The organism is Actinomadura kijaniata, from assembly GCF_014138665.1.
Classification (GTDB): Bacteria; Actinomycetota; Actinomycetes; order Streptosporangiales; family Streptosporangiaceae; genus Spirillospora; species Spirillospora kijaniata.
Window position 1 is genome coordinate 55,229 of record NZ_JACJIA010000002.1, and the last position, 111,668, is coordinate 166,896.

The following is a 111,668-nucleotide window of genomic DNA, read 5'->3' on the forward strand; positions in this document are numbered from 1 at the left end:
CGGGCGGCGACCTCCGCGCGGAGCCGTGCCAGGTCGCCGCCCGACCAGTGGTCCACGTCGTAGGTGAGCCCGGCGATCGGATCGCCGTTCTCGTCGGGCGCGGGCGGGTGGGCGCTGAACGCGACGCGTTCGGCGACGACGGTGAGGGCGTGCAGGGCCGCCAGCCGGGCCGACTGCCACTCGCGGTCGCGCAGGGCGAGGTCGGCGCGCAGTTCCACCAGGTCGAGATGGGTGTCCTGGAGGAGGCTGAGGGACTCGCCGCCGAGCCCGGACGCGAGGTTGCGCTCGGCGGTGGCGAGGCGGTGTTCCAGGCGGTCGAGCGCGCCGGGCGCGAACCGTCCGTGCGGGAGGTGGTCGCGGATAGCGGCGGCCTCCACGCGGGCGTCGGCGAGGGTCTGTTCGGCGGTGGCGGCGGCGCGCTCGCGGTCGGCGCGCAGCCCGGCGACCTCGCGTTCTCCTTCCGCCAGGGCCGCACGGAGACGCCGCTCCTGGTCGGCGAGGGCCCGCGCGGTCCCGGCGCGGAGCCCCTCGTGGGCGGCGCGGACGCGGTCGTTCTGCTCGCGCAGGTGGCGGGCGGCGCGGCGTTCGACGGTGCGGGCCTGCTCGCTGAGGTCCGCCAGGCTCTCGTCAAGGCGGCGCTGCCGCTCGTCGATCGCGGCGAACACGCGGTCGGCCTCGGCGCGCTGCGCGCGGCGGACGTTGTCCAGCAGGGCGGGGACGTCGCGCTGCACGGCGCGCAGCCGCGCCGCCGCGGCGGCGGCCTGCCGCCACGCCGCCTCGTCCACCGTGATGCGCTTGGCTCCACTCACTGGGCGCTCCTTCCGTCGGCAGGCGGGTAGAGGGCGGCCATCGCGCGGGACGGAACGCCCACGAACAGCGCCTCGGCGCCGCGCATCCGCACCTCGATGCGGCGGGGGCCGCCGGTCAGGTCGACGTGGCGCAGCCGGTCGGTCAGGTGGTGGACGCGCTGGTTGGCGCTGCCGCGCAGGCCCCGGTCGTCGTCGCGGACCGCGACGTACAGGCCGTCGATCAGCACGTCGGCCGCGGCGAGCAGGGCGGGCACGCCGGGGTTCGGGGGGCGGTCGCGCAGGCGTTCCAGACGGTGCCCGGTGAAGCAGACCAGCGTCAGGTCCGGGCGGGCGCGGCGGGCCAGCCGGGCGGTCTCGGCCAGGCCCGCGGCCTGCTCCATCGGTTCCCCACCGGAGAACGTCAGGCCGGTGACGGCGGGGTCGGCGAGCAGTTCGGCCGCCAGGTCCACAGGGGCGACCCGGCGGGCCGGGACGTCGGGGATCCACTCGGGCGCGAGGCAGCCCGCGCAATGGAACGGGCAACCCTGCACCCAGACGACCGACCGGCGGCCGGGGCCGAGGGCGTGGGTGCCCACGCAGGTTTCCGCGACGTTGAGCATTCCGACCGTTCGGGGGTGCGGGGTGTTCCTGATGGTCGCCGGATTCTATGGGAAGCGATACCGGCGATTAATGGCCAGAGACACAAACAACGATGCTCCGGGGCGGCTTTTCGTTCGCCGTTGGCCGGATGCGGCCACATTCGCCGAAGGGTGTCGTCCGCCACAGAGAAGCGCTCCGGAACGCGCGCTATCCTGCCCGTCTTGTCGGCCCGACGAGTCCATCGACGGGAATCCCGGAAAAGAACAGGTCGGCATGGACCCAGCTCGTGAGGAAACCCCCCGTCCCCGGATCCGCGCCCTGACCCCGCCCTCGGTCGCCCTGAACGAGCCCGCCGTCACCCGGCACCGGCCGTTGCTTGCCGTGCTGCGCGCCCGCGTGAGCCGGTTCGCGCGCGGTCCGCTGGCGCGCCGCGTGCCGCCGCCCCGCCTTTCCGGCGCCCCGGCCCCGCCCCGGCTGCGCTGGCACGCCCCGCCGGCCCCGTTCACCCGCGCGCCCGTGCCGCGCGACCGCGCCGTTCCCCACGGAAAGCAGCGTCCATGAAGAATTCCCCGCGCTTTCGTCCACTGATCTGGCTGTCGGGCGCGCGACCGGAAATCCTCGCGCGCTGCCCCACCGAGGTGGGCAAATACCAGGGAATAGGCGCGGCGGTGCTGATCACCGCGGTGATGGCCGCGATTTCCATGGCGTTCGCGCTGGCGATGGCGGTGCGGGCCCCGCTGGCGGTGGCGGTCGTGTTCGCCACGCTCTGGGGTCTGGCGATCATGATGCTGGACCGGTGGCTGGTCACCACGGTCAACCGCCAGCCCCTCTGGTGGCAGACCGTGCTGCCGGCGCTTCCCCGGCTGCTGTTCGCGCTGCTGATCGGGTTCGTGGTGTCGACGCCGCTGACCCTCCAGGTCTTCGACCGGGAGATCCAGGCGGAGCTGGAGGTCATGAAGCGCGCCGGCGCCGACGGGAACGCCGCGGCGGCCGCCAATGGCTCCCTCGGCCGCCGCATCGCCGCTCTGGACACCGAGGCCAAGCAGCTGGAGCGGACGATCGCCTCCGGCGGCGACACCGGTGCGGACCTGAACGCCGACCCCACCATCGTCGGCCTGCGCTCCCGCGAGGAGCAGGCGCTCAGGCGCGTCGCCGACGCCCGCAAGGGACTGCTGTGCGAGTTGGGCGGCTCCGGCCGCTGCCGCGCCGGCGAGGGCCCCCTCGCCCGCGAGCGCCGCCGCGAGCTGACCGCCGCCGAGGCCGAGCTGAACGACGTCCGAACCCAGATCGCCGACCGCCGGGACCAGCTGCGGCGGCAGGGCACCACCGCCCGCGCCGAGAACCTCCGGGCCGCCCAGGAACGCCTGGGGAAGGTCCGCCCCGAGCTGGCCACACTCCAGCGGCAGCAGAACGAGCTGAACGCGGGCTTCGCCGCCCGCAACGCCAACGCCACCGGCCTGCTCAAGCGCCTGGAGGCGCTGGACCGGCTGACCGACCGCTCCGGCACGCTGTTCTGGGCGCACCTGCTGCTGATGCTGCTGTTCACGTCGATCGAGATCCTGCCGATCTTCGTGAAGCTGCTGCTGTCGCTGATGCCCCGCCAGAACCTCTACGAGCGGATCCTGGAGGACGAGGAGAGGTGGCGGCACCTGGTCGCCCGCGAGCTGGGCCGCCGGGAGCAGAACGCCCAGATCCTGGCGGGCGAGGACATCCTCACCCAGGCCCGCCTGCTCCGCGAGGCCCGCGACGCCGCCCTGCCCCGCATGGTGGAGGCCACGGTCCGCGCCGAGCTGGAGATCGCCCAGGCGGCCCTGCACCACTGGCGCGACCGCGAGCTGCGCGACCTGCCGGGCAACATCGACCACTACGTCTCCGCCGACGCGTTCCCCCAGGCCACGCCGCCCGCGCCGCCTCCGCCGCCGTACGCGCCGCCGCCGAACGGCAGCGTTCCGCCGCCCCGTCCGGCCCCGCCGTCCAACGGCACGCCCCCGCCGGGCTTCCGGCCGCCGCCCCGACCCCACCCGTAGGTCAGCGGTAGGCCGCGATCCCGGTGATCGCCTGTCCCAGGACCAGCGTGTGGATCTCCTGGGTGCCCTCGTAGGTCAGCACGCTCTCCAGGTTGTTCATGTGGCGGAGCACCGGATATTCGAGGGTGATGCCGTTCGCGCCGAGGATCGTCCGGGCCTGGCGGGCGACGTCCAGCGCGGCGCGGACGTTGGCCAGCTTGCCGAACGACACCTGCTGCGGCGTCACCCCGGGCCCGTCCTTCAGGCGCCCGACGTGCAGCGCCACCAGCCCGGCCTGGCCGAGAGCGACCTCCATCCAGGCCAGCTTCTCCTGCGTGAGCTGGAACCCCCCGATCGGCCTGCCGAACTGCTCGCGCGTCCTCGCGTACTCCACCGCCGCCTCGTAGCAGGAACGGCCCGCGCCCACCGCGCCCCACAGGATGCCGTAGCGCGCCTCCGACAGGCAGCCCAGCGGGCCCTTCAGGCCGGTGACGTCCGGCAGGACCGCGTCGGCGGGCAGGCGGACGTCGTCCAGGACCAGTTCGGAGGTGACCGAGGCGCGCAGCGACAGCTTCCGGTGGATGTCGGAGGCCGTGAAGCCGGGGGTCCCGGCGGGCACCAGGAAGCCGCGGACGCCCTCGTCGGTGCGGGCCCACACGACCGCGACGTCGGCGACCGACCCGTTGGTGATCCACATCTTGGCGCCGTTCAGGATCCAGTCGGAGCCGTCGCGGCGGGCGCGGGTGCGCATGTCGCCGGGGTCGGAGCCGCGGTCGGGCTCGGTCAGGCCGAAGCAGCCGATCGCCTCGCCCGCCGCCATCCGCGGCAGCCACTCGTTCTTCTGCGCCTCCGACCCGTACTTGTGGATCGCGGCCATCGCCAGCGAGCCCTGCACCGACACGAAGCTGCGCAGCCCCGAGTCGGCGGCCTCCAGCTCCCGGCAGGCGACCCCGTAGGCGACCGCGCTCGCCCCGGCGCAGCCGTACCCCTCCAGGTGCATGCCGAGCAGGCCCAGCTTGCCCAGCTCGGGGGCCAGCTCCCGGGCGGGGAAGGTCCCCTCCTCGAACCACCCGGCCACGTGCGGCGCGACCCTCTCGGCCGTGAACGCCCGCACGGTGTCGCGGATCATCCGTTCCTCGTCGGTGAGCTGGTCATCGACGCGCAGCACGTCCATGAGGGGTCCTTCCTTCCACCGGGGTCCGCCGTCAGGGTACGGCGGGCCCCGCCTCCGCCGCGGGTCCGGGGTGCGGTCAGGGACGGGTCAGGGCCGTTCCCCGATGCGGCCGCCGGTCCCCGTGGCGCACCATCGGGTCATGGACATGAACAAGGACATCGCCCCGACCGACCGCAAGCTGCGCCGCACCCGCGACGGCAAGATGGTCGCCGGGGTGTGCGCCGGCGTCGGCCGCTACTTCGGCGTCGACCCCAACCTCGTCCGGCTCGGGCTGGGCGCGTTCACCTTCTTCGGCGGCGCCGGGATCGCGCTGTACGCGATCGCCTGGCTGGTGATGCCGGAGGACGGCGCCCCCGCCTCGGTCGGCGAGGACCTGCTGAAGAAGGCCGAGGAGTCGCCCGCCGTACAGGACATGATCACCAAGGCGAAGGTCAAGGCCAGGGAGGTCCACGAGAAGGCCACCAGCAAGACCGCCTGACCCCTCACGGGGCCGACGCGCGCCGATCCCCCGCGTACGACGACCGGCCGTTCGCCCGCGCCTCCTCCGAACGGCCGGGGGCCCGCACGGGGGCGGGTTCGGACCGGTCGCGGATCGCCGCGATCACCGTGCCGCGGACCTGGTTCCAGTTCACGGCGAGGATCGCCGCGGCCGACAGCCCCAGCGCGCCCGCCAGCGCCACCACCGTCTCGGGGCCGAGCCGCTGCGCCGCCGCGCCGGCCGCCAGGATCCCGCAGCCCTGACCGGCGAGGATGCCGGACTGGGCGAGCCCGAACGCCTGGGCGCGCCCCTCCGCCGGGACCTCCGCGACGAACGCCGCGTTCGCCGCGAGCTGGTAGGCGCTGCCGACCCCGGACAGCGCCCACAGCGCCAGCACCGCCCACAGCGGCGGATGCATGGCCGAGGCCACCAGCGGGGCGCACGCCAGCATCGCCATCCAGCCCATCGACCGGATCCGGTTGGTGGGCCGCACGAACCGGCTGTAGACGAACGCGCCCAGCACCATCCCCGTGGGCATCGCCGACATCAGCAGCCCCACCGTCACGGGGCTGCCGTCGAACGTCGCCGCGTACGGCGCGGCCAGCCCCTCGGGGACCACGTAGAACCCGCACAGCCACGCGAACGACACCAGCGCCCGCAGCGTCGGGTCGCCGAACACCAGCCGCGCCCCGTCGCGGGTGCCCCGCCACAGGCCGAGCGACTGGCGCCCGCGCCGCTTGGGGGCGGGCCGCCGCCGCGTCCCCGCCAGCAGGATCAGCGCCGACACCGCGAACGTCAGGGCGTTCAGCGCCAGCGCCCGGTGCTCGCCCACCGCCGCGATCACCGCGCCGCCCGCCACGAACCCGACCATCTGGCTGGCCTGGTGGGTGATGTTGTTGATCGCGGACCCGGCGACGTAGCGGTCGCCGTCCAGCACGTCCGGCAGCACCGCCGCCCGTGCCGCGCTGAACGGCGCGCCGAGCAGCACCGTGGCGAACACCAGCGCGCTCAGCGCCCACATCGACAGCCCCGGCACCGCCATCAGCCCGACCAGCGCGGCGCGCAGCACGTCGCACACCACCATCACGGTGCGGCGCGGGAACAGGTCGGCCAGCCCCGACAGCACCGGGCCGCCCACGATCGGCGGCAGGTAGGTCAGGGCGTAGGTGAGGGCGGTGAGCAGCGCCGAGCCGGTGTTGCTGTAGACGAGCACCGCCAGCGCGACCTGCGCCAGCTGGTCCCCGACGAACGACAGCGCCTGCGCCGCCCAGAGCGCGCGGAACTCCCCCACCGCGAACACCTCGCGGTAGGTGGCCTGGGCCTCCGGGGGACGCCGGTGCCGCCCGGTCTGCTTTTCCGCCACGCGCGCTCCAGTTCCGTCCGGCGCTCGCCGGGCGACACTCCCATTAACTCACGCTGCGTGGTAGTTATGTGACCCAGAGTGGGCAATTGGCGGGCACCTTTGCCGTCCCGTGATCTGCCGGAACGCGCGGTATCGCCCCCGTGGGGACCGCCCCCCACCTCGCCGTTCGGGCGCCGCCGGACTCAATATCCGAGCTGGTGCAGCCGGTCGTCGTCGATTCCGAAATGATGCGCGATCTCGTGGACCACCGTGATCCGGACCTCCTCGACGACGTCCTCGGGGCTGTCGCAGATCTGCAACGTCTCGTTGCGGTAGATCGAAATGTGATCGGGCAGGACGCCCGCGTACCAGTCACCGCGCTCGGTGAGGGGTACGCCCTGATAAAGGCCGAGCAGACCGGGCTCGGGGGCGTCGTCCTCGACGACGATGACGACGTTGCGCATGAGTGCGGTCAGCTCGGACGGGATGGTGTCGAGGGCCTCGGCCACCAGGTTCTCGAACTCGTCCCGCGACATATCGATCACGCCCACCATTGTGCGCGACCGAAGGAGGAATCGTGCCCGTCCGGACCTCCGTCCGGCTCCCGTCCGTCCTGACCGGGCCCCGCGCCCGCCGGACCGCCCGGATCCTCGCCGTGATCGCCGTCGGCCTGCTCGGCGGCATGATCGGCCTGCTGCTCGGCGGCCGTGTCGAGACCCCCGTGGGACCCACCGAGGTCTCCCTCCACCTGCGTCCCTCCTGGTCAGGCGGCACCACGGTGCAGATCCCCCCGCTGGGCGCGCTCCACATGGACACGCACGAGGGCCCGTTCCAGCTCCGGGCCTCGGTCGCCGAACTGCACCCCGAGCCGGCCCGCAAGCTGATCGAGGACGGCACCGCCCTCGAAAAGATCACCGATCGGATCGCCGCCGACCTGCGCCACGGGATCATCGTCCTGCTCCTGCGCGCGCTCGGCCTGGCACTGGCGGCGTCGTTCCTGGCCGGGCTGCTGGTCTTCCGGTCCTGGCGGCGCGCCCTGCTCGGCCTCGGCTCGGCCGTCGCCGCCGCGCTGGTGATCGCGCTGGCGACCTGGGCGACGTTCGACCCGCGTTCGATCGCGCAACCCCGCTACACGGGCCTGCTGGCCAACGCGCCCCAGCTGGTCGGCGACACCCGCAACATCGTCGAGCGCTTCTCCGCCTACCGCGTCCAGCTCGCCCGCCTGGTCGGCAACGTCTCCAAGCTCTACTCCGCCACCTCGACCCTGCCGACCTACGAACCGGACCCGTCCACGATCCGCGTCCTGCACGTCAGCGACATCCACCTCAACCCGGCCGCCTGGAACGTGATCCGTTCGGTCACCACCCAGTTCCAGGTCAACCTGATCATCGACACCGGCGACCTGGCCGACCACGGCAGCAAGCCCGAGGACCGCTTCGCCGACGACATCGGGACCCTGAAGGTCCCCTACGTCTACATCCGCGGCAACCACGACTCCCGGGGCACCCAGCGCGCGGTGGCCCGCCAGAAGAACGCCATCGTCCTCGACGACGCCATGCGCGAGGTCCAGGGCCTGCGGATCTACGGCATCGGCGACCCCCGCTTCACCCCCGACAAGACGACCCGCGACGACAACGTGGGCACCGACCAGCTCCGCGCGCTGGGCCGCACCCAGGCCGAGAGGCTGCGCGCGTCCGGCCAGACCCCCGACCTGATCGCCGTCCACGACCCGGCCCAGGCCGAGGGCTACTCCGGCCAGGCCCCCCTGCTCCTGTCCGGCCACGCCCACAAGCGGAACACGAAGCTCCTGCCCACCGGGACCCGCCTGTTCGTCCAGGGCTCCACCGGAGGCGCGGGCCTGCGCGGCCTGGAGAACGAGCAGCCGACCCCCATCGAGCTGTCGGTCCTGTACTTCTCCCGCACGTCCCACCGCCTCCAGGGCTGGGACGACATCCGCCTGGGCGGCCTCGGCCTGACCTCCGCCCAGATCGAACGCCACCTGGAACCGTCCCCCGACCGCCCCATCACCCCGACCCCGCAGACCCCGCAGAGTCCACAGAGCCCGCAGAGTCCGAGCACACCCCCCGCGACCAGCACCGCGACCCCGACCCCACGCGAAGGGGCATAACCGTTTGCACGTCGCCCCTGGTTGTCCCCTATGCTGGCCTAGTGAAGGGTTGCGACTCCAACCGCGACCCTGGGGCCCCCTTCGTCTAGCGGCCTAGGACGCCGCCCTTTCAAGGCGGTAGCGCCGGTTCGAATCCGGTAGGGGGTACAGCGCGCATGGGTCCGCGGGGGCCGTGATCATCGATCACGGCCCCCGCGGCCGTTTTGCGGGCGGCCGGACCGCCACCATCTCCGCTGGCACGGAAACGGGTTCGATCCTCGTCCACCAGTCAGTGAACGAGAGTGACGGCTTCCGCGCGCTCCAGCGGCGCGCCTGGAGCAGAACGACGACGGGCAGGTCCGCGGAAGCGGGCCTGCCCGTCGTCGTAACCCGGTGGACTCCCCCGATCGCCGGAGGAGATGTCACCAGATGCACATGCGAGTACGCCGACTCCGGTCAGCGCGGGACGGCGGCGTTCCTCCCGCGATTCAGGACGCGGCCCGGAGGAACTAGGGGACGACTGCCTGCGGGCTCCTCGGCCCGTAGGTCAGAAAAATTGTCGTGGGCGAATCTCTGCCGATACAGGGGCAGGCGGGTGCAAGCCCAGCTCGCGGCACTGGGCGAACATCGTCGTCTTGGTCAGCTTGGGGCGGGCCGGTGGCGGGAACTCCGCCGTCCGGGGAGTCCGGTCGCGTTCGATCGCGTCGTCGGGATCGGTGCGCTACGCCGACCGCTGGCGCGCGGGGGCGTTCTCAAGGGTGAGGCCACCCGCGGGTGGCGGGACCGGAGTGCGTCTCAGAGCTTTTCGAGCTTGGCGAAGGGAGTGGCGATCCGGACCTTCTGCGGCCCGAAGTCCACGAGCACGGCTGCCTCGTCGACGCCGATGACCATGCCCAGGCCGTACTTGTCGTGCGTGACCCGGTCGTTGACCTCGAAGCGCTCGACCGGCGGAGGCGGCGCCGGAGCCTTGAACGGGCTGGTGGGAAGGTGACGTTTTGTGACTGCACGGGAAGTTTTCATCAAGCCCAGTATGCGTTGTCTTGGGGTGTCTATAGGACTCGTGCGGCCAAGTAAGTGCGATCAAGTTCGCATGACTCGGCGGCGGTGTCCGCCGATGCGGCCGGGACCGGGCTTCGGCGGTGGACAGCGGTGCGGGTGGACAGACCAGGCCGACGGCCACCTTTCGATGCGCTGACCTGGGCCAACACCGCGTAGGCAACCGGGCGGTATGCAGGGTCTGTCGAGTCGGAACCTAGCGTGTACCTGTTGATGCGAAGCCTACCTACACCCCGGCTTTCCCGCACCACCCCACGCCGATCCAGTGTTGGACCGGCAACAGCACCTTCCTCACGGCCGGCGCCGTCACCCTGGCCGGTGCCGCGTTCACCGGTCTGTGGCCGGTGAGGTCCAGACCGGCGAACGCCTTCGCGCCGTCCACGGCCTACCCCGCCCCCGCCTCTGAGCGCGTGTCCCGAACCTCGCCGAGGCGGCAGCGTCCGGGCCGTCCCGCTGGGACGGATATCACCCCAGGTCAGCGGGCGGGACGTCCCGCCGGGTCCCGGGGGACGCCCGACCTCTGTCGGGCCGGGGGCGGGGGCTGGTCGGATCGGTGACGGCGGCACCCCCGCCGCCGATCCCGACCACCTCCCTGGAGGAGTCCCGTGCCTACCGCACTGACGTCCCGGGCCGCTCTGCTGGGCCTGGCCACCGCCGCCACCCTGACCCTGGGCCCGGCCCTGCCCGCCGCCCAGGCCCACACCGCCCCGCCGGCCCCCTCCCCCGCCGCCGCCACGCTCGACTCCGCGGCCCCCGGCACGGCCGTCGCCACGCTGCTGGGCACCCCGACCGGGGTCAAGGCCAAGGGCGAGTGCGCCCGCTGGCAGAAGAACTACGCCAAGACGCTGCAGGTGCGGCCGTGCCTGAAGAAGAAGAACGGCCGGTACCAGCCCCAGGGCGCCTGGCAGAACCTGACCAACAAGAAGATCACCGTCCGGTGGATCCTGCGGTACAAGACCACCCGGTACGGCGCCTGGAAGATCTGCAAGCAGGGCAAGGGCCCGCTCAAGCCCAAGCAGCACTGGGTCACCTGGTGCGGCTGGTACAAGAAGGTCTACGACGTCCGCACCACCGGCACCGTGGTCAAGCGCTGACCCGTCCCTCACCGGCGCCCGCCCCGGTCCTCCAGCGGACCGGCGCGGGCGCCGCCGCTCCCCCGTCCGTCGCGCCGGTCAGGGGTGGAGCACCTGGCGCAGGGCCTCGGCCAGGATCTCGGCGAAGGGCCGGGGATCGGTGCTGTCGAGCCAGTGCCGGCCCGCCACCCGGACGGCCCCCGCGACGGCCGCGGCCAGCACCGCCGGGCGCAGCTCGCCGGCGTCGCCGCCCAGGCGTTCGGCGATCGCGGCGGCCAGCGGCTCCTCGGCCATGGCGAACGCCTTCAGCGCCTCGCCCTGCAACGACGGCGTGGACATGATCATCTTCAGTCCGCCCCGGTCCGGCTCGGGATCGGCGAAGACCTCGGTCACCGCCGCGATGACGGCCTCGTCCAGCGGCTCCCCGGCGGGCCGGGCGCTCAGCGCGCGGCCCAGCCGCCGGGCCTGGTCGGCCTGGAAGGCGCAGATCGCCTCCTCGCGGCTGGAGAAGTAGTTGTTGTAGGTCCGGGGGGCGACCCCGGCCGCCTCGGCGATGTCGCGGACCCGCACCAGGGCCAGCCCCTCGGGGCCCTTCTCCAGCGCCAGCCGCAGCGCGGCGGCGCTGATCGCCTCGCGGGTGGCCTGCTTGTTGCGCGTCCGCATGTCGTGGGCTTCGTCGGCGAACATGTGCGGTCGAGGAACGGCTGGTCGGGGCGTGGCAGCCGACCGCCGGTCCCGTACCCCCCTCCGGATCTCCTCAGGTCAACGGTGGATTGTTCCATGGCGGGCCGCGCCCGTCCGGCAATGCGCCACTTCTTTGTTGCGCTACACGCACTATATGCGTGGCACGCAACTTTCGGCTAGGGTACGAACCGTCGCCTGGCACTCGAACCAGGCGAGTGCCAATCACGGTGGCGTGCCGGGACGGCGAGGTCCGTCGGGCCGTCCGTCGCGGGCGCCGTCCCGGAACGCCGCCCAGAACCGCAGGAGGAGCGATGGCTGCAAAGATGATCGCGTTTGACGAGGAGGCCCGGCGCGGTCTCGAGCGCGGCATGAACCAGCTCGCTGACGCCGTCAAGGTCACCCTTGGCCCCAAGGGCCGCAACGTCGTGCTGGAGAAGAAGTGGGGCGCCCCCACCATCACCAACGACGGTGTGTCCATCGCCAAGGAGATCGAGCTCGAGGACGCCTGGGAGAAGATCGGCGCCGAGCTGGTCAAGGAAGTGGCCAAGAAGACCGACGACGTGGCCGGTGACGGCACCACCACCGCCACCGTGCTGGCCCAGGCGCTGGTCCGCGAGGGCCTGCGCAACGTCGCCGCCGGCGCCAACCCCATGTCCCTCAAGCGCGGCATCGAGGCGGCGGTCGAACGGGTCAGCCAGGAGCTGTCCAAGCTCGCCAAGGACGTGGAGACCAAGGAGCAGATCGCCTCCACCGCCTCCATCTCGGCCGGTGACGTCCAGATCGGCGAGATGATCGCCGAGGCGATGGACAAGGTCGGCAAGGAAGGCGTCATCACCGTCGAGGAGAGCAACACCTTCGGGCTGGAGCTGGAGCTCACCGAGGGCATGCGCTTCGACAAGGGCTACATCTCGCCCTACTTCATCACCGACACCGACCGGATGGAGGCCGTCTTCGAGGAGCCCTACCTGCTGATCGTCCAGGGCAAGGTCTCGGCCAACAAGGACCTGGTCCCGGTGCTGGAGCAGGTCATGCAGACCGGCAAGCCGCTGGTGATCATCGCCGAGGACGTCGAGTCCGAGGCGCTGGCCACGCTGCTGGTGAACCGGATCAAGGGCGTGTTCAAGTCCGTGGCCGTCAAGGCCCCGGGCTTCGGCGACCGCCGCAAGGCCATGCTCGGCGACATCGCCACCCTGACCGGCGGCCAGGTCGTCTCCGAGGACATCGGGCTGAGGCTGGAGTCCACCACCCTGGACATGCTCGGGCGGGCCAAGCGGGTCGTGGTCACCAAGGACGAGACCACCCTCGTGGACGGCGCCGGTGACGCCGGCGAGATCGCGGGCCGGGTCAACCAGATCCGCGCCGAGATCGAGACCACCGACTCCGACTACGACCGCGAGAAGCTCCAGGAGCGTCTGGCCAAGCTGGCCGGCGGTGTCGCGGTCATCAAGGCCGGCGCGGCCACCGAGGTGGAGCTCAAGGAGCGCAAGCACCGCATCGAGGACGCCGTCCGCAACGCCAAGGCGGCCGTGGAGGAGGGCATCATCCCCGGCGGCGGCGTGGCGCTGCTCCAGGCCTCGAACGGGGCGTTCGAGAAGCTGGAACTGGAGGGCGACGAGGCCACCGGCGCCAACATCGTCAAGCGCGCCCTGGAGGAGCCGCTGAAGCAGATCGCCGTCAACGCCGGCCTTGAGGGCGGCGTCGTGGTGGAGAAGGTCCGCAACCTGACCCCCGGCCACGGCCTCAACGCCGCCACCGGCGAGTACGTCGACATGTTCGAGGCGGGCATCATCGACCCGGCCAAGGTGACGCGTTCGGCGCTGCAGAACGCCGCCTCCATCGCGGCGCTGTTCCTCACCACCGAGGCCGTCATCGCCGACAAGCCCGAGAAGAACGCCGCCCCGGCCGACGGCGGCGACATGGGCGGCATGGACTTCTGACATTCCCGCGCCCCGGCCCCTTCCCGGAGGAGGCCGGGGCGGTGCCGGACGCCTCTCAGGGGGGCGCGTCGGTGGGGGAGGAGGTGGCCCGCTTGAGGATCTCGTCGATGTCGATCTCGCCGAGGACGGCGTCGAAACGGGTGATGAGCGACAGCAGGAAGCGCCGCACGGCCGGTTCGTCGGCCTCGTCGACCACGTCGTACAGCTCCCAGAAGTAGGGCTGCATGCGCTCGGCGGTCATCGCGACCAGGCCGCGGCCGGTCTCGGTGATGTGCAGCCGGACCACGCGGCGGTCGTGTTCGTCGCGGCGACGTTCGACATGCCCGTAGCGCGCCAGGGTGTCGGCGACGGTGGTGAGGGTGGCCGGGCTGACCATCAGCGTTCTGGCCAGGTCGCTGGGGCGCTGCCCGTCCCTGCCGTCGAGCGCGCGCAGGACCAGGAAACCGCTGGGGCTGACCCCGGTGTGCTCGACCAGTTTGGCGAACACCGGACCCGACTTCTGGGCGGCCAGCGCGAACAGCCGTCCGATGGGCCACTGCGCCACGGGACCGAGTTCGTCCAGGTCACCGAGGCCGAGATCGCGCAACTCCATGCCCCTCTTCTTAGCCTTCTGATTTTTAGCTGTCAATTCTTTAGGCACCTAAGTAATTCCGGGCGAAATCCCCGTCCTGCCCGGTCAGGCCCGGCCGGCCGCACGTTCATGATCACTTTTGGGGCTCTTAAGGAGGTCTTAGGACGCTCGTCGTTACCGTCCTGACGGTGATCGTGGCCGTCGGACGTTCCGGCGGTCCTCCCCCTACGACACTTCGGAGGCCTCGCATGCGCAGGTTCGTCGCCTATCCGCTCGCCGCCGTCGCGGCCGCCGGGTCGACGCTGGTCGTCGCGTCCCCGGCGTCCGCGCACGGCTACGTCTCCTCGCCGCCGAGCCGGCAGGCGCTGTGCGCGCAGCGCGCCGTGCCGGACTGCGGCCCCGTCCAGTTCGAGCCGCAGAGCGTGGAGGGCCCCAAGGGGCTGCGCAACTGCCACGCGAACCTCGGCCAGTTCGCCGTGCTGTCCGACGAGAGCCGCAACTGGCCGGCGAAGGCCGTCGGCACCAAGGTGACCTTCAAGTGGGCGCTCACCGCGCGGCACCGCACCAGCTCCTGGGAGTACTTCGTCGGCGGCACCCGCGTCGCCGTCTTCAACGACGGCAACCGCCAGCCCGAGGCGGTCGTGACGCACGAGGTCGATCTCGGCGAGTTCCCGGGGCGGCGCACCGTCCTCGCGGTGTGGAACATCGGCGACACCCCGATGGCGTTCTACAACTGCGTCGACCTGAACGTCGGCGGCGGCTCGGATCCCAGGCCCACGACCCCGCCCACCACCCCGGCCCCCCAGCCCACGCCGACGACGTCGCCGACCTCCACCCCGACCACCCGGCCGACCGCCCAGCCGACGCCGACCGGCACCTCCGGGACGGGGCGGCGGTGGGAGGCGGGCGTGACGTACCGCATCGGCGACGAGGTCACCCACGACGGCGTCCGGTACCGCTGCCGCCAGTCCCACACGGCGATCCGCAGCTGGGAGCCGCCGTTCACGCTGGCCCTGTGGCTGCCGCTGTGAGCCCCCGTCTCGGACGCCGCGCCGTGGCGCTGGCGGCGCTGGCCCCCCTGCTGCTGACGGCGTGCGGTACCGGGGCCGGCACGCCGAAGGCCGGACACGGGCACGGGCACGGGCGCCCCGCCGCCAACGCGGCGGCCGCGCCCGGTCACAACGACGCCGACGTGATGTTCCTGCAGATGATGATCGAGCATCACCGGCAGGGCCTGGAGATGGCCCGGCTGGCCGCCGGCCGGGCGCCGCGCGAGGAGGTGCGCAGGCTGGCCGCGGCCGTCGCGGCGACGCAGGCCGACGAGGTGCGGACGATGCGCTCCTGGCTCACCCGCTGGTCCGAGCCGACCACGGTCGACCACGCGCCGGGCGCGCACGCCGACCACGGCGGCATGCCCGCCACCGGGGAGAAGGAGATCCGCGCCCTGCGCGGCGCGAAGGGCGCCGAGTTCGAGAACGCGTTCCTCAGCCTCTTCCTCGCCCACCAGCACAACGCGGTGAAGATGGCCCGGACGGAGACGAGCAGGGGCGGCGACGCCGAGACCAAGGCGTTCGCCCAGCGCGTCGTGGAGTCGCGGTCCGACCAGATCCGGCAGATGCTCGGGCTCCTCAACGCCTGAGACGTCCAAGGCGGGCGTCGGCGCGATCCGCGCCGGCGCCCCGGCGGCGCGTCTCCCCGTGCCGGCCGGACGGTGGCGCGCCCCCCGCCCCGAACGGAAGATCAACCCATGCGGCCCGGGGGTAGGGCCGCCGAGGGCGGGGACACCCTGACGATCACGGTCGGTGAATCGCCGTGCGGGCGCGAGCGCGGATAGCATGCACCGTTTTGTCGGCCACGGGGGGCAAAGGGTGAGAACGGGTGAGTAGCACCGAGGTCCAGCCTTCGAGCGGTTCGTCGGTGCGGCGCTGGCTGTTGCAGGGACTGCAGCACCGGCCCGGTCGCAGGACGGGGCCGCACCGGCGGCCGGTGCCCTCGCACGAGGACGTGCCGCACAAGCAGCACCGCTGGTGGCAGGTGATGTGCCTCACCGGCGTGGACTACTTCTCCACCCTGGGCTACCAGCCGGGCATCGCCGCGCTCGCGGCGGGCGCGCTCAGCCCGGTCGCGACGCTGATGCTGGTGGCGCTCACGCTGTTCGGGGCGCTGCCGGTGTACCGGTCGGTGGCCGGGCAGAGCCCGCACGGGCTGGGGTCGCTGTCGATGCTGGAGAGCCTGCTGCCCGGCTGGCGCGGCAAGCTGCTGGTGCTGGGGCTGCTCGGGTTCGTGGCGACCGCGTTCATCGTGACGATCACCATGTCGGCGGCCGACGCCACCGCGCACCTGCTGCACAACCCGTTCGTCCCGCACTGGATGGACGGCTGGCAGGTCGCGGTCACGCTGGCGCTGATCGCGGCGCTGGGCGCGGTGTTCCTCGTCGGGTTCAGCGAGGCGATCTCGATCGCGGTGGTGCTGGTCGCGGTCTACCTGTCGCTGAACGTCGTGGTCGTCGGCACCGCCATCGCCCAGGTCATCGGCGATCCGGGGCAGGTGACCGACTGGAACAACGCGCTGCGCGTCGACTACGCCAGCCCCGTCGCGATGCTCGCCGCGTCGCTGCTGGTGATGCCCAAGCTCGCGCTCGGCATGTCCGGGTTCGAGACCGGTGTGGCCGTGATGCCGCTGGTCAAGGGTGACCTCCAGGAACGGATCCGGGGCGCGCGCAAGCTGCTCACCACCGCCGCCCTGATCATGAGCGTGTTCCTGATCACCTCCAGCTTCGCGACCACCGTGCTGATCCCGCACAAGGAGTTCGAGGAGGGCGGTCAGGCCAACGGCCGCGCGCTGGCCTACATCGCGCACGAGTACCTGGGCGACTGGTTCGGCACCGCCTACGACGTCGCCACGATCGCGATCCTGTGGTTCGCGGGGGCCTCGGCGATGGCCGGGCTGATCAACATCGTGCCGCGCTACCTGCCCCGCTACGGCATGGCCCCGGACTGGTCCCGCGCCACCCGCCCGATGGTGCTGATCTTCACGGTGGTGTCGTTCGCGATCACGTTCCTGTTCGGCGCCGAGGTCGAGGCGCAGGGCGGCGCGTACGCGACCGGCGTGCTGGCGCTGATCCTGTCGGCGGCGGTCGCGGCGACGCTGTCGGCGTGGAAGCGGGGACGGCGCGGGGCCGCGTTCGGCTTCGGGACCATCATGGCGATCCTCGCCTACGCCACCGTCGCCAACATCGTCGAACGCCCCGACGGCCTGGTCATCGCGGTCCTGTTCTGCGTCGCGATCGTGGTGACCTCGCTGGTCTCCCGCGCGACCCGCTCCACCGAGCTGCGCGTCACCGGGGTGACGATCTCCGACGAGGTGCGGCGCTGGCTGTGCGAGGCCGGCGAGATCCGCATCATCGCCAACGAGCCCGACGACCGTGACCAGACCGAGTACGTCGACAAGGCGCGCGAGGCGTGGGAGCTGCACCGGCTGCGCAGCGCCGAGACCCTGCTATTCCTGGAGATCACCGTCGGCGACGCCTCGGAGTTCGAGTCGGAGATCAGGGTGACCGGGGAGGAGCGGCACGGCTACCGCATCCTGCGCGCCGAGAGCCCCAGCGTCGCCAACGCCATCGCCGCGATCCTGCTGGAACTGCGCGACGAGACCGGCAGGCTCCCGCACGTCTACTTCCACTGGGCCGAGGGCAACCCGGTCGGCGCGCTGCTGCGGTACCTGGTGTTCGGCGGCGGCGACGTGCCGCCGCTGACCCGCGAGATCCTCCGCCAGGCCGAGCCGGACGCCGAGCGCCGTCCGCTCGTCCACGTGGGCTGACCCCCGTCCGGGGGTGGACGACGTAAGGGCGCACTTGCATGATGGGGTGCGCCCTTACCCGTCTGACCTGCGAGGACATCGTCCATGAGCCTGACCCCGGAGGAGCGCCTGCACGCGTTCCTGGCCGAGTACGCCGCGCCCGACGCCCGCGCCGCGACCCTGATGTGCGACCGGCACCCCGCCGACGCGGTGGCGTTCACGCTGGTGGAGCCGGACCTGTCGAGCCGCGAGATGACCTTCGGGGAGCTGCGCGAACGCTCCGAACGCCTCGCCGGGGCCCTGCGGGCGCTCGGCGTCGGCCCCGGCGACCGGGTCGCGACGCTGATGGGCAGGTCCGCGGAGCTCGTCGTCACGCTGCTGGCGATCTGGCGGCTCGGCGCGGTGCAGGTGCCGCTGTTCACGGCGTTCGCGCCGCCCGCCATCGCCATGCGGATCACCGGCAACGGCACCCGGGTCGTGGTCGCCGACGCCGACCAGCGGGCCAAGCTGGAGCCGGGCGAGGCGATCCCCGCCGACGCCCCCTGGCGGGTGATCACCGTCGGGGAGGAGTCCGACGCCCTGCTCCGCGACGCCGCGCCCGTCACCGAACCGGCCGTGACCGGCGGCGACGGCGTCCTGGTCGAGCTGTACACCTCCGGGACGACCGGCACGCCCAAGGGCGTCCCGATCCCCCTGCGCTCCATGGCGTCGATGCGGATGTACGTCGAGTACGCCCTCGGATGCGAGCCCGACGACGTGTACTGGAACGCCGCCGACCCCGGCTGGGCGTACGGCCTGTACTTCGCGGTCATCACCCCGTTGATCATGGGGCGGACCAGCCTGCTGCTGCGCGCCCCGTTCTCCCCCGAGCTGACCTGGCGGGTGCTGGAGCGGTTCGGGGTCACGAACTTCTCGGCCGCCCCGACCGTCTACCGCGCCCTGCGCAACTCCGGGACCGTCCCGGCGGGGCTGCGGCTGCGCCGCTGCTCCTCGGCGGGCGAGCCGCTGACGCCCGACGTGGTCGAGTGGGCGGAGCGGGCCCTCGGCCTGCCGGTCCTGGACCACTACGGCCAGACCGAGTCCAGCATGATCGTCGCGAACGCCTGGCACCCCGACCTGCGCGGCGAGACCCGGCCCGGCTCGATGGGCCGCCCGCTGCCCGGCTTCGCCGTCGAGGTGCTGGACGCCGGGCGCGACGAGCCCGCCGCGCCCGGCGAACGCGGCCGGGTCGCGGTGGACCGGACGGCGAGCCCGCTGTTCTGGTTCACCGGCTACCGGGACGCCCCCGAGCGCACCGCCGAGCGGTTCTCCGCCGACGGCCGCTGGTACCTCACCGGCGACCTGGCCTCCCGCGACACCGACGGCTATCTGTACTTCGGCTCCCGCGACGACGACGTGATCCTGATGGCGGGGTACCGGATCGGGCCGTTCGAGGTGGAGTCGGTCCTGACCCGCCACGCGGCGGTGGCGGAGGCGGCGGTCGTCGGCGTCCCCGACGAGCTGCGCGGCGAGGTCCTGGTCGCCCACATCGTGCCGCGCGACGGCGTCGAGCCCGACGACGCCCTGGTCGCCGAACTCCAGCGGCTCGTCAAGAAGGAGCTGGCCGCGCACGCCTACCCGCGCCGGGTGACGTTCGTGCCGGAGCTGCCGAAGACCCCCAGCGGCAAGGTCCAGCGGTACCTGCTGCGCCGGCGGGGCTGAGCGGCCGGTCAGGGGGCCGGTTCGGCCAGCCAGACGTCGACGTTGTAGGTCCAGGTGCCGTGCGGCGGGCTGACCAGGGTGTGGCCGTCCTGCCGCGCGCGCAGCTTCAGCGCGTGGCGGGGCCGGCCGTAGGGCGCGACGTCGTCGGGTTTCGCGCCCAGCACGACGGGCGTCCGGCCCGCCGCGCGGATCCGGTCGATGATCCGCCGCACGTCGTCGGGCCGGGCCCCCGCCACCGTGCGGGCGGCCGGCCGGCCGCACATGCCCCGCACGACCTGGCTGAACCGTTCGCCGGTGAGCTTGTCCACGATCACCACGGACCGCTTCCCGCCGCCGATCTGGCGGCACAGCCCCGCCACGCCCGCGACCGAGCCGCGTTCGACGGGCGGGTAGAACGACGGGATCGCCATCCCCAGCGCCGGGACCGCCAGCACCGTCACGGCGCCGACCGCCACCGCGCGGGTGGCGCGCGGCCCGTGCCCGTTGCGCCGGTAGGCCCGCACCGCCCGGGCCGTCGCCCACAGCGCGATCAGCAGCAGGCCGGGGATCACGACCGGCAGGAAGCGCCGCGACGCCCACGGCTGGTCGGGGGTGATGCCCGGCCGCCACAGCGTCGTCACCGACGTCCAGGCGACCACCGCCAGCGGCAGCAGCCACTGCGGGTCGCGGCCGCGCAGCAGCCGCCGCGCCAGCAGCGCCGACCCGATCGTCGCGGCGAGCAGCGCGGGCACGCCGGCGTACCAGGCCACCCAGATCAGCGAGTTCTCGTAGTACTGGCGCGCGCCGTCGACCGGCAGCTTCTCGAACCGCTGGAGGAACTCGATGTAGGCGGCGGTGTCCTTGTCCGGCTGCGACACCGGCACCCGCACCACCGTCTGGACCAGCGGCCGCACCGCGAACCCGACCGTCACCAGGACGGTCAGCACGGCCACCGCCGTCGGGAACGGCGGTCGCGACAGCCGCCCGGCCGCGCGCAGCAGGACCGGGCCGGTCCGCCGGTTCCGCAGCGCCAGGACCAGCGCCGCCGTGAGCACCACGGCCGCCGCGCTGATCATCAGAAGGGGATCGAGGGAGTCGCTCAGGTACTCCAGGTAGGGCCGTGACAGCACGAACCCCTCGGCCAGCCCGGCGCCCACGCCCAGCAGCAGCCCGCCGCCCAGCGCGTACCCGACCCGCCGGGAGAACGGCGTCGGCACGCCCCACGCCACCCCGGTCACCGTCAGCAGCCCGGCGAACGCCAGCACCGGCAGCACGTCGCGCAGCCCGTCGATCCGCACCAGCACGATCAGCCCGAGCGCCAGGCCCGCCAGGAACGCCCGGCCGCGCGCCGCCGCGACGTCGGCGTTCCGCGCGTCGTGCAGCAGCGACAGCCCGCCGAGGAACAGCAGCAGCGCGACCAGCTCGCTGTAGCTGGACCGCGCGGCCCACAGCATCGGCAGCGTCACCGCCAGCAGCAGCGCCGCCGCCGGGGCCCAGCGGGGCCCGACCAGCCGCGCCGCCAGCCCGCCGAACGCCACCACCGCGCACGCGCCCAGCACCGGCGCGACCGCCAGCAGCCCGGTCATCCCGCCCAGCCAGTGGCCCAGCGCCAGCACCATCGGCAGGCCCGCCATGAACTGCGGGACGATCGACTCGCCCCGCTGGTAGAACGCCGGGCTGCCGTAGGTCAGCGCCGGGTCTCCGCCGCCGAACGCCGCCCGGTCCTGCGGGATCGGCAGCGACCCGTGCTCGCTCAGCCAGACCGCGAACTGCACGTAGGAGGCCGGGTCGCGGCGCGGCACGATCTGCTCGGAGACCAGCGCCAGCTCGACGACCAGGAACACCAGCCCGGCCGCCAGCACCCCCGCGGTCGCCCAGCGGGGCGTCCCCACCGGCTCGCGGGCGGCCGGCCCGGGGCGTTCCCGCAGGCCGAGCCAGAGCGCCCCGGCGGCCAGCGGCAGGAACAGCCCGATCACCGGCAGCGGCCGGAACCATCCGGCCATCAGCAGCGGCAGGGACACCGCCAACCACGCGACGATCAGCAACGCCGGCGCGACGCTGATGCGCGTGAGCACTCGCCCGGCGCCCATCGGTCCTTCTCCCCTGGTGGTTACGGCATCGGTCCGGCGCGTGCGGCCGGGGCTTCGAGCGTATAGGGCGCGGAACGGTGCCAGTGCGCCTCCGGCGCACGGCCCGCGCCCGCGCCCCGCCGTCGCGGCGGTGCGGGGAGGCGACCCGTGTTTGTACCCTCATACGGATTCCCAGGCGCCGGAGAGACGGGACAGTGGACGGTCAGGTGAGCGGAGACGAGACGGCGGTCGCCGAGGGCCCGCCCGCGGCCTCCCCCGGCGGCGGGGCCGCCGCGCCGGGGCGTCCCGGCCCCGGGGGCCGCCCGCACGCCCGGCTGCCCGTGGCGGTCGCCGCCCTCTTCGCGGCGCTGTACTGCGTCCACTCGCTGATGCGGCACGCCCTGCTCCGCAGCACCGGCTACGACCTGGGGATCTTCGAGCAGGCGGTACGCGGCTACGCGGAGTTCCGCGCCCCGATCGTGCCGCTGAAGGAGCCGGGCTTCCACCTGCTCGGCGACCACTTCCACCCGTGGCTGGCGGCGCTCGGGCCGCTGTACCGGCTGTGGCCGGACGCCCGGCTGCTGCTGGTCGTGCAGGCCGTGCTGATCGCGGTGTCGGTGGTCCCGGTCGGCCGGCTGGCGATCGACCGGCTGGGCGTGCGGTCCGGCGTCGCCGTGATGGTCGCCTACGGGCTGTCGTTCGGGTTGCAGGGCGCGGTCGCGTTCGACTTCCACGAGATCGCGCTGGCGGTGCCGCTGCTGGCGTTCGCGATGGTCGCGCTGGCGGAGGAGCGCTGGCGGGCCGCCGCGCTGTGGACGCTGCCGGTCCTGCTGGTCAAGGAGGACATGGGCCTGGTCGTCGCGGCGGTCGGGGTCTACCTGCTGCTGCGCCGCCGGTGGCGGCTGGGCGCGGCGATGCTCGGCGGCGGGTTCGCGGCCATCGCGGTGATCGTCCTGGTGCTGATCCCGCTGTGGAACCCCAAGGGCTACGCCTACTTCGGCAGCGTGTCGGGCGGCGGCATGGTCCACGGCTCCCCCGGGGCGGGCGGCGACCTGCTGGGCACGCTGCTCGGCTTCCCCGCCAGCCTCGTCGAGCACCCGCAGAAGCTGTGGCTGCTGTGGATGCTGGGCGTGGTGACGGCGTTCGCCGCGCTGCGCTCGCCGATCACGCTGATCGCGCTGCCGGTGGTCGGCTACCGGCTGGTCTCCACGATCTCCCTGCACTGGAGCACCGAACGCGTCCACTACAACGCGATCCTCATGCCGATCCTGTTCGTCGCGCTGGTCGACGCCGTGGTCCGGATGCGGGGCGGCGCGCGCCGCCCGGTGCGGACGTACGCGCGGTTCGCCGTCCCCGCGGCGCTGGCCGTCTCGCTGGTGAGCCTGCCGGGGACCGAGTTCGGCAAGATGTTCTCGCCGTCGTTCTGGACGACGACCCCGCACGTCACCGCGGCCCGCCAGGTGCTGGCCATGGTCCCCGACGACGCCCGGGTCGCCGCCTCCAACTTCCTGGCCCCCCAGCTCACCGGCCGCGCCGAGGTGGTGCTGTTCCCCAACGTCACCCGGGCCCCCGTGGACTGGGTGGTCGTGGACACCAGGCGCCCCTCGGTGGTGCCGGTGCCGCCCGCCGAGATCCCCGCCGCCATCGCCGCGCTGCCCGGCCAGGGCTTCCGCCTGGTGGCCGACCGCGACGGCGTCCAGCTCTGGCACCGTCCCGGCCGCTGAGAACCCCCGCACGACCCCGAGGAGTCCGCCATGCTCGCCATCACCCTTGAGAACGTGCGCGTCTTCCTGCACGTCCTGGCCGCGACGATCTGGGTGGGCGGCCAGCTCACCCTGGGCGCGCTGGTCCCAGCGCTGCGCGGATACGAGGGCGTCACCAAGGTCGCCGCCACCCGCTTCAACCTGGTCGCCTGGCCCGCGTTCGGCGTCCTGCTGCTGACCGGCATCTGGAACATGCAGGCCGCCGGCTTCTCCGGTCCCGCCGCGATGACGCTCAACGTCAAGCTGGGCTTCGTGGTGCTGTCGGGCGTCTCGGCGTTCCTGCACGCCCAGGCCAAGACCCCGAAGGGCCTGGCGATCTGGGGCGCGCTGGGGCTGGTCGGCGCGCTGGCGGCGCTGTTCTTCGGCGTCCAGCTCGGCTAGCCGGGTCCGGGGGCGATGTCCCGCCACCTGATCATGCTGGTTAGTTTGGGGGTGTGCGGGGACTCGGGGGACGGTTGCGGTGGTTCGGGGACGGCGGGGCGCGATGGGGCGGCGCGGGACTGGCCGTGATCGGCGCGGCCGTGCTCGCGATGGCCCTCATCTGCGTCCAGGGGCCGTCCTACGCGGTCCCGAGGACCGGGGGCTGGCGCTGGCTGGACCTCCGCCCCTCCGCCCTGACGACCCTGCTGCTGTGCTGGGCGGTGATGGCGTTCGGCGCGACGGGGGTGTACCTGGCCCTGCGCGGGCTGCGCCTGGGCTGGCGGCCCTCCCCGACCCGGCTGCTGGTCGCCGGGCTGGCCGTCACGGGGGTGCTGGCCGTCCTGCCGGTGGCGGGCTCCACCGACCTGCTGAGCTACGCCCTGTACGGGCGTGAGGCGGTGCTCGGCCTCGACCCGGCCGTCGCCGTCCCGCAACAACTGATCGACGCCCATGACCCGGTGGCCCGCTTCGCGCCGCGCGCCTGGCGGAAGACGCCGTCGGTGTACGGCCCGCTGGCCAACGGCCTGTTCTGGCTGGTCGCGCTGCTCGGCGGCGCCTCCATGGCCGCGATCACCTTCCTGCTCAAACTGGTGATGGCGGCGGCCTTCGCCGGAACGGCCCTGGTCCTGGACCGGATCACGGCCGCCGACCCCGACCGCCGCCGCCGCGTCCACCTGCTGTGGACGCTGAACCCCCTCATGCTGTGGGCCGGGGTGGTCGGCGCCCACGTGGACGGCCTGGCCGCGCTCCTGATGGCGGCGGGCCTGCTGGCGTTCCACCTGCGCGACCGCGCGCCCGTTCCGTTGCTCCTGCTGACGGGGGCGCTGCTGGGCGCGGCTGCGGCGGTGAAGGCCCCGTTCGCCCTGGCGGGCCTGGCCCTGGCCTGGACCCAGCGCCGCTCCCTCCGCGCCCTGGCGGCCCTGGCCCTGGGGGCCGTGGCGGCGATCGTCCCGGCCTACCTGCTGGCGGGGCAGGCGACGTTGCAGGTGATGTTCACGAAGCTGGACGGCATCTCCCCCATCAGCCCGTGGCGCTGGCCGGTGAGATGGGCGGCCGACGCCTCCTGGACCGTGACCCACGAGACCCTGGGCTGGACGGCGACGGCCCTCCTGTTCGTCCTGCTGGCCTGGCGCGCCCCGAAGGCCCACGAGGACTTCCCGGAGATCCGCCCCCTGTTCGTCCTGTGCGCGGCATGGCTGCTGGCCTCCCCGCTGCAACGCCCGTGGTACGACGCCATGCTCTTCCCGCTCCTGGCCCTGATGCCGGCCAGCTGCCTGGACGCCCTCCTGCTGTTCCGCAACGCCGCCGCCGAATCGGGCCAGATCCCCGGCGTGGTCCCCTACCGCCACTGGCCCCTGAAGAACTTCGGCGTCTACACCTACTGGTACGTGTCCGGAGCGATGCTGGCATTCCTGACCGCCATCGCGGCAGCCCTCCCCCTCCCCACCCGCCGGACCGACGGGAACGCCACGGCCCGGCGTCGTTGAGGTGGGGGTTTGGGGATTTGGTGAATGGGCTTGGGGCTCGTGGTTAACGTGGCTGGTATGTGGCCGGCGGATTCGGGTGGAGATGACCTCGGGTGGGCTTGTGTCGATGTCGAGACGACCGGGTTGGACTCGTTGGCGGATCGGGTGCTGGCGGTCGGTGTCGTCGTGCTCGGGGCCGGGGGCGAGTTCGAGGGCGAGTTCGGTTCGCTGGTGAATCCGGGGGTTGATCCGGGGCCCGTCGAGGTGCACGGGATCACCGTGGAGCGGCTTCGGGGGGCTCCGTTGTTCTCGGAGGTGGCCGGGGAGGTCGCGCGGCTGCTCCGGGGGCGGGTGATGGTCGCCCACAACGCCGAGTTCGACTACGAGTTCCTCGCCGCCGAGTTCGCGCGGGCCGGGATCGAGCTTCCCGTCGAGCGGTGGCTGTGCACGCTGTCGCTGAACCGGCGGATCCGGCCGCCGGTCGGGGATCTGCAGTTGGGGACGCTCGCCGCGCACTACGGGGCCGAGCACCGGCGGGCGCACGACGCGTTGGAGGACGCCCGGGCGCTGGCGGGGGTGCTGCGGGGGTCGCTGGCGGCGGCTGATCGGGACGAGGTGGCGTTGCCGCTGGTCAGTTGCCGGGCGCGGCGGGCGCGCAGGCCGCCCAGCATCCCCAAGACCCCGTGCCCCTACCGGAGCCCGGGGCGGATGGACGAGGGCGGGCCGCTCGTCCAGGGGATGAAGGTCGCCATCACCGGGGAGACCGTCATGCCCCGGGAGAAGCTGGTCGAGCGGGCCGTCGCGGTGGGGCTGAACGTCATGGGGTCCGTCAGCCGCAACACGAGCGTGCTCGTCACCAACGACCGGGGGCTGGAGACCGCCAAGGCGCGCCGGGCCGCGGAGGAGGGCGTTCCGGTCGTGGACGAGGGCACGTTCCTGCGGCTGCTGGACGACGTGCGGCCCGGCGTGCCCGCCGAGTCGGTCAGGGCGTAGCCGATCATGTGCCGGTGCGGCACGGGCCCGGCGCGGCGGTGGATCGCCATCGGGTTCGTCACGAACCGGCCCGCCGGCCGGTAGGGAACGGGGGCGTGCCACTCGACGTCCGGGTAGCGCTGCCTGAGCAGCGCGTCGACGGCGTCCCAGCCCTCGTGGTTCGTCATGGTCGCTCTGACCTCCTGCGCGGCGGGGTGCTGCGACCCTGGTGCCGCCGGTCGCCCGCCGTCGCGGAGCGGCCGGGATCAGGGCAGGGAGATCGGGGTGCCGGTCAGCCAGCGGGCCAGATGGGGGCGGTCGACCAGCAGCAGGCCGCACAGGGCCGCCTCCTCGGCGGCCTGGCGGGTGAAGCCGCTGGAGGCGACGAAGACGCCCCGGTGGCCGTCGTAGGTGGCGTTCAGCGCGCCGATGAAGTTGCGGACCTCGGGGGCGCCGATCGGCTTCGACCAGCGTTTGCACTGGACGGCCACCGGCTTGCGGTCGGGGTCGCGGGCGGTGATGTCGGCGCCCCGGTCCCCGGCCCCGCCGAGGACGCGGACGTCGGTGAAGCCGTCGCGGCGGAGCAGTTCGGCGATGTGCTCCTCGAACTGCGTCCCGGTCATCCGGTCGACGACCTCCAGCCGGCTGTTGGCCTCGAAGATCGCGTGACGCTCCCGTTCGGCCAGCCGGGCCAGGTAGTAGCTGCATCCGATGATCGCCGCCAGGCCGAGGACCAGGCACAGCGCGGTCAGGACGGGGTGGGCCGCCACGGTCCGGCCGAACGCGGCCGTCGTCAGGACGCCGGCCCCGGTGGCGATCAGTGCGAGCTTCACGATGGAGGGCGGTCGTTTCCGCCGCGGCGGCGGGTAGCCGGGATAACGCTGCATGGGCACCTCCGGCGACATGGAGTCCACCAAGGGTGACACCTCGTGGTGATCGTTGGTCAGGGCGAGGCTGGTTCCGGACAGAGCCGGAGGCGGACGCGCGGCGTGAACCTTCCCCGTGGGGCCGGAGTCGGAAAAGATGGCGGTGTCACCCCTGTGGTCCATGAGGATCCCCCTGTCCCGCGGAACGGAGAGTCGTTCGCGTATGCGCATGAAGTTGGCCGGTCTGGCCGTCCTGGTGTCATCCCTGTCCGCGTCGCTGGTCGCCGCCCCCGCGGCGGAGGCCGCGGCGAAGCCCACGCTGCGTTACGGAGCCAAGGGCAAGTACGTCAAGTACGTGCAGGAGCGGCTGCGCGCGCTGCACTACGCCCCCGGCAAGGCCGACGGGAAGTACGGCACGGACCTGCGGTTCGCGGTGCTGGCGTTCCAGAAGGTCAACGGGCTCGCGCCGAACGGGACCGTCGGCAGGCGCACGTGGGCGGCGCTGGCCAGGCCGAAGGCGCCGGCGCGGATCGTCTCCGGGGGCGCGGCGAACCGGGTGGAGATCTCCAAGAAGCGGCAGCTCGTCGTGGTCTACAAGGGCGGCCGGGTCCAGCTCATCACGCACACCTCGACCGGCAGCGGCAAGCGGTACTGCCACCAGGGCAGGTGCGAGGTGGCCCGGACGCCGTCGGGGAACTTCCGCGTCCATCGGAAGATCAACGGCTGGCGGCACGCGCCGCTGGGCGACCTGTACAAGCCGGTCTACTTCTACCGGGGGTACGCGCTGCACGGGTCGCCGAGCGTGCCGCTGTACCCGGCCTCGCACGGGTGCGCGCGGCTGCCGATGCGGCACACGGCGGACCTGCTGTTCCGGATCGTGCCCATCGGGACCGCCGTCTACGTGCGCTGACGGGCGGGGTCGTACGCCCGCCGCGTCCGTGTGTGCCGGTCACCCGGGGGTCGTCGGAAGGCTCCGGCTCGGTGTGCACGGACGCGGCGGGCGTTCTCAGTACGGAGTGATTACTCTCCGCGACCATCTCATTACCTTGACCGATGATCGTTAACCCTGGCCGGGGTTTTTTCCGCCGGAAGTTTTCAGAGGACGCGGCGCAGGTACGCGTCCGGGTCGCCGAGGAAGCGGCGGTGGTGGTCCACGAGGTCCAGCTCGTCCCAGCCGACCCGGCGGGCGCCGTGCGGGCCGATCTCGACGATGTCGGCGCCGGGGGTGGCGGCCAGGACCGGCGAGTGGGTCGCGCAGATGACCTGGGCGCCGGACCCGCCGAGCTCGTGCATGAGGGAGACCAGGCCGAGGGAGGCGGTGAACGACAGCGCGGACTCCGGCTCGTCGAGGAGGTAGAGGCCGGGTTCGCGGAGCATGGCCTCGAAGATGGTCAGGAACCCCTCGCCGTGGCTCTGGGTCAGCACGTCCTCGGTCCAGTAGCCGGGCAGGCCGGAGACCTTCTCCGCCAGTTCGAGGGCGGTCTCGGCGCGCAGGAAGAACCCCTTGCGGCGGTTGCGGGGGCCGCCGAGCATCCGGGCCCCGCGGACGGTCAGATCGGTGTGCAGGACCTCGCCGAGCGGGGTGAGGGGGGTGGTGCCGGCGTACTTGCGGCCCGCGCGGCCTCCCCTGGAGTCGAGCCCGAACGCGTCGGCGATCGCCTCGACGAGGGTGGACTTGCCCGAGCCGTTCTCCCCGACCAGGAACGTGACGGGGCGGGTGAACTCCAGCCCCTCGCCGAACAGGTCGGCCACGCACGGGACCGTGAACGGCCACCGCGCGCGGTCGGCGGGCGGGACGAGCTCGTCGGGGACACGGACGCGTTCGAGGAACATCGGGGGGCCTGACGTGTCGCGTACGGGTGGACCCGATCAGCCTAGGAGCCCCGCCGCCCCGGTCGGGACGGCGGGGTGCGGGGTCACGCGGGCAGGGCACGCTCGACGGCGGCGGCGACCAGGGAGTCCAGGCGTTCGGCCGGGAACACCCCGGGAAGGGTCAGGCGCTCCAGGATCAGCCAGTTGAGGGCGAGGTGGAGCAGCTCGACCGTGGTGGTGTCGCCGGGCAGGCCGGAGGCGACGTGGGCGGCGACGTTGGTCTCGATGTCGGCGCGGATCGTCGCGGTGAGGACGTCGCGCAGGGCGGGGCGGCGGGTGGCCTCCAGGCGGAGTTCGAGCAGGGCGAGGTAGCCGGAGCGGTAGTCGGCGACGCGGTGCACGACCGCGCGCATGATCGCGGTGAGGCGCTCGCGGGGGTCGCCGGCGGCCAGGGCCTCGGCGAACCCGGGGACGGCGGCGAGGTCGTCGCCGGGGGTGGGCTGGAGGCGCTCGTAGACGCGGCCGCCCACCTGCATGAGCAGGTCGTCGCGGTTGGCGAAGTAGTTGGAGGCGGTGCCGACGGGGACGTCCGCCTCGGCGTCCACGGCGCGGAACGTCAGCCCGCGCATGCCGTCGCGGGCGAGCACCTCGATGGCCGCGTCGACGAGGGCCTGCCGACGTTCCCGGTTCTGCCGCATGGAGCCTCCTGAGTTCGAGGGGTTGACACCACTACAAACAGAGTACTACGTTCAAATCACTTCAAGTGAAGTACTTTGAATGGAGTGATCTGATGCGCGCACTGGTGTACTACGTGGCGGTGACGCTGGACGGCTTCATCGCCGCGCCGGACGGGCGCGCGGACTTCTTCCCGTGGGCCGCCGACGTGATGGAGTACTGCAACGAGCGCTTCCCGGAGACGGTGCCGACGGCGTTCCGGGGCCCCGCGGGGCTGGAGAACGCGCCGAACCGGCGCTTCGGCACGGTGCTGATGGGGCGCGGCACCTACGAGGCGGGCCTGGCGACGGGGGCCGCCAGCCCCTACGCGCACCTGCGCCAGTACGTGGTGTCGTCGCGGCTCGGCGGGGCGGCGTCCGACGAGGTGACGGTGGTCGGGGAGGACCCGGTCGCGTTCGTCCGCCGCCTCAAGCGGGAGAGCGACCGGGACATCTGGCTGTGCGGCGGCGGTCGCCTGGCCGGGACCCTGCTCGACGAGATCGACGAGCTGGTGGTCAAGCGCTATCCGATCGTGCTCGGCGCGGGGGTCCCGATGGTCGAGGGCCCCTTCGGGCCGCGGTCGTTCACCCCGCGGGAGGCCCGTTCCTTCGGCAACGGCGCCACCCTCACGACCTCGGTCGCGGGCTGACGCCCCGGCGCGAGGACCAGGCAGGCGAACGGCACGGAACAGGGAGAGACGGATGCGAAAGCTGGTTTACCCGATCGGGGTCACCATCGACGGGTACATCGCGGGACCGGACGGGGGCCTCGGCTTCTTCCCCATCGACTCGGACGTGGTGACGTTCCTGGCCGAGCGGCACCCGGACACGCTGCCCTCGGCGCTGCGGGAGCAACTCGGGATCGCGGGGGAACCCCGGCGGTTCGACACCGCCGTGATGGGGCGGGGCGCCTACGAGCCCGGGGTGCGGGCCGGGGCCGGCAGCCCCTACGCGCACCTGCGGCAGTACGTGGTGTCCACGACCCTGGGGGACTCCCCCCACCCGGACGTGCGGGTCGTCGCCGACGACCCGGTGGGGTGGATGCGGCGGCTCAAGGCCGACGGCGGCAAGGACGTCTACCTCGTCGGCGGAGGGCGGCTCGCGGGGACGCTGCTCGAAGAGATCGACGAGATCGTGCTGAAGGTGTACCCGGTGGTCGCGGGGAACGGGATCCGGGCGTTCGACGGCCGGTTCTCCCCCGCGGGGTTCCGGCTGGCCGACAGCGAGACCGTGCGGGGCGGAATGGCCGTGTTCACCTACGTGAGGGACGTTGGGCCCGAGGCCGGGCCGTCCTCTCCGTGAGGCCGAAGCGGTGGCGGTACGCCGACGGGGTGACGCCCATCTCGCGGCGCATCAGGGCGCGCAGGTTGGCGGCGGTGCCCAGCCCGCTGTGCCGGGCGACCGTCTCCATGCGCGCCTCGCCCCGCTCGATCAGGCGGCAGGCCAGCGCGAGGCGCTCCCCGGTGAGCCACGCCAGCGGCGTGGTGCCGAGCTGCGCGCGGAAGCGGCGGTGCAGCGTCGCGGGGCTGACCGCGGCGCGCGCCGCCAGGTCCGCCACCGTCAGCGGCGTGTCCAGCCGTTCCTGCGCCCAGGCCAGGACGGGCGCCAGGGACTCGTCCGGGACGGTGGGCACGGGACGCTCGATGAACTGCCGCTGCCCGCCGTCCCGGTGGGCGGCGAACACCAGCCGCCGGCTGACGGAGTTGGCGACCTCCGCGCCGTGGTCCCGGCGGACGATGTGCAGCCCGAGGTCGAGCGCCGCCGCGCTGCCCGCGGCGGTGAGGATGTCGCCGTCGTCGACGAACAGCACGTCCCGCTCGAACCGGACCTCGGGGAAGCGGGCCCGGAAGGAGTCGGCCCACTGCCAGTGCGCGGTGGCCCGGCGCCCGTCGAGGACGCCGGCCTCGGCGAGCGTGAAGGCGCCGCTGCAGAAGCCGACCAGCCGCGTGCCGCGCGCGTGCGCGTCCCGGACGGCGTCGAGCACGGCCGGGCGGCGGGGAACCTCGACGTCGGGCCGGTTCGGGACGATCAGGGTGTCCGCCGCGGCGACCGCCTCCAGCCCGGCGACCCCCGTGAGCGTGAAGAAGCCGTCCCGCATCAGGATGCCCGGCTCGGGCGAGCAGAGCCGGAAGTCGTACAGGTCGCGGCCGAGCTCGGGCCGGCGCAGGCCGAACACCTCGGTCGCGCAGCCGAGCTCGAAGGGGTTGGAGTTCTCGTCCACGATCACGACGACCCGGTGCCGGCCCGCATGCGAGGAATCTTGCGACATATGCGATTCCTAGCACTCACGCGGGGCGGGGCCAACCGGCGAGGATTCCCGCATGAGCAACGATCCCATCGCCCTCGACAGGGCCCTGGCCTCCTTCGACGCGCTGTGGAGCCCGCGCGTCGTCACGCGCGTCAACGACTACGACGTGCGCGTCGCCAAGGTGGAGGGCGAGCACGTCTGGCACGCCCACGACGACACCGACGAGTTCTTCCTGGTGCTCGACGGCGAGCTGTTCATCTCCCTGCGCGAGCAGGCCGGGGAACGCACGGTCCGGCTTCCGCGGGGCGCGGTCTTCACCGTGCCGCGGGGCACGGAGCACCGGCCGTACGCGCCGCGCGGCGCCGCGATCCTCATGTTCGAGCCCACCGGGACGCCGTCGGTCGGCGACCGCCACGAGGAGATCCCCGACCACGTCGACGCCACGACGGGGCACGCGCTCGGCCCGCTCGCTCCGGGGGACGGGGATTGACCTCACGCTCGGTCGAGGGGCTAGCGTCGGGGGACACTGAAGATCGGTTAGGGGGCGGAGATGCCTGACGCGGATCCCTCGTACGGGTGGCACGGAGACGACCTGGACCTGGACGCCTACCTGGGGCGGGTCGGATTCACGGGTGAGCGGGCGCCGACGCCGGAGACGCTGCGCGGGTTGCAGCGGGCGCACGTGACGTCGGTGCCGTTCGAGAACCTGGAGATCATCCTCGGGCGGCCGATCCCGCTGGACCTCCCCTCGTTGCAGGACAAGCTGGTGCGGAGGCGGCGGGGCGGCTACTGCTACGAGCACACCCCGCTGTTCGCGGCGGTGCTGGAACGGATCGGGTACGGGGTGACCGGGCTGCAGGCGCGGGTCAGCATGGGGGCCGGCAAGCTGCGGCCCGCCACCCACGCGGTGCTGCGCGTGACCCTCCCCGGCGACGACCGGGTCTGGCTGTGCGACGTCGGGTTCGGCAGCGGGCCGCTGGAGCCGATCGAGCTGGTGGACGGCAACGAGGTGGACTTCGACGGCTGGCGGCTCCGGCTGGAGCGCGGCGCCGGGTACTCGGGCGAGGAGGTGTGGACGCTCCACCAGCGCGAACCGGACGGGTGGATCGACCGGCACCACTTCACGCTGGAGCCCAAGTACCTCGTGGACTACGTCGTGGGGAACCACTACGTGTCCACCAGCGCCAGGTCGCCGTTCACCGCCCGGCCGTACGCGCAGAAGTTCACGGCCGAGGCGCTCTACCAGCTCGACGACCTCACGTTGACGGTCACCCGGCCCGACGCGCGCGAGGTGCGCGAGGTGCGGCGGGCGGACGTCCCGGCGCTGCTGGCGGAGACGTTCGGCATCGTGCTGGACGAGGCCGACGCCGCCAAGCTCGCCGCGGAGTGACCTCCGCGGCGAGCGGCGCGGATCACTGGACGGGCACGTCGTGGAACTTCCCGAAGCCGCCCGCGTCGAAGGTGACGGACGTGACGTTCGGCGGCGGGGCGGGGACGTAGAAGAAGCCGCGGTTGGCGGTGGAGGGCTTCTCCAGGAAGGTGGCCCAGCCGGGGTCCAGGCGGTCGATGTTGCGGCCGCCCTGGGCGTCGGTCGGGGCGCCGATGGAGACGCCCTCGTAGGTGATCCGGCTGGTGGGGTCGGTGACGGTGAACGAGCCGAACCTGCCGACGCCGCCGTCGGAGTAGCCGTCGACGATGTTCAGGTCCCCGGGGCCGAGGTTGGTGATCTCGAAGACCGCCACCAGGTAGGCGCCGTCGCGGTAGAACGGCCTGACGTCGATGCGCCGCTTGGCGGGCCGGCCCCAGAGCTGGAACTCGATGGTGCGGCCGGCCACCGTCCGGCCGTCGGTCGGGCGGAACGCGGCCGGCCGGCCCGGGGCCAGGGCGGGTGAGACCGGTCCGGTGGTGGCGCCGGTCCTGGTCTCGGCCCGCTCCTGCTTGATCTGGTAGGAGATCTCGACGCGGCGGTTCCTGGCGCGGGCCTTCTCGTCGTCGGCGCCGCCCTCCTTGGCGACGGGCAGCTTCTCGCCCCTGCCCTCGGCCCGGTAACGGTAGGCGGTGCCCAGCCGGGCCTGGAGCTCCTTGAGGACGGCGGCGGCGCGCTGCTGGGAGAGCGGCATGTTGTAGGCGGGGGCGCCCTTGCCGTCGGTGTGGCCGGTGATGACGATCGGCGGCTTGGACGGGTCCGCCTCGGCCCGGGTCTGCGCGGCCACGTCGTCCAGGACCGCCCTGGCCCTGGGGGTCAGGGTCGCCTTGTCGAAGTCGAAGAGCACGTCGGCGCGCAGGCCGATGCGCTGCTCGCTCCGGGTGGTGGAGGTCGTCTTCACCTCGCCGGAGGCGACGCCGTACAGGTCGTTCACCCGATGGGGGGCCTGGCCGTTCTGGGTGTGCACCGGCAGGGCGACGGTGCTGCCGCGCGGCGGGGTGACGGAGGCCTCGGTGACGGGGGCCTCGGGGCCGGTGCCGCCCCGGCCCGCGACCACGGGGACGCCGGTGAACTCGCCCGCCGTGCTGGGGGTGATGAGCGTGACCGCCCGGACGTCCCCGGGCAGCGGCGGGAAGTGCACCACCGTCTCGTAGCGGACGCCGGGGTGGGCGTGGTACGTCCGGGTGACGCTGCCGACCATGCGGCCCTTGCCGCCCTCGTCGACCAGCGGGTGGTAGATCCTGCGGCCGACCGGGTCCACCAGCTTGAAGTGGAGCTCGGCGAACGCCGCGCTCGCCAGGGACGTGCCGAAGGAGAACTGGCTCGGGGAGTCCTTGAGGTTGGTCAGGTGGAGGCGCAGGACCGAACGGTCCGCGTGGCGCTCGACCTGCTTCACCTCGATCCGCGCGTGCGTGCCCAGCATCGCCCGCGCCTCCTTGGCCAGGGGGCCGGAGGGGCGCGGGGCGGGGGCGGAGCCCTTCGGGGAGCCCTGCGCCGGGGAGCCGCCGCCGAGTTCGCAACCGGACAGCAGGGCCGCCGTCAGCGCGAGTCCGGCCGCCGTGCACAGCGTCGGAACGTCTCCTGCCGCTCGTCGCATCTCTCCCCCTCTTCGCCGTCACAGATGCAAACAGCCCTGTCTGCGCATGTCCCGCTCACGACCCGGTGGCCGCTCGCGCAACACTAATGTTTGCACATGTGAAGAGCAAGGGGATTCCCGGAAGGTTCACCGGCGGAGCGCCAGGCGGAGGAGCTGCGCCAGGTGGAGGGGGCGGTGCGCGGTGCCCTGGACGATCTGGAGCCGGCAGGAGAAGCCGTCGGCATGGGCCAGGGCGGCCGGCGCGGCGTTCAGCCTCGGGTAGAGCTCCCGGTCGGCGCACGCCCGGGAGACCTCCCAGTGGCCCGGCTCGAAGCCGAAGTTCCCGGCCAGGCCGCAGCAGCCCGCGGTGATCACGTCGGCGGCGATCCCGAGGCGCTCCAGGACCTCCCGGTCGGCCGCGGTCGTCCCCTTCGCCTCCTGGTGGCAGTGGAACTGCGTGACGGCCGGAAGGTCCAGGCGCTCGAACGGCCAGCCGTCCCCGGTCAGCACCAGCTCGGCGAGGGTCGTCACGCGGGCCGCCAGGAGCGCGGCGCGGGGGTCGCCCGGGAGGAGTTCGGCGGCCTCCTCGCGGAGCATGACCGTGCAGGACGGCTCCAGGCCGAGCACCGGCAGGCCCGCCTCCAGGGCGGGGGCCAGGGTGTCGAGGGTGCGCCGCAGCACGCGCCGCGCCACCCCGAGCTGGCCGGTGGAGTGCCAGGTCAGGCCGCAGCAGACGGGACCGGGCGGCAGGACCGCGCGGTGGCCCAGGGCCTCCAGGACCTCGACCGCCGCCCGGCCCACCTCGGGGGTGTGGAAGTTCGTGAACGTGTCCGGCCAGAGGACCACCGGCCGGCCCGCGCGCCGGGGCCGGCGTCCACGGGTCCAGGCGCGCAGCGTCCGCGGCGCGAAGGAGGGCAGGTCGCGGCGCGGTTCGAGCCCCGCCAGGCGTTTGACCGCGCCCGCCGGCCGCCGGGCCGCGAGGACCCGGTTGACGAGGCCCGCCGTGAACGGGGTCGCCGTGACCAGGCGCGACCACAACGGCAGCCAGCCCATCGCGTAGTGCGCCCGGGGGCGCGGACGGCCCTTGTGGTGATGGTGCAGGAACTCCGCCTTGTAGGTCGCCATGTCCACGTTCACCGGGCACTCGGTGGCGCACGCCTTGCAGGACAGGCACAGGTCCAGGGCCTCGCGGACCTCGGCGGAACGCCAGCCCCCCGGCAGCGACTCACCGCGCAGCATCTCCGCCAGGACGCGCGCCCGGCCCCGGGTCGAGTGCACCTCGTCGCGGGTCGCCTTGAACGACGGGCACATCGCCCCCGCGCGCAGGTCGCGGCACGCGCCGACGCCCACACAGCGGTGGACGGCCGCCGTGAACGAGCCGTTGTCGCGGGTCAGGGCGTGCACGGGCGTCACGGCGAGGGCGTCGCGGCCGGGCCCGGGGCGCAGGTGCGCGTCCAGGGGCGCGGGATCGGTGATGATGCCCGGGTTGAGGCGGTCGTCCGGGTCGAAGGCCCGCTTGAACGCGGCGAACGCGTTGCGCGTCCCCGCCGAGTACATGGCGGGCAGCAGCTCGGAACGGGCGCGGCCGTCGCCGTGCTCACCGGAGATCGAGCCGCCGTGGGAGACGACCAGCCGGGCCGCGTCCTCCATGAAACGGCGGTAGACCGCCAGCCCCGGCCGGGTGTCGAGGCCGAAGCTGAGACGCAGGTGCAGGCAGCCCTCGCCGAAGTGACCGTAGGGGACACCCCGCAGCCCGTGCTCGCGCATCAACGCGTACAGGTCCCGCAGGTAGGCCGACAGGTGCCGCGGCGGAACGGCCGAGTCCTCCCATCCCGCCCACGCCTCGCCGCCGTCCAGCAGCCGGGTCACGATGCCCGCGCCCGCCTCGCGGATCCACCACAGCGCCCGCATGCGGGCGGGGTCGTCCACGACGACCGAGGTCGTGTCCGGCACCCGGGCGCGGACCGCCTCGGCCAGGGCGTGGGCCGCGTCGCGGGCCTCCGCCCCCGTCGCGCCGCCGGCCTCGCAGTAGAGCCAGCCCCCGCCGGGCGGCAGGTCCGCGCCCGCGCCGCCCCGGCCCGGCCGCGACCGCAGCGCCGCCAGCAGGTCCGACGCCATCCCCTCGACCGTGAGCGCCCCCGCCCCGGCGACGAACGGCGCCTGCTCGGCCGCGGCGTGGACGTCGGGGAAGCCGAGGACCGCCAGCGCGCGGGCGGCGGGCGCCTCGACCAGCCGAACGGTCGCCTCGGTGACGAAACCGCAGGTCCCCTCGCTGCCGACCAGCGCCTTGGCGACGTCGAACCCGTGCTCGGGGAGCAGATGGTGCAGGCCGTAGCCCGACACCTGGCGGGAGAAGCGCCCCAGCTCGGTGCGCAGCGCCGCCAGGTGCGCGTCGCGCAGCGCGGTCAGGGCGGCGTCGGTGGCCGCGTTTCCGCTGGTGCCCCGGGCGGCGCGCAGCTCGCGGCCGTCGGGGCGCAGCAGGGTGAGGGACTCGACGTTGGCGGCGGTCGTGCCCCAGGCGACGCTGTGCGGGCCGCAGGCGTTGTTGCCCAGCATCCCGCCGAGCGTGCAGCGCGAGTGCGTGGACGGGTCCGGCCCGAACGTCAGGCCGTGCCGGGACGCGGCCGCCCGCAGGTCGTCCAGGACCACGCCCGGTTCGACCACGGCGGTGCGGGCGTCCGGGTCGAGCCGGACGATCCGGTTCAGATGGCGGGAGACGTCCACGACGACGCCGGGGCCCAGCGCGTTGCCCGCGATCGAGGTGCCGCCGCCGCGCGGGGTGACCGGCAGCCCCTCGGCGGCGGCGACCTCCAGGATCCGGACGAGATCGGCCGGGGTGCGGGGCTCGGCGACCGCGACCGGGACCGCCCGGAACACCGACGCGTCCGAGGAGTAGGCGGCACGGGCCGTCAGGTCCGTCCGGACGACGCCGGGAAGGGCGGCCGCGAGCCGGCGAGCGTGATCAGGCACGACCCCAGACTAGGACGGCACGTCGGCGCGCCCCCGGGGCCGCCCGCCGCGGCGACCGGAAAACGGCGAAACAGGCGCGGGCGGCGGCAACCGCATCGCGATGCGTTGACGAAAACGGTGTTGACGTCCGCAAACGCGCCCCGTTTCCGGGCCGCGCACCGGAAAGGGCGAATCGGAAATGACCGGGGGCACGGGTTCAGGACCCGCGCCCCCGGTGTGGCCCTCCCGTCAGGAGAACGGTTCGGAACGGCTGTCACGAATGCCGCACAGCAACCCCCGCCAGTGCGGCCGATCGAGCGTGAGAACGGGACCCGACGCGTCCTTCGAATCCCTGACCAGAATCAACGCACGCACAGCGGCGATCTCGACACAGTCGCTGCTCTCCGCGCTGTGCGCGCTCTTGCGCCATACGGCACCCGTCCCCCGAAACGAACGATCGACCATCCAGCGACCCTCCATCCACTGCCGGCGGGGTCCGCGACGCCAATCGACCGGGCAGGAGCACCCACCTAGCGCGAGCCGAACAGGGCATGACAAACCACGACCTTGTGGAAAATTCCCGTTCCCGAGTGTAAACGGTTTGACATCTTCCGCCTATACGGCGGCACAAGATCGAAGGCTTCGGTTATGTGGCCCGCTCGCCTTGGGAGTCCGCTGTGGCCGTCACCTCCGGAAAGGGCATGGGAACACGGGAGCCGGGTCGGTCAGGCCATGAAGTCGTCGGCGGCCCGCCGCAGCAGCGCGATCGACTCCTCGGCCGACAGCGCCTCGTCCAGCAGCGTCTCGAAGTTGTTCCGGTAGTCGACGACCAGCGGGTCGTCGCCGGCGACCGTCACGTCCGCGCCGACGTCGGGACGGCCCTCGATGAAGAGGATGTCGCTCAGCCCGCCGTCGAACTCCAGGATCGTGAACGGCCCGTACACGCCCAGGTGCATGCCCGCCGAGAAGGGGATGATCCGCACGGTGACCAGATCGTCGGACTCGGCCCGCTCGGCGATCCGCAGCAGCTGGTTCGGCATGATCGCGGGATCGGTCCGGACGCCGACGTGCCGCCGGATGGCGGCCTCGTCGAGGACGAAGAACTGGCGCGGCGGGTTCTCCCGGGCGGCGAGTTCCTCCTGCCGCTGCATGCGCAGGCGGATGGCCATGCCCCGGGTGGTCGCGTCGACGATGCCGGTGGAGAAGACCTCGGCGTACTCGCGGGTCTGCAACAGGCCGGGGATCAGCATCGAGGTGAACTGCCGGATGAACGAGGAGCCCGCCTCATAGCCGACGAAGTTGAGGAACGCGTCGCTCAGCACCCCCTTGTAGGAGTTCCACCAGGCGGGTTCGCGGGCGCCGCGGGCGAGGCTCTGGAGGCGTTCCTGGCGGCTCTCGTTGGTGACCCCGTAGACCAGCAGCAACGCCTGGAGGTCGGTGCGCGTGATCGAGCTCTTCCCGCCCTCCACCCGGATCACCTTGGAGGTCGACCACTCCAGGGCCTTGGCCACCTGCTCCTGGGTCATGCCCCGCTCTTTGCGGAGCTGGGTCAGCTCGCTGCGCAGCAACGCGCTCTGGACGACTGGCCCCTGATCAGTGGTCATCTCGTGTCTCACTCTGGGTAGTTGCCGCCATACAGCGGTCTGCCATGTGTCAACCGGCCACCTTCCTCCATACGTGGCGGCACACCGTTAGGTTCAACGAGCAAGAGGTCTCCCCCGGCAGCCGACACATCTCCCCACAGTAGGAGAAAGGTTCTAATCAACGTTGCAGGACGCCATCTGCTATGGCGCACCTACCACGTTGCCAGGTAGCATAATGACAGTCATCGTAGTAGCACAAGGCAGACTGACGTGTTAAAGTTGGCAGATCATCCTGACGTTGAGTGAGGATTCTGGTCGGCACGTCGGCCGCCGACCGCAGGGACTCCGCGCCGTCCCCCTCGGCGAGGCGCCGCCGGGCAGGAGGTCAATGGAATCGCCGACGCTTTGTCTTCTGTGCGAAAATAAACAGAGCCGCCCCCACTCCCCTTCGATCTCCGGTTTGGCGGCCTGGCGGATCGAAGTGAAGTGAAGGGCGACCCCAGCGGGCCCGCCGGTGCGCCCGCCGGTCGGGAAAGATGCGGTGAAAATTTCGCCGCACACCCTCTTGACCTGGCGAAACGCTGACGACGGACCCACCCAGTCTAACCGCGATCAAGCGGAAGAGGCTAGTAGGTGGAGCGGCCCTGCGGTGATACATCGGTCCAATCCGTAACAACGAACGATCCGACCGGGGATTGCGCAGAAAGCCGCACGGTGAGACACGGGGTTCTCGACATGAGCAGAATCCAGGAAAAGCCCCCGCCCGTTAACGGTCATCCACCCAAGCCCGTCCAGGGCTGCCCCGTTCCGGGGTCCCCCGCCGCCCGTCCCGTCCCCACCCAGCCCCGACCCGACGAGACCCGAACGGAGGTGCGGGCATGACCTGGCGGACCCACAGCCACGACCCGGACGCCGTCGAGGCGCCCACCCGGTCGGACGGCGGCGCGCCGCGCCTGTCCCTCGCGTCCTCCGGCCCCGCCGACCACCCCCTGTCCACCTGCGACGCGACCCGGCACGACGCGGCCCGGCGCGGCGCCGTGCAGTACCGGACCTACGGCGACGACCCGGTGCTGTACCCGGCCCGGTCCGAGGTGGCGGGCGGTCCCGCGCTGCCGCCGCCCGGCCCCCCGCCCACGGGTCTGGAGGGCTTCGGCGCCGTTCCGGTGCCGCCCTCGCGGACCCGGTTCTGGCACGCGCTGACCGTGGTCGAGCAGACCGCGTTCGTCGAGGCCGCCGAACGCGTCCGGCTGCCGGTCGGGCACGTGCTGTGGCACGAGGGCGACCGCGCCGACCACCTGCTGGTGATCCTGTCCGGCTGGGTGAAGGTCTCGGTCGGCCGGGACGGCGAGCGGATCGTCGCGCTGCGCGGTCCCGCCGACGTGATCGGCGAGCGGGCCACGCTGATGCTGCGGCGGCGGTCGGCCACCGTGGTCGTGCTGGACGAGCTGCTGTGCCTGCGCATGACCACGGCGCGGTTCGCCGCGTTCCTGGAGGCCCACCCCCGCGTGCTGGTCCTGCTGGAGCAGGAGATCTACCAGCGGCTCGTCGAGAACCCGGTGTCCGGCTCCCCCCTCGCGGAGTGGGCCGCCTCGCCCCGGGGCGCCGCGCCGGCCGCGGCGGGCTGGGACGGCGCGGGCGTCCGGCCGCTGGCGGTCCGGCCGCCGTCGGTCGCGCCCGGCCGCCCCACCTGGCGGCGGACCGGCCGCCCGTCCTGGACCGGGCAGATCTGCTCGGTGCTGTTCACCGACATCGTGGACTTCAGCGGCCCGCACCGCCGCGACTCCGACCGGCGGGAGATCCGCCGTGTCATGTACGCGGTGCTGCGCGAGGCGCTGGAGGAGGCGGGCGTGCCGTGGGAGTCGATGCACCGGGAGGACCGGGGTGACGGGGCGCTGCTGGTCGTCCGGCCGGAGTTCCCGCCCCGGATGGTGATCGAGACGACGCTGGCGCGGCTGGCCGCCGGGCTGCGCGACCACAACCGCTGGGCGGGCGAGGCGCGGCGCATCCGGTTGCGGGCGGCGCTGGGCGTCGGGCCGGTGACCTCCGACACCGAGGGCGTCAACGGCTTCACGATCATCCAGGCGGCGCGGCTGCTGGACTCGGCGACGCTGCGCGAGTGGATGCAGCGCACCCAGTCCGACCTGGGGTTCATCACCAGCGAGTACGTCTACGACACGGTCGTCGCGCAGGACTGCGGGGAGGTGAACCCCAAGTGCTTCCAGCCGGTCCGCGAGCGGGTCAAGAAGACCCCCGTGTCCGGTTGGATGCACCTGTCCGAGGCGACACTGTGACGGTGTCGGACTGATTTTCCGCCACGCGTGCAGCACGGTGGACACCTGGTGTGTCCCTGGATGTGGGAGGTCCACCGTGCCGCAGGCTGATCTCGGGGCGTTCGAGGAGTTCGTCGAGCACCGGCTGGCCGCGCTGTTCCGGTACGCGTGCGTGCTGACCGGGGACCGGCACGACGCCGAGGACCTGGTGCAGGAGGCGCTCGCGCGCACCGGCGCGGCCTGGTGGCGGGTGCGTCGCCGGCACGACCCGGAGGGCTATGTCCGCACCGCGATGGTGCGGATCTGGGCCAACCGGCGCCGCGGCCGGGGCCGCGAGCACCTCACCGCCGACGTGCCCGAACGGCCCGTGGAGGACGCCGGGCTGGACCGGGTGACCGGGGACGCCGCGTTCGACGCGGCGCTGGCGGGGCTGCCGCCCCGGATGCGGGCGGTGCTGGTGCTGCGCTATCTCGACCAGTTGCCCGACGCCGAGATCGCGGCGGTGCTCGGCTGCTCGGCCGGGACGGTCCGCAGCCAGGCCGCGCGGGCGCTGGCCAAGCTGCGCGCGGCCGCGGCCCCTCCCCCGCAACGTTCCGGCACGCGCGAGGAGGAGGCTCATGGATGAGATCGAGCGCCGGGTCGCCGAGCGGCTGGCCCGGATCGGGGGCGCTCCGCCGCCCGGTCTTCACGGGCGGGTCGTGACGGCCGCGCGGGACCGCCGGAGGCGGCGGCGGCGCGTGGCGCTGCTGGGCGCGGCCGCCGGGGCCGCCGCCACGGCCCTGGTGCCCGCCGTGGTGCTGACGGCGGGCTCGGGATCGCGCACGTCCCCCGCCACGGCCGTGACGCCCGCGCGCGACACGGTGATCTCGCGGGCGCTGCCGGGCGGGCAGCGGCTGCGGGCGATGGCGCTCGGCAGTGACGGCTCGGTGCTGGGCGTCCCCGCGACCGTGGACGCCGAACGGGTCCGCGTCACGCAGCGCGGCGTGTGGGTCGCCGGGCCCGGCCGCGCGGCGCGGCGGGTCGCCGACACGGGGCCCGACTCGTTGCCGTACCTGTGGACGATGGCCGCCGGCAGGGCCGCGTACGTGTGGCCGGACGGAACGAGGCTGCGGTGCCTGCCGCCGGGAGGGGGCGAGGTCACCACGCTGCGTCCGGGATGGGACGGGCGCGACCGCTTCTACTCCGACGGGGACGCGGTCGTGTGGTGGGACGCCGACCGGAAGGCGCCGGCCACCAGCCTCGGCTGCGCCGGCGCGGTACGGGACCTCTCGGTGAAGGGGACGCTGGCGGCGTTCTCCTTCCCGCACGCCTACGTGCGGTCGGGGCGGACGATGCGGCAGGTGGACGTGGTCAGCGGGCGGCAGACGACGATCACGCTGCCGGACGGCCGCGAGCCGTCGGCCGGGTTCGGGGCCGGTCCGGACACGCTCGCGTGGGCGGACCGGAACGTGCTCACCGTCCGGTCGCTCTCCTCCCGGCCGTCGCGGCGCGAGGTCCGGGGCCTGCCGCACGGCGGTGACGACGCGTATCTGGGGCGGGTCACCGTGGGCGAGCACGTCGTGGTGTTCAGCGCCGTCCACCAGGACCTCGACGACGCGTCGTCGCTGGTCCACGACCTGCGGACCGGGAAGAGCACAACCGTGCCGGGCGAGGCGTGGGCCGCCGGCCCGTACCTGCTGCGCCAGGAGGGCGACGGCTACCGGCTGACCCGTCCCTGAACGAGCGGCAGGCGCAGGACGAAGCGGGCTCCCCCGGGGCTGTCCTCGACGCCCAGGGTGCCGCCGTGGGACCGGGCGATCTGGCGGGCGATGGGCAGGCCGAGGCCGGTGCCGCCCGCGTCGCGTTCGCGGGCGTCGGCCAGGCGGGCGAAGCGCTGGAAGACCAGTTCGCGGTGCTCGGGGGCGATGCCCGGGCCGTCGTCCAGGACCTCCAGCACGGCCGTGCCCTCCAGCTTGCGGACGGTGACGTCGATGCGGGACTCGGCGTGGCGTTCGGCGTTGTCGAGCAGGTTCGTCAGCAGCCGGGCCAGGCGCAGCCGGTCGCCGCGCACGGTCGTGCCGGGCGTCAGGTGCGGGTGGACCGGGTGCCGCCGGGGGCCGCGGCCCAGCTCGGTCCCGACCAGGGCGGAGAGGTCCACGGGCGTGGCGGGGGACGCGGCGTCGGCGTCGGCGTCCAGGCGGGCCAGTTCCAGCAGGTCGTCCACGATCGCCTGGAGACGGTCCAGGCAGGTCAGGGTGGTGCCCGCGACGGCTGGCCAGTCGGCCTCCCCGGGGTACAGCAGCGCCTCCTCGATGCAGACCCGGGCGGCGGTGATGGGGCTGCGCAGGTCGTGGGAGGCGTCGGAGGTGAAGCGGCGCTGGCGTTCCAGGGCGGAGTCGAGCCGGTCCAGGGTGGCGTTGACGGTCACGGCGAGCTGGCGGAGCTCGTCGCGGCCCGGCGGGACCGGGACCCGGCGGCCCGAGTCGGTCGCGGTGATCTCGGCGAGCTCGGCGCGGATCGCGTCCACCGGGCCCAGGGTGCGGCCCACCGTCCGCCAGGTGTGCGCCGCCGTCACCGCGACCGCCATCACCGACACCAGCAGCAGGAACGCGCACAGGTGCGGCGAGACGTACCAGGGCACCGTGGAGTCGGCGGCGTAGACGGTCCAGTCGCCGTCGGACTGGTAGACGCGGGACGACACCACGTTCATGCAGCCCGACAGCCCCGCGGGCGGGCACAGCACGCGGGAGGTCTGCACGCTCTGCTCGTCGGGACGGAACGTGGCCATCGGCGCCCGTCCGGCCAGCGACCGCGTGGCGGCGACGACGGCGCCGCGCGCGTCGAGGACCTGGAGCGCGCTGGAGTCGCGCTCGTCCAGCCGCGACGGCAGCCGGTCGCGTTTGATCAGGTGGACGACGTGCAGCGCGTCCGCGACGGTCTGCTCGTGCTCGTAGTCGGCGGCCTGCCCGCGCACCGACAGCAGCGCGAGCGCCGACACCCCGAGGCAGACCAGCGTGGCGATGACCGCCGCCCCGAGGGTCATCCGCACCCGTATGGACCATGATCGCCGTCTGGTCACCCGACCTCCCGCAGGCGAGGTAACCATCCGGTGGGTCGATCACCGGTGGGGGAAGGGGCGCTCCCCGCACAAGAGGCGGCAAAGAAACCTTCCGGAGGGGAGCGCGCCCCGCCACGGGGCCGTCAAGCCGGGTCCGCCCCGGTCAGGCCGGGTCAGGCCGCGTCGCCCCGCCGCAGCACCCCGTCCAGCAGGGTGGAGCGTTCGCGCAGCACCCCGTACAGCACCGCGGGGCGGTTGGTGATCACACCGTCCACGCCCAGCCCCACCGCGCGCCGCATCTTGGCGGGGTCGTCGACGGTCCAGGTGAAGACGTCCATGCCGTGGCGGTGGATCTGCTTCACGTAGGCGGCGGTGACGCTCTTGTAGGGCGGGTTGATCTGGTCGGTGAACTTGGACAGCTCCTTGAGCTCGCTGGTCCTGGGGGCGGCGAGCAGGCCGGTGGGGACCGTGGGGAGCAGCCGGTGGAAGCGGCGCACGGACGACCGGTCGAACGACTGGACGACCAGGTGCCGTTCCCTCGGGTCGGGGCGCAGCCAGGAGCTGTTGCGCACCAGTTCGGAGGCGACGCGGCGCTCGATGCCCGGGTACAGGTGCGGGGCCTTGATCTCCAGCAGCAGGCCGAGGCCGCTGTCGCGCATGGCCGTCAGCGCCTCGCCGAGCGTCGGCACGCGTTCGCCCCGGTAGCGGCGGGAGAACCAGGACCCCGCGTCCAGCCTGCGGATCTCGGCGAGCGTGAAGTCGCGGACCCGCCAGGGGGAACGGCGCGGGTAGCGCCGCTCCACGTCGGTGGTGCGGCGCAGCGTCGTGTCGTGCATCAGGACCAGCTTGCCGTCCTTGGTCTGCTGCACGTCCAGCTCGAACATGTCGGCGCGTTGGGAGCGGGCCAGCCGGAACGCCGCCAGGGTGTTCTCCGGCGCGCCGGACGACGCGCCGCGGTGGGCGACGTTCGTGACGCGCGGGGAGGCCTTGCGCGCCTCGGGGGCGGCCACGGCGGGGGCGTCGGCCGGGACGAGGACGACGAGGGCGGTGGTGGCGGTGAACGCGGTGAGGCCGGGGGCGAGCCGTCGGAGCATTGGCACCTCTCGTGACTGGGGGGGCGTCCACTCCTCACCCTTGAGGCAGTGGGTAACGCGCGCGTAACGCCGACATGGCGCAGCGTGGATTCGAAATGACCTTCTGTGGTCGTTATCCGAGCGTTTGCGGGTCCTCCGGAGCGGTCGGGCGGCGGCGGAGCACCCGGGGCGGGCGGGGCAGGAGACGCCGGCGTTCCCGGTCGGGGACGGCGGGCGGGCGCGGCGTGGCCAGCCGGGTCGGCCCGCGGCGGCCCCGCAGCGTGACCGATCTCCCGAGGTCCCAGTGCTGGGCCTCGGCGAGGTGGGCCGCCTCCAGCACGGTCCCGGACGCCAGCACGCGGCCGTCGAACGTCTTGGCCATGTCGCTGAGGCGGGCGGCCTCGTTCACCGGGTCGCCGATGACGGTGTACTCGAAGCGCTGCTCGGCCCCGATGTACCCGGCGACGACCTCGCCCGCCGACACCCCGACGCCGAAGTCCAGCTCCGCCACCCCGGCGCGCAGCCGCAGCGCCGTCTCGCGGGCCGCGCCGAGCGCGCCGCCCGCCGAGTCCTCCAGCGCGGTCGGCGCACCGAAGATCGCCAGCGCGGCGTCGCCCTCGAACTTGTTGATCCAGCCGCCGTGCCGGGCCACGACCGCGACGACCACGCCGAAGAACGCGTTGAGCAGCGCCACCACCTGGTCGGGCGTGCGGGTCTCGGCGAGCCGGGTGGACCCGGCCAGGTCCACGAACAGCACCGCCACCTCGCGGGTCTCGCCGCCCAGCTCGATGTCGCCGCCCTCCAGCGCCAGGTCGGCGACCTCCTCCCCCACATGGCGGCCGAACAGGTCGCGCAGCCGTTCGGACCGCCGCAGCCCCGCGACCATGTCGTTGAACCCGGCCTGCAACTGCCCGACCTCGCTGGCGTCGTAGACCTCGGTCTCGGCGGCCAGGTCGCCGCGCGCCACGCGGGCCATCCCGGTCCGCACCGTCTTGATCGGGTCGGCGATGGCGCGGGTCGCCAGATAGGTGATCACCGCGCCGGCCAGCAGCGCGATCCCGCCCAGGCCGATCATGGTGAACGCCAGCTGGCCGCCCGGGATCGGCGTGACCAGTGCGGCGATCCCCACGCCGACCACCCCGACCACCGGGATCGCGGTGCCCAGCGCCCAGGCGAGCATGACGCGGGCGGTGATGCCGGGCAGCCGGATCCGGCGCGGCGGCTGGGTGGCCAGCACGAGCGCGGCGGCCGGGCGCAGCAGCCGCTCCGACATCAGGTACACCAGCGTGCAGGTGGTCATCGCGCCGAGCAGGCAGGTCAGGCCGGTCTTGACGGCCAGCCGGGCGGTGAACAGCGTCGCGTCCAGCACGGCCCAGCCGGCCGCGCCGACCGCCCACATCACGCCCAGCAGCAGCGTCAGCCGCAGGGGACCGAGCAGCACGGCGCCGCGCTGCTCCCGGTCGGGGACGCCGCCCTCGCGGGCCAGCCGCACCACCGGCCGCCACAGGCGCAGGCCCAGCCACAGCGCGACCGGTCCCGCGACGACGGGGTAGCTGAAGAACGCGATCGCGTTGACGCGGTGGACGTGCTCGACGTACGCGGGGTCGCCGAGCGGCGGGTCGGGCACCACGAACGTCGCGAACGACAGCACCACCAGGGCCCCGCCGACGTTCGCGATCACGACCACCGCCAGCAGCACCCAGCGGACGCGCAGCTCCAGCGGGGTGGGCAGCGGAAGGTCCTCCAGGCCGCCCAGGCGCGCCTCGATGCGGGCCTCGATGCGGGCGCCGAGACGGCGCGGGGTCGGGTTCCGCTCGGTCACCTGCGCCTCCGCCCAGGGAACGGCCCGCCGGCGTGGGGGGCGCGACTGGTCTCACGATAAAACGACGGTCCCGGACCGCCCGGACGGATCATCCCACTATGACGACCGTCACAGGCGCGTTCGGGGGCGCGACGCTACCATGGGCCCCATGAGTGGTTCCGGCAGGTTCTTCGTGACCGGGGTGTGGTTTCTGTAATCTCCCGCGCCGCCGCGGTGCTCTGACGCCGCCGCCGCACGGTCGAGACACGCGCGTGCGCTCTCGCCGCCGCGCCTGATCGCCACACGTTCCGCCCCGCCGCCGGGTCTCTTCCCTTCTTTCCGGGTCCGCCGTTTCGCGCGACCCGTGGTGCTCCGTCCCGGCGTGCGGATCCCTGCCGATCCCCGGTCCCGTACGGACCCGCGCTCTTTTCCGGAGGTGGTCGCATGACCAGCCGCCCGCGTTCGACAACGTTCCAGCTCACCGTCAAGGACGTCGCCAAGGCCTACGAGGGCCGCGCCGTCCTCGACCAGGTGTCGTTCACCGTCCGTCCCTGCGAGAAGGTCGCCGTCATCGGCGAGAACGGCTCGGGCAAGTCCACCCTGCTCCGCCTGCTGTCCGGCGTGGAGGAGCCCGACACCGGCGAGGTCGCCGTCGTCGCGCCCGGCGGCGTCGGGCACCTCGGGCAGACGCTCGGGCTGGATCCCGGCCTGACCGTCGCCGACGCGATCGACCACGCGCTGGCCGACCTGCGCGCCGTCGAACGGCGCATGCGCGAGCTGGAGGCCGACCTCCACGAGGGGAACATGGCCGAATACGGCGACCTGCTCGCCGGCTACGAGGCGCGCGGCGGCTACGAGGCCGACGCGCGGGTGGACGCCGCGATGGACGCCCTCGGGATCTCCCACCTCACCCGCGACCGCGCGCTGGGGTCGCTGTCGGGCGGCGAGCAGTCCCGGCTGGGGCTGGCGACCGTGCTGGCCGCCGCGCCCGAGCTGCTGCTGCTCGACGAGCCCACCAACCACCTCGACGACCGGGCGGTGGCGTGGCTGGAGGAACGGCTGCGGACCCATCGCGGGACCGTCGTCGCCGTCACGCACGACCGGGCGTTCCTGGAGGGGTTCGCCACCGCGATCCTGGAGGTGGACCGGGACCGGCACGCCGTCACCCGCTACGGCGACGGCTGGGAGGGCTACCTGACGGCCCGCGCCGCCGCCCGCCGCCGCTGGGAGCAGGACCACGCCGAGTGGCTCGCCGAGATCGACCGGCAGACCGGGCTGGCCGAGTCCGGCGCGCGGCGGCTGGACGCGCTGCGGCCGCCGAGCCGCGAGGAGCGGTTCTCCAAGCACCGCCGCTCCCACGACCACGGCGTGTCGGCGCTGGTCCGCAACGCGCGGGAACGCCTGGAACGGCTGCGCGCCCACCCGGTGCCCCGGCCGCCGGACCCGCTGCGGTTCGCCGCGCGCGTCGAGGGCGGCAAGGGCGACGGGCTGACCGCCGAACTGTCCCAGGTGAAGGTGGCCGGACGGCTGGACGTGGAGTCGTTCACGCTGCCGCCCGGCGAGCGGATGCTGCTGACCGGGCCGAACGGCGCGGGCAAGACCACGTTGCTGCGGGTGCTGGCCGGGGACCTGGCGCAGGACCACGGGAAGGTACGGCGGCCCCGGCGGATCGGGTACCTGCGGCAGGAGCTCCCGCCCGAACGGTCGCGGCGCGGCGTGCTGGCGACGTTCGCCGAGGGGCTGCCCGGCCCCGCCGAGGACCACGCCGACGCGCTGCTGGCGCTCGGATTGTTCCGGCAGGAGGACCTGGCCAAGCCCGCGTCGGGGCTGTCGGTCGGGCAGCGGCGGCGGCTGGAGCTGGCGCGGCTGGTGACCCGCCCGGCGGACCTGCTGATCCTCGACGAGCCCACCAACCACCTCTCGCTGGCCCTCATCGAGGAGCTGGAGGAGGCGCTGCGCGACTACCGGGGGGCGCTGCTGGTGGTGTCGCACGACCGGCGGTTCCGCAGCGGGTTCGTGGGATCGCGGGTCGAGCTGCGGAACGGGCGGATCGCCGGCGCCGCCTGAGCACGGCGACGGCCCGATGACGGAGGGATCCGTCATCGGGCCGCCGGCCGGTCAGCTCTTGACGGGGTCGGCCACGGCGGCCGCCGCCTCGGCCCGGCGCGAGTTGCGCCGGACCACCGGCCACGCCGCCACGATCAGCACCACCCAGATCGCCGTCACGTACAGCGCGATGCGGGTGTCGTGCTCCCACGCGATCGTCACCGTGACGAACGCGAAGAACGCCAGCACCATCCAGGTCGTGAACGGCGCGCCCGGCATCCGGTAGTCCGAGGCGGGCAGCTCACCCTTGCGGACCTTGCGGCGGTAGCCCTGGTGCGCGACCAGGATCACCGTCCACACCATGATCGCGCCACCGGTGGAGACCGAGGTGATGTACTCGAACGCCTTCTCCGGGACGAAGATGTTCACGATCACGCCCAGGCCCATGACCAGCGCGGAGATCACGACGGTGAGGACCGGGACGCCGCGCTCGTTCAGCCGGGTCAGGGCCTTGGGGCCGTCGCCGTTGACGCCCGCGGTGCGCAGCATCCGGGAGGTGGAGTACAGGCCGCCGGCGTTGCACGACGACAGCGCGGCGGTCAGCACCACGAAGTTGACGATGTCCGCGCCGTACGGGATGCCGATCTTGTCGAAGGCCAGCACGAACGGGCTCGCGCCGCCCTTGAACTCGGTCCACGGCACCACCGACAGGATCACCAGCAGCGAGCCGAGGTAGAACAGCGCGAACCGGATCGGCAGGGCGTTGATGGCGCGCGGGATGTTCTTCTCCGGGTCCCTGGCCTCGGCGGCGGTCACACCGACCAGCTCGACGCCCAGGTAGGCGAACAGCACCATCTGCAGGGTCATCACCATCGGGCTGACGCCCTCGGGGAAGAAGCCGTCGTGCTGCCACAGGTTGCTGACGGCCGCGGTGTCGCCGACGTCCCCGAACCCGAACGCCAGCACGCCGACCCCGATCAGGATCATCGCGACGATCGCGGCGACCTTGATCATGGCGAACCAGAACTCCAGCTCGCCGAAGAGCTTCACCGAGATCAGGTTGACCACGAACAGGATCACCAGCGCTATCAGCGCCGTCTTCCACACCTCGAAGTGCGGGAACCATCGTTGGATGTAGGCCCCGGCCGCGGTCAGCTCCGCCATGCCGGTGGTCACCCAGATGATCCAGTACGTCCAGGTGGTGGCGTAACCCCAGAACGGGCCGAGGAACTCCCGGGCGTACCCGGCGAACCCGCCCTCGGCCTGCCGGTAGGTCAGCAGCTCGCCCAGCGCCCGCATGACGAAGAACAGCATCAGCCCGGCGATGGCGTAGGTGAGGATCAGGCTCGGCCCGGCCTTGGCGATGTTCTTGCCCGCGCCCAGGAACAGCCCGGTGCCGATCGTGCCGCCGATGGCCAGCATCTGGATCTGCCGGGTGCCGAGTCCCCGCTGGTACCCCTCTCCGGAGGTTGGTTCAGCCATGTACTGCCTTTCTCGCATTCGCGCCGCCCGTTCCGGACGGCGCTCGCCGTGGCCGCGCTTCGTTGGCGTCGGCCCGGACAGAGCAGGAACAGAAGGCTACAGAAGCGAAATAAGTGCTTATTGCGCCATCCCCCGGGGAAGCCGACCACCGTTCCGGTACCGGACCGCGACCACCCCGTTACCTGGCGTCGCCCATCCTGCCCGAGATCCCGGACGCCCGCCCGGCCGGACTCTAAATGATCATGGCTCCCGACGCCGGCGCTACGCTGGCGGCCGTCTTCGTCCACCGTCCAGCGAAGAACCCGAGGAACCCGATGAGACGATCTCTCGTCCGCGTGGCCTCCGTCGCCGCCGTGGCACTCACCCTCACCGCCTGCGGCGGGCCCGGAGAGACCGGCGCCCCCAACCCCAGGGGACTGGAGAAACCCGTCCTGAACGTCGGCGTGGTGCCCGTCCCCGACTCCGCTCCCCTCCAGATCGCCCAGCAGAGGGGCTTCTTCAGGGAGGAGGGACTGACCGTCAGGGCCAAGCCCATCAAGGCCTCCCCCGAGGCGACGCCGATGCTGCTCAACGGCTCCATGGACCTGGCGCTGCTGAACTACGTGTCGACGTTCACCGCCCAGGACAAGGGGGCGATCAGCTTCAAGCTGGTCGCCGACTCCTACCAGGGCACCAGCAACTCGTTCGCGCTGCTCACCGGGAAGGACTCCAGGATCGCGACCCCGGCGGACCTGCGGGGCAAGAAGATCGCCGTGCCCGCCGTCCGGAGCGTCACCGACCTGCTGCTGGCCGTCCGCCTCAGGACCGCCGGGCTCGACCCGGCCCGGGACGTCACCGTCACGCCGATCCCGCTGGCCGGCATGGGCGCGGCCCTCAGGCAGGGCTCGGTCGACGCGGTCGCGGCGGTGGAGCCGTTCGTCACCGGCGTCCAGAACGAGCACGGGGCCCGCCGGCTCGCGGACCTGGTCACCGGCCCCACCCGGGACTTCCCGATCGCGGGCTGGGGCGGCACCGCCCGGTTCGCCGAGAGGAACCCGAAGACGGTGGCGGCGTTCCAGCGCGCCATCGGCAAGGCCCTCAGGGTCGCCGCCGACCGCGACGAGGTGGTCAAGGCCATCCCGGCCTACACGCGGATCCCCGCCGAGACCGCCGCCGCCATCACCCTCGGCTCCTTCCCCGCGACGCTGGACGCCGCGCGGCTGGAGCGGGTCGCCGCCCTGATGCGGGAGTTCGGCTACCTGAGCAGGACGCCGGACATCGCGTCGATGCTGGTGGCGCAGCCGCGGTGAGCGCGATCGCGCGGACCCGCCGCGGCGTCCAGGGGGCCGCGGCGTTCCTCGTCGTGGCCGAGCTGACGTCCCGGAGCGGACTGCCCCTGCCGCCCGTCTCGGTGGTCCTCGCCGAGGCCGGGCGGCTCGCCGGGGACACCGCGTTCCTGACCGACGTGCGCGCCACCGTCACCGCCTGGCTGCTCGGCCTGGCGCTGGCGGTGGCGGCCGCCCTGCCCCTGGGGCTGCTGCTGGGCGCGCTGCCCCGGGTCGAGGCGGTGGCCCGGCCGGTGCTGGAGTTCCTGCGGCCGATCCCGGCGGTGGCGATCATCCCGCTGGCGATGCTGCTGTTCCCCGACGCCCTCGACATGAAGACCTCGGTGATCGTCTACGCGTCCTGCTGGCCGGTGCTGATCAACACCGTGTACGGGCTGCGCGAGGTGGACCCGGTGGCCAAGGAGACGCTCTCCTCCTTCGGCTTCGGCCCCGTCCCGGTGCTGCTGCGGGTGTCGCTGCCGAGCACGGCCCCGTTCATCGCGACCGGGGTGCGGCTGTCGGCGGCCATCGCGCTGATCGTCGCGGTGAGCGCCGAACTGCTGGCCGGGGGCTCGCCGGGCATCGGCACGTTCATCACCAACGCCGGAAGCTCCGACCGCGTGGAGCTGATGCTCGCGGCGACGGTGTGGGCGGGCGCCCTCGGCCTGCTCGGCAACGGCGCCCTGGCCCTGGCCGAACACCGCCTGTTCCGCTGGCACCGAGCCCGAACCGAGGTGGCGTGATGCTGCGGTTCCTGTCCCTCCCGCTGGCCTTCGCCCTCTGGGAACTCGCGACCCGCCAGGCCGGGAACGCGTTCTTCCCTCCCCCGACCCGGATCCTGTCCCGGATGCGGACCGACTGGTTCTCGGGCCCCGCCTCGCACCTGTTCCTCACCGAGCAGGCGACCGGCAACATCCTCCCGAGCCTCGCCCGCCTGCTGACGGGATGGACGCTGGCCTGCGTCCTCGGCATCGCCCTCGGCCTGGCCGCGGGCCGCTCCGAACGCCTGTCGGACCACCTGGCCCCGCTCGTCCACTTCTTCCGCGCGATCCCGCCGCCCGCCCTGGTCCCGGTCTTCATCGTGCTCTTCGAGATCGGCACCCGGATGCAGCTGGCGACGATCGTGTTCGGCGTCGTGTGGCCCGTCCTGCTGAACTCCCTCGACGGAGCCCGCCACGTCGACCCGCTCCAGCTGGAGACGGCCCGCGCCTTCCGCCTGACGCGCACCACCCGCGTCACCCGGATCATCCTCCCGGCCGCCGCCCCCAAGATCTTCGCGGGTCTCCGGCTGAGCCTGTCCACCGCGCTGATCCTGATGGTGATCTCCGAACTGGTCGGCTCCGTCAACGGCATCGGCTACCTGCAGATGCTGGCCCAGAGCACCACCGACATCCCCGGCGTGTGGACCGGAATCGTCCTGCTGGGCGCCCTCGGACTGGCGCTGAACACGGCGTTCCTGACCGTCGAACGCCGCGCCCTGGCCTGGCATCGCGGGGCCCAACGCCTGTGACCGGACCCCCGTTAACCGAGTTGGCACCACCCACACCCATCCCGTAAGCTCTTCCATGTCGCCGCGAACGAGAGGCCCAAGGCCAGACCGGACAACGCACACCCCGAGTCAGCTAGACTCGACGCCACAAGGTCCTGTGGAGCAGCTAGGAGTGCTCGCCACCCTGTCAAGGTGGAGGCCGCGGGTTCAAATCCCGTCAGGACCGCCAGACGCGCCGATCGCGTGCGTCCTGGGCAGGTAGCTCAGTCGGTACGAGCGTCCGCCTGAAAAGCGGAAGGTCGGCGGTTCGACCCCGCCCCTGCCCACACTCTTCACCAGCGAAAAGAAGCGCCCGACCTGGGAAAACAGGTCCGGGCGCTTCTCTCGTCTGTCCGGCCGTGTCCGACCGTCACCGGCCCTCAACGGCCGCCTATGCCGAATACGTGCCGAAGTCAGTCGTCCCGTAGGGCCTGTTCAATGCAGCGTTTGGCCGCTTCGTCCTGCCCTTCGATGCACTTCGCGTAGACCCGTAGCAGGACCTCGACGCTGCGGCCGACCCACTCGGCGACCTGGGTAGCCGGTACGCCGCCGTTGAGCCATGTGGACACGCACGCGTGGCGCAGGTCGTATGGGCGCTTGGCGAGCGGTGAGGCGTATTCGGCGTCCGACAGCGCGGCCAGGCGCGCACGGTCCCACACGCGGCGGTAGGTGACCGTGGCCAGCTCGCCACCGCGGACGCCCCTGAACACGCGCCCACCGGGGCCGGTGCCGAACGTCTCCAGATGCCGCCGCAGAATGCGGGTCAGCGGCGGCGCCACCGGTACCCGGCGCCACTCCCCTTCACCGCGGCCCTTGAGGCGTCGCACTTCGCGGCGGGCGCCGTCGTCGGTCCACTCCGACCTCGGGTGCGGCGGTACAGAAGTGCAGTTCTCCCCAGTCGTCCTCCGGTTCCTCCCACTTCTCGGTCTGGTCGTTCCAGACCAGAGGCGGAAGGGTGATGTTCTCGCGTCGCAGGTTGACGGCCTCTTCGGGACGTAGACCGGCGTAGTAGAGCACCGCGAAGAACGCGGCGAGCCGCAGGCCGCTCGGGCTCTGTTCCTGAAGCGCTTGCAGCAGACGCCGCGTCTGACCGTGGTTGACGACCGAGCGACGGTCGACCTCGGGCGAGGCTTTCGGAGCCTTCCACTTGATGGCCTTGATGGGGTTACGGGTGAGCATGTTCAGCTCCATCGCGTATTCGCATGCGTTGTGGAGAATCGCGCGGTTGCGCTGGATGGTCGAGGGCGCGGCGAGCGACCCGTCAAGCAGCGGCGCGGCGCGGTCGAGAACGGCGCGCATCACTTTGGGGTCGGACAGCGCCGATACCGGCTTGGTGTTCCGCGACAGCCACTTGAGGATCTGGGCAGCGTCGTCCGGGCAGTCCACGCGGTTCTTGCTGTTGAACGCCCACCGTCGCAGCGCCGTGCGCATCTTCTTGTCGTCCGGCTTGCCATGCTCGCTAGCGAGCATGGCCGGCATGACGGTGACAAGCGCCCATGCGGTGTCCGCACGGTGCTTCCCGGAAGCGCCCTTCCACTTCATGTCCACGTAGGACACACAGAAGTCATACCAAGACATCTCCGTGGCAGTCCGTCCCCACGCCACCAGGCGACCCGTCGTCACGTCGAACGCCTCGCGCCTTGCGGGTGCCGACCGAAGCTCGGCCTCGAAGCTGAGGGCTTGCGCGTACTTACGAAAGGGCTCTTTCCACGGCTTGGGGCCGGTCTTCCATCGGACGGTGTACGTGGTGATCTTATTCCCCTTGTACACCTCCATTTTATGGATGCGGACGTCGTAGGTGATGTTCTCCATCAAGCGGCGTTCCTTCGCTGGTTCCACCACTCGTCGAGGTCTTCTCGACTGACGCGAAGTTCGCCGTTGTCAATTTTGTAGCACTTCGGGGCGCTACCCTTGGCGCGCCACTCATAGAACGTCGAACGCGAAATTTTGATCTCGGCGCACACCTCGGCGAGAGTGAGCCTTTTTCAGTACGCGTGGGTCTCGCGGGCCTGGAGCACGAGGACGGCCTTGGCAATGTGGCCGGTGCGGTGTGGGCAGCAGCGCAGCTGGCGCAGGATGCGCCAGGTCTTCAGCTGGGCGATGGCCCGCTCGCCGGGACTGCGCAGCCGGGCGTGGGCGCGGTTGGCGTCCTTGAGGACCTCGGGCTTGGCGCGGCCCTTGCAGGGGGTCAGCACCGGTTCGCCCGCGCCGCGGTAGCCCTTGTCGGCCAGGGTGAGCAGCCCGGCTCGTGCCACTGCCCACGGGATGTCCCAGATCCGGGCGGCCCGCAGGTCGTGCACGCTGCCGGGCAACGCCCCCGACACCCATATCAGCCGACCGTTCAGGGTGGCCAGGACCTGCAGGTTCATCCGGTGCCGACGGTGCCTGCCGGAAAAGAACGGGCGCTCGGCGGCCACCCGGTCGATGGGGATGAGGGTGCCGTCCAGGAACAAGGCCCGCTCGCCTGGTTCGCGTGCGGCGCGCAGTGCCCGGTCCAGCTTCGGGGCGCGGACGGCCGGCAGGTCCACGGCCTCGTGCACGTACCGCCAGGCGGTGGACGTCGAGACCGCAAAACCCGCTCCGGCCTGTGTGAACGGAGCACCGGTGCGCAGGTGCACCAGGACCAGCAGCGCCTGACGGCCGCAGGTCAGCGCCCGTCGGCGGGAGCCGACCGGCGGCGGTGCCGACGCAGCCACTCCGGCCAGGCAGTTCAGCGTCCGGGGCGACAACGACAGCGCAGCACGGTAAAACAACATACGAGCCTCTGGCAGGTGCGGGGTCTGCAGCAAGCAACCCATCTACCAGGGGCTTCACCACGTTCCGGGCCGGTTGCCCAACCTGTGATCAGCACCCACGCCGAGTCGGCTGAAAAGAGCTCACTGGAGCGCCGGAGAAGACAACCTCGCATCGGCATTACTATGCCCATAGCTTTTCGCCACAGAAAACCACTGTCGCGCTTCCTGGACGCATCCTCGAGTCTCGAAAAGATCGCCCATGACATAAGCAGCGTCTGCGTGGCCCTTGCTCGCCGCAAGAGTCAGATAGATCTCGGCAGCACCCCCCTGCCCGCTGTAGAGGTACTGGCGGCCTGAACGGAACGCTTCCTGGGCTGCCGTGGCATCATTTATGCCGTCCGATGACTGCATCGCAGGGTCTGCTTCAGAGGCGCAGTGGTTCCAGAATCGAGCATCATCGGAGTTGCCTGACAGTTGCTGAAGTACGGCGAGCTTCCTAAAAGAGCCTGCGTCTTTCCTCTCAAGTGCCTGCTCAAGCAGGTCGACTCCGTGATCGCCGAAAAGATCGCTTGCCCGGTAGTGTCGCGGATCATTCGGGTTGTATGAGCTCCCCCTCGGCTTCTCGGACTCCGAAGCGAGATCCAGTACCTTCTCAGCAAACGAGATTGCGGCGCGCAGATCCCGAAGGAGGTCCGGTTCTCCTTCGTCCCCGGTCCGCACGAGGCGGGCGAGCGTCAGATGAAGAAGCGTGAGATTTCCTCCGTCCATCTTCTTGAGGTCGCTGCCCGTCTTCATGCGGCTGATGGTGGACTCGCTGAGGCGGACGGGAAGGTCGGGGCGGATATTCTTGTAGGCCGCCGCGATTTCGCTGCTGCGCCTTGCGATGAGGTTCTGACGGAACCTAGACCTGGCAAGGAGATCGGCGACCATGCGGGTCTGCTCGGAGGGAACTTGCACGGGCAGCTTCCGTTCCTGCATTCCGCAAGAGCCTTTCTTTCTCGCTTCACGACGAACCCACGACCACGGACAGACTATACGGAAGGACAAGGATCAGTCCAGCCTGGGCAGAATTTCCGCCCCGGGTGTCCGAATTTCATTTTATTTCACATGGAACTGGACCGGCGGGGACGCTAGCCAGCGTTTCCTGCGCGCCTTCGACCCGGCGGCGGGGAATGCGCCCGAGTACCTTCCGTTCGAAGCATCAGAGATGACCGGCGCACTGCTCCTATGAAATATTTCAGCGCCTCGAACTAGTTGACTCCCCGAGTTGCGCCTTGATGGTGTTGCGCATGCAGAGATCCATGCTTCCGGACCCGCGGCGGGTGATAAGGTATGCCTGCAAGACTGTGGCACTACACTGACGAGCAAGGGCAGCGCAGCATTCTTGAAAGCCGCTGCCTGCTCCCCTCCCTAAAGGACGGGAACCCGAAAGACGCTCGCTACGGGGACGGGCAGTACCTTTCCGATGTGCACCCCGGGACGATGTCCGCCGCCCAGTTGGCCCGGTGCTTCGTGAGAGTCCCCTGGCTGTCGTCGCGCTTCACCCACTACATTGAAGTGGATGTAACAGGACTTGAGCTGGTCCTGTGCAGGAGGCATGTCATCCTGGTCCCCGGACGGGAGCCGCTGGCGCTCGAGGGGAGGATCGTCTGCTGGGGGGTGAACGAGTGGCTTGGCACATGAAGGTCGAATGGCTCCATAGCTTTGATGATGAGCCTGTTGAGGTGTACAGCGAGGTCGGCGACGACGGCTATGAGACCCGAAAGGTCGAGTTGTTTCCCGACGGGCGGCTGGAGTATGCCGACGGGCATCGAGAGACGGGAGCCACCGGCCTTTCGGAGGTGCCTGTCGGCACCGTCGCGGGGATCGCGGCCCAAGAGGAGTTCCAGCCCCATGTGATCAGTCGGCGTGAGTTCGAAGAGATGTGGGCCCGGGCTGTTGCCGCGAGAGGGGAGTGAGATCGTGTCCGAGGGGGGCACGTCGAACGCTGGGGGGTGGCGGCCTCCGGACGGCTCGTGGGCGTCGTCAGCCGCGAACCGGCGAAGCATGTTGGGCAACCGGAGCCGTGACACATCTCCAGAGCTGGCGATCCGATCGCTTGTGCATGCCGCGGGCCTGCGTTACCGCGTGGCCGCCAAGCCGCTCCCAGGGATACGCAGAACTGCCGACTTGGTTTTCCGGCCGACCCGGGTCGCTGTCTTCGTCGACGGCTGTTTTTGGCACGGCTGCCCGGATCATTTCGTGGCACCTAAGACCAATCCGGACTATTGGCGGACGAAGATCAGTCGCAACGTAGAGCGCGATAGGGAAACGGACGCGCTCCTTGCTGAAGCCGGATGGCTTGTCCTCCGTTTCTGGGAGCACGAGGGGGCCGGTCATTGCGCCCGTGCGGTCTGTGAAGCGGTTCAGTCTCGCCGTCGTTCCCTGTGAAGAGCAGTGCTCGTTACTTCCCCAGCAGCAAAGACGCGGCTTCCTGGCGAAGGACGGGTGCGAGTCGCGGGATTCCTTTGGCCGCCCCTCCAGGGGGAATTTCGATGCGGCACGACTCCCAACGCCCGTGCAGCCCCCGGTCGCTGGGGACCTGCGCTGCGATCCAAGCGCTGGCTAGAGAGCAGACTGCGTCGATCTCGAGCTGATCCGTCAGCCGGACCATGACAAGTTGCCAGCAGGGATCATGCCGCATCGTTTCGTACTCGCGGCGGGACAGGAAGAACACCAGGCGGTTGCGTCGCACAGTGGCCTTGACCTCGATATGCAGGCTGCACCGGCCGGCGTGGAGGGCAATGTCGTAACCGTACCCGTCTGAGTGGGCGGCGACATGCTCAACGCGCGCCATCGTCGAGGACGCGAGCAGGTCTGCTAGGGCGGCTTCACCGGCAGCGCCGAGCCGTGAACGCTCTGCAGCGTCCACCTTCCCCCAGACGGCATGGACTTCCTGGTATGCCTGCAGGTCGCTGAGTCCGAGTGCTTCGGCCGCACGTACAGCGTCGGCAGGCAGCTCCGCCGGCTCGCGCACGAGGAGGTCAGCGTCCGGAAGCCATGCAGGCCTGCCGGTCAGCAGGGCGGCGTGGAAGACACGCTGCGCAGCCGGTAGAGCGGTGTCCAAGGCCTGCAGGAGTCCAGATTTCTGCAGCCACATGTACGCAGCGTCGTACTGGTGGGGGCCGATGTCGCTGTATTCCGCATGGGTGGTAAACAGCGCCTGGCACCGCGCCCGACCGCTGACAGGCAGTTTTTCCATCCAGCGGACGGCTGCCCTGAGCACGGGCTCAGGCGGCACGGGCATGAAGGTGGCCCAGCAGGACTTGGAGGTCGGCCTGGTCGAGACCGCCTCCGACGGCGGGTTCCTCCTCTAGGTCGGAGAGCTGCTGCACGGCCGGGTCGTCCAAGACGGTCCCCATGAACTGGAGCTTCTGTCCCAGCCGGAAGTCCACGACTTCGTCGATGGTCTCTTTGGAGGCCAGGACAGTAATGTGGGTCTCAGCGTCGGGCGCCAGGCCGAGGCGGTGGATCCGGTCGAGGCTCTGGAGGAATCGTCCGGCGGCGAAATCCCGGTCGATGTAGACCGCATCGTGGCAGTGGCGGTGAAGGCTGATGCCCTCGCCGAGGGTGGCAGGGTTCGACAGCAGGACCATGCAGTCGGGGTCGTAGCGGAAGCGGGCGATCGCTGCCTCGCGGTCTTCTGTGCCGCCGTGGACCACTTCTGGCCGGAATTCTTTGAGTATGCGTTCGAGGGTGTTGAGACTGCGGATGAATGTGGACCAAACCAGGGTTTTGCGTCCGCTGGCGGCGTTGGCTGCGACGATCTTCAGAGCTTCGAGGTACTTGGGGGAGAACTCGTAGCTCGGCAGATCCCGCATCAGATCAGCCAGCGGCGTCCCTTGCGGTATCGGGAGGGGCGGGACCTGGTATGCCAACGGCTCATAGCGGGTAGTGCCCACAGACAGCAGGGCAGGGCTGGTAGCGGCCATCAGCAGATAGACCGCGATCCTTCCCCATGCCAGGAAGTCGGCCTCCGATCCTGCGGCCCGTGCGGAGAAGCTGCCGAGAAGGGCCTTGTAGATCTCCTCGTGCAGCGGCGGCATGCCGAGCGTCCGGATCTTCGTGGTGACCGGAGGAAGTCCCAGCTCGCGCTTGGTAGTACGGACGAACAGCGGGCGGAGGACCTGGCTTGCCTTGGCGAGGTCGCCGCCTCCGACAGCTTGGATTACCTGCTGGCGGCCGTAGCCGGGCCAGACGAAACCAAATAGATTCTCCAGGTCCTTAGCGCCGTTGGGAGCGGGTGTGCCGGTCAGTATGAGCCTGTGCCGGGCGCGTGGGGCGAGAGCCAGGCACGCTGATCCGTAGACGCCGCGGGCGCCGGCCTTCATCCGGTGGGCTTCGTCCAGCAGCAGCAGGGAGGGGCGAGCTGAGAGCCAGGGACCGAGGTCATTGGCGGCGCGGTCAAGCCGTTCGTAATTGATGATCAATGCGTCGGCTGAGGGGTCAGCGAACCTGTCGTACACGGTCATCCGCAGCGGCTCGTCGAGACATTCTTCGTTCTCGTACAGCCAGGATTCGTAACAGGACTTGGGGCCGACGATAAGTAGACGCTCAACGCTGCTTTGACGGCGCAGGGCTTGGAAGACAGCGAGACCAACCCGGGTTTTGCCCGCACCGGGCACTGAGAAATTTGCGCCATGGCGGAGGGACAGCAACTTGGCGATGTCGCGTCGCTGGAAGGGCGTGAGGCTACCTGTCCAGCCGGGTCCCAAGAGCTCGTCGACGGCCCCGAGGTCTACCTCTGCCTCGACTGTGCTCGCAGAATCGAGCCTCCTGGCAACTCTCTGGGCATCCTGAGCCGAGTCCCTTGTGAGGATGGCCAACTGCCGGTCCCACACCACGGTCTTGGGCTCGGGCCACGCAGCGAGGGCACGTAGATTGACGAGCAAGTCGTCGATTTCGACATCGAGGGTGCTGGCGGTGCGCTGGACACCGCTCTGGAACCGCAGGGCAAGTCGCCGCAATTCCGCCCGGCGGTCCTTGCGCGCCCGCAGCCGAGCCGTGGTTGCATCATCCCCGAAGCCGATCTCCAAGCTCGGCCCGGTAGCACCTTCGGAGGTCACCGTTCCCTCGTCGCGTCAAGCAGCCACTCCACGCCGTCGCCTGGAGAGGAGAACGTCCGGCCTGCTTGCTTGGCCAAGCGCGCCAAGCTGTCGCGCAGAGTGATGAGGGCGTCGTCGAAGGCGTCCTCGTCCAGAGCTCGCTTGGCTTTCGCCTCGGCGAACTCTGCGGCGCACTGGTCGATGTAGTCCGCTGCGTCCGTCACCCGTTCCGGAACAGCAGCCTGCCGCTTGCGCAGCTGGTTGGCCTTGCCGGCAAGGACGGTCGCCGTCTCGAACACGTCGTCGGCCTCTGCGAATACAGAGTTCGCGGCAGAGACCTCCTCTTGGGGGAGCTTGTCTGCCGACCTCCTCGCTGCGTCTGCTTGCAGCAGCTTGTCAGTCAGGGAGCGTACGGCTTTGACATCGGCTGAGTCGTCGGGGATGACGACGTCTTCCAGTCCGGGTACGGCAAGGGAGCTGCTCCCTTCTGCAGCTGGGCGCAGTGAGTCGGGGAGCCGCTGTTCGAGGTAGCGCTCGTAGAAATCTGCCTCGGCGAGACGGAGAGTCGTCTTCGGGAGGTTGAGGACTACCATCGCGAGACGCGCTTCCTTGAGCCGTTCGGCGGCATCGGGGTCTGTCGCGGCCAGGTTAGCGTAGTCGCGCGCAAGTTCCCGGAGCTTCTCCTGGTGGTCTTCGAAGTCCACGAGACGGAGGCGGGCCCCGCTGCTGGTCCGGCTGCGGTCGATAGCATCGTTGATCAGCTCGTAGACCCACCGGTCCCGCTGGAGGGTGGGAAGTTTGATGTTGAACGCTCGGGCGACGTCTTCCGGCTTCCGTCCTGCGGCAAGCTCCTCTTCAACGGCGATGAGCCGGTTGATGTAGGAGTAGTCGCGGCGCTTGTCCCGTCGCAGCTGCAGAGCCAGCTCAACCCGGTTGATGTCCTGCCGGGTGGTGTCGTCAGGCAGGACGCCGACGCGGATGTACTCTTTCCCCAGCTCCCGAAGCGCAGCACAGCGGGTGTTGCCGTCGACGAGGATTCCGTTCGGACTGATAATTCCGGGATCGCGCTGGCCGAACTCCTCCAGCTCGTCGAGGAGCGCAGCGTACTCCGGGTCGGTCTTGTTGGGATCCTTAGGGTCACGGCTCAGCAGATAGCGGAGGTAGTCCTGGGCGTCCTCACTCCAGGGCTTCTCCTCAAGGACCCGGTTACGTTCGGGGTCGAGGGTGCGCTGGGCTCGGACGCGGTGGGTGTCCGGGTTGAAGTACAGCATGCCGAGTGGCATATCGATCACGTAGAGATGCCGCTGCCCGGCATCCCGCCAGTCCACAGTCACCTTGGCCCCGTCCTCGGCCATCGCCTGCTTCAGCCGCTCCTGAACGATCGCCCTGATCTTCTCGCCCTCGGGCGGGATGCCGAAACTCGCAACCATGAATAGAGTCCCTCCAGAGCTCCAAGCCTAGCGATCGCTACAAGTATCGCGGTACCTAGCGGGCATCGGCGGCCGTCGGCGCCAGTCTGCGCAGCCAGCCCTGGCGGAGGGGGAGGACAGAATGAAGACACCTGCCTGGGACGACCCGGATTTCAAGGCCGGCAGCATGGTCAAGGCTGCCCTCTGGCTCGTGCAGGAAGTAGGGGAGGGCAACACCTTCACCAAGGAGCAGTTGCGGGCGGCTTTCCCCGGCGTGTCGCAGATCGATCGACGGGTGCGGGACCTCCGCAAGTACGGCTGGAGCATCCTGGCCAACACTGAGGACGCGAGCCTCACAGCCGAGGAGCAGCGTTTCGTCAAAGCGGGAGCAGCTGTCTGGGACCGCGAGGCAAGGCGCGCTGTCGGCCCCCGGAACGCACTGTCAGCCAAAGCCGCCAGAGCGGTCATGGAGCGTGACGACTTCATCTGCACGGTCTGCGGAATCTCCGGCGGCGAGGAGTACCCCGACGACCCCAACCAGACCGCGGTCCTGTCGGTCACCCGGCGCACCACTGTCTTTCCGGACGGCCGTGAGCAAGTACTGTCGCTCACCGAGTGCAAGCGCTGCCGTGCAGGCTCCAACGGCACGCTGGCTCGGGCAGACGAGGTCGCGGCTGACATGCGCACCCTCGACCCGGCCGACCGGAGACGACTTGCCCGCTGGATCGAGCGCAACCGTCGCGTTTCCACCCCACTCGACCGGGTTTGGGCCGCATACCGTCGGCTGCCTGCGGACGCCCGCGCTGAAATCCGTTCTGTGCTCGACGACTGAAATACAGCAGATCCGCAGTACAGGGCGCTAGCTGGTCTTCTGAGGTCGTAGACTTCCACGCCATCCTCAGTCTCGCCGGGCCAGGTGCGCTGCCGACTGCGGAACGTACTGCTCCAGGAACTGGATTGGGTCGAACGTCTGATTCCTGTGAACTGGAGGCAGCGTAGGCCGCTTCCAGGTTTCTAGGGCTTTTGGAGGGAGAACAACTTGTCCGGACCATCCGGGGCTAGGCCGCTCGAGGTCGTCGAGATCTGCGCCGGGGCAGGCGGCCAGTCCCTCGGATTGGAGCGCGCCGGCTTCCGGCATCGCTTGGCAGTAGAACTGGACGAAAACGCGGCCCGCACCCTTCGCCATAACCTCGTCAAAGTTCTGGGGTACAAGGAGAAGGAGGCCGATGACACAGTTCGCATCGGCGATGTTGCTGATCCTGGAGTCTGGAACCCAGATGAATATAAAGAGGTGGACCTGCTGGCCGGCGGCGTCCCCTGCCCGCCGTTCAGCATCGCAGGCAAGCAGCTAGGGGCTAGCGACGAGCGCGATCTTTTTGCCTGGGCGGTTGAGCTTTGTGGCCGGATGAAGCCAAAGGCACTCCTGCTGGAGAACGTTAAGGGACTGAGCGGCAACCGGTTCACAGCCTATCGGCAGCACGTTCTCGACCGGCTTAGCGAATACGGTTACATCGCCGAGTGGCGGTTGCTCCAAGCCGACCAATTCGGGGTTTCCCAGCTTCGTCCCCGTTTCGTCCTGGTCGCCCTGCAGCCGGAGTACGCCGAGTACTTCCACTGGCCGACTCCGCACGCCGAAAGTCCTCCCACAGTCGGCGAGCTGCTCCGGGAATTGATAGCCCAAGGCGACTGGAGCGCAGAACAGGTTGAAGCTTGGGTCAAGCGAGCCAACGGCATCGCCCCAACCATCGTCGGAGGATCCAAGAAGCACGGCGGTGCAGACCTCGGACCGACCCGCGCGAAGGCGGCGTGGGAAGCGATGGGCGTCGATGCCAAGGGGGTGGCTGACGATCCACCCGGCCCTACCAACCCAAGGGTCAAGGGTGCAAAATACCCGATGCTGACTGTTGAGATGGTCGCCCGAATCCAGGGCTGGTACGGCAAGGACTTCGCTGAATGGGAGTTTCTCGGCCGCAAGACCTCCAAGTACCGGCAGATCGGCAACGCCTTCCCTCCTCCGGTTGCTAGAGCGCTCGGGGCGGCGATCAGGAATGCTCTCCTGAAGGAAGGCGAGCCGCGCACCCTCGTCGAGGGGACAGACGTTGCCTTCGACCCCGTGTACAGGACTCTGCGGAGCCAGAAACGGCCGATGACTGTGGAGCAGTTGGTCGCCAAACTGGCGGTGGACGGGACACCGCTGGATCAGCCAGAAGTGGAGCGCCGTCTTGTGCACCTCAGCCACGACTTCGAGCTTGTCTCAAGTACGCGTTCGAACGGTGAGGTCGATTTCCGGCTGGGGGACTTCAAGGCATTCCTCGGACAGGAGGACCATCAGCGCCACCGCCTGTTCGCCCAGCACCGCTCCAAGATCAGCTGATACGAGTACCGGCAGTCCCGCCTTTGAGACATATGGGACGGCGCTGGTGTTCGCCAGCAGTGAGGTTTTTCAGCAGCAAGTGGCGGCGGTCTGAATGGAGGACGGCGACGGGTGGTGTGAGGACTGTAGGCAACGAAGATCCCCTGGTAGAATAAGCCTTTTTCAGTAGCGAGTGGTGGTGGCCTAGACGAGAGATGGTGGCCAGCGGTGTGAGGACTGTTGGCAGCAGAAGAGCCCCTGGTAGAACGGGTGATCTCTCACAACCCACCGCTCGAACCAGAGGCCCCGCATGCTTTTCTACCGTGCTTCGCTGCCACTGAGGTTTTCTCAGCGAAATAGTCACCGCCAGGCGTTGTTGAGGACCAGGGCCGCCTGGGCGATGGCGCCGATGCGGCCGGGGCTGAGGGTGACTTGCCGCAGGGCGCGCCAGCGCTGTTTGAGCTGGGCGGCGGCGCGTTCGCCCAGGGCGCGGGTGCTGCGCAGCAGCCGGTTGTAGGTGCGGGTGTCGGCGTCCAGCGGGCTGGGGATGTCGGGGTGCGGTCGGCGCGGGGTACGGATGCCGATGCCAGCGCCGACGTATCCGGTGCCGGCCAGAACGGGCAGGTCATCGCGAGCCGCGGGGTAGAGGGCGGGCAGGGCGTGGATGCGGGCGGCGCGCAGATCGTGCACGCTGCCGGGCTCAACGTCCGACACCCACAACGGGGTGCCGTCGGGGCCGGCCAGGAACTGCACGTTGCCGGCGAACCGGCGGGCCTTGCCCGAAAACCACTTATCGTTGCCGTTCTCGGTGGTGCCGGTGACCCGGTCGCAGAAGATGAGCATGCCGTCCAGTTCCACGTGGGTCAGGCCGTCGGCCTGGCAGCGTTGCAGGACTTCGTGCAGGTCAGGAGCCTGGTCGGCGAGGACGTCGATGCCTTCGTGCAGGTAGCGGTAGCCGGTGGCCTGCGAGATGCCGGCGTCGCGGGCCAGGGCGGGCACATCCGTGGCGTGGCGGAACCAGCGCAGCACGAACACCGCCTGACGGAACGGGCCCAGCGCCCGCGAGCCGCGTGGGGTGCCGATCCGGCGGCGATGTGCCGCCGGCAGCCGGGCAACGTACTCGACGACCGGACGGGGGACATCGAGCATGGCAACATAGGGAACCAACGCAAAGCCTCTGGTGCGGTGGACGAGATCTTGTGGTGAGACCTGTCCTACCAGGGGCTTTGCGGCTTCCCTGGGGCAACGGCACAACGCCCCGCAACGTCCCCTGCGCCTGCTTCCTCCCAGTACGCCCGTTCACTTCCGCTGAGAAAACCTCACTGAACCTTTTTCAGTTGGTGTGAGCCTCGCGGGCTTGTAGCACGTGGATGGCCTTGGCCAGGAAGCCGGCACGGTGTGGGCAGCAGCGCAGCTTGCGGAGGATCCTCCAACTCTTGAGCTGGGCGTTCGCGCGTTCGCCGGGGCCGCGGAGCCGAGCGTGGGACCGGTTGGCGTCCTTGAGACGCTCGGGCTTGTTGCGGCCCTTGTACGGGGTGAGCAGCGGTTCGCCCGCGCCGTGATAGCCCTTGTCAGCCAACGCCAGCAGCCCGGCGGCCTCCAGCGCCCGCAACAGACCCCAGATCCGTGCCGCCTTCAGCTCGTGGGTCGCGCCGGGCAGCGCGCCCGACACCCACACAATCGTCCCGTCCGGTGCGGCGATGACCTGCAAGTTCATGCCATGCTTGCGATGCTTCCCGCAGGAGAACGGCCGGTCCGCACGGACGCGGTCGATCGGGATGAGCGTGCCGTCCAGCACCAGGTATGGCAGCCCGTCGGCAGCGGCCTTACGCAACGCTTGGGCGAGCTTGGGTGAACGCGCGGCCAGCAGCGTCACGGTCTCGTTGACGTACCGCCATGCGGTCGTGGTGGACACCCCGAACCCGGCGCCCAGTTCGGCGAACGTCTCTCCTTTGCACAGGTAGACCAGCACCATCAGCGCCTGCATGCCCGGCGTGAGCGCTCGGTCCTTGCCGCTCAGGCCGTCGCGGTGGCGGCGGACGATTCCGGTGACGTATGTCAGGGTCGAACGCGACAACGGCAGCGAAGCACGGTACAAAAGCATGCGGAGCCTCTGGTTGGGGGTGGAAGTTGTGGTGATCACCTCTCCTACCAGGGGCTTCGCTGCATCCCTGGCCGACACCCCGCCCGCGATCATGCTGTGATCGGCAACCTCATCAGCCCAAGCGAAAAGGGCTCAGTGGTCGAACGCGGTCAATGACCGGGTGATCGGTCGACCGGTGCGGTGGCTGTGCCAGATCGCCGCGGTCATCGCCAGGACGCGCTGGGCGACCCTGGCGGCGACGCCCTCGAAGGTCCGGCCGCCGTGATGTTCCAGGTCGAGCTGGCCTTTGAGGGTGTCGTTGACCGACTCGATGAGCTGGCGGACCGGCTTGAGCAGGTGCTCGGCGGGTCGGGGCCGCTCGTTGCGCATCCAGGGCCGCAGCAGCTCGATTCCTCGCAGGTTCAGGTCGTATTCAAACCAGCGGGCCTTGAACCCCTTGTCGGCGATCAGCAGCAGCCCCGGCCGGTCGGCCGCCAGTTCGGGCTCCAGGTCCAACATCGAGACCAGCACCTGGCGTTCGTCGAGCTTGGGGTCGGCCAGCGCCCAGGTGATCGGCATCCCCGATGGGGTGCAGATCAGATACAGCCGCAGACCCCAGAAGAACCGAGAATGCGAGGCGCGGTAGCCATAGCCCGCCCAGCCCGCCATCTGCGACCGCTTGACGGTCGGCCGGGAACGGCCGCACTCCACCGGGGTGGAGTCGGCGATCCACACATCGTCCAGCCAGAAGTCGGTATCGACCGCCAGCAACCGGATGACTCGCTTGACCAGCGGCAACGCTGACCGAAGCCGCTTGTTGTAGCCGGGCCGCTTGGGCAGATAGGGGAACATGTCGGCCAGATGGGCGCGGGCGAACCGCAGCCACCGGGCCTCGGAGGTGTAGCCCAGCAGCGCCTGCGCCACGGCCAGGCAGACCAGTTCGGAGTCGGTCAGCAGCGGTGGCCTGCCGAGCCATCGCGTACCTCCGATCTCGTCATCGATCTTCACGTACAGTGCGGTCAAGAGGGTGTTCAGGTCGGTCGTCACAAACTGATCCGAACACCCTCGCCTTGTTCTCAGAGCTCAGACTTCGGAACTACTCGTCTAGCGGCGACCGCGTCCGTTATGTCATCAACGATGCCGATCGCACAGTGTGGATCGTCTACGCATCTCCCCGCCACCCCAAGGACACCGACCGTTGACAGGCGTCGCCGATACCGGCACATGCGACAGCAACGGTGACACTACCGATGACAGCCACCGACACATGTCAATCACCGCTGGCCTCAGGCAGACGCCCCCACCATGGCGGCTGCTCTTCCTGAAAAGCGGAAGGTCGGCGGTTCGACCCCGCCCCTGCCCACACTCTTCACCAGCCAAAACGCCCCGGAGCCTCACAGCCCGGGGCGTTAGCGTTGACAGCAACGAGCCCCATGACGCAGCAGACGATCGGCCAGCAGTATGAGCTAGAAGTTATATTGGTGTTGTGGCCTGGGACGTCGTCCTCCTCGAACCGGTCGAGAGCTGGTTCCTCAAGCTGTGCGAGTCCGATGTGGACACCGCAGCCTTGGTCGAGCAAGCCATCGACCGTCTGGCCGAGGTCGGACCGACGCTGGGACGACCGCTCGTCGACACTCTTGAACACAGCGAGCTGCGCAACCTCAAGGAGCTACGGCCCGGCAGCCGAGGCCGGTCCGAGATCCGCATGCTGTTCGTCTTCGACCCCGACCGCGCCGCGATCTTCCTCATCGCCGGAGACAAGGCCGGGCAGTGGTCGCGCTGGTACGACGAAGCGATCCCACTGGCCGAAGCCCGCTACGCCGAATACCGGGCCGCGAAGGACAAGGAGGCCGGACGATGAGCACCGGACGCCGCTGGCAGGACATCAAGGCCGAGGCACACCGCCGCAACCCCGAACTGACGGATCCTGAGCGCCAGGCCCGGGCTCGCGCCGAACTGGACGCCTATGTCGCCGGCCACCACCTCAAGGAACTTCGCAAGGCCGTCGGCAAGACACAGGCCGAGGTCGCCCAGATCCTGGGTGTCTCCCAATCCCGCATCTCCCAGATCGAGAACGGCGACATCGAAGCCATGGAGCTGGAGACCCTTCGCGCCTACGCCACCGCACTCGGCGGGCACGTGGACATCACCATCAGCGTGGGACCGCACTCAATCAAAGTCGCCTGACCGCACCAACCCGGTGACGGCCACCTTGACGGCAACAACCAACCAGCACCATGGTCGCATCCCGGGCACCGTCCGACCTTGGTGGGCAAGGTGGCCGCAGAGCGGTTGCCACTCCTGAAAAGCGGAAGGTCGGCGGTTCGACCCCGCCGCTGCCCACATTCACACCTCTGACCAGCAGAAAGACGGTCAGAGGTGTTCTTGTTTTCGGGCGGCTTTTCTGACAGGCGGATGCGCAGCGCTCGACCACCATCCGCCTATCTCCCAGTGACGCCGCCGGATCTGTGTCCTTACGGCCTCAGGGGCGCAGGCGGTCGGGCCGTCCGGCGCGACCGCCGCTGGAGTCGGCGCCCCCTCTCGATTCGCCGTGGCGGCGAACTGGGGCTCAAAGGGGGATCGGAGTTATGGCCATGGCAAGTGATGCCGGGACCGCCTCCAGCTTTTCTCGGTCGGTCGGTGCTGTGGTTGGTGGGTTTGTGGGTTGTTGAACAGCACGCCTTGTTCGGGTGTGGGCAAGGTGATGCGTTACTCGCGTTCGAAGGCGTCGGCGAATGCGTATTTCGAGTTGGAACCGCAGCGTTCGACGACGGCCTGGAGGGAGACGTCGGTCCTGTGCAGCAGCCGGGCCGCGGTCGTCGTTCGCCACCAGGTCAGGTAGGCGAGTGGCGGTTGCCCGACGACGGTGGTGAAGCGCTTGGCGAAGGTGGAGCGCGACGTGCCGGACAGCGCGGCCAGTTCGTTGATCGTCCAGAGGTGTTCGGGACGGTGGTGCAGGTGCTGCAGCGCGACGGCGATGGCCGGATCGGTCAGGGCGGCGGCCAGGCCGGTCGCGGTGTCGCCGGACCGCTCGTCGATCCAGGTGCGCAGGACGTACAGCAGCAGCATGTCCATCAGCGAGGCGAGCAGCGCGTCGGTGCCGATGCAGGGTCGCCAGAGTTCCTCGCCCATGAGTTCGACGGTGGTGCGCAGGGCGGAATGCCGGCCGAGCCGGGCGGGCAGGTGGATGACCGGCGGCAGCTCGGCCAGCAGCGGATGCGGGCGCAGGCGATCGAGGCGGTAGCGGACGCAGAGCAGGTCGGCGGCGGCCCCCTGACCGGGGATGTCCAGCTCGGAGATCAGGGAGTTCCCGTCGCGGGCGGGACCGAAGTCGACCAGCGGGCTGCCGGAGCGGTCCGCCAGCACATGTCCGTGCCCCGGGGCGGTGAACAGCACATCCCCGACGCCGAGCGTCAGCGGCGGGCCGTCCGGAGGGACCAGGCGGCAGGCACCCTGCAGGACGACGTGGCAGCAGGCCGAGTCGTCGGAGGGGAACCGCACGCCCCACGGCACTCTGCATCTGACTCTGCCCGCGTACGGACGGCCCACTCGCACGGTCGCGAGTACGTCACTCAGAACATCCACACCGCTACCCTAAGTCGCGACCCTGGGCGGTCGGGGCGGACACCGGGCGCAGACTCCACGACCAGGCGATGAAGGTGGGTTCCCACTCGGTGGGGACAGCGCGTGGGCGTCAGGCGTGCGTCACAGCTCGATGTGTCCGCGCGGGCGGCTCCTCGTTGACCATGGATATCGCAGTCCCATGAGGAGTGCCTTGTCGGTGGCCTCTGACCGGTAGGGCACTCGACACCTGGCAATGGCTTCGGATGGTCGCGGTTTCCCGTATGCGTTTCGCTGCCGAACCCCTACGGCTCCGGCCGCGATTATCATCTTCTTGTCATCGCCTCCGCACCCTTTACCGGCCACCGACCGTGATCTTCACCCGGGCAATCGCCCCTTGGCTACGGTCATCGCATGCCACGTCGCAAGCAGCACGCCGAATCCGGGCCGCTCGAACTCACCCCGCGCCTGGTCAGCGAAGCCATCAACAAACGGCAGGCTCGTCCCGAGCGGCCATCCGCGCTGGCCTACCAGTCGCTCATTCCGGCCTCGTACCAGAGCCTCGACATCGACCCCACCATGGAACAGCTCGTCCGGCGGCTCCCACCGCCAGGCGGCTCCATGTCCTCCGTCGACGCCGAACGCTGGCTCGACACCGCCCGCTCCGTCATCGGGCTCGTTTACGTCGACCCCGCCGAGGGCTGAGCACCGACCGCCACCGCGTTCCGACTCCAGCGGTCAGGCGGTGCGGCGCTCCTGGCGCGCCCACCTGCGGCGGAATCGCTCGACCAGTTCCTGGTTGCGCTGCGGGGTCCCGCGCAGGGCGTCGAAGTCCATCGCGGTGGACGCCAGCCGTTCGTAGTCGGGGTGGTTCGGTTCGACGATGGTGACGCCGTCACCGACATCGTGAGGCACCAGCAGCAGACCGTCGCGTCGGATCGCCTGGGCCATCACACCTCCAACCCGTAGTGCCTGACATAGTACCGGGCCACCATCTCGGTGACCGGGATCGAGCCGGACAGATGCCGCGACAGCCAGTCCAGTTCATGGTTGATCACCAGCGCCCACGCCTCGGCCCACCACTCCAGCGGATCCTGCCAGCGCTGGTACACCAGCAGCGGCCGGCACCGCATCATGATCGTCTGCCACTCGGCGGACTCGGCCGCCCGGCGGCGCCGCTCGATGACGTGCCCGATCTCATGGTCCACCAGGGAGACCGAGACATGCGGGCCGGTACCGACCACCACGGTGCGCCGGCCCCAGACCACGGCGCCGGGGACCTGGTCCCACAGCTGGTCGATGCCCGGCCGGACCGGCCGACCGGCCAGGTACCGCAGGTGGTCCAGGGCCGGGGCGTTGCCGACACCCAGCCACAGCCCGCCGGTGAGGGTGTCGGCGACCAGCGAGGCGATCGGCCCGGGCAGCGCCGCCAGCCGGTCCACGGCCGCGATCAGCTGAGAGGGGGGCGGGCCCTCGGCGGGGTTCCACTGGCGCCGCACCACCTGTTCCAGCACGCCCAGATGGCGGCGGCCGTCTCGAGGCACCAGATCGGCGTCGGCGGGATGCGGATCGCACCAGTACGGCGCACGCTGGCCGGTGGAAAGCACGGGCGGAGTGGTCATGGCGTTCTCATGCTTCCAGAAACCGCCATGCTCCTCGGGCGGTGGTGACTGCCAGCGAAAGCGCCTCAACACCCTTTTACCTGGCACGCTGTCAAACCACCGCGTTCCGGCCATTGACCGGAGATCCGAGGGCGGTCCGCGGAACACCGGCACTATTCGCACCGGTCCCCGCTGATCACCGCACCAAGTGGCGGCCAACGGCCGAGATCACCAGCAAGTCACGCACACCCCGTGGATCCGTTAAAACAGAAAGCCCTTTGCGCAACCCTTACTCAATTACCCACCGATCACCGCCTGTCACAATCGACAAGCGGCGGAGATCGCTGCATGATTATTTTCATGAATTCACCTTCCCGGCGCTTGTCGGTCGGCCCCACCGAGTGGCTCCTGGCATTCTTGCGAGCCCGAGAAAAGTCGTACCGGGCGCAGTCCGGACTGGCCGTAGGGCCGTCGGAGTGGCTGGTGGTGTTCCTGAACGCCAGCAATAACGAGCCCCCCGTCCCGCAGCGCTCGACGGTCCTTTCCCGGCGGTACCGCGACGACGAACGCCCCGTGTCGCGGTTGAGCGCGCGCAGCGCATAAGGGGAAAGAAATGATCATGGAGATAGCGCTCGCCTGCCTGATCGGCGGACTGGTCGGCGGAGCGGAACTGGTCAGCCGCTACCGGGATCGCCCCTGGGCGGCGATCCTCTCGCTCGCCGGGCTGCTCTACCTGTTCGTCAACATCATCGCCGCGGTGGTCGCGCTGATCATCGTCACGGCCGCCGGATGGCGGTTCGGACTGCCGGCGTCGATGGGCGAGACGGCACAGATGTTCGCCCGCGTCTCCACCGCGGGGTTCGGCTCGGCCATGGCGCTGCGGCTGTCGCTGGCGCCCGCGCAGGCGCACGGGGCGGGCACCGGCCCGGTCTCGCTCCTCAACGGCATCCTGCGACTCGCCGACCAGGTGATGGAGCGCAAGGGCGCGCTCAGCCGCCTGTCGGGAAACGGGCTGGCGGGTCTGTCGTTCGAGCGCGACCACGCGGCGCTCGCGGAACTGTGCTGCCACCTGCTGGAGCAGTTCGACCTCGGCGAGGCCCAGCGGCTCGGCGGGCTCGCCGCCGACCTCAGGCAGCGCACCGACCTCACCGACAGCGACAAGCTCGACTGCTTCGGGCTGGAACTCGTCCGGCTCGTCGGGGAGCGCGCCCTCCGGCAAGCGGCCCAGCACCTGCGGGAGCGGCTGGAGAAGGAAGCGGTCGAGCGGTCGGCCGCCCAGGCGGCCGGGCAGGTTCCCGCGGCCGCCGTCGAGGATCGGCTCGCGGCCCTGCCCAGCACGTCGGAGGGCTCCGAGTTCGAGACGTCGCCGACCGAACGGCCCTCACGTCTGCGTCCGAGCCCGAACGGCGCGAGCAGGCTGGAGCGCAAGGCGTTGAGCGACGTCTAGCGGTTCGACGGCCGCGACGCCGCCCCCGGGCGGGTCCAAGGTGCTGGCGCACTCATGAGTGCGCCAGCACCTTTCGCGTCCACCCGAAAAAGCACCGCCCACAGATGAATGGTTCTGCGGGCGGTGCGGGGAGCTGCCGAGTCAGCTCGTTCCTTCTTTACGCTCCTGCATCATTTCAGCGATTTTGTGCAACGCTTCCGCTATCGACAAAAGAGCGGTTATCTGGGCTACCGCCATCTGGCTCTCCGGGGACGGACGCGCGGCCTGCGCCTCTGCGGCAGAATCATGCGCCTGCTGGCTCCACCAATTCATGAGATGATCTTAGATCACATAATTCGGCCCTCTCGGTAAGGCATGCGGGAGGGAAACGATAAGTTGCGGGCAACTTTCAGTGTGAGCAGCCGCACCGGTGAGTGGCGCGCGAGCGACGCGTCGAACCGGCGCCGATCGTCTCGCTTCCGGCGGCCCGCAGACGTCCACACCGCCCTCAGGGGGCCGTCCTCGTTCCTGAGTGATCACCGGTCGGCGGCCTCTGGTGGGATGATCCTTACCAGTGTCCCGAGGAGGAAGAAGTGACTGGGACTCCTGAATGGGAGGCGCTGCAACGGCTGATGCCTCCCATGGCCGAGCCTGACCTCTCGGTCGACTGGGGGCGGATGCGGGAGTCGTGGGGCACGGAGTTCCCCTCCGACTACCGGAGGTTCATCGGGTTGTACGGGCCCGGCACCCTCCAGGGCTATCTGGTGGTCCAGGACCCCGAGCCCAGAGGTGGGCCGCGACGGTCGCGGTTCGGCGGTATGCAGCACGAAACCGTGAACGCCGAGCAGGCGTGGGCCACTGACGCCAAGACGCCGGAGCTGGCGGGAGCGCGCCCCCGGCTGATCGCCTGGGGCGCGGACTCCAGCGCGGACATCCTGTGCTGGGACGCCTCCGCTGACGATCCGGACACCTGGCCCGTCCTGGTGCGGGACAGGGACGAGAGTCTCTGGAGCCGCTACGACTGCGGGATGGTGGAGTTCCTTTCGCGGGTGTTGCGAGCGGGCTTCGACGAGTGTCCCCTCGGTGACCTTTCCCTGTGGGGACGGGGGTCCGCGACGTTCCTCCCCGAGAGCGAGCAGCGGCGCCGGGTGGAGGAAGGGCTCGCCCCGTGGACGGGCGAGCCGGATCCGTACGCCGGAAGGTATGGCGGCTGACGACACCACGCGACCAGCCACAACGGAGGCGGAGCCGAGATCCCCGGTACGGGATCTCGGCTCCGCCCATCTTCGCGTGCTGGTCAGGGGATGGTGAATTCGCCCTGGTTGAGGACGCGGGGGTGGAAGTAGGCCGCCTGGATTTCGGCGTTGGTGTTGTTACCGCGCAGGTGCTCGGACCACATCATGAAGTAGGCCCATCTGGTCTGGGTCGCGAGCAGGGAGGCGGTGGGCATCTTGCCCATCTCGGCCAGGGCGATCGGCTTGGATCCGGCGATGTTCTGGATCCGCTGGTAGTCGGCCTGGCTCGGGTGGGCCTTGTACCAGACGTCCAGGGAGACGACGTCCACGTAGGAGGAGCCGGGGTAGTAGGCGGCCCAGTTGCCCGCCGGGTTGTCCTGGACGTTCCAGACCCAGATCAGGTTGGTCAGTCCCTTGCTCATGAGGTGGTCCCGGGTGATGCGGTAGAGGCGGGCGCTTCCGTTCGGGCCGGGACGGTCGCCCCACCAGTTCCACGCCTCGTTCATCTCGTGGAGCGGGCGGAACAGGACCGGGACGCCCGCGTTCTTGAGCTGCTGGAGGTAGGGGACGGCCTCGTCGAGCCGGCGCTTCCACGCGGTGTTGAGCGCGGTGCCGTCCGTGACGATCTGGTGGAACTGGTCGTTGGAGATCTGCGTCTTCACGCCGCCGTCGAACTGGCAGGTGCTGCCTCCGGTCGGGGTGCAGACGTGCCAGGTGAGGGTGACGAGCGAGCCGTTCGCCCATTCGGTCTTGGCCTGGTCGATGACGCGCTGCCGGTTGGCGACGTCCTCGGGGCGGAACATCAGGTCGCCGCCCCACAGGCCGGGGTACTGGCCGGTGACGTCCTTGACCTGCTGGGTGTACTGGCCGGGGGCGGTGGCCGGTTCCTTGTTGTGCTGGCCCGAGACGATGTTCCGGCCCGTGATCGAGGTCAGGTGGTCGATGACGCGCTGCTTGGACATGGGCGGGAAGGCGTGGGCGGAGGGAGTCCCCACGGCTCCCACGCCGAGGACGGCGAGGACGGCGGCCAGGAGCGCTCCGGCTCTGGCCGTGGACGGGGTGGGTCTCATGCGTTCTCCTCTTGACCGAAGGTCCCCCGAGGACTAGGTGCCGCCGCGTGCCGGCAGGGCGAAGGCCGCGGCTCCGTAGAGGCCCGCGTCGCGGGCGAGCGTCGTCAGCGTGACGGTGATGTCGCGGGTGAACGGCAGTCCGGCGTGCTTGCCGAGGTGGTCGCGCAGGGGGTTCAGGAGGAGGTCGCCGGCCGCGGCCACCCCTCCGCCGATCACGACGTGCCGGACGTCCAGCAGGGTGGTGGCGGTGCGCACGGCGGTGGCCAGGAACCGTCCGGAACGTTCGAACGCGGCGAGGGGGACGGCCGCGCCGTCCAGGGCCGCGTCGGCCAGGTCCCTGGCGGTGGGTTCGCCGGTGGGCGGCCGCCAGCCTCGGGCGAGCGCCCACCGGACCATGCTCGGCCCGCTGGACGTGGTCTCCAGGCATCCGCGCGCTCCGCACGGGCACGGCTCGCCGCACGGGTCGACGGGGATGTGACCGATGTGGCCCGCGTTCCCGGTGTCGCCGCGCCACGGGGCGTCGCGCAGGACGAGGCCGCCGCCGATGCCCGTGGACACGACGATGCCCAGGAGGGAGGGCACGCCGTGGTCGCCCCGCCACCATTCGCCCATGGCCATGCACTGGGCGTCTCCGGCGAGTGTGACGGGCTTGCCGCCGGCCAGGCGCCGGACGGTGTCGACGAGCGGGAAGTCCCGCCAGGCGGGGATGTTGACCGGTGACACCGTCCCGGTCGTCGTGTCCAGCGGTCCGGCGGTGCCGATGCCCACGGCGGTGACGGCGGAGGTCGCGAAGTCGGTGACGAGCCGTCGCAGCGTGCCGGTCGGGTCGGGGCCGATCGGGCGTTCGGCGCGGCTCAGCAGCGTTCCGTCCGGCGTCACGTGGGCCGCGGCGAACTTGGTGCCGCCGATGTCGAGGGCGAGGACGGTCATGGCGTGGTTCCCGGTTCGGCGATGTGGACGGTGCCCTGGCCGGTGAGGTCGAGGGAGGCGCGGGCGGGGACGAACGCCGCCTCCCCCGGCCCGAAGGCCATCCGCTGGACGCGCGCCTCCCCGCCGAGGCAGAGGAGGATCCGCGGGGCGCCCGGCGGCAGCGGGCGGGAGGCGCCGGTGGCCAGGTCGTGGCGGGTGAGCATGAACTCGGCCACGGGCGGCTGGTACGAGACCCCGCCCTGGCGGCGGGTCGCGGGGACGAGGGACGGTTCCGCGGGGCGGAGGTCCAGGACGGAGAGGGCTTCGGCGAGGTGGCGCCGTTTGGCCGTGAGCCCGCAGCGCAGCACGTTGTCGGAGTTCGCCATCACCTCCACCGCCACCCCGGCCAGGTAGGCGTGCGGCACCCCGGCTCCGAGGAACATCGCCTGCCCGGGGCTCAGCCGGACGTGGTTCAGCAGCAGCGCGGCGGTGACGGCCGGGTCGCCGGGGAACGCCAGGGCCAGCCCGCGGTATGCGGCGTACTCGTCGCGGTCGCTGCGCAGGAGGGCCCGTTCGACCGCGTCGCAGGCCGCCGCGTCCTCGAAGACGCGCTCGAACGTCCGGCGGAGCGCGCCGACGCGGAGGAGCGCCGTCCAGGGGGCCGTCTCCGCGAGGCCGAGGCCGTCCAGGAGAGCGGCGGCGTCGCGGGGGTCGCGGAAGCCGCACAGCGCCTCGAAGCCGGTGACCGCGCACACCATCTCCGGTTTGTGGCGGGGGTCCCGGTAGACGCGCCGCGCATCGTCGGGTGCGATCCCGGCGTTCTCCTCGCGGGCGAATCCGGCCGCCGCCCGGTCGTTCGCCGGGTGCACCTGGAGGGACAGCGGACGTTCCACCGCCAGCACCTTCAGCAGGAAGGGCAGCACGGGACCGAACCGCTCGACGGCCCGTTCGCCCAGCATGCCGACGGGATCGCGGCGGATGAGCTCGGTCAGCGGCAGGCCGCCGGAGAACGACGGCGCCGACGGGTGGGCGCCGGCCCACAGCTCGGCCTGCGGGCCGCCGGTCCGCTCGGTGCCGAACATCTCGGGGAACGCCGTGGTCGAGCCCCAGTCGTAGGGCCGGATCACGGTGCTCAGCGGGAACGGGCCGGTCATGGCGCCGCCTGGTCTGGACCGAGGAGTGTCACGATCGGGAGCTTGCGAGCGATCTTGTAAGCGACGAGGGAAGACCTGGCGTCACAGCGCCAGGACCCGCCGCGCGGAAGCGTGGCAATGAGCAGGGTCATGGCGCCGCCTGGTCCGGACTGAGGGGCGTCACGATCGGGAGCTTGCGAGCGATCTTGAAAGCGACGAGGGAGGGCCCGGCGTTCAGGAGCACGGTCATGGACGGGCTCCGTTGACGCTGAACAGCGCGGCCCGCACCCGGGTCTCGTCGAGGTCGGTGAGGTCGGCTCCGCGCACGGTGATCGTGCGGGTCTCGCCGGGCAGCAGGGTCATCCGGCCCTGGTCGGCCTCCGCGGCGGGGTCCAGGCGATCGGCCTGGAGGAGCAGGTCGCGGACGAACGAGCGCGCGGTGACCGCGACGGCGCAGCCGTCCGGCGCGGGGCGCACCTCCACCTCCAGCTCCGCCGCGGGATAGGAGAACTCGCGGTCCGGGCAGCCGAGAACGACGTCGCGCAGGTCACCGGCGTCGGCGACCAGGAACTCCTTGTGGCGGTCGGTGATCCCGGCGACCTCGGCGCGCAGCGGCAGCACCGCCACCGAACGCGGGGCGGCCGCGAAGGGCACGTGCTCCTCGGCGAGGACGGTGCCGTCGGCCAGCATGCGGCGGACGTGGGCGCGGCCCTCCCAGCGTTCGTCCGACTGGTTGTCGACGGCCAGCGCGGGGGCGCCGTCCCGGGTCTGGAGGGTCAGCAGCCGGTCCGCGTACAGGCGGCGCAGCTCGTGGTAGAGCGGTTTGCGGCGTCCCGCGCCGTCGACGGCCGCCCACGAGGTGACCGGCCAGCAGTCGTTGAGCTGCCACACGACGGTGCCGGCGCACACCGGCCAGTGGGAACGCCAGTGCGCGACCCCGGTCGCGATCGCGCGCGCCTGGTTGAGCTGGGTGAGGTAGTGCCAGTCGTCGAACGTCGCCGGGGCGTCGAAGTGGTGGGCGAGGCCGCGGTCCAGCTTGCCCTGGCCGTCCTCGGCCTTCTGGTGGTGCAGCATGCCGGGCGATGTCGGGCTCAGCTCCTCCCCCGGCAGCGCCTCGCGCAGGGTCGCGTACGCCGGGGGCGCCTGCCAGCCGAACTCGGCGGCGAAGCGCGGCACGTCGTTCAGGTAGTCGGAGTGGTCGCGCCGGTTCCAGGCCTCCCAGAAGTGCGACGGCCCGTGCGCCGGGTCGTTGGGGTGGTGGCGCCAGGAACCCGACCAGGGGCTTCCCGCGCTGTACGGGCGGGTCGGGTCGAGCTCGGCGACGACCCGGGGCAGCAGGCCGAGGTAGTAGCCCTCGCCCCAGCTGTCGCCCGCCAGTTCCTCGTCCCATCCCCAGTCCTTGAAGCCCCAGAGGTTCTCGTTGTTGCCGTTCCACAGCGCGAGGCTGGGGTGCGGCATGAGCCGGACGACGTTCTCGCGGGCCTCGGCCTCGATCTCGCCGCGCAGCGGCTGCTCCTCGGGGTAGGCGGCGCAGGCGAACAGGAAGTCCTGCCAGACCAGCAGGCCCAGCTCGTCGCAGGTCTCGTAGAACGCGCGGTCCTCGTAGACGCCGCCGCCCCAGACGCGGACCAGGTTGACGCCGGCGTCGGCGGCCTGGGTGAGTCGGTGCCGGTAGCGGGCGGGGGTGACGCGGGAGGGGAGCGCGTCGTCGGGGATCCAGTTGACCCCCCTGGCGAAGACCGGTGTCCCGTTGACGACGAGGGTGAACGCGGTGCCGTGGCCGTCCTTCGACTGGTCGAGCTCGACCGTGCGGAAGCCGATGCCGCGTTCCCACTCGTCCAGCACCGCGTCCGTCCCGGGATCGGCCAGGACGACCCGGCAGCGGTGAAGCGGCTGGTCGCCGTAGCCACGCGGCCACCACAGCTCCGGGTCGGGCACCTCCAGGGCGGCGACGGCCGTGGACGCGCCCGCCGGGATCGTCACGGCCGCCGTCCGGCCGCCGACCTCGACGGTCGCGCGCAGCTCCCGGTCCTCGCCCGCGGCGGTCCGTTCCAGGACGAGGTGGGCCTCCACGCGGCCGGCGCCGCCGGTGACGGTCACCAGGGGGCGCACCTGGGCCAGGCGCGCGGTGTTCCAGCACTCCAGCCGGACCGGGCGCCACATCCCGGCCGTCACCAGGGTCGGTCCCCAGTCCCAGCCGAAGGCGCACGCCATCTTCCTGATGAAGTTGAACGGCTCCGGGTAGGCGTTGGGGCGCGGTCCGAGCGTGTCCCGCAGCCCTTCGGCCTCGGTGTAGGCCGAGGTGAAACGGACCGAGAGCGGCGTGCCCTCCCGGGCCCGGCCGGTGATGTCGAAGCGGTACGCGCGGTGCATGTTCCGCGTCGTCCCGAGCACGGCGCCGCCGAGCGTCACGGACGCCACGGTGTCGAGGCCCTCGAACACGAGGTCGGTGCGTTCGAAACCGGCGGGTCCGGCGGGCAGGACGGTGTCGTACCGCCAGTCGGCCCGGCCGACCCAGGCCACGTCGAGTTCGTTGCGGCCCACGTACGGGTCCTCGATCACCCCGGCGTCCAGCAGGTCGCCGTGGCAGCATCCGGGCACGCGCGCCGGGACGCCTCCGCCGCGGAGCCCTTCGAGCCCCTCGGGGGCCTCGCCACCGGCCAGGTGAAGGGTCCACCCCGAGGTCAGGGGCATGCTCTGCTTGCTCAACCGCGCACTCCTTGGTCAATGACGAGCTGTGGTGTGAATGGCGGGGGGCGAACGCCCTACCGGCCGGACCCGCGGGTGAGGCCGCTGTAGATGAAGCGCTGGAGGGTGAGGAACACGACCAGGCTCGGCAGGATCACCAGCGCCGCTCCCGCCGCCACGACCTCCCAGTGCGCGCCGAACGGTCCCTTGAACCGGAACAGCGACGTCGAGATCGTCCCGAGCTCCGCGGAGGGCATGTAGAGGAACGGGATGTAGAAGTCGTTGTAGATCGCGACGCCCTTCACGATCACCACGGTGGCGATCGCCGGCTTCAGCAGCGGCAGGATCACCCTCCAGTAGATCGTCAGCGGGCTCGCTCCGTCGATCCGCGCCGCCTCGTCCAGCGAGGTGGGGATGGAGCGGATGAACTGCAGGAAGATGTAGATGGACACGATGTCGGTGCCCATGTAGAGCAGGATCGGCGCCCAGTGGGTGTTCATCACTCCCAGCTGGTTGACGACCTGGTACGTCGCGACCTGGGTGGTCACCCCCGGCACCAGCGCGGCGACCAGGAACAGGGTCAGGACCAGCCGCCTGCCCCGGAACCGGAAACGGTCGACGGCGTAGGCGGTCATCGAGCCGATGAGGACCGTCCCCAGCAGCGAGAACACCAGGATGAACGCGGTGTTCCCGAGCGCCTGGAGCATGGCGCCGTCGGTGAACGCGACCTTGTAGTTGTGCAGGTTGAACCAGTCGTCGGGCGGCGACAGCGGGTTGCCGTTCGCCGCCATCTCCCCGCTGGTGCGCAGCGAGGTCAGCACGATGGCCAGGAGCGGCACGACGACCACGGCGCTGGCCAGCACCAGCGACAGGTACGTGAGGAGGACGGCCAGCGCGGCGCGCGGCGAGGTGGCCCGGCGGGCGGGGCCGTGCCGCCGGGACCGGCGGTGTCCCGGGCCGCGCCGGGACGGGCCGGCGATCGCCGTCATGACAGTTCCCCCCTCTCGTCGGGAACGAGCAGCCGTTGCAGCCAGGTGACCAGCAGGACGACCAGCAGCAGCACGACGGCGGCGGCCGAGGCGAGCCCGACCTTGTCGAAGTTGAAGGCGAGCTTGATCGTCTGGATCACGAAGGTCTCGGTGTTGTTCGAGCCGCCGGTCATGATGAACGGGATCTCGAAGACCGCCAGCGCGCCGGAGACCGCCAGGATCACGCTCAGGCTGATGATCGGCTTGATGCCGGGCACGATGATGTGGCGGAACTGCTGCCACCGGTTCGCGCCGTCCAGCTCGGCCGCCTCGTACAGCTCCGGCGGGATCGACTGGATCGCGCCGATGAACAGCACCAGGTTGAGGCCCATGAACCGCCACACCGACACGCTCGCCAGCGAGGTGTTCACCAGGTCGGGGTCGCCCAGCCACAGCCGCGGCCCGACCCCGAAGACGCCGAGCAGCGAGTCGAGCGTCCCGCCGGGCTGGAAGAAGTAGAGGAACACGAAGCCGATGGCGACGCCGTTGACCAGGTAGGGGAAGAACAGGATCCCCTTGAACAGGTTCCGCAGGCGGACGTCGAAGCTGAGGACGGTCGCGAAGTAGAGCGCCACGACGATCTGGACCATCGCCCCGGCCAGGTAGAACAGGCTGACGGCGAAGACCTGGAAGAGCCGCGGCCGGGTGAACAGGTCGACGTAGTTGCGCAGCCCCACGTAGTTCCGGTCCGGGCTGAGGCCGTCCCAGTCGGTGAAGCTGTAGCCGATCATGTTCACGACGGGGATGTAGGTGAACAGGACCAGCAGGACCAGCGGCGCCGCGAGGTAGGTCCAGGGCGCGTACCACCGCTGCCGTCCGGCGCGTCCCGCCGCCGGCTCCGCCGGGAGCCGCGCCGCCGGTGGCCGCTTCCCGCGACGGGAGCCGGCCGCTGCTGTTCGAGATGCGGACATGTGTGCCTTCTCCTGAGGAACGGAGTCGCCGTGCGCGGGGGCGGCGGCCGCCCCCGCGCGGGGGACTCAGCCGCCGACGGTGCCCTGGGCCTCGGACCACCTGCCGTTGAGATCCTTGAAGACCCCGTTGAGGTCGCCCGGGGCCGCGCCGCGTGCCACGTCGACGATGCGCTGCCGGTACTCGGGCTTGTTGAGGCCGATCTCGGAGGCCTTGTCGATGTCGAGGACCTGGGTGTACTTCGCGTAGCTGATGCGGACGAACCGCACCCCGGCGGACTCGAAGGGCTGGAAGATCGAGGGCAGCGGCCTGCCCTTGACCCCGGAGATCGACAGGGCCTTCTCGGCGTCACCGGACCTGTTGACGTACCAGTCGATCCACGCCCGCGCGGCCGGCTTATTCCTGCTGTTGACGTTGATCCCGTACTGGTAGTCGGGCCGCAGGACGGTGCAGAAGGCGCCGCCGGCCTGGGCGGGGAACGGCATGAAGCCGATGTCCTCGGGGTCGCGGCCGGCCTTCTTCGCCGCCTCCCGCATCTGCACCACGGCCCAGGAGCCGAGCCACATCGTGCCGATCTTTCCGGTGGCGATGAGGTTCTTGGAGTTCTCCCAGTTGGTGGTGTTGGGGTCGGCCTCCGACAGCTTGTCGCGCACGATGTCGTGCAGGAGCGTGTCGGCGACGTGCAGGTCCTGCCCGGCCGCCCAGGGCTGCCTGGTCGTGGTGAGCCTGTCGTTGGCGGCGGCGTCACAACTGGGCGAGCCCAGGGCGTTGCCCCAGTTCGTCAGCGGCCAGGCGTCCTTGTAGTTGGTGTAGTACGGCGTCGCGGCCGTCCTGGCCCTGATCGCCTTGAGCGCCTCGACGAACGCCGCCGGGGTCTTCGGCCAGTCGGTGACGCCCGCCTGCCGCCACACGGCCTTGTTGTAGACGAAGCCGTTCGCGGTGACGATGTTCGGGATGCCGTAGACCTTGTCGGCGACGGTGGTGGCCTGGGTGAACTCGTAGGTCCTGGACAGGTCGGCGGCGGTGCCCAGCGGGGCGAAGAACGTGGGGTACTGGCTGGTCGGCACCGCGTTCGGGATCGCCAGGACGTCCCCGTAGTCCTTGCTGTTCATGCGGATCCTGACGTCGCCCTCGTAGTCGGTGAGCCCCTGGAACTCCACCCTGACCTTGGGGTAGGTCTTGTTGAACTCCGCCGCGTACCCCTTGAGGGTGCCGTCCTGCACCTGGTCGGTGCGGTTGGTGAGGACCGTGATCGACCCCGTCACGCCGGCCGGGTCGCCCGGGACGGGGACCACGCCCGTGTCCCTGCCGCCGCCGGTGCCGCCGCAGGCCGCGAGGGCGACCACCAGCGCGCTCCCTCCGGCCACCACGTGTGTTCGTCGCACGTCGCACCACTTCCTCGTCTGTGATCGCGGTCCCTGGTGTCCTGGCCCCCGGTGGCTGCTTAACCTAGACGCAACATGAGACGCTGTCTATAGAACGTTTTAGTTCATCTGGATCCACCGATGCCGTCTCCGGTGAACGCCGCTCGCCGACGGCTGGCACGCCGCGTAACAGTCATGTCTTACTGGCATTACGGTGCTTACAAGGACAGCGTCACCCGTCGGCGCCGCATGACGCTCCACACCGGACGGGGATCGGCGGTCAACGCCGTGGCTAAAACGGAACAGTGACGGTCGGCGCCGTCAGCGGCGGGGCGGGGCGGTCGAGGCGCGGGGCGTCAGGACCGGCGGCTGCGTCGGCCGGGACGGGCGCCCCTCGCCGCTCATGACCTGGAACAGCGCCGTCGTCACGTCCGCCCCGAACGAGTAGACGTCGTGCCGCATCGCCGACAGGGTCGGACGGGTGAGCTGGCACAGCTGCGAGTCGTCCCAGGCGATCACCGACAGGTCCTCCGGCACCGACAGGCCGAACTCGTCGGCGACGCCCAGCGCCGCGACGGCCATGATGTCGTTGTCGAAGATGATCGCGGTGGGCCGGTCGGGCGCCAGCAGCAGGCTCCGGCAGGCACGCGCGCCCTGGTCGGGGGAGAAGTCCGCGACGGCCGTGCGTCCCTCCAGGCCCAGTTCCGCGATCACCTCGTCGAAGGCCGCGGTCCGGATCGCCGAGTGGCCGAGCCGTTCCGGCCCGCCGACCCGGCCGATGCGGCGATGTCCGAGGGCGGCGAGGTAGCGCACCGCCTCGGCCACCGCCGCGGCGTCGTCGGTCCACACCGAGGCGAACGGACCGGCCAGCGAGGGGTGGCCGACCACCACGGCGGGCAGCCCGATCTCGGCCAGCGCGGGGATCCGCGGGTCGTCGACCTCCAGGTCCACCAGGATGCTGCCGTTGACGCGACCGCCCTGCCACCACTCCCGGTGGACGTCGATCTCCTCGTCCGCCTCGATCACCCGCAGCAGCAGGGAGCACGAACGGCGGCTGAGGACGCTCTCGATCCCGGAGATGAACTCCATGTAGAACGGTTCGAGGCCGAGCAGCCGCGCGGGCCGGGCGATGGCCAGCCCGACCGTGTGGACCGCGCGCCCCGACAGCGAGGCGGCGGCGAGGTTGGGGCGCCAGCCGAGCTCCCGCGCCGCCCGCAGGATCCGTTCCTTCGTCGACGCCGACACCCCGGGCCGGTCGTGCAGCGCGATCGACACCGCGGACGGTGACACGCCGGCCCGCGCCGCGACGTCCTTGATCGTCGCCTTGCGCGTCTTGCCCGCCGAATCCATCTGCGTCACAGCGACGACCGCCCTCTTCCCACCCCGAGCCGGATCCCGCGGCCAATCTACCGCCTCCGGTGGTTGAACGTGCGAGTGCCCGCACCCAGGCCCATCTCGCCCACCTGTGAGGCACCTGCACTAAAACGATATAGACAGTGTGCCGTCCACCGCCTAGTGTGTCGCCCGTGACGACGGACGCGGCCGGGCCCTCCGCCGCCGACTTCCCCGGCTCCTTCCGGTGGGGGGTGGCGACCTCCGCCTACCAGATCGAAGGGGCCGCGGCGCAGCACGGCCGCACCCCCTCGATCTGGGACACCTTCTGCCGGGTCCCCGGCGCCGTGGCGGGCGGTGACACCGGCGACGTCGCCTGCGACCACTACCACCGGATGCCCGAGGACGTGGCGCTCATCGCGGGCCTCGGCGTGGACACCTACCGCTTCTCGGTCTCCTGGCCCCGGGTCCAGCCGCACGGCCGAGGGCCGGCCAACGAGCGCGGTCTCGACTTCTACGACCGCCTGGTCGACGCGCTGCTGTCCGCCGGCGTCGACCCGTGGGTCACGCTCTACCACTGGGACCTGCCCCAGGCGCTGGAGGACGCGGGCGGCTGGCCCGAGCGCGACACCGCCCACCGCTTCGCCGACTACGCCATGCTCGTCTTCGACCGGCTCCACGACCGCGTGACGTCATGGACCACCCTCAACGAGCCCTGGTGCGTGGCGAACTACGGCTACGCCGACGGCGTCCACGCCCCCGGACGCCGCAACCGCGAGGCGGCCATGCACGCCGTCCACCACCTGCTGCTCGCCCACGGCGAGGCCGTCACCCGGATGCGCGCGGCCCGCGCGGACCGCGCGTACGGCATCACCCTCAACCTGACCCCGGCCGTCCCCCGCACCCCGGCCGACCGGGAGGCCGCCCGCCGCGCCGACGGCTTCGGGATCCGCATGTACCTGGACCCCCTCCTGCTGGGCCGCTACCCCGAGGACGTCCGTGCCGACCTGGAGCGCGAGGGCATCGAGCCGCCGGTCCGGGCCGACGACCCGGAGGTGATCGCCGCCCCGCTGGACGTGCTCGGCGTCAACTACTACTTCACCGAAACCGTCCGTTCCGGCGCCGCGCCCGTCCGCGAGGGCGCGACCACCGCGCTCGGCTGGCCCATCACCCCGGCCGGGCTGACCGACCTGCTCGTCCGGCTGCACCACGACTACCCGCCGGTCCCGATCGTCATCACCGAGAACGGCGGCGCGTTCGCCCCCGGACAGGACGACCACGACCGGATCGGCTTCCTGCGCGAGCACATCCGGGCCGTGGCCGCGGCCCGCGCCCGGGGCGTGGACGTGCGCGGCTACTTCGTGTGGACGCTCCTGGACAACTTCGAATGGGCGCACGGGTACGCCCCCGCCTTCGGCCTGGTCTCCGTGGACCGCGCGACCCTGCGACGCACCCCCAAACGGAGCGCCCTCTGGTACCGCGACTTCCTCAAGGGTTGACCTGGCCTCCACGCCCTCGCGCGTGCGGTCGGCGTCGGGGATCGCGTGGGCCGGTCGGGTCCCCTCCGGTCAGGAGGGCGCGCCAGCGGTCGGCTGACTCGATCATGTCCAGGCTGACGCGTTCCAGGAACGTCGCCGTCCTGGCCAGCCGCCGCCCCACGGGGCTGTCGAGTCCGTGCTCCTCCGCCACCGCCATCGTCGCCCGCACCGTCTCGATCGTCTGCGTCCTGCTGGTCACGATGGCGCGGTACCAGGCGTCGTCGTCGATCACGTAGATGTCGCGACGGCGCCGCGGATCGCGCTCGCGCCGGGCGTACCCGTGCTGGACCAGGAAGTTCACGGCCACGGAGACGGAGGCGGGGCTGACGTTCAGCCTGCGGGCCAGTTCGGCGGCGGTGCGCCTGCCGTCCTCGGCCAGCAGCAGGTCGTGGTGCACGCGCGCCGCCGTCCTCGGCATCCCCGCCCGCACCGCCATCTCGATGGTCTCCTGTTCCGCCGCGGCGACCGGCGGCACGGCCGCGCGCGGGGGCGCCGGCGTGCCGCGCCGGGCCCGCTGGACCGTCGCCTGGTGCGCCCGCTGGGGCCGGTAGCCGGCGGGGCCGCCGTTGCGTGCGATCTCGCGAGTGATCGTCGAGGCCGGCCGGTCGAGCCGCCGGGCGATCTCGCGGTAGGAGAGCCCGTCGTTGAGTCCGGCCGCGATGCGCTGGCGGTCCTGCTGGGTCAGTCGTCCTCCTGGCATGCCGCCAGTGTCGCCTTAACCTCCCTTCATTGCAACATGGTGTTGCCTTCGAACGCAGCGTCATTGCGCCAATTTATCGGCCGCTAGCTGGGCAAATGAGTTTCCATTGATTGACTCGAATGCGAACGCAACGTAGCTTTCGAGCTGCACGAAACACGTACTATCGCGAAGCGAGGATGGCGATGAACGAAATCCCCCGTACCGTCAGGATCTCCCGGCCGGTGACGGTCACGGCGCTGGCGGCCGGGCTGCTGGCCGGGGCGGTCGCACCCGGGGCGGCCGCCGCCGCCGGTCAGGATCGTCCGGAGGTGCGGAAGGCCGTCCAGGCGTTCGTCGACGCCGGTTTCGCCGGGATCCATGTGCGCGTGAACGACCAGCGGGGCGAGTGGGTCGGCAGCGCCGGGGTCCGCAAGCTGGGCAGCGCCGCGAAGCCGCCGACGAACGGGCTGTTCCGGGTGGGCAGCACCACCAAGGCCTTCACCGCAACCCTGGTGCTGCAACTGGTGGCCGAGGGCAGGATCGGGCTGGACACCCCGGTGGCCGACCACCTGCCCCAGTTCGAGCTGGACCGGCGGATCACGGTGCGGATGCTGCTCCAGCACACCAGCGGGGTGTACAACTACACCGGCGAGATCGACGCCGAGGGGAAGCCCGAACCGGGGCTCATCATGCCGGGCGAGGACCTGGTGGAGAAGCGGCTGCGCAGCTACCGGCCGGAAGAGCTGGTGCGGTTCGCGCTGTCCAGGCCGCCGCGGTTCGAGCCGGGGAAGCGCTGGAGCTACTCCAACACCAACTCCACGCTGGCCCAGCTGCTGATCGAGAAGATCACCGGCCGCTCCTACGCCGAGCAGATGAAGCGGCGCATCCTGCGGCCGCTCGCCCTGAGGCACACCGTGCCGCCGAGCACGCGGACGGGGATCCCCGGCCCGCACTCCCACGGCTACTACCGCTACCAGGACGCCACCGGCCGGTGGAAGGTCGTCGACGTCACCCGCCAGAACCCCACCTACCTGGGCGCCGCCGGTGGCATGATCTCCTCCTCCAAGGATCTCCACACGTTCTTCTCCGCGCTGAACGGCGGCAGGCTCCTGCCGTCCAGGCTGCTGACCGAGATGCGCAAGCCGCACCCCGGGAGCGGCGCGCTCAGCTACGGGCTGGGGGTGTCCGTGCAGGATCTGGGTCCGGGCTGCGGCACCGTCCTCCACCACAACGGCAGCGCCCTGGCGGGCTACGGATCGATCATGTACAGCACCCCCGACGGCAAGAGGACCCTGACCGGCTCGATCACCATGGGGGACGCCGCGATCGACCCGTCGCAGGCGTTCCCGAAGCTCCAGGAGAAGCTCCTGAAGGAGGTGTTCTGCGGCGGGCGGGCCACGAGCTGACCCGGCCGAGTCGGTCACCCCGCTCGCCGCCCGTAACGGATCACGGCGAAGTACGCTGGGGCGATGTTCTCGCCCCACGGCCCGTCCCTGCGTGAACTGGCGGTTCAGGCCTTGTCCTCGGTCGAGCACGGCTATGACCTGCTCGCTCCGAAGTTCGACCACACGCCCTTTCGCACTCCCGACGGCGTTCTCGACGCGACCACCGACGCCCTGCGCGCGTTCGGGCCGTTCGACCGGGGGCTGGACGTGTGCTGCGGCACCGGCGCGGGCATGCGGGCGCTCAAGCCCCTGTGCCGGGGACGGGTCACGGGCATCGACTTCAGCTCCGGAATGCTCGCGCAGGCGCGCGGCGCCCACCCGGACGCCGAGTGGGTGCAGGCCGACGTCCGGGCCCTGCCCTTCGCCGAGGCCTTCGACCTGGCGGTCAGCTTCGGAGCGTTCGGGCACCTGCTGCCCGCCGAACGGCCCGCGGTCTTCGCCGGGGTGCACCGCGCGCTGCGGCCCGGCGGGCTGTTCGCCTTCCCACTCGGCGCGCCGCCGCCCGTCACGTCGGGCTGGTACTGGGCGCTCCTCGGATTCGACCTGGCCATGCGGGTGCGGAACGCCGTGTGGCGTCCCCCGTTCGTCATGTACTACCGCACCTGGCCGCTGCGCGCGACCCGCGACGACCTGGCAGCGGCCGGGTTCACGGTGACGACGGTCCCCCTGGCGTCTCTCGGCAGGCGCGAGGACGGCAGTCCGCGCTACCGGCTCGTCCTCGCGCGCAAGGCCGGTAAGCCCGCCTGACGACGCACTCCGCAGGCCCGCGCATCGATACGAGCGCGGGCCTGCGCAGCGTGCTCCAGGACGACGCCTTGGACGTCAGGTCTCGGCACGGGATCGCACACACCTGACGTCACCGTGCCTCAACTGACGTCGAACCGATGACCTGCGTTTTTGCTTCTCTCAACGCTCTTTTGCTGCCACTCACGCGACATGCCGGGCACGGTCACGCATCTTCATGACGTCACTTTCGCTTGACCTGACGTCGCAGTGACGTCATAGTTGTGGCATGGACCTGATGCCGTATGTGGAGAGCCTCCGCCGCGAGCTCGCCGCCGCCGCCGAGGCGGGCGGTCCGGAGGCTCGCGCGCTGGCCGAGCGCCTCACCGGGGCCCTGGAGGCGGCCACCCGGCTCACCCTGCTGGAGGCGCTGTCGGCGGCGGCGGACGAGATCACCCGCGATCTCGCTCCGGGCTCGGTCGATGTGCGGCTGCGCGGCGGCGACCCGGCGTTCGTGGTGACGCCGCCGCAGCCGGGGCCGCCTCCGGGGAGCGCGGCCGACGGCGGGGCGGAGTTCGCGCGGGAGGCCGTGGCGCCGCCCGTCGAGGAGGGCGGCACCGCGCGGGTGACGCTGCGGCTGCCCGAGCACCTCAAGCTTCGGGTGGAGGAGGCGGCCGGGCGACAGGGCGTCTCGGTCAACGCCTGGCTGGTCCGCGCCATCTCCGCCGCGTTCGAGCCGGGCGCCGGGAGCCGTTCCGCCGAGCGGCCCCGGCCGCACCAGAGCGGGCGCGGCTACACCGGCTGGGTGCGCTAGCGGCACCCGCCCCGCCCTCGTCACCACCCATCGCCCGGCCCCGAGGCCGGGATACCGCACCGGACCCACGAGGAGGGTTCCGCCATGCCTGCTTTCGACACCCCCGGCCCCATCACCGCCGACATCGACGTCTACGTCGGCCAGGTCCGCATCCACGCCGAGGACCGCGCCGACACCGTGGTGGAGGTGCTTCCCAGCGATCCGTCCGCCGAGGCGAGCGTGCAGGCCGCCGAGCGGACGGTCGTCGAGTTCTCCGGCGGGCGGCTGCGGGTCAAGGGTCCGCGGCCCAGGGGCCTCGCGTACCTGCGCGCCTGGCGCGGCTCCATCGAGGTGACCGTCGGCCTGCCCGCCGGCTCCCGCCTTGAGGCCGAGGTCGCCGCGGACCTCATCGCCACCGGTCCGCTCGGTGAGGCCGTCCTGCGCAGCTCGTTCGGCGATCTGCGCCTGGAGGAGGCCGGTCCGCTGGAGGCCAGGGCGTCCAACGGCGACATCTCCGTGGACCGGGTGACCGGGCCCGTCGAGGTGAGCTGCTCCACCGGGGCGATCCGGCTCGGAGCCGTCACCGGCTCCGGCACGGTGAAGAACTCCACCGGCGCCATCACCGTGGGCGAGGTGGCCGGCGAGCTGCAACTGAAGACCGCCACCGGTGACATCACCGTCGACCGCGTGCTGGCCGACCTCACCGCCAAGAGCGCGCACGGCCGGATCCGGATCGGCGCGGCGGTGAGCGGCGCCCTCCGCCTGGAGAACGGCAGCGGCAAGGTCGCCGTCGGCATCGCCGAGGGCACGGCCGCCTGGCTGGACCTGCACTCCAAGAACGGCGTGGTGCGCAACACCCTGGCCGCCGCCGAAAGCCCCGAGGCCACCGACCTGGTCACCGAGGTGCACGCGCTCACCAACTACGGCGACATCGACATCCACCGTTCCTGACCCCCCGAACCCGCGCGAGGAGCCCCCCATGAGCGACGCGATCACAGCCGAAGGACTGGTCAAGAGATACGGCGAGGTGACGGCCCTGAACGGGCTGAGCTTCTCCGTCCCGCGAGGGACGGTGCTCGCCCTGCTCGGCCCGAACGGCGCCGGCAAGACCACGACGGTGCGGATCCTGACCACGCTGCTGCGCCCCGACGGCGGCCGCGCCACCGTCGCCGGATGCGACGTCGTCGCCGAGGCCCGGCGGCTGCGCTCCTACATCGGACTGTCCGGCCAGTACGCGGCCGTCGACGAGCACCTCACCGGCGCCGAGAACCTGGAGATGATCGGGCGCCTCTACCACCTGGGCGCCAGGCGCAGCCGGGCCCGCGCCCGCGAGCTGCTGGAACGCTTCGACCTCACCGGCGCCGCCGACCGTCCGGTGAAGGGCTACTCCGGCGGCATGCGGCGCCGCATCGACCTCGCCGGCGCGCTGGTCGCCAACCCGCCGGTGCTGTTCCTGGACGAGCCCACCACCGGCCTGGACCCCCGCGCCCGCGCCGCGCTGTGGGACACCATCTCCGAACTCGTCGCGGGCGGCAGCACGCTGCTGCTGACCACCCAGTACATGGAGGAGGCCGACCGCCTCGCCGACCAGATCATGGTGGTCGACCACGGTCGCGCCATCGCCCGCGGCACCGCCGACGAGCTGAAGGACCAGGTCGGCGGCAACCGCATCGAGCTGAGTGTGACCGACGCCGCCGAGCTGGAGGTCGCCCGGGACGCCCTCGCCTGGGTCGCCGTCGGCGCCATGCGGACCGTCCCCGAATCGCTCCAGATCACCGTCCCGGTCACCGACGGCCCCGAGTCGCTCCGCCACGCCCTCGGGCGGCTGGCCGACGCCGGGGTCCGGGTCCGGGACGCCGGGCTGCGGCGGCCCACCCTCGACGACGTCTACCTCACCCTGACCGGACACCGCGCGTCCGGCACCGACGAGCAGGTCCGGGAGGCCACCCGATGAACGCGCTCACCATGTCCGTCGCCGACGGCTGGACCATCGCCCGGCGCAACGCCCTGAAGATCAGGCGGTCGCCGGACCTGCTCGGCAGCGTCATCATGCTCCCGATCGTGCTGGTGCTGCTGTTCGCCTACGTCTTCGGCAGCGTCATCGACGTCCCCGGGATGTCGTACCGGGAGTTCCTGATCCCCGGCATCTTCGTCCAGGCCGTGATCTCGGGCGCGCAGATCACCGGTTACACGCTGACCCTGGACCTGCAGAAGGGCATCTTCGACCGGTTCCGCTCGCTGCCCATGGCCCCGTCCGCGGTGCTGACCGGCCAGACCTTCAGCGACCTGCTGATGAACCTCGCCAGCCTGGTCGTCATGGCGGTGATGGGTCTGATCGTCGGCTGGCGGGTGCACACCTCGCCCGTGGAGGCCGCCTTCGGGTTCGGGCTGCTGCTGCTGTTCGCCTACGCGTTCTCCTGGGTCACCGCGACCGTCGCGCTGAGCCTGCGCACCCCGGAGAGCTTCAACAACATCGCCACCATGGTGTCGCTCCCGCTGATGTTCGTCTCCAACGCCTTCCTCGACAGCTCCAGGCTGCCCACGCCGGTGCGCGTCGTCGCCGAGTGGAACCCCGTGTCCACCTTCACCCAGGCCGCGCGCGAGCTGTTCGGCAACACCAGCCCCGCGATGAAGACCTCCGACGCCTGGCCCCTCCAGCACGCCGTCCCGGTGTCGCTGCTCTGGATCGCCGTCATGCTCCTCGTGTTCGTCCCGCTGGCGACCCGCCTCTACAAGAAGGCCGTCAGCGCCTGACCAGCGGAGCCCGAACGCTTACCGACGAGAGTGAGGAACGGTCATGAGCGAATTCCCCCACACCGTCACGGCGCTGCCGGCCGAGCGCCGACCCGGCTGCCCGTTCGACCCGCCGGACGAGCTGATCGACGCCCGCCGGCACGGCCCCATCAGCCGCTTCACCTTCCCCGGCGGACGGCCCGGCTGGCTGGTCACCGGATACGACCTGGTCAGGTCGGTCCTGGCCGATCCGCGGTTCAGCTCGCGCCGGGAGCTGATGCCCCACCCGTTCATCGATCTCACCGGCGTGGAGGTCCCACCGGCGGCGCCCGGCGAGTTCCTCCTCATGGACGAGCCGCGGCACGGGCGCTACCGGAAACCGCTGGTGGGCAAGTTCACCGTACGGCGGATGCGGCTGCTCACCGAGCGCGTCGAGCAGATCACCGCCGAGCATCTGGACGCCATGGAGAAGGCCGGGCCGCCGGTGGACCTGGTGACCGCGTTCGCCCGGCCCGTCCCCGCCATCATGATCTGCGAGCTGCTGGGGGTGCCGTACCGGGACCGGGGCTCCTTCCAGGAGCAGATCGAGTCGCTGCTCGGCGGGGAGGCCGGGGACGAGGAGCAGATGGCGGCCTACACCGCGATCCAGGACCACCTCGCCGAGCTGGTGGCCGCCAAGCGCGCCCGTCCCACCGACGACGTGCTCAGCGACCTCACCGACGGCGACCTGACCGACGAGGAGCTGAAGGGGATCGGGCTGCTCCTGCTGGCGGCCGGGTTCGACACCACCGCGAACATGCTGGCGCTGGGCGCCTTCGCGCTGCTGCGCGACCCGGCGCAACTGGCCGCGCTGCGCGCCGATCCCGCGCTCACCGACCAGGCCGTGGAGGAGCTGCTGCGCTACCTGACCGTCGCCAAGACGTTCATGCGGACGGCGCTGGAGGACGTCGAGGTGGGCGGCCAGACGATCGAGGCCGGTACGGCGGTCATCCTGTCGTACAACACCGCCAACCGCGATCCCGAGCGCTTCACCGATCCCCACGTGCTCGACCTTCGGCGGCGGGAGGGCGGGCACCTGGCGTTCGGCCACGGCGTCCACCAGTGCCTGGGGCAGCAGCTGGCCCGCGTCGAGATGCGCGTCGCGTTCCCCGCGCTGTTCGGCCGCTTCCCCACCCTGCGCCTGGCCGTACCGGCCGAGGAGGTCGCCCTGCGCCCGGAGACCGCCGACGTCTACGGGGTGAAGAGCCTGCCGGTCACCTGGGACGCGTGACCGGCGAGCCGCGGAACCGCGAGGTCCCCCCTGTCGTCCGAATGCCCGGGAAGTTCCCGGCGCCGTTCCTCGGTCCATTCCGGGGACGCCGGGTCCCACTCGTGATGCTCGGGAGCGGAATTGCCCGCGACGAGGGCGAGACGCCCGCCCGAACAGGTCGCGTCCAGGGCGTGCGTTCGGTCCACACGTCGTTCCGGGAGTCGGCGCATACCACCAGAGGACGTCCGTCCACCTCGACCACCGCGAGGTCGTTGACGGGACTGCCGGACGGGACCGCGCCGCCTGGACCATTCGTTCGGATGAGATGCGGAGGATCGCAATGAACCGGATGAAAAGGCACCGGTTTTCCGGCGAACTTCCAATAGCCGCGGCAGGCCATGCGTCGGGGATTGGCTTGCCGCCGCGATGTTCGACTCAGTCCGAGTTGTTTTCGAAAGCGAGATGCCCGTACCGCCGAGGGGCTGTCGAGGCGGTGCGGGTCCTGCCTCGACAGCCGTGGGGCGGCGGAGGGTTCAGGCGTGGGCGGGCTCGCGCGGCGTGAGGTTCATGTGGATGTCCTCGGCGGCCCACAGGACGAAGCGTTCGATGGGCGTCACCGTCTGTTCGGAGGCCAGCTCGAAGTGGAAGCGCTTCAGCAGGATGGCCAGCACCAGCTGGGCCTCGACGACCGCGAGGGCGGCGCCCTCACAGCTACGCGGGCCGACGCCGAACGGGATGTAGGCGAGCCGGGGCCGCTGGGCCGACGCCTCCGCGGTGAACCGGTCGGGGTCGAACACCTGCGGGTCGGGCCAGTACTCGGGGTTCATGTGCACGGCCCAGAACGGGTAGAAGATGGTCGTGCCCGCGGGAACGGTGTACTCGCCGAGCACGAGGTCCTCGGTGGCCTCCCGCGCGCCGTACGGGCCCGGCGGGTACAGCCGCATCGTCTCCCTGAGCACCCGGTCCAGGTAGGTCAGCCTCCTGAGGTCGCCGTACTCGGGCACGGCGCGGTCGCCCAGGACCTGGTCCAGCTCGTCGACGACGCGCTTGGCCGCGTCGGGGTGCCGGGCCAGCAGGTACAGCGTCCAGGAGATGGCGACGCCGGTGGTGTGGTGGGCGGCCAGCATGGTCATCAGCACGGTGTCGCGGATCCGCGCCGGGGACTCGCCCGCCGCGGCCAGGGCGGCGATCAGGTCGCTGCGGTCGGCCCGCTCGTCGGCGCCGCGCTCGCGGTGGGCGGTGAGCACCTGGTCGACGGTCGCGCGCAGGTGGGCCAGGGCCCGTTCGGCGCCCGAGGTGTCCGCCCCGGGCGTCAGGTACGCGGTGAGCACCTCCTCGAACGCGGACACGACCCGCCCGGCCGCCTCCGGGGACTCCAGGCCGCTGCCGAGCGCGTACTGGCAGATCATGCGCAGGGACAGTTCGCTCAGGTCCCGCTGGAGGGCGACCGTGCCCTCGGCGGCGCGCTCGGCCCACCGGTCGGCCAGCTCGTCCGTCAGCGCGGCGAACCGCGCGAAGTGCGCCTCGTGCGAGGGCCGCCCGGCCAGCACCGACAGCATCACCCGGCGCCACGGGCCGTGCTCGTCGGCCGGGATCGTCTGCAGGTTGCCCGACTCCTGGAGGGGGGCCAGGAACTCGAAGAGCTTCTCGGGCCGCTTGTTGATCTTCGCGGTGGCCTCCAGCAGCACCGGATCGGCGACCGACACCGCCATGCCCGCGCCGGGCAGCGGGAACCGGACCACCGGCCCGTATTCCGCGTGAAGTTTCAACTGATAGTTGTGCAGCCCTCCGGCGGCCGCGACGGCGTCGACGCCGTCGCCCTCCGCGGGGGGTCCAGGGATCTGCGATGGGGTGGTGCCGTCGCCTCGCATTTGCGCTCTCCCACGTCAGAATCTTCGATTCGGTTGTTCCGGGATGGCCGCAATGCTTTCATGTTCTGGACACTTCACGATATGGCCGGAGTTGAAATCACTGCCATGCAGGCCGGGGAGAAGACACTGAGCGCCGTCGACCCGCAGACGCCCAACGTCCCGCGGATGTACGACTACCTGCTCGGGGGCAAGGACAATTACGCCGTCGACCGGGAGGCCGTGGCGGAGGTGGTCCGGCACGCGCCCGACACCCCGTTCATGGCGCGCGAGAACCGCGCCTTCCTGCGGCGCGCGGTGCGGTTCCTGGCCCAGTCCGGCATCCGGCAGTTCATCGACCTCGGCTCGGGCCTGCCGACCCAGGGCAACGTGCACGAGATCGCCCACCAGGTCGCCCCCGACGCCCACGTCGTGTACGTCGACGTGGAGCCGATCGTGCTGACCCACGGGCGGGCGCTGCTGGCCAACAAGCCGGAGGTGACCGTCATCCAGGGCGACATCCGGCGCATCGACGAGATCCTGAGCGATCCCGAGCTGGGCAGGCTCATCGACTTCGACCGGCCGGTCGCGGTGCTGATGCTGGCGGTGCTGCACTTCATCGACGACGAGTACGACCCGCCCGGGATCGTGGAGCGGATCCGCGCCGCCATGGCGCCCGGCAGCTATCTGGCGGTGTCGCACGTGACCGGTGACTTCGACACCGACAGCAGGGTCCAGGACGCGGCCGCGGCGTACGAGAAGGCCACGAACCAGATCACCCTGCGCAGCCGCGCGCAGGTCCTGCGGCTGTTCGACGACCTGGAGCTGGTGGAGCCGGGCCTGACCACCCTGTCGATGTGGCGTCCCGACCCGGGCGCGACCGTCCCGCTCGGCGCCGAACGCCAGTGGTGCTACGCGGGCGTGGGGCACAAGGCCGGGGTGCCGGGCGGCCGGTAGCCGGGCCGGGCACCCTGGTATCCACGTCGGGTATGCGCACCGTTCGCCTCCAGGGGCCCCTCTTCCACGTCACCGAGGATCCGGACCAGGTCATCGGCGACTTCCTGGGGTTCGCCCTCTCGCTGCGGAACCTCTCCGGCCGCCTCACGGCCGAGGAGCTCCACGAACGCTTCCGCCCCGGCGGGAGCGGCATGCGCCTCCCCGACGTGTTCGCGGCCTACCGGGCCCGGGAGAGCGACGCCGTCCCTCCCGAGTTCGACGGGTGGGAGGCCGAGGACCTGGAGCGCAGGGAGCTGTGGGTGCTCACGCGTCTCCGCTTCGGCGAGTCGTCGCCCTCCGCCCTCGTCGAGGGCCCCGAGTTGCGGCACCTGCTGGACCGGGCCCTCGCGCTGCGCGGCGATGGGAGCGAGGGGCTGTTCCTTTAGTGCCCTGGCACTAAAGGAGCCGCGCAAAAGCCGTTGCCGGGTTTCGAAAGGCGGCGGGAAAACGCGCCGGGCCCCGATCACCACGGCGGCACCAGGAGGCGGCGATGGTCCTCGACCCGGGGCGCCAGCTTCCGACATTTCAGGCTAAATGACCAAAGGTGATGAGGTTCTCGGCGCGTCGAATCTCCTGACATAACGCTGGCCAAAGGCCGGCCGCGCCCCGCGCGGCGCCCCCGGGGCGTCACGATCGTCGCGTCGTTCGCCTCGCGAATGCCTTGCCTCGGGATGATCAAGAGGGATATTGATGAACAGCCGTCACTTACCACCTCCCTTACTTCCAGATGGGGACGAATGACAACGCGCCTGCCCTCCTTCCCTGCCGCCGACGAAGCGCCCCTCGACACCTGCCTCCGGCTGCGGGAGATCGCCCCCGTGGTCCAGGTGGAGTTCCCCGGGGGCGTCCCCGCCTACCTGGCACTGACCCACAACGCCGTACGGGAGATCCTCGCCGGGGACAACCGGACCTTCCTGCGGGACCCGAAGCACTGGCCCGCCCTGCACGACGGGTCGATTCCCGAGGACTGGCCGCTGCGCGCCATCGTCCAGGGCGGTCACCTGTCCACCATGGACGGCGGCGACCACCGGCGGCTGCGCGGCCTGGTCGGCAAGGCGTTCACGCCCGCGCGGGTGCAGGTGTTGCGGCCGCGCATCCAGCAGATCGTGGACGGCCTGCTCGACGACGTGACGGCCGCCGGCGACGGCGTCGACCTGGTGCCCACCTTCACCGAGGCGCTGCCGATATCGGTGATCTGCGAGCTGTTCGGCGTGCCCGCCGGGGAACGGCCCGACGTGCGCCGGTGGACCGCCGCGCTGCTGGCGCACACCACCTCGCCGGAGGAGGCGTTCGCGACGCAGAACGCCCTGCAGGGCTACCTGCACGAGCTGGCGGAGCGCAAGCGGCGGACGCCCGGCGACGACCTCACCTCCGGCCTGGTCCAGGCGCGCGACGAGGGCGACCGGCTCACCACCGACGAGCTGGTCGGCGTGCTGTGGCTGATGCTCGTCGCGGGCCACGAGACCACCGTCCACCTGCTCGGCAACGCCGTCGTGGCGCTGTCCCAGAACCCCGACCAGCTCGCGCTGGCCAAGGCCGGGGACCGGTGGGACGACGTGGTCGAGGAGACCCTGCGCTACCGCCACTCGGTGATGATGACCAGCTTCCGCTTCACCGCGGAGGACGTGACCATCGCCGGGGTGCCCATCCCCAAGGGGCAGGCGGTCGGCGTGCTCTACCAGGCGAGCGGCCTCGACCCGGCGGAGCACGGCGAGGACGCGGACCGGTTCGACATCACCCGGGAGCGCGACGGGCGCCTCAGCTTCGGCCACGGCCCCCGGTTCTGCATCGGCGCGTCGCTGGCCCGGATGGAGGGGCGGCTGGCGCTCGCCGCGCTGTACCGGCGGGTGCCCGACCTGGCCCTCGCCATCGACCCGGACGACATCCCCTACTCGCCGTCGTTCTTCACGGTCGGCCCGCTCTCCCTGCCGGTCACCCTCGGCGACGTCAGGCCCTGAACCGCCGTCCCGCCCGGCGGTTCCGGCCGCCGGGCGGGCCCCGCGCGGCCCGGTCCGGAACGCGCCGACCGACGTGCCCGCAATAGATCGATTTCTATGACCCCCCGCACGCGCGAACGTTATGGTGCATCCAGATCGCTCCTTTCCGTTATGGCCGCCGTGCGACGGGTCGAGAGAGTCCAGCGCGCCAGTCACCAACGCTCACAAGGACACGATGGATGGCAACACGAGCAGGTCGGGCACCCGTCGAGCGCGCCGCGCTGGAACGCGCGTTCTGGACCTGGATGATCACGGCGATCGTCGTCGGCGGCGCCCTGCTGGGAACGCTCCTGGCGGTGGACGGGCAGTCGCGCACGCTGGTCGCGGCGGGCGGCGGCGTGGCGGCGCTGCTCGTCAGCCTGGCCATCGGGGTGGCGGCCTACCAGGCCGAGTACGCGCGGAGCTTCCGTGACCGGCTGGCCTGGGTGGAGAACGAGGGCGACCTGCTGGAGCACCGGCTCCGGGAGCTGGTCGACGGGCCGCTTCCCGCGCTGATCGAACGGCTCCACGCGGGGGCCGCCCCGGACGAGACCCTGGCCGAGCTGCGGGCCGTCCCGGACCACCTGCTGGGCCGGCTGGTGCGCATGGTGGCGGAGGGCGTCGCCGCGAGCGAGCACGGCGCGGCGCGGGCCAGGGCCGAGCTGGCCGCGCTGGAGGGCGAGGTCGCGCGGCTGGCCGACACGACGCTGCCCGCCCTGATCGACCGGATCCGCCGGGACCGCGTCTCGGCGGCGTCCGCGCTGGCCGACCTGCCGGCGCCCGAGCACGCGGCGCTGGAACGGCTCCTGCGCGAGTTCGCCGACAACCTCGCCGCGGGCGAGCGCACCAGGGCGTCGGCCATGGCGGCCTGCGCGAGCGCGGCGGCGCGGATCCAGGCGCAGACCACCCGCATGCTCGCCCAGCTGCGCGAGCTGGAGGACCGCTACAACGAGGACGAGGTCTTCGGCGACCTGCTCGACCTCGACCACCACGTCTCCCAGCTGGGACGCCTGGCCGACAGCATCGCGCTGCTCAGCGGCGGCCGTTCGGGACGGCGCTGGACCAAGCCCATCAAGCTGGAGAGCGTCATCCGCGGCGCCATGGGCCGGATCGCCTCCTACCAGCGCGTCCAGTACCACTCGACCAGCACCGCCGCCGTCGTCGGGTTCGCCGCCGAGGGCGTCATGCACGCGCTGGCCGAGCTGATGGACAACGCCGCCAACTTCTCCCCGCACGGCAGCGCCGTGCACGTCTACGCCGAGGAGGAGGACGCGGGCGTCGTCGTCACCATCGAGGACAGCGGTCTCGGCATGCGGCAGCGCGAGCGGGAGCGCGCCGAGCGGCTGGTGTCGGAGACCGCCGACCTGACGTCGCTGCCCGGCACCCGGCTGGGGCTGGCGGTGGTCGGCCGGCTGGCGGGCAAGCACGGCCTGCGGGTGAGCTTCCGGCCGTCCTCGCGCGGCGGCATCGGCGTGGTCGTGCTGATCCCGCGCCAGCTCATCACCCACTCCGCCGCCGACGCCACCCGGACGACGCTGGCGGAGTCCGTCCGGAGCGCGCCCCGCGGCGTCCCGGCGCCCGCCCGCGAACCCGCCGGCGCCATGGCCCCGGCGGCGGCGCCGGGCGCCCCCGACACGTCGTACCTGCCCAAACGCCGTCGCGGCGCCACGCTCACCGGGACGGTCGAGCCGCCGGCGGCGCAGGCGCCCCCGCCCCGCGATCCGGGGGCGCGGTTCGCCGCGTTCCGCCAGTCCGGCTCGGGGCGCCACCGCACGACCGGCGACACCGCGTCCGCCCACGAACCCGACCAGTAGGACCCATGGCCCGGCGGACCGTTCCGCGTCCGGGCCGCCGGGCCGGCCGGACCCGGCACCCCCGTCCGGACCGCAGGATCGACAGATAGGAGGCAGGGGCGCGCATCCGCGGCGGGCGTCGCGGCGGGGAGCGTCCCGTGATCTTGATGAGCACCGATGAACGCCAACTCGACTGGCTGCTGGCGTCCCTCGCGGATCGGGCCCCCGGCGTCCAGCACGTCCTGGTGCTGTCCCGGGACGGTCTGAAGATCTGCCACACCCCGGGGCTGGACGACGACCGGGCCGACCAGCTCGCGGCCATCGCCTCGGGGATCCAGAGCCTGTCCATGACCGCCTCCCACGAGTTCGGCACCGGCGTCGGCGCCGGCCAGTCGATGATGGAGTTCGTCGGCGGGCTGCTGCTGATCATCCCGGCCGGGGCGGGGGCCCATCTGGCCGTGGTGGCCCACGAGGACGCCGACGTCGGCCTGGTCGGGCACAGCATGAACGAGCTGGTGGAGCAGATCGGCGGCTACCTGACCGCGGCGCCGCGCACCGCCTCGTCGAGATGAACCCGCGCCCCCTGGATTTCGACGACCCCGACCGGCTCTACATCGTGACCGGTGGCCGCAGTCGGGTCGACGACGACGCCCTCGACCTGGTCACGCTGGTCGTCGCCGAGAACGACCCGGCGTCCGGCATGCAGTCCGAGCACGTCGCGATCCTGCGGCTGTGCCGCCACGAGCCGGTGGCGGTGGTCGAGCTGTCCTCCCATCTGAGGCTGCCGGTGAGCGTGGTGAAGATCCTGCTGCTCGACCTGCGCGACACCGGTCACATCACCGTCCGCCATCCGACGTCGGCCACCACGGTGAACCACCCGGCCGACCTGGAAACGTTGAAGCAGGTGCTCGTTGGACTCGAAGCCCTCTGACCAGCCGGCGGCGCCCGGAGCCGGCGGCGCTCCGGCCGGGCCCGCGGGCGAGGTGCCGCTGCGCCGCACCGTGCGGGACGCGCTGAAGATCGTGATCGTGGGCGGGTTCGGCGTCGGGAAGACCACCATGGTCGGCTCGGTCTCCGAGATCCGCCCGCTGAGCACCGAGGAGGTCATGACGGAGGTCGGCGTCGGCATCGACGACGTCGCCCGCGTCGCCGACAAGCGGACCACCACGGTCGCGTTCGACTTCGGCCGGATCTCCCTGGACGACCACCGCGTGCTCTACCTGTTCGGCGCCCCCGGCCAGCAGCGGTTCTGGTTCATCTGGGACCAGCTTTTCTCCGGCAGCCTGGGCGCGGTGGTGATGGTGGACACGCGCCGCCTGGAGGACTCCTTCTACCCGCTCGACCGGCTGGAGCACCACAGGATGCCGTTCGTGGTGGCGGTCAACCGGTTCGACGGCCCCGGTCCGCAGCCCTCGCTGGAGCGGGTGCGCGACGCGCTGTCGCTGCCCGGGAACGTCCCGCTGGTCGACTGCGACGCCCGGCTCCGGGAGTCCTGCAAGGGCGTGCTGATCACGCTCGTCCGGCACCTCGCCACGCTCCACGACCCCACCGCGCTCCAGGAGGCCGCGCAGTGACCCACGAGACCGCCCGGCCGCCCGCCGAGGAGGGCGCCGTCCGCCTGTACGGGGAGGAGTTCGACCAGCGGTCGAAGGACTTCTTCGAGCGGATGCGGCGCGAGCACGGCCCGGTCGTGCCCGTCCTGCTCGAAGGCGACATCCCCGCCTGGTACGTGATCGGGTACCGGGAGGTCAACCACGTCACCGGCAACCCGGCCCTGTTCGCCCGCGACACCCGCCGCTGGAACGCCTGGGACCTGGTCCCCGAGAACTGGTCGCTGCTGCCGTTCGTCGGGTGGAACCCGTCGGTGCTGCTCGCCGAGGGCGAGGAGCACCAGCGGCGCAGCGCCGCGATCAGCGACGCGCTGGACGCCGTGGACCGCACCGAGCTCGGCGACAGCTGCGAGCGCACCGCCGACGCGCTGATCGACGAGTTCGCCGGGGACGGCGAGGCCGACCTGATCAGCCGGTTCGCCGACCGGCTCCCGCCGCTGGTGATGGCCCGGCTGTTCGGCGTCCCGGACGCCGAGGTGCCCGACATGATCCGCGACATCCAGTACGTGGCGGGCTCCGACGAGAACGCGGTCCCGGCGCACCAGCGGCTCCAGGAGATGATGCGCGCGCTGGCCGCGTCCCGCCGGGCGCGCCCCGGGCCGGACGTCACCTCCCGCCTGCTGGAGCACTCCGCGTACGACGCCACCGACGACCTGGTCAACGACCTGCTGATCATGCTGAGCGCCGGGCACCTGCCCACCGGCCACTGGATCGGCAACACGCTGCGGCTGATGCTGGTCGACGAGCGGTTCGCCGTGACGCTCCAGGGCGGCCGCGGCAGCGTCGCCCAGGCGCTCAACCAGGTGCTGTGGGAGGACACCCCGTCCCAGAACAACATCGGGCGCTTCGCCGTGCACGCCTGCGAGCTGGCCGGGCGCAGGATCCGTCCGGGCGACATGCTGATCCTGGGCTGGGCCGCGGCCAACGCCGACCCCCAGGTGCAGCCCCCCGCGCACGGCGTCGGCGTCGGCAACCGCGCCCACCTGTCGTTCGGTCACGGCGACCACGGGTGCCCCTTCCCCGCCCCCGAGCTGGCCGAGGTCATCGCCAGGACGGCGGTCGAGGTGCTGCTCGACCGGCTGCCCGACATGGAGCTGGCGGTCGAGGCCGACGAGCTGCTGTGGCTCCCGTCGTTCTGGGTCCGCCGCCTGGCCTCCCTGCCGGTCAGGTTCAGCCCGGCCGCGGCGCCGGGGCGGTGAGGGGCCGGGCCGGGCGGGGTTGAGGGACGGGCCCGCGGCGGGGCCACGGATCCCCCGCCCGGGGCGCCTCGCCCTCAGGGGGTGCCGGTCGGGGCGTTCCGGTCCTTCTCGGCGGGGAGGGCGCGGGACGCGATCAGGGGGGCCAGCACGCGGGTGCCGGGGCCGACGCGGCCGCCGGGGCCCGGGAGCTGGGTCGTGGTGTCGAGGGTCAGCTCGCCGCCGCAGTGCTCGCAGACGGTCACCGGTGTCGTGTCGCGGTCGCAGCCGTGGTGGTGGACGCGCGCGGGCGGTCCGCCCTCGTGGGCGGAGTACCAGCGGTCCCCCCAGGCCATCAGGGCCAGCAGGACCGGGTACAGCTCCCGGCCCTTGCGCGTCGGGCGGTAGTGGTGGCGGGGCGGGTGGTCCTGGTAGGGCTCGCGTTCCAGCACGCCCTCCTCGACGAGGCGGGCCAGCCGCGCCGCCAGCACCTTGCGGGAGATCCCGAGGTCGGTGACCAGGTCGTCGAAGCGGGTCACGCCGACGAGGACGTCGCGCATGATCAGGGCCGTCCAGGCATCGCCGAACAGGTCGGTGGCGCGGGCGATGGAGCAGGCCACATCGCCCAGCGGGGTGCGGTTCACAACGCCCACCCTATCTGAGTTCCTTGAGGGAACCCACTGTGTTAGGTTCCCTCAAGGAACTCACAGGGAGGGCGGGCATGACGATCGCCGAGCTGGACACCGAGGCCCCCGGGACCGTCGACGGCAGGCAGCTGCGGGCCGTCGCCTTCCACCGGGTCCGGATGGAGTACGTGGACGGGGTGCTGGCGCGCACCGGCACCGCCCCGGCGGGCCTGCGCGCGGCCGTGCTCGGGGGCGGGCGCGGCGCGGTGGCGCTCGGGCTCGCGCGGCTCGGCATGGACGTGGTGTCGGTGGACCCGTCCCCGGCCGCGACCGCCATGGCCCGCGCCGCCGTCGCGCGCGCCGGGCTGCCGGTCGAGGCGCGCACCGCCCCCGCCGAGGCGCCGGGACTGCCCGAGGGCGGCTTCGACCTGGTGTACGTCGCCGACACCTTCGAGGTCGCCGGCGACCTGGACGCGGTCGCCGCGAGCGCCGCCCGCCTGCTGGCCCCGCGCGGGACCCTCGTCTACGACACGGTGAACCGGACGTGGGTGTCCCGGCTCATCTACCTGGGGGCGTTCCAGGCCGTCCCGATGACGCGGATCATGCCCGCCGGGCGCTACGCGCGCGAACGGCTGCGGCCGCCCGCCGAGGTCGAGGTCGCGCTCGCCGCGCACGGGCTGCGCGTCGAGGACGTGTGCTCCTTCAAGCCCACCCGCGCGCTCGACCTCGTGACGGCCGCGCTCGCCCGGCGCAGGGGACGGATCGGCGACGAGGAGATCCCGGGGAGGGTCGAGTTCGTCCTCGACCCGAAGGGCGCGCCCGTCGTCACCTACCTGGGGTACGCGCGCGGGGTCACGGGCTGACGCCGGTCACGCGCCGTCGGTCGTGATCCGGTAGCCCACCCCGGGCGTGGTGGTGATGACCGGGGGTTCGCCGAGCTTGCGGCGGAGGCGGCCGATCGTGACCGTGACGGTGTTGGTCAGGGGGTTGGCGTGCTCGTCCCACACCTGTTCCAGCAGGTCCTCGGCGCTGAGGAACGCGGGCACGGCGCGCAGCAGGGCCTCCAGCAGCGCGAACTCCTTGACCGACAGCTCCAGGTGGCGTCCGTCGCGGGTGGCGGTGCGGCGCAGCGGGTCCAGCTCGATGCCCGCCGCGCGCAGCGTGCGGGGCCGCGCGGCGGGCCGGCGGCGGGCCAGGGAGCGGACGCGCAGCACCAGCTCGGGGAAGTGGAAGGGCTTGGTCAGGTAGTCGTCGGCGCCCAGGGTCAGCCCGGCGACCCGGTCGACGGGCGAGTCGGCGGCGGTCAGCATCAGGACCATGGTGCGGTCGTCGCGTTCGGTGATCATCCGGCAGAGCGTGTCGCCGTGGATCCCCGGCAGGTCCCGGTCGAGGACGACGACGTCGTAGGCGTTGACGTCGAGCTTGACGGCGGCCTCCAGGCCGTCGTGGGCCACGTCCACGGCCATGCCCTGGTCGGCCAGCCCCTCGGCCAGCACGGCGGCCAGGGAGCGGGCGTCCTCGACCACCAGCACCCTCACGCCGGGACCTCCGCCGGGACCTCCGCCGGGACCTCCGCCGGGGGCAGTGAGACGGTGACCGCGAGGCCCCCGTCCGGCCGGGCCCGCAGGCGGAGGGCGCCGCCGTGCGCCGCCGCGACGGCCGCGACGATCGACAGGCCGAGCCCGGAGCCGTCGCCGGAACCGGTGCGGTCGGCGCCGAGCCGCTGGAAGGGCCGGGCCAGCCGGTCGACCTGCGCCTGGTCGAGGACGGGCCCGCCGGTCTCCACGACGAGCTCGGCCGCCGCGCCGTCGGTGGCGGCGACGCGGATCCAGCCGCCGCGGTGGTTGTGGGTGACGGCGTTGTCGATCACGTTGTCGACCATGCGGGTGAGGAGCGTCGGGTCCCCCCGCGTCCACGCGCCGCCGGCGACGCCGGAGGCGTCGACGGTGAGCTCCTTCGCGGCGAGGCCGGCGGCCCGGTCGTCCAGCGCCGCGGCCGCCAGGCGGCCGAGCGGGAGCGCCGTGCGGCCGGGCGGGGAGCCGTGCCGGGCGCGGGCGAGCGTCAGCAGCCCCGCGAGGAGCCGGTCGATCTGGTCGAGCTCGGCGCGCAGCCGGTGGGCCAGCGCGGCGGTCTGCTCCGGGACGGGCTCCGGCTTGGCCAGGGCCACGTCGAGGGAGGCGCGCATGGTGGCCAGCGGGGTGCGCAGCTCGTGGGAGGCGTCGGCCACGAACCGGCGCTGCGCGGCGAACGCGTTCTCCAGCCGTTCCAGCAGCCCGTCGATGGTGTCGGCGAGGTCCTTGACCTCGTCGTCGGGGCCCCGCACGGCCAGCCGCTCGTCCAGGTTGTCGGCGGTGATCCGGCGGGTCGCCGTGATGATCATCCGGAGCGGGCGCAGCACCCGGCCCGCGACGACCCGGCCCAGCACGACCGACACCACGCCCATGACGACCAGCGCCACCGCCGAGCCGACCAGGAGCTGGCGCGTCTGCGCCGCGTGGGCGTCGGCCAGCTGGGCCTGGAGCCGCGCGATGCGCTCGGTGGCGGCGGCGAGCGTGGCCGGCTCGACCGGCGGGACGCCGGCGGGCGCGGACCGGCTGACCCTCGTCCCGCCCAGTCCCACGAGGTTGGTGATGGCCAGCAGCCCGACGCCGGACAGCAGGAACATGCCGCCGTACAGGACGGTGAGGCGCAGTCGTGCGGTGCGCGCCGGGAGTCGCCACGTTCTCATGCGGTCCAGGATGCCGCGCGGGACCTAACAGCGATGTGACGGCCTCCGTTCGGCCCGCGTCACGGGCCGGTCCGTAGAACCGGTGGCATGCGAGCAACCATCGAAGTGAGCGGGCTGCGCAAACGGTTCGGCCCGACCGTCGCGCTGGACGGCATGTCGTTCACCGTGCGGCCCGGCCGGGTCACCGGGTTCGTGGGGCCGAACGGCGCGGGCAAGTCCACCACGATGCGGGTGATCCTCGGTCTGGACGCGGCCGACGGGGGCCACGCGCTGATCGGCGGCCGGCCGTACCGGGCCCTGCGCTCCCCGCTGCGCCATGTCGGCGCGCTGCTGGACGCCGGGGCGCTGCAACCGGGCCGTACCGCGCGCGACCACCTGCTGTGGCTGGCCCGTTCCCAGGGGCTGCCGGCCGGGCGCGTGGACGAGGTGCTGGAACGGGTCGGGCTGGAATCCGCGGCCCGGCGCAGGGCGGGCGGCTTCTCGCTGGGCATGCGGCAGCGGCTCGGCATCGCGGCCGCGCTGCTCGGGGACCCGCCGGTGCTGCTGCTGGACGAGCCGGTCAACGGCCTCGACCCCGAGGGCGTCGTGTGGATGCGCGGCCTGCTGCGGTCGCTGGCGGGCGAGGGGCGCGCCGTGCTGGTGTCCAGCCATCTGATGGGCGAGCTGGAGGGCACCGCCGACCATCTCGTGGTGGTGGGCCGGGGCCGCGTCATCGCCGACACCGGCGTGGCCGACCTGATCGCGGCCGCCTCCCGCGACCGGGTGACGCTGCGGACGGCGGCGCGCGCCGCGGCGGCGTCGGCGCTGGAGCGCGCCGGCGCCGCCGTGGCCGCGACCGGCCATGACGCGCTCGTCGTCTCGGGGCTGCCGTCCGAGCGCGTCGTGGCCGTCCTCAACGCGGACGGGGTGCCGTTCTCCGAGGTCGCGGCGCACCGGGTGACGCTGGAGCAGGCGTACCTGGACCTCACCGGCGACGCGGTCGAGTACCGGGGAGCGGCCCGATGAGCGCCGGGTCCGGGGAGTTCGGGCGGCTGCTGCGCGCCGAGTGGACCAAGTTCCGGACGGTGCGCGGCTGGGTGGCGGCCATGGCGGCGGGGGCGCTGGTCACCGTGCTGCTCGGGCTGCTGTCCGCGTCCGGGAGCCACGCCTCGTGCGGCGCGGGTCCCGTCGAGGCCGCCTGCCCGCCGCATCCGGTGGGGCCGGGCGGCGAGGCCGTGACCGACAAGTTCTCTTTCGTACACCGATCCCTCACCGGGGACGGCGGCATCACCGTCCGCCTCACCTCCCTGACCGGCCGGATCCGCAAACCCGACGCCACCCCGGGGGTCCGGAACGTGGTCCCCGGGGTCGTGCCGTGGGCGAAGGCCGGGGTCATGGTCAAGGCGGGCACCCGGCAGGGCGCGCCCTACGCGGCGGTGATGATGACCGGCGCGCACGGGGTGCGGATGCAGCACGGCTTCACCCACGACGTGGCCGGGCGGCCGGGCGGCGTCTCGAAGGGGTCGCCGCGCTGGCTGCGGCTGACCCGCTCGGGCGACACGCTCACCGGGTACGAGTCCGCCGACGGCGCGCGCTGGACCCGGATCGGCGCCGCCACCCTGGCCGGGCTGCCGCGGACCGTCCGGATCGGGATGTTCGCGACCTCCCCCGGCGACCTGACCGTCACGCGGGCCGACCTCGGCGGATCCGTCGCGGCGGAGCGCTTCACCGAGGCCACCGGCGAGTTCGACCGGATCGCGGTGGAGGGCGACGCGCCCGGCGGCTGGCGCGACGACGACATCGGCGTCACGCTCGGGCCCGACGGGTCGCCCCACCACCCCGGCCGCGCCACCCGGTCCGGCGGCGCCCTCTCCGTCACCGGCACCGGCGACATCGCGCCGACCGTCGAGGGGCCGACCGTCGAGGACCCGCTCGGCGGCGCGCCGGCCGGGCTCCTGCTGATGATCGTGGTGGCGGTCGCGTTCGTCACCGCCGAGTACCGGCACGGCCTGATCCGCACCACCCTGCTCGCCGGTCCGCGCCGCGGCCGGACGCTGCTGGCCAAGGCGTCCGCGCTCGGCCTGGCCGCCTTCGCCGCCGCGCTGCCCGCCGTCGCGGTCGCGTTCACGGCCGGGGGGCGGATCCTGCGCGCCAACGGCAACGTCCTGCTCCCCGCGCCCCCGCTCACCCAGGTGCGCGTCGTGGTCGGCACGGCGGTGCTGTTCGCGCTGGCCGCCGTGCTCGCCCTCGCCCTGGGCGCGCTGCTGCGGCGCGGCGTCGCGGCGGTCGTCACCGCCGCCGTCGCGATCGTGGTCCCGCACGTCGTGGCGACCACCTCGGTCCTGCCCGACGGCGCGGCGCGGTGGCTGCTGCGCGTCACCCCGGCGGCCGGTTTCTCCGTCCAGCAGAGCATTCCCGAGTACCCGCACGTGCTCGGCCACTACACGCCCATCGCCGGGTTCTACCCGCTGCCGCCCCTGGCCGGCCTCGCGGTGCTCGCCGGCCACACCGCCCTCGTCCTCGGCCTGGCGATCCTCAGGCTCCGCCGGAGGGACGCATGAGGACCTACCTGCACGCGGAGTGGACGAAGGTCCGCACCCTGGCGGGCACCGGCCGGCTGCTGCTCACGATCGTCGTGCTGACCGTCGCCGCCTCCGCCGCCGCCTCGGCCCTCGTCTCGTGCACCGCCGAGGGCTGCGGCCACGACCCCGGCAGGATCGGGCTGTTCGGCGTCCAGGTGGGGCAGGCGCTCGTCGCCGTCCTGGCCGTGTCGGCGGTCACCGGCGAGTACGGCACCGGCATGATCCGCCTCACCCTGGCCGCCATGCCGCGCCGGACCGGCGTGCTGGCCGCCAAGGCGGCCGTCCTGACCGGCCTGACCCTGGCCGCCGGGGGCGTCGCCGTGCCCGTCTCCCTGCTGGTCTCCCGGCGCGTCCTGCTCGGCAACGGCTTCCCGCCCGACCCGCTCGACCCCACCGGCGGCCCCCTGCTGCGCGCCGCCGTCGGCTCGGTCCTCTACCTGGCGCTCGTCGCCCTGCTCAGCCTGGGGGTCGCCACGGCCGTCCGCGACTCCGCCACCGCCGTCGGGGTCGTGCTGGGCCTGCTCTACCTGTTCCCCGCCCTCATCCTCGTGGTCTCCGACGAGGACTGGCAGCGCTTCCTCTGGAAAGTCTCCCCCGCGAACGCCGGGCTCGCCGTCCAGGCCACCACCCGCCTCGCCGACCTGCCCCTCACCCCGTGGGCGGGCCTCGGCGTGCTGGCCGCCTGGACGGCGGCGGCGCTGCTGGGAGGCGGCCTGCTGCTACGGATCCGCGACGCGTAGGGGCCGCCCCGGCCGGGCTCCTACCAGAACCTCACCTCCGGGTACTTCGCCGACGGCCCGTCCAGCAGCGTCCGGTGCCTGCCCTTCAGGTGCGTGTCGAGGAAGGCGGCCAGGTACTCCCGGGTGATCTTCAGGGAGCGCTCGCCGTCCATCGGGTACGCCGGCATGCCCAGCCGCGGCGCGAGCACCGCGTAGTCGACGAAGCTCATGTGGTCGGCCCCGGTGACGGTGAGCCAGCGCTTCCGGTCGCCGGTCACGTGGGGCCAGAACAGGTCCCACGACTTCGGGTCCCCGCCGGTGACCGGCTGCTGGCGGGGGTTCCCGATCATCATGAACGGCTTGGTCACGGGCCTGGCGGGGGTCTTCGGGTTGTAGGAGCCGTCCAGGTTGACCGCGGCGTCGATCCGGTCGTTCACCGGCAGCAGGTGGGCGGCGCTCTGGCCGCCGACCGAATGCCCGGCCATCGCGATCCTGCGCTCGTCGATCAGCCTGTTCCAGCGCCGGGCGCGTTCCAGCCGGTCCAGCACGAAGGCGGTGTCGGCGGCCCGCACCCGGGCGACCTTCGCGCCCACCTCCTCGGTCATGCCGCCCCTGCCCGCCTCCATCGGGACGGTCCTGCCGTCGGGGAACGTGGTGGCGACCGCCTCGTAGGCGTGCCCGATGCCCGCGACCACGTAGCCCCGGCTCGCGAGATCCTCGGCCAGCGAGGTCAGCGTGGCCCGCGGCAGGGACATGCCGGGCGACATGATCACCAGCGGCCATCCGCGTCTCCGGCCGAGCGCGGGCGCGTCGGCCCGGGCGTGCGTCCGCGTCCTGGCCAGCGTGTCCGGCGGCAGGT

Annotated in this window: 105 protein-coding genes, 3 tRNA genes and 1 pseudogene (2 of these 109 running past the window's edge); 59 read left to right on the forward strand and 50 right to left on the reverse strand. The window is 71.7% G+C overall.

The window, feature by feature from the left end:
- Both HNR61_RS07370 and HNR61_RS07375 read right to left on the reverse strand, forming a co-directional pair.
- A protein-coding gene (locus HNR61_RS07370) for a coiled-coil domain-containing protein (protein WP_182842384.1) crosses the window boundary here: on the reverse strand, positions 1-809 show its 5' portion. 538 nt of this gene lie to the left of the window's left edge; the window shows 809 of its 1,347 coding nt (coding positions 1-809); it begins with the start codon at positions 807-809; its stop codon lies off the left edge, out of view.
- The gene (locus tag HNR61_RS07375) at positions 806-1,384 is read right to left on the reverse strand and encodes a 4Fe-4S single cluster domain-containing protein (RefSeq protein WP_220509121.1); all 579 of its coding nucleotides are present in this window, start codon (positions 1,382-1,384) and stop codon (positions 806-808) included. The genes HNR61_RS07370 and HNR61_RS07375 overlap by 4 nt, the downstream gene beginning before the upstream one ends.
- A 277-nt stretch (positions 1,385-1,661) precedes the next feature.
- Between HNR61_RS07375 and HNR61_RS07380 the strand changes: the two genes are divergently transcribed.
- Together HNR61_RS07380 and HNR61_RS07385 are read left to right on the forward strand one after the other, a co-directional pair.
- Positions 1,662-1,949: a hypothetical protein gene (locus tag HNR61_RS07380; protein WP_182842386.1), complete on the forward strand. Its 288-nt coding sequence runs from the start codon at positions 1,662-1,664 to the stop codon at positions 1,947-1,949.
- The gene (locus tag HNR61_RS07385; RefSeq protein WP_182842387.1) at positions 1,946-3,415 is read left to right on the forward strand and encodes a DUF4407 domain-containing protein; all 1,470 of its coding nucleotides are present in this window, start codon (positions 1,946-1,948) and stop codon (positions 3,413-3,415) included. Before HNR61_RS07380 ends, HNR61_RS07385 begins: the two co-directional genes overlap by 4 nt.
- Before the next feature lies 1 nt (position 3,416).
- Here the strand turns inward: HNR61_RS07385 and HNR61_RS07390 are convergent, their stop codons facing one another.
- Positions 3,417-4,568 (reverse strand): acyl-CoA dehydrogenase family protein, encoded by a 1,152-nt coding sequence (locus HNR61_RS07390; RefSeq protein WP_182842388.1) that lies wholly within the window; start codon positions 4,566-4,568, stop codon positions 3,417-3,419.
- Between the two features lie 139 nt (positions 4,569-4,707).
- On the opposite strand from HNR61_RS07390, the gene HNR61_RS07395 reads away from it, so the two are divergent.
- Complete coding sequence (locus HNR61_RS07395; RefSeq protein WP_182842389.1) at positions 4,708-5,046, forward strand: PspC domain-containing protein; 339 nt, start codon at positions 4,708-4,710, stop codon at positions 5,044-5,046.
- A gap of 4 nt (positions 5,047-5,050) precedes the next feature.
- On the opposite strand, the gene HNR61_RS07400 is transcribed toward HNR61_RS07395, so the two are convergent.
- Positions 5,051-6,409: an MFS transporter gene (locus HNR61_RS07400; protein ID WP_182842390.1), complete on the reverse strand. Its 1,359-nt coding sequence runs from the start codon at positions 6,407-6,409 to the stop codon at positions 5,051-5,053.
- Positions 6,410-6,591: 182 nt separating this feature from the next.
- Positions 6,592-6,942, reverse strand: coding sequence for a metallopeptidase family protein (locus tag HNR61_RS07405; protein WP_182842391.1), 351 nt, complete (start codon positions 6,940-6,942; stop codon positions 6,592-6,594).
- A gap of 23 nt (positions 6,943-6,965) precedes the next feature.
- Here HNR61_RS07405 and HNR61_RS07410 point away from each other — a divergent pair, with 23 nt between their 5' ends.
- A complete protein-coding gene (locus HNR61_RS07410; protein WP_312897803.1) occupies positions 6,966-8,516 on the forward strand; it encodes a metallophosphoesterase family protein in 1,551 nt (516 codons plus the stop codon).
- A 74-nt stretch (positions 8,517-8,590) separates the two neighbouring features.
- Positions 8,591-8,663, forward strand: a tRNA-Glu gene (locus tag HNR61_RS07415).
- A gap of 627 nt (positions 8,664-9,290) precedes the next feature.
- Here the strand turns inward: HNR61_RS07415 and HNR61_RS07420 are convergent.
- A complete protein-coding gene (locus tag HNR61_RS07420; RefSeq protein ID WP_182842392.1) occupies positions 9,291-9,515 on the reverse strand; it encodes a hypothetical protein in 225 nt (74 codons plus the stop codon).
- Positions 9,516-10,156: 641 nt separating this feature from the next.
- On the opposite strand from HNR61_RS07420, the gene HNR61_RS07425 reads away from it, so the two are divergent.
- Positions 10,157-10,645, forward strand: a complete 489-nt coding sequence (locus tag HNR61_RS07425) for a hypothetical protein (protein ID WP_182842393.1) — start codon at positions 10,157-10,159, stop codon at positions 10,643-10,645.
- Positions 10,646-10,723: 78 nt separating this feature from the next.
- Here the strand turns inward: HNR61_RS07425 and HNR61_RS07430 are convergent, their stop codons facing one another.
- Positions 10,724-11,311 (reverse strand): TetR/AcrR family transcriptional regulator, encoded by a 588-nt coding sequence (locus HNR61_RS07430; RefSeq protein ID WP_182842394.1) that lies wholly within the window; start codon positions 11,309-11,311, stop codon positions 10,724-10,726.
- 308 nt (positions 11,312-11,619) lie between these two features.
- Here HNR61_RS07430 and groL point away from each other — a divergent pair, with 308 nt between their 5' ends.
- Positions 11,620-13,245 carry a chaperonin GroEL gene (gene groL, locus HNR61_RS07435; protein ID WP_182842395.1) on the forward strand — a complete coding sequence of 542 codons (1,626 nt, stop codon included), beginning with the start codon at positions 11,620-11,622 and terminating at the stop codon, positions 13,243-13,245.
- Between the two features lie 55 nt (positions 13,246-13,300).
- Here groL and HNR61_RS07440 read toward each other — a convergent pair whose 3' ends face one another.
- Positions 13,301-13,837, reverse strand: a complete 537-nt coding sequence (locus HNR61_RS07440; protein ID WP_182842396.1) for a MarR family winged helix-turn-helix transcriptional regulator — start codon at positions 13,835-13,837, stop codon at positions 13,301-13,303.
- A gap of 227 nt (positions 13,838-14,064) precedes the next feature.
- On the opposite strand from HNR61_RS07440, the gene HNR61_RS07445 reads away from it, so the two are divergent.
- From HNR61_RS07445 to HNR61_RS07460, 4 genes are all read left to right on the forward strand, one after another.
- Positions 14,065-14,847, forward strand: coding sequence for a lytic polysaccharide monooxygenase (locus HNR61_RS07445; protein WP_182842397.1), 783 nt, complete (start codon positions 14,065-14,067; stop codon positions 14,845-14,847).
- Entirely contained in the window at positions 14,832-15,455 is a 624-nt protein-coding gene (locus HNR61_RS47390; protein ID WP_220509122.1) for a DUF305 domain-containing protein, read from the forward strand. The genes HNR61_RS07445 and HNR61_RS47390 overlap by 16 nt, the downstream gene beginning before the upstream one ends.
- A 239-nt stretch (positions 15,456-15,694) precedes the next feature.
- Positions 15,695-17,635, forward strand: a complete 1,941-nt coding sequence (locus tag HNR61_RS07455; protein WP_182842398.1) for an APC family permease — start codon at positions 15,695-15,697, stop codon at positions 17,633-17,635.
- Positions 17,636-17,719: 84 nt separating this feature from the next.
- A complete protein-coding gene (locus HNR61_RS07460; protein WP_182842399.1) occupies positions 17,720-19,315 on the forward strand; it encodes an AMP-binding protein in 1,596 nt (531 codons plus the stop codon).
- Positions 19,316-19,323: 8 nt separating this feature from the next.
- On the opposite strand, the gene HNR61_RS07465 is transcribed toward HNR61_RS07460, so the two are convergent.
- The gene (locus HNR61_RS07465) at positions 19,324-21,384 is read right to left on the reverse strand and encodes a hypothetical protein (protein WP_182842400.1); all 2,061 of its coding nucleotides are present in this window, start codon (positions 21,382-21,384) and stop codon (positions 19,324-19,326) included.
- A gap of 206 nt (positions 21,385-21,590) precedes the next feature.
- On the opposite strand from HNR61_RS07465, the gene HNR61_RS07470 reads away from it, so the two are divergent.
- From HNR61_RS07470 to HNR61_RS07485, 4 genes are read left to right on the forward strand one after another with little or no spacing between them, the layout of a single operon-like run.
- Positions 21,591-23,087 carry a DUF2079 domain-containing protein gene (locus HNR61_RS07470; protein ID WP_182842401.1) on the forward strand — a complete coding sequence of 499 codons (1,497 nt, stop codon included), beginning with the start codon at positions 21,591-21,593 and terminating at the stop codon, positions 23,085-23,087.
- 30 nt (positions 23,088-23,117) lie between these two features.
- Complete coding sequence (locus HNR61_RS07475) at positions 23,118-23,507, forward strand: hypothetical protein (protein ID WP_182842402.1); 390 nt, start codon at positions 23,118-23,120, stop codon at positions 23,505-23,507.
- Positions 23,508-23,560: 53 nt separating this feature from the next.
- A complete protein-coding gene (locus HNR61_RS07480) occupies positions 23,561-25,033 on the forward strand; it encodes an MptA/MptB family glycosyltransferase (RefSeq protein ID WP_182842403.1) in 1,473 nt (490 codons plus the stop codon).
- A gap of 57 nt (positions 25,034-25,090) precedes the next feature.
- Positions 25,091-26,005: an exonuclease domain-containing protein gene (locus tag HNR61_RS07485; RefSeq protein ID WP_182842404.1), complete on the forward strand. Its 915-nt coding sequence runs from the start codon at positions 25,091-25,093 to the stop codon at positions 26,003-26,005.
- 245 nt (positions 26,006-26,250) lie between these two features.
- Here the strand turns inward: HNR61_RS07485 and HNR61_RS07490 are convergent, their stop codons facing one another.
- Positions 26,251-26,898 (reverse strand): restriction endonuclease, encoded by a 648-nt coding sequence (locus tag HNR61_RS07490; protein WP_312897862.1) that lies wholly within the window; start codon positions 26,896-26,898, stop codon positions 26,251-26,253.
- Between the two features lie 181 nt (positions 26,899-27,079).
- Here HNR61_RS07490 and HNR61_RS07495 point away from each other — a divergent pair, with 181 nt between their 5' ends.
- The gene (locus tag HNR61_RS07495; RefSeq protein ID WP_182842406.1) at positions 27,080-27,760 is read left to right on the forward strand and encodes a L,D-transpeptidase family protein; all 681 of its coding nucleotides are present in this window, start codon (positions 27,080-27,082) and stop codon (positions 27,758-27,760) included.
- 185 nt (positions 27,761-27,945) lie between these two features.
- Here the strand turns inward: HNR61_RS07495 and HNR61_RS07500 are convergent, their stop codons facing one another.
- Entirely contained in the window at positions 27,946-28,683 is a 738-nt protein-coding gene (locus HNR61_RS07500) for an AAA family ATPase (RefSeq protein ID WP_182842407.1), read from the reverse strand.
- A gap of 83 nt (positions 28,684-28,766) precedes the next feature.
- On the reverse strand, positions 28,767-29,360 hold the full coding sequence (locus HNR61_RS07505; protein WP_182842408.1) for a TetR/AcrR family transcriptional regulator: 594 nt from the start codon (positions 29,358-29,360) through the stop codon (positions 28,767-28,769).
- Positions 29,361-29,452: 92 nt separating this feature from the next.
- On the opposite strand from HNR61_RS07505, the gene HNR61_RS07510 reads away from it, so the two are divergent.
- Both HNR61_RS07510 and HNR61_RS07515 read left to right on the forward strand, forming a co-directional pair.
- Positions 29,453-30,025 (forward strand): dihydrofolate reductase family protein, encoded by a 573-nt coding sequence (locus HNR61_RS07510; RefSeq protein WP_182842409.1) that lies wholly within the window; start codon positions 29,453-29,455, stop codon positions 30,023-30,025.
- A gap of 52 nt (positions 30,026-30,077) precedes the next feature.
- Entirely contained in the window at positions 30,078-30,677 is a 600-nt protein-coding gene (locus HNR61_RS07515) for a dihydrofolate reductase family protein (RefSeq protein ID WP_182842410.1), read from the forward strand.
- On the opposite strand, the gene HNR61_RS07520 is transcribed toward HNR61_RS07515, so the two are convergent.
- Positions 30,628-31,644, reverse strand: a complete 1,017-nt coding sequence (locus tag HNR61_RS07520) for a GlxA family transcriptional regulator (protein WP_182842411.1) — start codon at positions 31,642-31,644, stop codon at positions 30,628-30,630. The genes HNR61_RS07515 and HNR61_RS07520 overlap by 50 nt on opposite strands.
- A 52-nt stretch (positions 31,645-31,696) precedes the next feature.
- Between HNR61_RS07520 and HNR61_RS07525 the strand changes: the two genes are divergently transcribed.
- Both HNR61_RS07525 and HNR61_RS07530 read left to right on the forward strand, forming a co-directional pair.
- Entirely contained in the window at positions 31,697-32,113 is a 417-nt protein-coding gene (locus tag HNR61_RS07525; protein WP_182842412.1) for a cupin domain-containing protein, read from the forward strand.
- Between the two features lie 60 nt (positions 32,114-32,173).
- A complete protein-coding gene (locus tag HNR61_RS07530) occupies positions 32,174-33,013 on the forward strand; it encodes an arylamine N-acetyltransferase family protein (RefSeq protein WP_182842413.1) in 840 nt (279 codons plus the stop codon).
- 22 nt (positions 33,014-33,035) lie between these two features.
- On the opposite strand, the gene HNR61_RS07535 is transcribed toward HNR61_RS07530, so the two are convergent.
- The 4 genes from HNR61_RS07535 to HNR61_RS07550 form a co-directional block, all read right to left on the reverse strand.
- A complete protein-coding gene (locus HNR61_RS07535) occupies positions 33,036-34,646 on the reverse strand; it encodes an OmpA family protein (protein WP_182842414.1) in 1,611 nt (536 codons plus the stop codon).
- A gap of 126 nt (positions 34,647-34,772) precedes the next feature.
- Positions 34,773-37,595, reverse strand: coding sequence for an FAD-binding and (Fe-S)-binding domain-containing protein (locus tag HNR61_RS07540; RefSeq protein ID WP_182842415.1), 2,823 nt, complete (start codon positions 37,593-37,595; stop codon positions 34,773-34,775).
- Positions 37,596-37,823: 228 nt separating this feature from the next.
- On the reverse strand, positions 37,824-38,039 hold the full coding sequence (locus tag HNR61_RS07545; RefSeq protein ID WP_084000735.1) for a DUF397 domain-containing protein: 216 nt from the start codon (positions 38,037-38,039) through the stop codon (positions 37,824-37,826).
- Between the two features lie 260 nt (positions 38,040-38,299).
- The gene (locus HNR61_RS07550) at positions 38,300-39,178 is read right to left on the reverse strand and encodes a helix-turn-helix domain-containing protein (protein ID WP_182842416.1); all 879 of its coding nucleotides are present in this window, start codon (positions 39,176-39,178) and stop codon (positions 38,300-38,302) included.
- An 857-nt stretch (positions 39,179-40,035) separates the two neighbouring features.
- Here HNR61_RS07550 and HNR61_RS07555 point away from each other — a divergent pair.
- The 3 genes from HNR61_RS07555 to HNR61_RS07565 all read left to right on the forward strand — a co-directional run bounded on the left by HNR61_RS07555 (position 40,036) and on the right by HNR61_RS07565 (position 43,145).
- Entirely contained in the window at positions 40,036-41,448 is a 1,413-nt protein-coding gene (locus HNR61_RS07555; protein WP_182842417.1) for a cyclic nucleotide-binding domain-containing protein, read from the forward strand.
- Between the two features lie 76 nt (positions 41,449-41,524).
- Positions 41,525-42,052 (forward strand): SigE family RNA polymerase sigma factor, encoded by a 528-nt coding sequence (locus HNR61_RS07560; RefSeq protein ID WP_182842418.1) that lies wholly within the window; start codon positions 41,525-41,527, stop codon positions 42,050-42,052.
- Positions 42,045-43,145 carry a hypothetical protein gene (locus HNR61_RS07565; RefSeq protein WP_182842419.1) on the forward strand — a complete coding sequence of 367 codons (1,101 nt, stop codon included), beginning with the start codon at positions 42,045-42,047 and terminating at the stop codon, positions 43,143-43,145. Before HNR61_RS07560 ends, HNR61_RS07565 begins: the two co-directional genes overlap by 8 nt.
- Here HNR61_RS07565 and HNR61_RS07570 read toward each other — a convergent pair.
- From HNR61_RS07570 to HNR61_RS07580, 3 genes are all read right to left on the reverse strand, one after another.
- The gene (locus HNR61_RS07570; protein WP_182843161.1) at positions 43,124-44,449 is read right to left on the reverse strand and encodes a sensor histidine kinase; all 1,326 of its coding nucleotides are present in this window, start codon (positions 44,447-44,449) and stop codon (positions 43,124-43,126) included. The two genes, HNR61_RS07565 and HNR61_RS07570, sit on opposite strands and share 22 nt — an antisense overlap.
- 188 nt (positions 44,450-44,637) lie before the next feature.
- Positions 44,638-45,558, reverse strand: a complete 921-nt coding sequence (locus tag HNR61_RS07575) for a glycerophosphodiester phosphodiesterase (protein ID WP_182842420.1) — start codon at positions 45,556-45,558, stop codon at positions 44,638-44,640.
- A 112-nt stretch (positions 45,559-45,670) separates the two neighbouring features.
- Positions 45,671-47,359: an adenylate/guanylate cyclase domain-containing protein gene (locus HNR61_RS07580; RefSeq protein WP_312897804.1), complete on the reverse strand. Its 1,689-nt coding sequence runs from the start codon at positions 47,357-47,359 to the stop codon at positions 45,671-45,673.
- A gap of 423 nt (positions 47,360-47,782) precedes the next feature.
- On the opposite strand from HNR61_RS07580, the gene abc-f reads away from it, so the two are divergent.
- On the forward strand, positions 47,783-49,405 hold the full coding sequence (gene abc-f / locus HNR61_RS07585) for a ribosomal protection-like ABC-F family protein (protein ID WP_182842421.1): 1,623 nt from the start codon (positions 47,783-47,785) through the stop codon (positions 49,403-49,405).
- Positions 49,406-49,456: 51 nt separating this feature from the next.
- On the opposite strand, the gene HNR61_RS07590 is transcribed toward abc-f, so the two are convergent.
- Entirely contained in the window at positions 49,457-50,866 is a 1,410-nt protein-coding gene (locus HNR61_RS07590; protein WP_220509124.1) for an amino acid permease, read from the reverse strand.
- Between the two features lie 314 nt (positions 50,867-51,180).
- Here HNR61_RS07590 and HNR61_RS07595 point away from each other — a divergent pair, with 314 nt between their 5' ends.
- From HNR61_RS07595 to HNR61_RS07615, 5 genes are all read left to right on the forward strand, one after another.
- A complete protein-coding gene (locus HNR61_RS07595) occupies positions 51,181-52,155 on the forward strand; it encodes an ABC transporter substrate-binding protein (protein WP_182842423.1) in 975 nt (324 codons plus the stop codon).
- Positions 52,152-52,913 (forward strand): ABC transporter permease, encoded by a 762-nt coding sequence (locus HNR61_RS07600; protein ID WP_182842424.1) that lies wholly within the window; start codon positions 52,152-52,154, stop codon positions 52,911-52,913. The genes HNR61_RS07595 and HNR61_RS07600 overlap by 4 nt, the downstream gene beginning before the upstream one ends.
- A complete protein-coding gene (locus HNR61_RS07605; protein WP_182842425.1) occupies positions 52,913-53,680 on the forward strand; it encodes an ABC transporter permease in 768 nt (255 codons plus the stop codon). The genes HNR61_RS07600 and HNR61_RS07605 overlap by 1 nt, the downstream gene beginning before the upstream one ends.
- A 130-nt stretch (positions 53,681-53,810) precedes the next feature.
- Positions 53,811-53,888 (forward strand) — tRNA-Asp (locus tag HNR61_RS07610).
- A 23-nt stretch (positions 53,889-53,911) separates the two neighbouring features.
- Positions 53,912-53,985, forward strand: a tRNA-Phe gene (locus HNR61_RS07615).
- A gap of 126 nt (positions 53,986-54,111) precedes the next feature.
- Here HNR61_RS07615 and HNR61_RS47395 read toward each other — a convergent pair.
- From HNR61_RS47395 to HNR61_RS07635, 5 genes and pseudogenes are all read right to left on the reverse strand, one after another.
- A complete protein-coding gene (locus tag HNR61_RS47395; RefSeq protein WP_246442347.1) occupies positions 54,112-54,477 on the reverse strand; it encodes a site-specific integrase in 366 nt (121 codons plus the stop codon).
- 22 nt (positions 54,478-54,499) lie between these two features.
- Positions 54,500-55,510 (reverse strand): tyrosine-type recombinase/integrase, encoded by a 1,011-nt coding sequence (locus HNR61_RS47400; RefSeq protein WP_246442349.1) that lies wholly within the window; start codon positions 55,508-55,510, stop codon positions 54,500-54,502.
- A pseudogene (locus HNR61_RS47405) lies at positions 55,510-55,665 on the reverse strand (helix-turn-helix transcriptional regulator); the annotation flags it as partial. The pseudogene HNR61_RS47405 and the gene HNR61_RS47400, both read right to left, overlap by 1 nt.
- Positions 55,666-55,683: 18 nt before the next feature.
- Positions 55,684-56,454, reverse strand: a complete 771-nt coding sequence (locus tag HNR61_RS07630) for a transposase family protein (protein ID WP_182842427.1) — start codon at positions 56,452-56,454, stop codon at positions 55,684-55,686.
- Between the two features lie 120 nt (positions 56,455-56,574).
- On the reverse strand, positions 56,575-57,363 hold the full coding sequence (locus tag HNR61_RS07635; protein ID WP_182842428.1) for an SEL1-like repeat protein: 789 nt from the start codon (positions 57,361-57,363) through the stop codon (positions 56,575-56,577).
- Positions 57,364-57,765: 402 nt separating this feature from the next.
- Here HNR61_RS07635 and HNR61_RS50420 point away from each other — a divergent pair, with 402 nt between their 5' ends.
- From HNR61_RS50420 to HNR61_RS07650, 3 genes are read left to right on the forward strand one after another with little or no spacing between them, the layout of a single operon-like run.
- Positions 57,766-58,116 carry an HYD1 signature containing ADP-ribosyltransferase family protein gene (locus tag HNR61_RS50420; protein ID WP_182842429.1) on the forward strand — a complete coding sequence of 117 codons (351 nt, stop codon included), beginning with the start codon at positions 57,766-57,768 and terminating at the stop codon, positions 58,114-58,116.
- Positions 58,113-58,391, forward strand: a complete 279-nt coding sequence (locus HNR61_RS07645; RefSeq protein ID WP_182842430.1) for a DUF6881 domain-containing protein — start codon at positions 58,113-58,115, stop codon at positions 58,389-58,391. The genes HNR61_RS50420 and HNR61_RS07645 overlap by 4 nt, the downstream gene beginning before the upstream one ends.
- A 4-nt stretch (positions 58,392-58,395) precedes the next feature.
- Complete coding sequence (locus HNR61_RS07650) at positions 58,396-58,863, forward strand: very short patch repair endonuclease (RefSeq protein ID WP_312897805.1); 468 nt, start codon at positions 58,396-58,398, stop codon at positions 58,861-58,863.
- A 13-nt stretch (positions 58,864-58,876) separates the two neighbouring features.
- Here the strand turns inward: HNR61_RS07650 and HNR61_RS49075 are convergent, their stop codons facing one another.
- The 3 genes from HNR61_RS49075 to HNR61_RS07665 are packed head-to-tail and all read right to left on the reverse strand — an operon-like array spanning position 58,877 to position 62,947.
- Positions 58,877-59,713: a protein NO VEIN domain-containing protein gene (locus HNR61_RS49075; RefSeq protein WP_182842432.1), complete on the reverse strand. Its 837-nt coding sequence runs from the start codon at positions 59,711-59,713 to the stop codon at positions 58,877-58,879.
- A complete protein-coding gene (locus tag HNR61_RS07660) occupies positions 59,703-61,508 on the reverse strand; it encodes a DEAD/DEAH box helicase (RefSeq protein ID WP_246442350.1) in 1,806 nt (601 codons plus the stop codon). Before HNR61_RS07660 ends, HNR61_RS49075 begins: the two co-directional genes overlap by 11 nt.
- Before the next feature lie 26 nt (positions 61,509-61,534).
- Positions 61,535-62,947 carry a ParB/RepB/Spo0J family partition protein gene (locus tag HNR61_RS07665; RefSeq protein WP_182842434.1) on the reverse strand — a complete coding sequence of 471 codons (1,413 nt, stop codon included), beginning with the start codon at positions 62,945-62,947 and terminating at the stop codon, positions 61,535-61,537.
- A 121-nt stretch (positions 62,948-63,068) separates the two neighbouring features.
- Between HNR61_RS07665 and HNR61_RS07670 the strand changes: the two genes are divergently transcribed.
- Positions 63,069-63,758: a KpnI family restriction enzyme N-terminal domain-containing protein gene (locus tag HNR61_RS07670; RefSeq protein WP_182842435.1), complete on the forward strand. Its 690-nt coding sequence runs from the start codon at positions 63,069-63,071 to the stop codon at positions 63,756-63,758.
- A 207-nt stretch (positions 63,759-63,965) separates the two neighbouring features.
- Complete coding sequence (locus HNR61_RS07675) at positions 63,966-65,300, forward strand: DNA cytosine methyltransferase (RefSeq protein WP_182842436.1); 1,335 nt, start codon at positions 63,966-63,968, stop codon at positions 65,298-65,300.
- A gap of 339 nt (positions 65,301-65,639) precedes the next feature.
- Here the strand turns inward: HNR61_RS07675 and HNR61_RS07680 are convergent, their stop codons facing one another.
- From HNR61_RS07680 to HNR61_RS07690, 3 genes are all read right to left on the reverse strand, one after another.
- A complete protein-coding gene (locus HNR61_RS07680; RefSeq protein ID WP_376770249.1) occupies positions 65,640-66,446 on the reverse strand; it encodes a transposase family protein in 807 nt (268 codons plus the stop codon).
- A 166-nt stretch (positions 66,447-66,612) separates the two neighbouring features.
- Positions 66,613-67,383: a transposase family protein gene (locus tag HNR61_RS07685; RefSeq protein WP_182843163.1), complete on the reverse strand. Its 771-nt coding sequence runs from the start codon at positions 67,381-67,383 to the stop codon at positions 66,613-66,615.
- 132 nt (positions 67,384-67,515) lie between these two features.
- The gene (locus HNR61_RS07690) at positions 67,516-68,409 is read right to left on the reverse strand and encodes an IS982 family transposase (RefSeq protein WP_182842438.1); all 894 of its coding nucleotides are present in this window, start codon (positions 68,407-68,409) and stop codon (positions 67,516-67,518) included.
- Between the two features lie 439 nt (positions 68,410-68,848).
- On the opposite strand from HNR61_RS07690, the gene HNR61_RS07695 reads away from it, so the two are divergent.
- Positions 68,849-69,223, forward strand: coding sequence for a type II toxin-antitoxin system RelE/ParE family toxin (locus tag HNR61_RS07695; RefSeq protein WP_182842439.1), 375 nt, complete (start codon positions 68,849-68,851; stop codon positions 69,221-69,223).
- Positions 69,220-69,549, forward strand: a complete 330-nt coding sequence (locus HNR61_RS07700; RefSeq protein ID WP_182842440.1) for a helix-turn-helix domain-containing protein — start codon at positions 69,220-69,222, stop codon at positions 69,547-69,549. The genes HNR61_RS07695 and HNR61_RS07700 overlap by 4 nt, the downstream gene beginning before the upstream one ends.
- A 522-nt stretch (positions 69,550-70,071) precedes the next feature.
- Here HNR61_RS07700 and HNR61_RS07705 read toward each other — a convergent pair.
- A complete protein-coding gene (locus HNR61_RS07705) occupies positions 70,072-70,947 on the reverse strand; it encodes an AraC family transcriptional regulator (RefSeq protein WP_182842441.1) in 876 nt (291 codons plus the stop codon).
- Positions 70,948-71,337: 390 nt separating this feature from the next.
- On the opposite strand from HNR61_RS07705, the gene HNR61_RS07710 reads away from it, so the two are divergent.
- On the forward strand, positions 71,338-71,628 hold the full coding sequence (locus tag HNR61_RS07710) for a hypothetical protein (protein ID WP_182842442.1): 291 nt from the start codon (positions 71,338-71,340) through the stop codon (positions 71,626-71,628).
- A gap of 33 nt (positions 71,629-71,661) precedes the next feature.
- Here HNR61_RS07710 and HNR61_RS07715 read toward each other — a convergent pair whose 3' ends face one another.
- Positions 71,662-71,874, reverse strand: coding sequence for a hypothetical protein (locus HNR61_RS07715; protein ID WP_067825778.1), 213 nt, complete (start codon positions 71,872-71,874; stop codon positions 71,662-71,664).
- Positions 71,874-72,545 carry a hypothetical protein gene (locus tag HNR61_RS07720; protein WP_182842443.1) on the reverse strand — a complete coding sequence of 224 codons (672 nt, stop codon included), beginning with the start codon at positions 72,543-72,545 and terminating at the stop codon, positions 71,874-71,876. Before HNR61_RS07720 ends, HNR61_RS07715 begins: the two co-directional genes overlap by 1 nt.
- A 598-nt stretch (positions 72,546-73,143) precedes the next feature.
- Between HNR61_RS07720 and HNR61_RS07725 the strand changes: the two genes are divergently transcribed.
- A complete protein-coding gene (locus tag HNR61_RS07725) occupies positions 73,144-73,971 on the forward strand; it encodes a hypothetical protein (protein ID WP_220509126.1) in 828 nt (275 codons plus the stop codon).
- Between the two features lie 141 nt (positions 73,972-74,112).
- Here HNR61_RS07725 and HNR61_RS07730 read toward each other — a convergent pair whose 3' ends face one another.
- The gene (locus tag HNR61_RS07730) at positions 74,113-74,283 is read right to left on the reverse strand and encodes a hypothetical protein (protein WP_182842445.1); all 171 of its coding nucleotides are present in this window, start codon (positions 74,281-74,283) and stop codon (positions 74,113-74,115) included.
- A gap of 260 nt (positions 74,284-74,543) precedes the next feature.
- On the opposite strand from HNR61_RS07730, the gene HNR61_RS07735 reads away from it, so the two are divergent.
- Complete coding sequence (locus HNR61_RS07735; RefSeq protein WP_182842446.1) at positions 74,544-75,164, forward strand: SMI1/KNR4 family protein; 621 nt, start codon at positions 74,544-74,546, stop codon at positions 75,162-75,164.
- Between the two features lie 83 nt (positions 75,165-75,247).
- Here the strand turns inward: HNR61_RS07735 and HNR61_RS07740 are convergent, their stop codons facing one another.
- The 8 genes from HNR61_RS07740 to HNR61_RS07775 form a co-directional block, all read right to left on the reverse strand.
- Entirely contained in the window at positions 75,248-76,255 is a 1,008-nt protein-coding gene (locus HNR61_RS07740; protein ID WP_182842447.1) for a glycosyl hydrolase, read from the reverse strand.
- 33 nt (positions 76,256-76,288) lie between these two features.
- The gene (locus HNR61_RS07745) at positions 76,289-77,185 is read right to left on the reverse strand and encodes an ROK family protein (RefSeq protein WP_182842448.1); all 897 of its coding nucleotides are present in this window, start codon (positions 77,183-77,185) and stop codon (positions 76,289-76,291) included.
- Positions 77,182-78,318, reverse strand: a complete 1,137-nt coding sequence (manA, locus tag HNR61_RS07750) for a mannose-6-phosphate isomerase, class I (protein WP_182842449.1) — start codon at positions 78,316-78,318, stop codon at positions 77,182-77,184. The genes HNR61_RS07745 and manA overlap by 4 nt, the downstream gene beginning before the upstream one ends.
- A 225-nt stretch (positions 78,319-78,543) precedes the next feature.
- On the reverse strand, positions 78,544-81,006 hold the full coding sequence (locus tag HNR61_RS07755; RefSeq protein ID WP_220509127.1) for a glycoside hydrolase family 2 protein: 2,463 nt from the start codon (positions 81,004-81,006) through the stop codon (positions 78,544-78,546).
- 56 nt (positions 81,007-81,062) lie between these two features.
- Positions 81,063-81,974 carry a carbohydrate ABC transporter permease gene (locus HNR61_RS07760; protein WP_182842450.1) on the reverse strand — a complete coding sequence of 304 codons (912 nt, stop codon included), beginning with the start codon at positions 81,972-81,974 and terminating at the stop codon, positions 81,063-81,065.
- Entirely contained in the window at positions 81,971-82,924 is a 954-nt protein-coding gene (locus HNR61_RS07765) for a carbohydrate ABC transporter permease (RefSeq protein ID WP_182842451.1), read from the reverse strand. The genes HNR61_RS07760 and HNR61_RS07765 overlap by 4 nt, the downstream gene beginning before the upstream one ends.
- A 66-nt stretch (positions 82,925-82,990) precedes the next feature.
- Positions 82,991-84,307, reverse strand: coding sequence for an ABC transporter substrate-binding protein (locus tag HNR61_RS07770; RefSeq protein WP_182842452.1), 1,317 nt, complete (start codon positions 84,305-84,307; stop codon positions 82,991-82,993).
- Positions 84,308-84,607: 300 nt separating this feature from the next.
- Positions 84,608-85,636, reverse strand: a complete 1,029-nt coding sequence (locus tag HNR61_RS07775; RefSeq protein ID WP_182843165.1) for a LacI family DNA-binding transcriptional regulator — start codon at positions 85,634-85,636, stop codon at positions 84,608-84,610.
- Between the two features lie 176 nt (positions 85,637-85,812).
- Between HNR61_RS07775 and HNR61_RS07780 the strand changes: the two genes are divergently transcribed.
- Positions 85,813-87,117, forward strand: a complete 1,305-nt coding sequence (locus HNR61_RS07780; RefSeq protein WP_312897806.1) for a GH1 family beta-glucosidase — start codon at positions 85,813-85,815, stop codon at positions 87,115-87,117.
- On the opposite strand, the gene HNR61_RS50425 is transcribed toward HNR61_RS07780, so the two are convergent.
- Positions 87,107-87,856: a GbsR/MarR family transcriptional regulator gene (locus HNR61_RS50425; RefSeq protein WP_376770250.1), complete on the reverse strand. Its 750-nt coding sequence runs from the start codon at positions 87,854-87,856 to the stop codon at positions 87,107-87,109. The two genes, HNR61_RS07780 and HNR61_RS50425, sit on opposite strands and share 11 nt — an antisense overlap.
- A 182-nt stretch (positions 87,857-88,038) precedes the next feature.
- Between HNR61_RS50425 and HNR61_RS07790 the strand changes: the two genes are divergently transcribed.
- From HNR61_RS07790 to HNR61_RS07820, 7 genes are all read left to right on the forward strand, one after another.
- Positions 88,039-89,241 (forward strand): serine hydrolase domain-containing protein, encoded by a 1,203-nt coding sequence (locus HNR61_RS07790; RefSeq protein WP_182842454.1) that lies wholly within the window; start codon positions 88,039-88,041, stop codon positions 89,239-89,241.
- 63 nt (positions 89,242-89,304) lie between these two features.
- Positions 89,305-90,027 (forward strand): class I SAM-dependent methyltransferase, encoded by a 723-nt coding sequence (locus tag HNR61_RS07795; protein ID WP_182842455.1) that lies wholly within the window; start codon positions 89,305-89,307, stop codon positions 90,025-90,027.
- Between the two features lie 265 nt (positions 90,028-90,292).
- A complete protein-coding gene (locus HNR61_RS07800; protein ID WP_182842456.1) occupies positions 90,293-90,817 on the forward strand; it encodes a toxin-antitoxin system HicB family antitoxin in 525 nt (174 codons plus the stop codon).
- A gap of 84 nt (positions 90,818-90,901) precedes the next feature.
- Positions 90,902-91,747, forward strand: a complete 846-nt coding sequence (locus HNR61_RS07805) for a DUF4097 family beta strand repeat-containing protein (protein ID WP_182842457.1) — start codon at positions 90,902-90,904, stop codon at positions 91,745-91,747.
- A 28-nt stretch (positions 91,748-91,775) separates the two neighbouring features.
- A complete protein-coding gene (locus HNR61_RS07810; protein ID WP_182842458.1) occupies positions 91,776-92,750 on the forward strand; it encodes an ATP-binding cassette domain-containing protein in 975 nt (324 codons plus the stop codon).
- Positions 92,747-93,550: an ABC transporter permease gene (locus tag HNR61_RS07815; protein WP_182842459.1), complete on the forward strand. Its 804-nt coding sequence runs from the start codon at positions 92,747-92,749 to the stop codon at positions 93,548-93,550. Before HNR61_RS07810 ends, HNR61_RS07815 begins: the two co-directional genes overlap by 4 nt.
- A 43-nt stretch (positions 93,551-93,593) precedes the next feature.
- A complete protein-coding gene (locus HNR61_RS07820; RefSeq protein WP_182842460.1) occupies positions 93,594-94,799 on the forward strand; it encodes a cytochrome P450 in 1,206 nt (401 codons plus the stop codon).
- Positions 94,800-95,311: 512 nt separating this feature from the next.
- Here HNR61_RS07820 and HNR61_RS07825 read toward each other — a convergent pair.
- The gene (locus HNR61_RS07825) at positions 95,312-96,649 is read right to left on the reverse strand and encodes a cytochrome P450 (protein WP_182842461.1); all 1,338 of its coding nucleotides are present in this window, start codon (positions 96,647-96,649) and stop codon (positions 95,312-95,314) included.
- A gap of 81 nt (positions 96,650-96,730) precedes the next feature.
- Between HNR61_RS07825 and HNR61_RS07830 the strand changes: the two genes are divergently transcribed.
- The 8 genes from HNR61_RS07830 to HNR61_RS07865 all read left to right on the forward strand — a co-directional run bounded on the left by HNR61_RS07830 (position 96,731) and on the right by HNR61_RS07865 (position 104,199).
- Positions 96,731-97,582, forward strand: coding sequence for an SAM-dependent methyltransferase (locus HNR61_RS07830; protein ID WP_246442352.1), 852 nt, complete (start codon positions 96,731-96,733; stop codon positions 97,580-97,582).
- 32 nt (positions 97,583-97,614) lie between these two features.
- The gene (locus HNR61_RS07835) at positions 97,615-98,007 is read left to right on the forward strand and encodes a hypothetical protein (protein ID WP_182842462.1); all 393 of its coding nucleotides are present in this window, start codon (positions 97,615-97,617) and stop codon (positions 98,005-98,007) included.
- Between the two features lie 351 nt (positions 98,008-98,358).
- On the forward strand, positions 98,359-99,579 hold the full coding sequence (locus tag HNR61_RS07840) for a cytochrome P450 family protein (RefSeq protein WP_182842463.1): 1,221 nt from the start codon (positions 98,359-98,361) through the stop codon (positions 99,577-99,579).
- A 218-nt stretch (positions 99,580-99,797) separates the two neighbouring features.
- Positions 99,798-101,411 carry a sensor histidine kinase gene (locus HNR61_RS07845; protein WP_246442355.1) on the forward strand — a complete coding sequence of 538 codons (1,614 nt, stop codon included), beginning with the start codon at positions 99,798-99,800 and terminating at the stop codon, positions 101,409-101,411.
- A gap of 146 nt (positions 101,412-101,557) precedes the next feature.
- Entirely contained in the window at positions 101,558-101,962 is a 405-nt protein-coding gene (locus HNR61_RS07850; protein WP_067825832.1) for a roadblock/LC7 domain-containing protein, read from the forward strand.
- Positions 101,959-102,321, forward strand: a complete 363-nt coding sequence (locus HNR61_RS07855; RefSeq protein ID WP_182842464.1) for a DUF742 domain-containing protein — start codon at positions 101,959-101,961, stop codon at positions 102,319-102,321. Before HNR61_RS07850 ends, HNR61_RS07855 begins: the two co-directional genes overlap by 4 nt.
- Positions 102,302-102,964 carry a GTP-binding protein gene (locus HNR61_RS07860; RefSeq protein ID WP_376770251.1) on the forward strand — a complete coding sequence of 221 codons (663 nt, stop codon included), beginning with the start codon at positions 102,302-102,304 and terminating at the stop codon, positions 102,962-102,964. The genes HNR61_RS07855 and HNR61_RS07860 overlap by 20 nt, the downstream gene beginning before the upstream one ends.
- Positions 102,961-104,199 carry a cytochrome P450 gene (locus tag HNR61_RS07865; RefSeq protein ID WP_182842465.1) on the forward strand — a complete coding sequence of 413 codons (1,239 nt, stop codon included), beginning with the start codon at positions 102,961-102,963 and terminating at the stop codon, positions 104,197-104,199. Before HNR61_RS07860 ends, HNR61_RS07865 begins: the two co-directional genes overlap by 4 nt.
- A gap of 74 nt (positions 104,200-104,273) precedes the next feature.
- Here HNR61_RS07865 and HNR61_RS07870 read toward each other — a convergent pair whose 3' ends face one another.
- Positions 104,274-104,819 (reverse strand): winged helix-turn-helix transcriptional regulator, encoded by a 546-nt coding sequence (locus HNR61_RS07870; protein ID WP_182842466.1) that lies wholly within the window; start codon positions 104,817-104,819, stop codon positions 104,274-104,276.
- A gap of 77 nt (positions 104,820-104,896) precedes the next feature.
- Here HNR61_RS07870 and HNR61_RS07875 point away from each other — a divergent pair, with 77 nt between their 5' ends.
- The gene (locus HNR61_RS07875; RefSeq protein ID WP_182842467.1) at positions 104,897-105,664 is read left to right on the forward strand and encodes a class I SAM-dependent methyltransferase; all 768 of its coding nucleotides are present in this window, start codon (positions 104,897-104,899) and stop codon (positions 105,662-105,664) included.
- A gap of 6 nt (positions 105,665-105,670) precedes the next feature.
- Here HNR61_RS07875 and HNR61_RS07880 read toward each other — a convergent pair whose 3' ends face one another.
- Positions 105,671-106,339 carry a response regulator transcription factor gene (locus HNR61_RS07880; RefSeq protein WP_312897807.1) on the reverse strand — a complete coding sequence of 223 codons (669 nt, stop codon included), beginning with the start codon at positions 106,337-106,339 and terminating at the stop codon, positions 105,671-105,673.
- Positions 106,336-107,529 carry a sensor histidine kinase gene (locus HNR61_RS07885; protein ID WP_182842468.1) on the reverse strand — a complete coding sequence of 398 codons (1,194 nt, stop codon included), beginning with the start codon at positions 107,527-107,529 and terminating at the stop codon, positions 106,336-106,338. Before HNR61_RS07885 ends, HNR61_RS07880 begins: the two co-directional genes overlap by 4 nt.
- Positions 107,530-107,616: 87 nt before the next feature.
- Here HNR61_RS07885 and HNR61_RS07890 point away from each other — a divergent pair, with 87 nt between their 5' ends.
- Genes HNR61_RS07890 through HNR61_RS07900 form a run of 3 tightly spaced genes read left to right on the forward strand, consistent with a single transcriptional unit; the run spans position 107,617 to position 110,830 of the window.
- On the forward strand, positions 107,617-108,534 hold the full coding sequence (locus tag HNR61_RS07890) for an ATP-binding cassette domain-containing protein (protein WP_182842469.1): 918 nt from the start codon (positions 107,617-107,619) through the stop codon (positions 108,532-108,534).
- A complete protein-coding gene (locus tag HNR61_RS07895; protein ID WP_182842470.1) occupies positions 108,531-110,069 on the forward strand; it encodes a DUF1349 domain-containing protein in 1,539 nt (512 codons plus the stop codon). Before HNR61_RS07890 ends, HNR61_RS07895 begins: the two co-directional genes overlap by 4 nt.
- Positions 110,066-110,830: an ABC transporter permease subunit gene (locus HNR61_RS07900; RefSeq protein ID WP_182842471.1), complete on the forward strand. Its 765-nt coding sequence runs from the start codon at positions 110,066-110,068 to the stop codon at positions 110,828-110,830. The genes HNR61_RS07895 and HNR61_RS07900 overlap by 4 nt, the downstream gene beginning before the upstream one ends.
- A 20-nt stretch (positions 110,831-110,850) precedes the next feature.
- On the opposite strand, the gene HNR61_RS07905 is transcribed toward HNR61_RS07900, so the two are convergent.
- Positions 110,851-111,668, reverse strand: partial view of an alpha/beta hydrolase family protein gene (locus tag HNR61_RS07905; RefSeq protein WP_182842472.1) — the 3' portion only. It continues 307 nt past the right edge of the window; 818 of the gene's 1,125 nt are visible here — the last part of the coding sequence; the start codon falls outside the window, past its right edge; it ends in the stop codon at positions 110,851-110,853.

Excerpts from the sequence above, each read along its gene's own strand:
- HNR61_RS07380 (WP_182842386.1), top strand. The coding sequence starts at position 1,662 with ATGGACCCAGCTCGTGAGGAAACCCCCCGTCCCCGGATCCGCGCCCTG.
- HNR61_RS07385 (WP_182842387.1), top strand. The coding sequence starts at position 1,946 with ATGAAGAATTCCCCGCGCTTTCGTCCACTGATCTGGCTGTCGGGCGCG.
- HNR61_RS07390 (WP_182842388.1), bottom strand. The coding sequence starts at position 4,568 with ATGGACGTGCTGCGCGTCGATGACCAGCTCACCGACGAGGAACGGATG.
- HNR61_RS07395 (WP_182842389.1), top strand. The coding sequence starts at position 4,708 with ATGGACATGAACAAGGACATCGCCCCGACCGACCGCAAGCTGCGCCGC.
- HNR61_RS07405 (WP_182842391.1), bottom strand. The coding sequence starts at position 6,942 with ATGGTGGGCGTGATCGATATGTCGCGGGACGAGTTCGAGAACCTGGTG.
- HNR61_RS07420 (WP_182842392.1), bottom strand. The coding sequence starts at position 9,515 with ATGAAAACTTCCCGTGCAGTCACAAAACGTCACCTTCCCACCAGCCCG.
- HNR61_RS07430 (WP_182842394.1), bottom strand. The coding sequence starts at position 11,311 with ATGTTCGCCGACGAAGCCCACGACATGCGGACGCGCAACAAGCAGGCC.
- groL (WP_182842395.1), top strand. The coding sequence starts at position 11,620 with ATGGCTGCAAAGATGATCGCGTTTGACGAGGAGGCCCGGCGCGGTCTC.
- HNR61_RS07440 (WP_182842396.1), bottom strand. The coding sequence starts at position 13,837 with ATGGAGTTGCGCGATCTCGGCCTCGGTGACCTGGACGAACTCGGTCCC.
- HNR61_RS07445 (WP_182842397.1), top strand. The coding sequence starts at position 14,065 with ATGCGCAGGTTCGTCGCCTATCCGCTCGCCGCCGTCGCGGCCGCCGGG.
- HNR61_RS07460 (WP_182842399.1), top strand. The coding sequence starts at position 17,720 with ATGAGCCTGACCCCGGAGGAGCGCCTGCACGCGTTCCTGGCCGAGTAC.
- HNR61_RS07465 (WP_182842400.1), bottom strand. The coding sequence starts at position 21,384 with ATGGGCGCCGGGCGAGTGCTCACGCGCATCAGCGTCGCGCCGGCGTTG.
- HNR61_RS07475 (WP_182842402.1), top strand. The coding sequence starts at position 23,118 with ATGCTCGCCATCACCCTTGAGAACGTGCGCGTCTTCCTGCACGTCCTG.
- HNR61_RS07485 (WP_182842404.1), top strand. The coding sequence starts at position 25,091 with ATGTGGCCGGCGGATTCGGGTGGAGATGACCTCGGGTGGGCTTGTGTC.
- HNR61_RS07495 (WP_182842406.1), top strand. The coding sequence starts at position 27,080 with ATGAAGTTGGCCGGTCTGGCCGTCCTGGTGTCATCCCTGTCCGCGTCG.
- HNR61_RS07500 (WP_182842407.1), bottom strand. The coding sequence starts at position 28,683 with ATGTTCCTCGAACGCGTCCGTGTCCCCGACGAGCTCGTCCCGCCCGCC.
- HNR61_RS07505 (WP_182842408.1), bottom strand. The coding sequence starts at position 29,360 with ATGCGGCAGAACCGGGAACGTCGGCAGGCCCTCGTCGACGCGGCCATC.
- HNR61_RS07510 (WP_182842409.1), top strand. The coding sequence starts at position 29,453 with ATGCGCGCACTGGTGTACTACGTGGCGGTGACGCTGGACGGCTTCATC.
- HNR61_RS07515 (WP_182842410.1), top strand. The coding sequence starts at position 30,078 with ATGCGAAAGCTGGTTTACCCGATCGGGGTCACCATCGACGGGTACATC.
- HNR61_RS07520 (WP_182842411.1), bottom strand. The coding sequence starts at position 31,644 with ATGTCGCAAGATTCCTCGCATGCGGGCCGGCACCGGGTCGTCGTGATC.
- HNR61_RS07525 (WP_182842412.1), top strand. The coding sequence starts at position 31,697 with ATGAGCAACGATCCCATCGCCCTCGACAGGGCCCTGGCCTCCTTCGAC.
- HNR61_RS07530 (WP_182842413.1), top strand. The coding sequence starts at position 32,174 with ATGCCTGACGCGGATCCCTCGTACGGGTGGCACGGAGACGACCTGGAC.
- HNR61_RS07535 (WP_182842414.1), bottom strand. The coding sequence starts at position 34,646 with ATGCGACGAGCGGCAGGAGACGTTCCGACGCTGTGCACGGCGGCCGGA.
- HNR61_RS07545 (WP_084000735.1), bottom strand. The coding sequence starts at position 38,039 with ATGGTCGATCGTTCGTTTCGGGGGACGGGTGCCGTATGGCGCAAGAGC.
- HNR61_RS07550 (WP_182842416.1), bottom strand. The coding sequence starts at position 39,178 with ATGACCACTGATCAGGGGCCAGTCGTCCAGAGCGCGTTGCTGCGCAGC.
- HNR61_RS07555 (WP_182842417.1), top strand. The coding sequence starts at position 40,036 with ATGACCTGGCGGACCCACAGCCACGACCCGGACGCCGTCGAGGCGCCC.
- HNR61_RS07565 (WP_182842419.1), top strand. The coding sequence starts at position 42,045 with ATGGATGAGATCGAGCGCCGGGTCGCCGAGCGGCTGGCCCGGATCGGG.
- HNR61_RS07570 (WP_182843161.1), bottom strand. The coding sequence starts at position 44,449 with ATGACCCTCGGGGCGGCGGTCATCGCCACGCTGGTCTGCCTCGGGGTG.
- HNR61_RS07575 (WP_182842420.1), bottom strand. The coding sequence starts at position 45,558 with ATGCTCCGACGGCTCGCCCCCGGCCTCACCGCGTTCACCGCCACCACC.
- abc-f (WP_182842421.1), top strand. The coding sequence starts at position 47,783 with ATGACCAGCCGCCCGCGTTCGACAACGTTCCAGCTCACCGTCAAGGAC.
- HNR61_RS07590 (WP_220509124.1), bottom strand. The coding sequence starts at position 50,866 with ATGGCTGAACCAACCTCCGGAGAGGGGTACCAGCGGGGACTCGGCACC.
- HNR61_RS07595 (WP_182842423.1), top strand. The coding sequence starts at position 51,181 with ATGAGACGATCTCTCGTCCGCGTGGCCTCCGTCGCCGCCGTGGCACTC.
- HNR61_RS07605 (WP_182842425.1), top strand. The coding sequence starts at position 52,913 with ATGCTGCGGTTCCTGTCCCTCCCGCTGGCCTTCGCCCTCTGGGAACTC.
- HNR61_RS47400 (WP_246442349.1), bottom strand. The coding sequence starts at position 55,510 with ATGGAGAACATCACCTACGACGTCCGCATCCATAAAATGGAGGTGTAC.
- HNR61_RS07630 (WP_182842427.1), bottom strand. The coding sequence starts at position 56,454 with ATGTTGTTTTACCGTGCTGCGCTGTCGTTGTCGCCCCGGACGCTGAAC.
- HNR61_RS07635 (WP_182842428.1), bottom strand. The coding sequence starts at position 57,363 with ATGGTCGCCGATCTCCTTGCCAGGTCTAGGTTCCGTCAGAACCTCATC.
- HNR61_RS50420 (WP_182842429.1), top strand. The coding sequence starts at position 57,766 with ATGCCTGCAAGACTGTGGCACTACACTGACGAGCAAGGGCAGCGCAGC.
- HNR61_RS07645 (WP_182842430.1), top strand. The coding sequence starts at position 58,113 with ATGAAGGTCGAATGGCTCCATAGCTTTGATGATGAGCCTGTTGAGGTG.
- HNR61_RS07665 (WP_182842434.1), bottom strand. The coding sequence starts at position 62,947 with ATGGTTGCGAGTTTCGGCATCCCGCCCGAGGGCGAGAAGATCAGGGCG.
- HNR61_RS07670 (WP_182842435.1), top strand. The coding sequence starts at position 63,069 with ATGAAGACACCTGCCTGGGACGACCCGGATTTCAAGGCCGGCAGCATG.
- HNR61_RS07685 (WP_182843163.1), bottom strand. The coding sequence starts at position 67,383 with ATGCTTTTGTACCGTGCTTCGCTGCCGTTGTCGCGTTCGACCCTGACA.
- HNR61_RS07700 (WP_182842440.1), top strand. The coding sequence starts at position 69,220 with ATGAGCACCGGACGCCGCTGGCAGGACATCAAGGCCGAGGCACACCGC.
- HNR61_RS07710 (WP_182842442.1), top strand. The coding sequence starts at position 71,338 with ATGCCACGTCGCAAGCAGCACGCCGAATCCGGGCCGCTCGAACTCACC.
- HNR61_RS07715 (WP_067825778.1), bottom strand. The coding sequence starts at position 71,874 with ATGGCCCAGGCGATCCGACGCGACGGTCTGCTGCTGGTGCCTCACGAT.
- HNR61_RS07720 (WP_182842443.1), bottom strand. The coding sequence starts at position 72,545 with ATGACCACTCCGCCCGTGCTTTCCACCGGCCAGCGTGCGCCGTACTGG.
- HNR61_RS07725 (WP_220509126.1), top strand. The coding sequence starts at position 73,144 with ATGGAGATAGCGCTCGCCTGCCTGATCGGCGGACTGGTCGGCGGAGCG.
- HNR61_RS07730 (WP_182842445.1), bottom strand. The coding sequence starts at position 74,283 with ATGAATTGGTGGAGCCAGCAGGCGCATGATTCTGCCGCAGAGGCGCAG.
- HNR61_RS07740 (WP_182842447.1), bottom strand. The coding sequence starts at position 76,255 with ATGAGACCCACCCCGTCCACGGCCAGAGCCGGAGCGCTCCTGGCCGCC.
- HNR61_RS07745 (WP_182842448.1), bottom strand. The coding sequence starts at position 77,185 with ATGACCGTCCTCGCCCTCGACATCGGCGGCACCAAGTTCGCCGCGGCC.
- manA (WP_182842449.1), bottom strand. The coding sequence starts at position 78,318 with ATGACCGGCCCGTTCCCGCTGAGCACCGTGATCCGGCCCTACGACTGG.
- HNR61_RS07760 (WP_182842450.1), bottom strand. The coding sequence starts at position 81,974 with ATGACGGCGATCGCCGGCCCGTCCCGGCGCGGCCCGGGACACCGCCGG.
- HNR61_RS07765 (WP_182842451.1), bottom strand. The coding sequence starts at position 82,924 with ATGTCCGCATCTCGAACAGCAGCGGCCGGCTCCCGTCGCGGGAAGCGG.
- HNR61_RS07775 (WP_182843165.1), bottom strand. The coding sequence starts at position 85,636 with ATGGATTCGGCGGGCAAGACGCGCAAGGCGACGATCAAGGACGTCGCG.
- HNR61_RS50425 (WP_376770250.1), bottom strand. The coding sequence starts at position 87,856 with ATGCCAGGAGGACGACTGACCCAGCAGGACCGCCAGCGCATCGCGGCC.
- HNR61_RS07790 (WP_182842454.1), top strand. The coding sequence starts at position 88,039 with ATGAACGAAATCCCCCGTACCGTCAGGATCTCCCGGCCGGTGACGGTC.
- HNR61_RS07795 (WP_182842455.1), top strand. The coding sequence starts at position 89,305 with ATGTTCTCGCCCCACGGCCCGTCCCTGCGTGAACTGGCGGTTCAGGCC.
- HNR61_RS07800 (WP_182842456.1), top strand. The coding sequence starts at position 90,293 with ATGGACCTGATGCCGTATGTGGAGAGCCTCCGCCGCGAGCTCGCCGCC.
- HNR61_RS07805 (WP_182842457.1), top strand. The coding sequence starts at position 90,902 with ATGCCTGCTTTCGACACCCCCGGCCCCATCACCGCCGACATCGACGTC.
- HNR61_RS07810 (WP_182842458.1), top strand. The coding sequence starts at position 91,776 with ATGAGCGACGCGATCACAGCCGAAGGACTGGTCAAGAGATACGGCGAG.
- HNR61_RS07815 (WP_182842459.1), top strand. The coding sequence starts at position 92,747 with ATGAACGCGCTCACCATGTCCGTCGCCGACGGCTGGACCATCGCCCGG.
- HNR61_RS07820 (WP_182842460.1), top strand. The coding sequence starts at position 93,594 with ATGAGCGAATTCCCCCACACCGTCACGGCGCTGCCGGCCGAGCGCCGA.
- HNR61_RS07825 (WP_182842461.1), bottom strand. The coding sequence starts at position 96,649 with ATGCGAGGCGACGGCACCACCCCATCGCAGATCCCTGGACCCCCCGCG.
- HNR61_RS07830 (WP_246442352.1), top strand. The coding sequence starts at position 96,731 with ATGGCCGGAGTTGAAATCACTGCCATGCAGGCCGGGGAGAAGACACTG.
- HNR61_RS07835 (WP_182842462.1), top strand. The coding sequence starts at position 97,615 with ATGCGCACCGTTCGCCTCCAGGGGCCCCTCTTCCACGTCACCGAGGAT.
- HNR61_RS07840 (WP_182842463.1), top strand. The coding sequence starts at position 98,359 with ATGACAACGCGCCTGCCCTCCTTCCCTGCCGCCGACGAAGCGCCCCTC.
- HNR61_RS07845 (WP_246442355.1), top strand. The coding sequence starts at position 99,798 with ATGGCAACACGAGCAGGTCGGGCACCCGTCGAGCGCGCCGCGCTGGAA.
- HNR61_RS07850 (WP_067825832.1), top strand. The coding sequence starts at position 101,558 with ATGAGCACCGATGAACGCCAACTCGACTGGCTGCTGGCGTCCCTCGCG.
- HNR61_RS07855 (WP_182842464.1), top strand. The coding sequence starts at position 101,959 with ATGAACCCGCGCCCCCTGGATTTCGACGACCCCGACCGGCTCTACATC.
- HNR61_RS07875 (WP_182842467.1), top strand. The coding sequence starts at position 104,897 with ATGACGATCGCCGAGCTGGACACCGAGGCCCCCGGGACCGTCGACGGC.
- HNR61_RS07885 (WP_182842468.1), bottom strand. The coding sequence starts at position 107,529 with ATGAGAACGTGGCGACTCCCGGCGCGCACCGCACGACTGCGCCTCACC.
- HNR61_RS07890 (WP_182842469.1), top strand. The coding sequence starts at position 107,617 with ATGCGAGCAACCATCGAAGTGAGCGGGCTGCGCAAACGGTTCGGCCCG.
- HNR61_RS07895 (WP_182842470.1), top strand. The coding sequence starts at position 108,531 with ATGAGCGCCGGGTCCGGGGAGTTCGGGCGGCTGCTGCGCGCCGAGTGG.
- HNR61_RS07900 (WP_182842471.1), top strand. The coding sequence starts at position 110,066 with ATGAGGACCTACCTGCACGCGGAGTGGACGAAGGTCCGCACCCTGGCG.